Annotated in this window: 97 protein-coding genes, 4 tRNA genes and 1 riboswitch; of the genes, 56 read left to right on the plus strand and 45 right to left on the minus strand. The window is 69.7% G+C overall.

Annotated features, from left to right (window positions below; translation table 11 throughout):
* Positions 1–460: 460 nt before the first annotated feature.
* Together ACTMTF_RS43655 and mgrA are read left to right on the plus strand one after the other, a co-directional pair.
* Positions 461–2524, plus strand: a complete 2064-nt coding sequence (locus ACTMTF_RS43655; protein WP_441115983.1) for a S9 family peptidase — start codon at positions 461–463, stop codon at positions 2522–2524.
* Complete coding sequence (mgrA, locus tag ACTMTF_RS43660; protein ID WP_441115984.1) at positions 2521–3507, plus strand: L-glyceraldehyde 3-phosphate reductase; 987 nt, start codon at positions 2521–2523, stop codon at positions 3505–3507. Before ACTMTF_RS43655 ends, mgrA begins: the two co-directional genes overlap by 4 nt.
* Positions 3508–3513: 6 nt before the next feature.
* On the opposite strand, the gene ACTMTF_RS43665 is transcribed toward mgrA, so the two are convergent.
* On the minus strand, positions 3514–5889 hold the full coding sequence (locus tag ACTMTF_RS43665; protein ID WP_441115985.1) for a lysylphosphatidylglycerol synthase transmembrane domain-containing protein: 2376 nt from the start codon (positions 5887–5889) through the stop codon (positions 3514–3516).
* Between the two features lie 272 nt (positions 5890–6161).
* Between ACTMTF_RS43665 and ACTMTF_RS43670 the strand changes: the two genes are divergently transcribed.
* The gene (locus ACTMTF_RS43670; RefSeq protein WP_441115986.1) at positions 6162–8177 is read left to right on the plus strand and encodes a molybdopterin-containing oxidoreductase family protein; all 2016 of its coding nucleotides are present in this window, start codon (positions 6162–6164) and stop codon (positions 8175–8177) included.
* Here the strand turns inward: ACTMTF_RS43670 and ACTMTF_RS43675 are convergent.
* Complete coding sequence (locus ACTMTF_RS43675) at positions 8164–9087, minus strand: GNAT family N-acetyltransferase (protein WP_441115987.1); 924 nt, start codon at positions 9085–9087, stop codon at positions 8164–8166. The two genes, ACTMTF_RS43670 and ACTMTF_RS43675, sit on opposite strands and share 14 nt — an antisense overlap.
* 225 nt (positions 9088–9312) lie before the next feature.
* Here ACTMTF_RS43675 and ACTMTF_RS43680 point away from each other — a divergent pair, with 225 nt between their 5' ends.
* Positions 9313–9762 (plus strand): hypothetical protein, encoded by a 450-nt coding sequence (locus tag ACTMTF_RS43680; RefSeq protein WP_397017108.1) that lies wholly within the window; start codon positions 9313–9315, stop codon positions 9760–9762.
* Between the two features lie 12 nt (positions 9763–9774).
* On the opposite strand, the gene ACTMTF_RS43685 is transcribed toward ACTMTF_RS43680, so the two are convergent.
* From ACTMTF_RS43685 to ACTMTF_RS43695, 3 genes are all read right to left on the minus strand, one after another.
* The gene (locus tag ACTMTF_RS43685) at positions 9775–10158 is read right to left on the minus strand and encodes a VOC family protein (protein WP_397017106.1); all 384 of its coding nucleotides are present in this window, start codon (positions 10156–10158) and stop codon (positions 9775–9777) included.
* Between the two features lie 41 nt (positions 10159–10199).
* Positions 10200–10520: a DMT family transporter gene (locus ACTMTF_RS43690; protein ID WP_397017104.1), complete on the minus strand. Its 321-nt coding sequence runs from the start codon at positions 10518–10520 to the stop codon at positions 10200–10202.
* Positions 10521–10551: 31 nt separating this feature from the next.
* A riboswitch (guanidine-III (ykkC-III) riboswitch) is annotated at positions 10552–10608 on the minus strand.
* 25 nt (positions 10609–10633) lie between these two features.
* Complete coding sequence (locus tag ACTMTF_RS43695; protein ID WP_397017102.1) at positions 10634–11431, minus strand: class I SAM-dependent methyltransferase; 798 nt, start codon at positions 11429–11431, stop codon at positions 10634–10636.
* A gap of 102 nt (positions 11432–11533) precedes the next feature.
* On the opposite strand from ACTMTF_RS43695, the gene ACTMTF_RS43700 reads away from it, so the two are divergent.
* Both ACTMTF_RS43700 and ACTMTF_RS43705 read left to right on the plus strand, forming a co-directional pair.
* On the plus strand, positions 11534–13339 hold the full coding sequence (locus ACTMTF_RS43700) for an acyl-CoA dehydrogenase (RefSeq protein WP_441115988.1): 1806 nt from the start codon (positions 11534–11536) through the stop codon (positions 13337–13339).
* A 171-nt stretch (positions 13340–13510) separates the two neighbouring features.
* Positions 13511–13735: a DUF6458 family protein gene (locus ACTMTF_RS43705; RefSeq protein WP_397017098.1), complete on the plus strand. Its 225-nt coding sequence runs from the start codon at positions 13511–13513 to the stop codon at positions 13733–13735.
* 7 nt (positions 13736–13742) lie between these two features.
* Here the strand turns inward: ACTMTF_RS43705 and ACTMTF_RS43710 are convergent, their stop codons facing one another.
* Entirely contained in the window at positions 13743–14036 is a 294-nt protein-coding gene (locus ACTMTF_RS43710) for a Dabb family protein (protein ID WP_441115989.1), read from the minus strand.
* An 82-nt stretch (positions 14037–14118) separates the two neighbouring features.
* On the opposite strand from ACTMTF_RS43710, the gene ACTMTF_RS43715 reads away from it, so the two are divergent.
* The 4 genes from ACTMTF_RS43715 to ACTMTF_RS43730 are packed head-to-tail and all read left to right on the plus strand — an operon-like array spanning position 14119 to position 18041.
* On the plus strand, positions 14119–14850 hold the full coding sequence (locus tag ACTMTF_RS43715; protein WP_441115990.1) for an NUDIX hydrolase: 732 nt from the start codon (positions 14119–14121) through the stop codon (positions 14848–14850).
* Entirely contained in the window at positions 14847–15851 is a 1005-nt protein-coding gene (locus ACTMTF_RS43720) for a molecular chaperone DnaJ (RefSeq protein WP_441115991.1), read from the plus strand. Before ACTMTF_RS43715 ends, ACTMTF_RS43720 begins: the two co-directional genes overlap by 4 nt.
* A gap of 13 nt (positions 15852–15864) precedes the next feature.
* Positions 15865–16800, plus strand: coding sequence for a hypothetical protein (locus ACTMTF_RS43725; protein WP_441115992.1), 936 nt, complete (start codon positions 15865–15867; stop codon positions 16798–16800).
* Positions 16797–18041 (plus strand): adenylosuccinate synthetase, encoded by a 1245-nt coding sequence (locus tag ACTMTF_RS43730; protein WP_441115993.1) that lies wholly within the window; start codon positions 16797–16799, stop codon positions 18039–18041. Before ACTMTF_RS43725 ends, ACTMTF_RS43730 begins: the two co-directional genes overlap by 4 nt.
* 59 nt (positions 18042–18100) lie before the next feature.
* Here the strand turns inward: ACTMTF_RS43730 and ACTMTF_RS43735 are convergent, their stop codons facing one another.
* The 3 genes from ACTMTF_RS43735 to pdhA are packed head-to-tail and all read right to left on the minus strand — an operon-like array spanning position 18101 to position 21630.
* Positions 18101–19546: a dihydrolipoamide acetyltransferase family protein gene (locus ACTMTF_RS43735; protein WP_441115994.1), complete on the minus strand. Its 1446-nt coding sequence runs from the start codon at positions 19544–19546 to the stop codon at positions 18101–18103.
* Between the two features lie 15 nt (positions 19547–19561).
* Positions 19562–20542, minus strand: coding sequence for an alpha-ketoacid dehydrogenase subunit beta (locus ACTMTF_RS43740; RefSeq protein ID WP_441115995.1), 981 nt, complete (start codon positions 20540–20542; stop codon positions 19562–19564).
* The gene (pdhA, locus tag ACTMTF_RS43745; RefSeq protein WP_441115996.1) at positions 20539–21630 is read right to left on the minus strand and encodes a pyruvate dehydrogenase (acetyl-transferring) E1 component subunit alpha; all 1092 of its coding nucleotides are present in this window, start codon (positions 21628–21630) and stop codon (positions 20539–20541) included. Before pdhA ends, ACTMTF_RS43740 begins: the two co-directional genes overlap by 4 nt.
* A gap of 224 nt (positions 21631–21854) precedes the next feature.
* On the opposite strand from pdhA, the gene purS reads away from it, so the two are divergent.
* From purS to ACTMTF_RS43780, 7 genes are all read left to right on the plus strand, one after another.
* Entirely contained in the window at positions 21855–22100 is a 246-nt protein-coding gene (purS, locus tag ACTMTF_RS43750; RefSeq protein WP_189142685.1) for a phosphoribosylformylglycinamidine synthase subunit PurS, read from the plus strand.
* A gap of 170 nt (positions 22101–22270) precedes the next feature.
* Positions 22271–22708, plus strand: a complete 438-nt coding sequence (locus ACTMTF_RS43755; RefSeq protein ID WP_397017081.1) for an ATP-binding protein — start codon at positions 22271–22273, stop codon at positions 22706–22708.
* A gap of 272 nt (positions 22709–22980) precedes the next feature.
* The gene (gene purQ / locus ACTMTF_RS43760) at positions 22981–23664 is read left to right on the plus strand and encodes a phosphoribosylformylglycinamidine synthase subunit PurQ (protein ID WP_441115997.1); all 684 of its coding nucleotides are present in this window, start codon (positions 22981–22983) and stop codon (positions 23662–23664) included.
* Entirely contained in the window at positions 23661–25913 is a 2253-nt protein-coding gene (purL, locus tag ACTMTF_RS43765) for a phosphoribosylformylglycinamidine synthase subunit PurL (protein WP_441115998.1), read from the plus strand. The genes purQ and purL overlap by 4 nt, the downstream gene beginning before the upstream one ends.
* Before the next feature lie 183 nt (positions 25914–26096).
* Entirely contained in the window at positions 26097–28112 is a 2016-nt protein-coding gene (locus ACTMTF_RS43770) for an adenylate/guanylate cyclase domain-containing protein (RefSeq protein WP_441115999.1), read from the plus strand.
* Positions 28113–28146: 34 nt separating this feature from the next.
* On the plus strand, positions 28147–28809 hold the full coding sequence (locus tag ACTMTF_RS43775) for a Crp/Fnr family transcriptional regulator (RefSeq protein WP_397017073.1): 663 nt from the start codon (positions 28147–28149) through the stop codon (positions 28807–28809).
* 37 nt (positions 28810–28846) lie between these two features.
* Positions 28847–30289: an MFS transporter gene (locus tag ACTMTF_RS43780; RefSeq protein WP_441116000.1), complete on the plus strand. Its 1443-nt coding sequence runs from the start codon at positions 28847–28849 to the stop codon at positions 30287–30289.
* Between the two features lie 18 nt (positions 30290–30307).
* Here the strand turns inward: ACTMTF_RS43780 and ACTMTF_RS43785 are convergent, their stop codons facing one another.
* On the minus strand, positions 30308–30961 hold the full coding sequence (locus tag ACTMTF_RS43785) for a TetR/AcrR family transcriptional regulator (RefSeq protein ID WP_441116062.1): 654 nt from the start codon (positions 30959–30961) through the stop codon (positions 30308–30310).
* A 71-nt stretch (positions 30962–31032) separates the two neighbouring features.
* Here ACTMTF_RS43785 and ACTMTF_RS43790 point away from each other — a divergent pair, with 71 nt between their 5' ends.
* Positions 31033–32457 (plus strand): MFS transporter, encoded by a 1425-nt coding sequence (locus tag ACTMTF_RS43790; protein WP_441116001.1) that lies wholly within the window; start codon positions 31033–31035, stop codon positions 32455–32457.
* Here the strand turns inward: ACTMTF_RS43790 and ACTMTF_RS43795 are convergent.
* The gene (locus ACTMTF_RS43795; protein ID WP_441116002.1) at positions 32427–34298 is read right to left on the minus strand and encodes an ABC transporter ATP-binding protein; all 1872 of its coding nucleotides are present in this window, start codon (positions 34296–34298) and stop codon (positions 32427–32429) included. The genes ACTMTF_RS43790 and ACTMTF_RS43795 overlap by 31 nt on opposite strands.
* 34 nt (positions 34299–34332) lie before the next feature.
* Entirely contained in the window at positions 34333–36387 is a 2055-nt protein-coding gene (locus ACTMTF_RS43800; RefSeq protein ID WP_441116003.1) for a PhoX family protein, read from the minus strand.
* Between the two features lie 82 nt (positions 36388–36469).
* Here ACTMTF_RS43800 and ACTMTF_RS43805 point away from each other — a divergent pair, with 82 nt between their 5' ends.
* Positions 36470–36949, plus strand: a complete 480-nt coding sequence (locus ACTMTF_RS43805) for a sterol carrier family protein (protein WP_441116004.1) — start codon at positions 36470–36472, stop codon at positions 36947–36949.
* Positions 36950–36957: 8 nt separating this feature from the next.
* Here the strand turns inward: ACTMTF_RS43805 and ACTMTF_RS43810 are convergent, their stop codons facing one another.
* On the minus strand, positions 36958–37308 hold the full coding sequence (locus tag ACTMTF_RS43810) for a hypothetical protein (protein WP_441116005.1): 351 nt from the start codon (positions 37306–37308) through the stop codon (positions 36958–36960).
* 24 nt (positions 37309–37332) lie between these two features.
* Positions 37333–37797, minus strand: a complete 465-nt coding sequence (locus ACTMTF_RS43815; RefSeq protein WP_441116006.1) for a hypothetical protein — start codon at positions 37795–37797, stop codon at positions 37333–37335.
* A 1647-nt stretch (positions 37798–39444) separates the two neighbouring features.
* Between ACTMTF_RS43815 and purF the strand changes: the two genes are divergently transcribed.
* Together purF and purM are read left to right on the plus strand one after the other, a co-directional pair.
* Positions 39445–40881, plus strand: coding sequence for an amidophosphoribosyltransferase (gene purF, locus ACTMTF_RS43820; protein ID WP_441116007.1), 1437 nt, complete (start codon positions 39445–39447; stop codon positions 40879–40881).
* Positions 40878–41903, plus strand: a complete 1026-nt coding sequence (purM, locus tag ACTMTF_RS43825; protein ID WP_441116008.1) for a phosphoribosylformylglycinamidine cyclo-ligase — start codon at positions 40878–40880, stop codon at positions 41901–41903. The genes purF and purM overlap by 4 nt, the downstream gene beginning before the upstream one ends.
* Positions 41904–42001: 98 nt before the next feature.
* On the opposite strand, the gene ACTMTF_RS43830 is transcribed toward purM, so the two are convergent.
* Positions 42002–42232: a DUF3073 domain-containing protein gene (locus tag ACTMTF_RS43830; RefSeq protein WP_397017053.1), complete on the minus strand. Its 231-nt coding sequence runs from the start codon at positions 42230–42232 to the stop codon at positions 42002–42004.
* 152 nt (positions 42233–42384) lie between these two features.
* Positions 42385–43464 carry a Glu/Leu/Phe/Val family dehydrogenase gene (locus ACTMTF_RS43835; protein ID WP_441116009.1) on the minus strand — a complete coding sequence of 360 codons (1080 nt, stop codon included), beginning with the start codon at positions 43462–43464 and terminating at the stop codon, positions 42385–42387.
* Positions 43465–43568: 104 nt separating this feature from the next.
* On the opposite strand from ACTMTF_RS43835, the gene ACTMTF_RS43840 reads away from it, so the two are divergent.
* From ACTMTF_RS43840 to ACTMTF_RS43865, 6 genes are all read left to right on the plus strand, one after another.
* Positions 43569–44432 (plus strand): hypothetical protein, encoded by an 864-nt coding sequence (locus ACTMTF_RS43840; protein WP_441116010.1) that lies wholly within the window; start codon positions 43569–43571, stop codon positions 44430–44432.
* Positions 44433–44755: 323 nt separating this feature from the next.
* Complete coding sequence (gene bldC / locus ACTMTF_RS43845; protein ID WP_013133571.1) at positions 44756–44959, plus strand: developmental transcriptional regulator BldC; 204 nt, start codon at positions 44756–44758, stop codon at positions 44957–44959.
* Positions 44960–45415: 456 nt separating this feature from the next.
* Positions 45416–46465, plus strand: coding sequence for a LacI family DNA-binding transcriptional regulator (locus ACTMTF_RS43850; RefSeq protein WP_441116011.1), 1050 nt, complete (start codon positions 45416–45418; stop codon positions 46463–46465).
* Positions 46466–46585: 120 nt separating this feature from the next.
* Positions 46586–46834 (plus strand): hypothetical protein, encoded by a 249-nt coding sequence (locus ACTMTF_RS43855; protein ID WP_049572779.1) that lies wholly within the window; start codon positions 46586–46588, stop codon positions 46832–46834.
* Between the two features lie 108 nt (positions 46835–46942).
* Positions 46943–47818 carry an N-acetylmuramoyl-L-alanine amidase gene (locus ACTMTF_RS43860; RefSeq protein WP_441116012.1) on the plus strand — a complete coding sequence of 292 codons (876 nt, stop codon included), beginning with the start codon at positions 46943–46945 and terminating at the stop codon, positions 47816–47818.
* Positions 47815–49407: a beta-N-acetylhexosaminidase gene (locus ACTMTF_RS43865; protein WP_441116013.1), complete on the plus strand. Its 1593-nt coding sequence runs from the start codon at positions 47815–47817 to the stop codon at positions 49405–49407. The genes ACTMTF_RS43860 and ACTMTF_RS43865 overlap by 4 nt, the downstream gene beginning before the upstream one ends.
* Positions 49408–49453: 46 nt before the next feature.
* Here the strand turns inward: ACTMTF_RS43865 and recD2 are convergent, their stop codons facing one another.
* The 3 genes from recD2 to ACTMTF_RS43880 form a co-directional block, all read right to left on the minus strand.
* Positions 49454–51619, minus strand: coding sequence for an SF1B family DNA helicase RecD2 (recD2, locus tag ACTMTF_RS43870; protein WP_441116014.1), 2166 nt, complete (start codon positions 51617–51619; stop codon positions 49454–49456).
* 78 nt (positions 51620–51697) lie between these two features.
* A complete protein-coding gene (locus ACTMTF_RS43875; protein WP_441116015.1) occupies positions 51698–52750 on the minus strand; it encodes a quinone-dependent dihydroorotate dehydrogenase in 1053 nt (350 codons plus the stop codon).
* 6 nt (positions 52751–52756) lie between these two features.
* Positions 52757–53407, minus strand: coding sequence for a response regulator (locus tag ACTMTF_RS43880; RefSeq protein WP_441116016.1), 651 nt, complete (start codon positions 53405–53407; stop codon positions 52757–52759).
* An 18-nt stretch (positions 53408–53425) separates the two neighbouring features.
* Between ACTMTF_RS43880 and ACTMTF_RS43885 the strand changes: the two genes are divergently transcribed.
* Positions 53426–53800 carry a tautomerase family protein gene (locus tag ACTMTF_RS43885; protein WP_441116017.1) on the plus strand — a complete coding sequence of 125 codons (375 nt, stop codon included), beginning with the start codon at positions 53426–53428 and terminating at the stop codon, positions 53798–53800.
* A gap of 52 nt (positions 53801–53852) precedes the next feature.
* Positions 53853–55232 carry a dihydrolipoyl dehydrogenase gene (gene lpdA / locus ACTMTF_RS43890; RefSeq protein ID WP_441116018.1) on the plus strand — a complete coding sequence of 460 codons (1380 nt, stop codon included), beginning with the start codon at positions 53853–53855 and terminating at the stop codon, positions 55230–55232.
* A 47-nt stretch (positions 55233–55279) separates the two neighbouring features.
* On the opposite strand, the gene ACTMTF_RS43895 is transcribed toward lpdA, so the two are convergent.
* The 3 genes from ACTMTF_RS43895 to ACTMTF_RS43905 all read right to left on the minus strand — a co-directional run bounded on the left by ACTMTF_RS43895 (position 55280) and on the right by ACTMTF_RS43905 (position 57257).
* Positions 55280–55747 (minus strand): anthrone oxygenase family protein, encoded by a 468-nt coding sequence (locus ACTMTF_RS43895; protein ID WP_441116019.1) that lies wholly within the window; start codon positions 55745–55747, stop codon positions 55280–55282.
* Positions 55748–55809: 62 nt separating this feature from the next.
* Complete coding sequence (locus ACTMTF_RS43900) at positions 55810–56661, minus strand: alpha/beta fold hydrolase (RefSeq protein ID WP_441116020.1); 852 nt, start codon at positions 56659–56661, stop codon at positions 55810–55812.
* Positions 56658–57257: a PadR family transcriptional regulator gene (locus ACTMTF_RS43905; RefSeq protein WP_441116021.1), complete on the minus strand. Its 600-nt coding sequence runs from the start codon at positions 57255–57257 to the stop codon at positions 56658–56660. The genes ACTMTF_RS43900 and ACTMTF_RS43905 overlap by 4 nt, the downstream gene beginning before the upstream one ends.
* Positions 57258–57336: 79 nt before the next feature.
* Between ACTMTF_RS43905 and ACTMTF_RS43910 the strand changes: the two genes are divergently transcribed.
* Positions 57337–58545 (plus strand): acyltransferase family protein, encoded by a 1209-nt coding sequence (locus ACTMTF_RS43910; protein ID WP_441116022.1) that lies wholly within the window; start codon positions 57337–57339, stop codon positions 58543–58545.
* Positions 58546–58548: 3 nt separating this feature from the next.
* Here the strand turns inward: ACTMTF_RS43910 and ACTMTF_RS43915 are convergent, their stop codons facing one another.
* Positions 58549–59511: an acyltransferase domain-containing protein gene (locus ACTMTF_RS43915; protein WP_441116023.1), complete on the minus strand. Its 963-nt coding sequence runs from the start codon at positions 59509–59511 to the stop codon at positions 58549–58551.
* Between the two features lie 111 nt (positions 59512–59622).
* Between ACTMTF_RS43915 and ACTMTF_RS43920 the strand changes: the two genes are divergently transcribed.
* From ACTMTF_RS43920 to ACTMTF_RS43945, 6 genes are all read left to right on the plus strand, one after another.
* Positions 59623–60819: an esterase-like activity of phytase family protein gene (locus ACTMTF_RS43920; protein ID WP_441116024.1), complete on the plus strand. Its 1197-nt coding sequence runs from the start codon at positions 59623–59625 to the stop codon at positions 60817–60819.
* 124 nt (positions 60820–60943) lie between these two features.
* Positions 60944–61489, plus strand: a complete 546-nt coding sequence (locus ACTMTF_RS43925; protein WP_441116025.1) for an RNA polymerase sigma factor — start codon at positions 60944–60946, stop codon at positions 61487–61489.
* Entirely contained in the window at positions 61486–62694 is a 1209-nt protein-coding gene (locus ACTMTF_RS43930) for a CU044_5270 family protein (RefSeq protein ID WP_441116026.1), read from the plus strand. The genes ACTMTF_RS43925 and ACTMTF_RS43930 overlap by 4 nt, the downstream gene beginning before the upstream one ends.
* 90 nt (positions 62695–62784) lie before the next feature.
* Entirely contained in the window at positions 62785–63279 is a 495-nt protein-coding gene (locus tag ACTMTF_RS43935; RefSeq protein ID WP_441116027.1) for a hypothetical protein, read from the plus strand.
* A gap of 95 nt (positions 63280–63374) precedes the next feature.
* On the plus strand, positions 63375–63863 hold the full coding sequence (locus tag ACTMTF_RS43940; protein ID WP_397017010.1) for a MarR family winged helix-turn-helix transcriptional regulator: 489 nt from the start codon (positions 63375–63377) through the stop codon (positions 63861–63863).
* A gap of 73 nt (positions 63864–63936) precedes the next feature.
* Positions 63937–65367 (plus strand): MFS transporter, encoded by a 1431-nt coding sequence (locus ACTMTF_RS43945; protein ID WP_441116028.1) that lies wholly within the window; start codon positions 63937–63939, stop codon positions 65365–65367.
* Between the two features lie 38 nt (positions 65368–65405).
* Here the strand turns inward: ACTMTF_RS43945 and ACTMTF_RS43950 are convergent, their stop codons facing one another.
* Positions 65406–66317 (minus strand): MerR family transcriptional regulator, encoded by a 912-nt coding sequence (locus ACTMTF_RS43950; RefSeq protein ID WP_441116029.1) that lies wholly within the window; start codon positions 66315–66317, stop codon positions 65406–65408.
* A gap of 266 nt (positions 66318–66583) precedes the next feature.
* Between ACTMTF_RS43950 and ACTMTF_RS43955 the strand changes: the two genes are divergently transcribed.
* Positions 66584–67129 carry a sigma-70 family RNA polymerase sigma factor gene (locus tag ACTMTF_RS43955; protein WP_441116030.1) on the plus strand — a complete coding sequence of 182 codons (546 nt, stop codon included), beginning with the start codon at positions 66584–66586 and terminating at the stop codon, positions 67127–67129.
* Positions 67129–67314 carry a zf-HC2 domain-containing protein gene (locus ACTMTF_RS43960; protein WP_441116031.1) on the plus strand — a complete coding sequence of 62 codons (186 nt, stop codon included), beginning with the start codon at positions 67129–67131 and terminating at the stop codon, positions 67312–67314. The genes ACTMTF_RS43955 and ACTMTF_RS43960 overlap by 1 nt, the downstream gene beginning before the upstream one ends.
* 12 nt (positions 67315–67326) lie before the next feature.
* On the opposite strand, the gene ACTMTF_RS43965 is transcribed toward ACTMTF_RS43960, so the two are convergent.
* Positions 67327–69369 carry a hypothetical protein gene (locus ACTMTF_RS43965; protein ID WP_441116032.1) on the minus strand — a complete coding sequence of 681 codons (2043 nt, stop codon included), beginning with the start codon at positions 69367–69369 and terminating at the stop codon, positions 67327–67329.
* Positions 69370–69491: 122 nt separating this feature from the next.
* Here ACTMTF_RS43965 and ACTMTF_RS43970 point away from each other — a divergent pair, with 122 nt between their 5' ends.
* Both ACTMTF_RS43970 and ACTMTF_RS43975 read left to right on the plus strand, forming a co-directional pair.
* On the plus strand, positions 69492–70823 hold the full coding sequence (locus ACTMTF_RS43970; RefSeq protein ID WP_441116033.1) for an FAD-dependent oxidoreductase: 1332 nt from the start codon (positions 69492–69494) through the stop codon (positions 70821–70823).
* A gap of 17 nt (positions 70824–70840) precedes the next feature.
* Positions 70841–71980: a catalase family protein gene (locus ACTMTF_RS43975; RefSeq protein ID WP_441116034.1), complete on the plus strand. Its 1140-nt coding sequence runs from the start codon at positions 70841–70843 to the stop codon at positions 71978–71980.
* Here ACTMTF_RS43975 and ACTMTF_RS43980 read toward each other — a convergent pair.
* Positions 71977–72468: a MarR family winged helix-turn-helix transcriptional regulator gene (locus ACTMTF_RS43980; protein ID WP_441116035.1), complete on the minus strand. Its 492-nt coding sequence runs from the start codon at positions 72466–72468 to the stop codon at positions 71977–71979. The genes ACTMTF_RS43975 and ACTMTF_RS43980 overlap by 4 nt on opposite strands.
* 122 nt (positions 72469–72590) lie before the next feature.
* Between ACTMTF_RS43980 and ACTMTF_RS43985 the strand changes: the two genes are divergently transcribed.
* Positions 72591–73766 (plus strand): FAD-dependent monooxygenase, encoded by a 1176-nt coding sequence (locus ACTMTF_RS43985; RefSeq protein WP_441116036.1) that lies wholly within the window; start codon positions 72591–72593, stop codon positions 73764–73766.
* A 3-nt stretch (positions 73767–73769) separates the two neighbouring features.
* On the opposite strand, the gene ACTMTF_RS43990 is transcribed toward ACTMTF_RS43985, so the two are convergent.
* The 3 genes from ACTMTF_RS43990 to ACTMTF_RS44000 form a co-directional block, all read right to left on the minus strand.
* Positions 73770–74333 (minus strand): dihydrofolate reductase family protein, encoded by a 564-nt coding sequence (locus ACTMTF_RS43990; RefSeq protein WP_441116037.1) that lies wholly within the window; start codon positions 74331–74333, stop codon positions 73770–73772.
* Between the two features lie 105 nt (positions 74334–74438).
* Positions 74439–75026, minus strand: coding sequence for a hypothetical protein (locus ACTMTF_RS43995; protein WP_441116038.1), 588 nt, complete (start codon positions 75024–75026; stop codon positions 74439–74441).
* Entirely contained in the window at positions 75017–75508 is a 492-nt protein-coding gene (locus tag ACTMTF_RS44000; RefSeq protein ID WP_441116039.1) for a hypothetical protein, read from the minus strand. Before ACTMTF_RS44000 ends, ACTMTF_RS43995 begins: the two co-directional genes overlap by 10 nt.
* Positions 75509–75623: 115 nt before the next feature.
* On the opposite strand from ACTMTF_RS44000, the gene ACTMTF_RS44005 reads away from it, so the two are divergent.
* On the plus strand, positions 75624–77027 hold the full coding sequence (locus tag ACTMTF_RS44005; protein WP_441116040.1) for a hypothetical protein: 1404 nt from the start codon (positions 75624–75626) through the stop codon (positions 77025–77027).
* A gap of 6 nt (positions 77028–77033) precedes the next feature.
* Here the strand turns inward: ACTMTF_RS44005 and ACTMTF_RS44010 are convergent, their stop codons facing one another.
* From ACTMTF_RS44010 to ACTMTF_RS44020, 3 genes are read right to left on the minus strand one after another with little or no spacing between them, the layout of a single operon-like run.
* Positions 77034–77741: a transglutaminase-like domain-containing protein gene (locus ACTMTF_RS44010; protein WP_441116041.1), complete on the minus strand. Its 708-nt coding sequence runs from the start codon at positions 77739–77741 to the stop codon at positions 77034–77036.
* 9 nt (positions 77742–77750) lie between these two features.
* Positions 77751–78563 (minus strand): FAD-binding oxidoreductase, encoded by an 813-nt coding sequence (locus tag ACTMTF_RS44015; protein WP_441116042.1) that lies wholly within the window; start codon positions 78561–78563, stop codon positions 77751–77753.
* Between the two features lie 59 nt (positions 78564–78622).
* A complete protein-coding gene (locus tag ACTMTF_RS44020) occupies positions 78623–79621 on the minus strand; it encodes a trypsin-like serine peptidase (RefSeq protein ID WP_441116043.1) in 999 nt (332 codons plus the stop codon).
* Between the two features lie 256 nt (positions 79622–79877).
* On the opposite strand from ACTMTF_RS44020, the gene ACTMTF_RS44025 reads away from it, so the two are divergent.
* From ACTMTF_RS44025 to ACTMTF_RS44040, 4 genes are all read left to right on the plus strand, one after another.
* On the plus strand, positions 79878–80264 hold the full coding sequence (locus tag ACTMTF_RS44025; protein WP_441116044.1) for a hypothetical protein: 387 nt from the start codon (positions 79878–79880) through the stop codon (positions 80262–80264).
* 278 nt (positions 80265–80542) lie between these two features.
* Positions 80543–80905, plus strand: coding sequence for a hypothetical protein (locus tag ACTMTF_RS44030; protein WP_441116045.1), 363 nt, complete (start codon positions 80543–80545; stop codon positions 80903–80905).
* Entirely contained in the window at positions 80898–82052 is a 1155-nt protein-coding gene (locus tag ACTMTF_RS44035) for an FxsB family cyclophane-forming radical SAM/SPASM peptide maturase (RefSeq protein WP_397016988.1), read from the plus strand. Before ACTMTF_RS44030 ends, ACTMTF_RS44035 begins: the two co-directional genes overlap by 8 nt.
* A complete protein-coding gene (locus ACTMTF_RS44040) occupies positions 82052–84811 on the plus strand; it encodes an aKG-HExxH-type peptide beta-hydroxylase (RefSeq protein ID WP_441116046.1) in 2760 nt (919 codons plus the stop codon). The genes ACTMTF_RS44035 and ACTMTF_RS44040 overlap by 1 nt, the downstream gene beginning before the upstream one ends.
* 30 nt (positions 84812–84841) lie before the next feature.
* Here ACTMTF_RS44040 and ACTMTF_RS44045 read toward each other — a convergent pair whose 3' ends face one another.
* Entirely contained in the window at positions 84842–85612 is a 771-nt protein-coding gene (locus ACTMTF_RS44045) for a GntR family transcriptional regulator (protein WP_441116047.1), read from the minus strand.
* A gap of 108 nt (positions 85613–85720) precedes the next feature.
* Between ACTMTF_RS44045 and ACTMTF_RS44050 the strand changes: the two genes are divergently transcribed.
* From ACTMTF_RS44050 to ACTMTF_RS44060, 3 genes are read left to right on the plus strand one after another with little or no spacing between them, the layout of a single operon-like run.
* Positions 85721–86875, plus strand: a complete 1155-nt coding sequence (locus ACTMTF_RS44050; protein WP_441116048.1) for an SIS domain-containing protein — start codon at positions 85721–85723, stop codon at positions 86873–86875.
* A 26-nt stretch (positions 86876–86901) separates the two neighbouring features.
* Positions 86902–87906 carry an N-acetylglucosamine kinase gene (locus tag ACTMTF_RS44055; protein WP_441116049.1) on the plus strand — a complete coding sequence of 335 codons (1005 nt, stop codon included), beginning with the start codon at positions 86902–86904 and terminating at the stop codon, positions 87904–87906.
* Positions 87903–88838: a DMT family transporter gene (locus tag ACTMTF_RS44060; RefSeq protein ID WP_441116050.1), complete on the plus strand. Its 936-nt coding sequence runs from the start codon at positions 87903–87905 to the stop codon at positions 88836–88838. Before ACTMTF_RS44055 ends, ACTMTF_RS44060 begins: the two co-directional genes overlap by 4 nt.
* 17 nt (positions 88839–88855) lie before the next feature.
* Here ACTMTF_RS44060 and ACTMTF_RS44065 read toward each other — a convergent pair whose 3' ends face one another.
* Positions 88856–89185, minus strand: a complete 330-nt coding sequence (locus ACTMTF_RS44065) for a MiAMP1 family antimicrobial peptide (RefSeq protein WP_441116051.1) — start codon at positions 89183–89185, stop codon at positions 88856–88858.
* A gap of 175 nt (positions 89186–89360) precedes the next feature.
* On the opposite strand from ACTMTF_RS44065, the gene ACTMTF_RS44070 reads away from it, so the two are divergent.
* Entirely contained in the window at positions 89361–90338 is a 978-nt protein-coding gene (locus ACTMTF_RS44070; protein ID WP_441116052.1) for an endonuclease/exonuclease/phosphatase family protein, read from the plus strand.
* A gap of 11 nt (positions 90339–90349) precedes the next feature.
* Here ACTMTF_RS44070 and ACTMTF_RS44075 read toward each other — a convergent pair whose 3' ends face one another.
* Positions 90350–91495 (minus strand): DUF1648 domain-containing protein, encoded by a 1146-nt coding sequence (locus ACTMTF_RS44075; protein ID WP_441116053.1) that lies wholly within the window; start codon positions 91493–91495, stop codon positions 90350–90352.
* The gene (locus ACTMTF_RS44080) at positions 91492–91881 is read right to left on the minus strand and encodes a GntR family transcriptional regulator (RefSeq protein ID WP_441116054.1); all 390 of its coding nucleotides are present in this window, start codon (positions 91879–91881) and stop codon (positions 91492–91494) included. The genes ACTMTF_RS44075 and ACTMTF_RS44080 overlap by 4 nt, the downstream gene beginning before the upstream one ends.
* 67 nt (positions 91882–91948) lie before the next feature.
* On the opposite strand from ACTMTF_RS44080, the gene ACTMTF_RS44085 reads away from it, so the two are divergent.
* On the plus strand, positions 91949–93106 hold the full coding sequence (locus tag ACTMTF_RS44085) for an acyltransferase family protein (RefSeq protein WP_441116055.1): 1158 nt from the start codon (positions 91949–91951) through the stop codon (positions 93104–93106).
* A gap of 93 nt (positions 93107–93199) precedes the next feature.
* Here the strand turns inward: ACTMTF_RS44085 and ACTMTF_RS44090 are convergent, their stop codons facing one another.
* From ACTMTF_RS44090 to ACTMTF_RS44110, 5 genes are all read right to left on the minus strand, one after another.
* Entirely contained in the window at positions 93200–93559 is a 360-nt protein-coding gene (locus ACTMTF_RS44090; RefSeq protein WP_441116056.1) for a hypothetical protein, read from the minus strand.
* A 143-nt stretch (positions 93560–93702) separates the two neighbouring features.
* Positions 93703–93776, minus strand: a tRNA-Phe gene (locus ACTMTF_RS44095).
* A gap of 5 nt (positions 93777–93781) precedes the next feature.
* Positions 93782–93856, minus strand: a tRNA-Asp gene (locus tag ACTMTF_RS44100).
* Between the two features lie 88 nt (positions 93857–93944).
* A tRNA-Glu gene (locus ACTMTF_RS44105) sits at positions 93945–94017 on the minus strand.
* Positions 94018–94090: 73 nt separating this feature from the next.
* Positions 94091–95560: a metallophosphoesterase family protein gene (locus ACTMTF_RS44110; RefSeq protein ID WP_441116057.1), complete on the minus strand. Its 1470-nt coding sequence runs from the start codon at positions 95558–95560 to the stop codon at positions 94091–94093.
* A 51-nt stretch (positions 95561–95611) separates the two neighbouring features.
* Here ACTMTF_RS44110 and ACTMTF_RS44115 point away from each other — a divergent pair, with 51 nt between their 5' ends.
* Both ACTMTF_RS44115 and ACTMTF_RS44120 read left to right on the plus strand, forming a co-directional pair.
* Positions 95612–95962, plus strand: a complete 351-nt coding sequence (locus tag ACTMTF_RS44115) for a metallopeptidase family protein (protein ID WP_397016952.1) — start codon at positions 95612–95614, stop codon at positions 95960–95962.
* Between the two features lie 109 nt (positions 95963–96071).
* Positions 96072–97355, plus strand: a complete 1284-nt coding sequence (locus ACTMTF_RS44120) for an MFS transporter (protein ID WP_397016950.1) — start codon at positions 96072–96074, stop codon at positions 97353–97355.
* Here the strand turns inward: ACTMTF_RS44120 and ACTMTF_RS44125 are convergent, their stop codons facing one another.
* Positions 97356–97652 (minus strand): PspC domain-containing protein, encoded by a 297-nt coding sequence (locus tag ACTMTF_RS44125; protein ID WP_397016948.1) that lies wholly within the window; start codon positions 97650–97652, stop codon positions 97356–97358. It abuts the gene before it with no gap.
* Between the two features lie 90 nt (positions 97653–97742).
* Between ACTMTF_RS44125 and ACTMTF_RS44130 the strand changes: the two genes are divergently transcribed.
* A complete protein-coding gene (locus ACTMTF_RS44130) occupies positions 97743–98897 on the plus strand; it encodes an acyl-CoA dehydrogenase family protein (RefSeq protein ID WP_441116058.1) in 1155 nt (384 codons plus the stop codon).
* A 62-nt stretch (positions 98898–98959) separates the two neighbouring features.
* Positions 98960–99032, plus strand: a tRNA-Lys gene (locus ACTMTF_RS44135).
* 72 nt (positions 99033–99104) lie between these two features.
* On the opposite strand, the gene ACTMTF_RS44140 is transcribed toward ACTMTF_RS44135, so the two are convergent.
* Genes ACTMTF_RS44140 through ACTMTF_RS44150 form a run of 3 tightly spaced genes read right to left on the minus strand, consistent with a single transcriptional unit; the run spans position 99105 to position 101094 of the window.
* Complete coding sequence (locus ACTMTF_RS44140) at positions 99105–100202, minus strand: tyrosine-type recombinase/integrase (protein WP_441116059.1); 1098 nt, start codon at positions 100200–100202, stop codon at positions 99105–99107.
* Entirely contained in the window at positions 100202–100384 is a 183-nt protein-coding gene (locus tag ACTMTF_RS44145; RefSeq protein WP_441116063.1) for a helix-turn-helix domain-containing protein, read from the minus strand. The genes ACTMTF_RS44140 and ACTMTF_RS44145 overlap by 1 nt, the downstream gene beginning before the upstream one ends.
* A complete protein-coding gene (locus ACTMTF_RS44150) occupies positions 100384–101094 on the minus strand; it encodes a replication initiator (protein WP_441116060.1) in 711 nt (236 codons plus the stop codon). The genes ACTMTF_RS44145 and ACTMTF_RS44150 overlap by 1 nt, the downstream gene beginning before the upstream one ends.
* A 405-nt stretch (positions 101095–101499) precedes the next feature.
* Between ACTMTF_RS44150 and ACTMTF_RS44155 the strand changes: the two genes are divergently transcribed.
* Positions 101500–102765 carry a hypothetical protein gene (locus ACTMTF_RS44155; RefSeq protein ID WP_441116061.1) on the plus strand — a complete coding sequence of 422 codons (1266 nt, stop codon included), beginning with the start codon at positions 101500–101502 and terminating at the stop codon, positions 102763–102765.
* The last annotated feature ends 704 nt before the right edge of the window (positions 102766–103469 follow it).

A 103469-nucleotide genomic window follows, 5' to 3' on the forward strand; every position in this document is an offset into this window, starting at 1 on the left:
CATAAATGACGGGGTTGTGCATCATGCACTGGCTTTTAACACACTGTTGAGTTCTCAAGAAACGGACGCGTACATCCCCACACCATCTGATCACTCAGACCGAGCAGCGGAGGCGCTCATTTCGTGTTTCTGTTATGTCTTAATCCTGTCAGCCGTTCAAGTCTCTGTCAAATTGACCGGACTCGCTCGACCTGCAGGAATAACCACTGCCCCGTCTCCGGGACAACCCCTCTAACTTACCAGCCCTCAGACGGTTCTGCGAACCGATCCTCGGAGTGTCGAGCCAGAAGGAGTTACCGTCACGACTGCGCAGCCCACACCAAAGTCACCTGAGTGAGAGAGAGTGGTTGCGCCGCACTGCGTCGGCTTCTAAAGATTAGCAGCGCCCCAGGACCGCTCGTGACGGCTTCCGGAACGCGGCAGGCCACGAATCGATCACGGCCGAACATAGACTCGCCCCGTGAGCAGCAACACGCCCCCTGTGGCGAAGAAGGTTCCGGCTGAGCGCACCCATCACGGCGACACCGTGATCGACGAGTACGCGTGGCTTACCAACAAAGAAGATCCGGACACGATCGCTTATCTGGAGGCGGAGAACGCCTTTCTCAAGGAGCGGACCGCGCATCTGGCCGATCTCCAGGAACAGGTCTTCCAGGAGATCAAGGGCCGCACTCAGGAGACCGATCTGTCGGTGCCGAGCCGTAAGGGCGGTTGGTGGTACTTCAGCCGCACCGAGGAGGGCAAGCAGTACGCCATCTCCTGCCGGGTGCCGGCCGACGGGGACACCCCGCCTGAGATCACCGTCGGTGAGCGGCTGGAGCACGAGCAGGTCATCCTGGACGGCAACGAGCTCGCGGGCGACAGTCCGTTCTTCTCCGTGGGCACCAGCTCCATCACCCCCGACGGCACGATGCTGGCCTACTCCACCGACTTCACCGGCGACGAGCGCTTCACGCTGCGGTTCAAGAACCTGACGACGGGTGAGCAGCTGCCGGACGTGATCGAGGGCATCTTCTACGGCGGCGCCTGGTCCGCCGACGGCTCGGTGTTCTTCTACACGCGCGTGGACGACGCCTGGCGCCCGTTCCAGGTCTACCGGCACACCCTCGGCACCGAGGAGGACGTACTCGTCTACGAGGAGACCGACGAGCGGTACTGGGTGGGCATCGGCCTGACCCGCAGCGAGCGTTACCTGGTGCTCGGCGCGGGCAGCAAGATCACCAGTGAGGTCAGCATCCTGGACGCCGCCGACCCCACGGGCGAGTTCCAGGTGGTGCGCCCCAGGAAGACCGGGGTCGAGTACGGCGTCGAGCACGCGGGCGACTTCTTCTATGTCCTGCACAACGACGGCGCCCGCAACTTCGAGCTCGCCACCGCCCCGCTCGACGACCCCAGCACGTGGACGCCGCTGATCGAGCACCGGGACGACACCCGCCTGCTGGAGATCGACGCGTTCGCCGGCCACGCGGTTGTCCACTTCCGCCGCGACGGCCTCACCGGCCTGCGGGTGCTGCCGTACGAGGACCAGCCCGCGTACGGTATCGACTTCCCCGAGACGCTCTACGACGTCGGACCGGCCGGCAACCCGGAGTTCGTCACCAACCGGCTCAGGCTCGCCTACACCAGCATGGTCACCCCGGCCAGCCTGTACGACTACGACCTGGCCACCCACGAGCTCATCCTGCTGAAGCGCAAGCCGGTGCTCGGCGGCTACGACCCGGGCGACTACGAGCAGTTCCGCGAGTGGGCCACGGCCGAGGACGGCACCGAGATCCCCATCTCGATCGTCAAGCGCAAGGACGCCGGCAGGCCGGCCCCGACGGTCCTGTACGGCTACGGCAGCTACGAGACCTCCATCGACCCGGGCTTCTCGGTGCCCAGGCTCTCCCTGCTCGACCGCGGTTTCGTCTTCGCGGTGGCGCACGTGCGCGGCGGCGGCGAGATGGGCAGGCGCTGGTACGACGAGGGCAAGCTCACCCAGAAGAAGAACACCTTCACCGACTTCGTCGCGGCGGCCCGGCATCTGAAGCGCTCGGGCTGGAGCTCGGAGGTGATCGCCAGGGGCGGGTCCGCCGGCGGGCTGCTGATGGGCGCGGCGGTGAACCTGGCGCCGGAGGAGTTCGCGGGCGTGGTGGCCGAGGTGCCGTTCGTCGACGCGCTCAACACCATCCTCGACCCGTCGCTGCCGCTCACCGTGATCGAATGGGACGAGTGGGGCGACCCTCTGCACAACGCGGACGTGTACGCGTATATGAAGAGCTACACACCGTACGAGAACGTGGACGACCGGGCGTATCCGCCGATTCTTGCGATCACCAGCCTGAACGACACCCGGGTGATGTACCACGAGCCCGCCAAGTGGATCGCCAGGCTGCGGGCCACCGCGCGCGGCGGGCCGTTCCTGCTCAAGACGGAGATGGGAGCGGGTCACGGCGGGCGCAGTGGGCGTTACGACGCCTGGCGTGAGGAGGCGTTCGCCCTTTCCTGGATCATCGAGCGCGGCACGAAGGGAAGCACGGCATGACCTATCAGGCAGACGAGGCCCGCTACGAGCGGCAGCCGTACAACCGCAGCGGCAGGAGCGGGCTTAAGCTGCCCGCCGTTTCGCTGGGGCTGTGGCACAACTTCGGCGACGACCGCCCGCTGGAGAACTCCCGGGCGACCCTGCGGCGGGCGTTCGACCTCGGGGTGACGCACTTCGACCTGGCCAACAACTACGGGGTGCCGTACGGGTCGGCGGAGCGCACCTTCGGGCGGATCTTCCAGCAGGACTTCGCCCCCTACCGGGACGAGCTGGTCATCTCCAGCAAGGCGGGCTACGACATGTGGCCCGGCCCGTACGGCGAGTGGGGCTCGCGCAAGTACCTGCTGGCCAGCCTGGACCAGTCGCTGGAGCGGATGGGGCTGGAGTACGTCGACGTCTTCTACAGCCACCGGCCGGATCCGGAGACGCCGCTGGAGGAGACGATGGGGGCGCTGGACCGGGCCGTGCGCTCGGGCAAGGCGCTGTACGCGGGGATCTCCAACTACTCGGCGGAGCAGACCACGCAGGCGGCCAGGATCATGCGGGAGCTGGGCACGCCGCTGCTCATCCACCAGCCGTCCTACTCGATGATCAACCGCTGGATCGAGGGCGGGCTGCTGGACGCGCTGGAGGAGGCGGGCATGGGCTGCATCGTGTACTCGCCGCTGGCGCAGGGGCTGCTGACCGACCGCTACCTCAAGGGGGTGCCTGCGGACTCGCGGGCGGCCACCAGCAGGTTCCTCACCGAGGACCGGATCGACCGCGACCTGGCCCGCGGGCTCGACGAGATCGCCAGGGGCAGGGGGCAGACGCTGGCCCAGATGGCGCTGTCGTGGACGCTGCGGGACCCGCGGGTGACGAGTGTGCTGATCGGCGCCAGCAGCGTGCGGCAGCTTGAGGACAACGTGGCGTGCGTGGACGGCCCGGCCTTCACCGAGGACGAGCTCAAGGCGGTGGACGAGATCACGGGGACGGCTGCGTAACCCAGGTCAGAGGGCCTCGTTGCGCTGCAGGTAGGTGAAGGCCGCCCAGCCGGGCAGCACCGGCAGCCAGAAGGTGAGCAGCCGGTGCAGCAGCACGGCGGAGGTGGCCAGCTCGGCGGGCACCCCCGCCACGGTCAGCCCCAGCGTGAGCGCGTACTCGACCGCGCCCAGGCCACCCGGTGTGGGCGCGGCCGAGCCGATGGCGTTGGCCGTGAGGTAGACGACCGCGACGGTGGTGAAGTCGATGGTGCCGCCGAAGGCCCGGACGCAGGCGTACAGGCAGACCACGAACGCGATCGTGATCATGAGGGTGCCGATCGAGCCCTCGATCAGCTTGCGCGGCGACTGCAGCACGTCCAGCAGTCGCGGCAGCACGTTGGAGAACAGCCGGTGCGTCCGGCTGGTGATCATCCTGCGCAGCGGCGGCACCCCGAACAGCACCACGATCAGCAGGGCGACGGCCAGCATCACCACCACCAGGCCGCGTGAGGGAGTGAAGGTGGTGGCGGTGTTGGAGCCGGTGATGTAGGCGAACAGCAGCAGCAGCGTGATGTGGAAGACCATCATGATGAACTGCGAGGCGCCGACGCTGGTCACCGCCAGGCCGGCGGAGATGCCGCGTTTCTGCAGGTAACGGGTGTTGATGGCGACGCCGCCGACCGCTGCGGGCGCCACCAGCTTGACGAACGACGCGGCGAACTGGACGAGCACCGTCCGCCAGAGCGGCAGGACCTCGGGCACGAATCCCCTGAGCATCAGCGCCGCGGCCCAGAAGCTGACGAACGAGGCCATCAGCGCCACCCCGGACCAGCCCCAGTTGGCGGTGGTGATCACCCGCATCACGTCGACCTGGCTGACCTGGGAGAGCAGGAAGTAGGCCGCCAGGGTGCTGACGATGATGGTCACGAGCGTGCGCGGTTTGAACCGTTCGAGGCGGATCTCCTCGATCGTGCCCTGCGGTTTGAGCGCCACGATCTGCTCGCGGATGCCGGCGAGCAGGTTCTTCTGCTTCGCCAGCGCCGAGCGGGTCTCCCGGGTCAGCGCGATGCGCTGGAGCAGCGGCATCGCGGTGGCGAGCGTGTCGGACCCCATGATCGCGGCGGCGCTGCCGACGGACCGCTCGGCGCCGACGCGCAGCGCCAGGTAGGTGAGGAGCTGGGCGATGTCCAGCCGGAGCAGCAGGTCTCCGGCCGCGATCTCGCCGCTGCGGGCATCGGTCAGTACGACGCGTCCGGCCCGGTCGAGGTGGATGCCGTCGCCGGTCAGCCTCCGGTGCGCGAGCCGCTGGATCTGCAGCAGTGAGACCTGCTCCCAGATCTGTGCGAGCACGTCGTCGGTGATCTCGTCGTCGGGCACCTCGTCGAGCGGCCTGGTGTCGATGTGCTCGTAGGCGAGCAGGGCCGCCTCGGTGCCGATCTCGCTGGTGCCGATCAGGCGGGGGGTGCTGGCGCCGGCCGCCTGCGCGGCGTAGGCCATCAGCGCCTCGCGCTCCAGCTCGGCGCGGAGCGACCTGATGGCCCTGCGCCTGGTCTCGGAGTGCAGCCGGAAGCGCCGCCACAGACGGTAGGGCAGGCCGGCCACCTGGCGGTCGCGGTCGAGCACGGTGACGTCGAGGGTGGTGCCGTCGGCCAGCCCGATGGCGTAGCGGCGGCTGCCCTGGTGGTCGTCGTCGATGCGGCGGGCCGACACCGGGGAGAAGGAGAGCTTGCGCAGCGCCGACACCACGGCGTTGCCCGGTGGCCTGGTGTTGGGGCTGCCGACGCCGTACAGGGTGGCGTAGCCCATGGCCATGCCGACCAGGACCGCGACGACGGCGCCGGGCAGGGTGATCTGCCTGCCGGAGTAGAGGGCGAGGATGTCGAGGGCGATCACGGTCCACATGAGCGCGCGCCAGGTCGGCCGGCGCGAGATGCGGACCGCGGTGGTGTAGGCGATGACCGAGATGAGCAGGGTGTTGAGCGGCTCGATCGAGCGGCCGCCGGTCAGCAGCTGGGTCAGGTCGTCGACGTGGCCGGCGAGCAGCCACTGGCCGATCAGGAAGGAGCCGACCATGCCGATGATGGCGGCGATCAGCCCTTCGGCGACGCGCAGGCCGTCGCGGTGGAAGACGCGCTCGACGGCGAAGGCGACGGGCACGATGAGCACGGCGGCGCCACCGACGAAGGTGGCGATCCGGCTGAGCAGGGGCACCAGCGTGGTGCCCTCCGTGACGTCCATCTCCAGGCCGTACAGCGTCTGCTTGGCGACGAGGGCGAGCAGGATCACCGCGGTGAGCGTGAGCAGGGTGGCCAGCAGGCGCAGGAGGTCGGAGGGGCGGCGCAGGCGCTGCGGGAGCAGCGGCTCGACTACGTAGACGTCCGCGTCAGCGCGCGCTGAGTCCACGGTGGGATCCTCCTTCGCGAGGTCCTCCGCGTCTTCGCGTTCTCTGATTTCGGCCACCGACAGCGATTCTGCACCTTCCCGGCCAGACCATCCGATCCCTGGACATCGGCATCCCGGATCGTCACCCCGGGTCCGGACGCGGTTGACCTGCCCATCCCCAGGCGATTCAAAGCGGTTGGCAGGCTACACGGTGGGACGCCAACCCTTCACCTCTGATTTCTACCGTGCACACGCCTCTGGCGCGCTGATCGAGCCGACATAAACTGACGCCCATGTCGGGCGAATTGATAGTTTTGGGGGCTTGTCCACTGGACTGCCCGGATACCTGCTCCTGGGTGGTCAACGTCGAGGACGGCCGGCCGGTCAGCATGCGCGGCAACCCGGACCACCCCTATACGCGTGGCGCTCTCTGCGTGAAGGTCAATCGCTATCTGGAGCAGACCCGCGCGCCCGACCGCATCCTGCACCCGATGCGCCGCGTCGGTCCCAAGGGCTCCGGCCGGTTCGAGCGGATCAGCTGGGAGGAGGCGCTGGAGGAGATCTCGGTACGGCTGCGCGGCATCGTCGAGGAGCACGGCGGCCAGGCGATCTGGCCCTACCTCGGCACCGGCACGCTGGGATACCTCCAGGGCTGCGAGGGTGTGGCCGGACGCCGGTTCTGGAACACGCTCGGCGCCTCCAAGCACTGGCTGAACATCTGCGCGGCGGCGGGCAACAGCGGCCTGCGGCTGACCAACGGCAGCGCGGGCGGCATGGACCCGGAGAACTTCGCGCTGGCCGGGCTCATCCTCCTCTGGGGCACGAACCCGCTGACCAGTGGGCACCACTTCTGGAAGTTCGTCCAGGAGGCCAAGGCGAACGGCGCGTACGTGGTGGCCATCGACCCGATCCGCACCCGTACGGCCGACCAGGCGGACCAGCATCTGGCGATCCGGCCGGGCACGGACGCGGCGCTCGCCCTCGGCCTGCTGAACGTGGTGCTGGCGGAGGGCGCGCAGGACGAGGAGTTCCTGGCCCGGCACACGGAGGGCTGGGAGGACTTCCGCGAGGAGATCCTGAGATATCCGGTCGAGACGGTGGCGGAGATCACCGGCATCCCGGCCGAGGACATCCACAGCCTGGGGATGCGGCTCGCGCACACCCGGCCCACCGCCATCCGCGCCACCATGGGCATCCAGCGGAACGAGGGCGGCGGCACGACGATGCGCACGATCGCCGCGATCCCCGGCGTGACCGGCGACTGGCGTCACCCCGGCGGCGGGGTGTCCTACTCCACCAGCGACCACGTGCACGTCGCCATCGACACCCGCGAGGACCTGCTGCCCGCGCCGGTCCGCACGCTGACGATGACCCGGCTGGCCTCGGAGCTCGCCAAGCCGGACTCGGTCAAGTGCCTGTGGGTGTACGCCGCGAACCCCGTCGGCTCGACCGCCGACAGCAACCGGATCAGGAAGCAGCTCGAACGCGAAGACCTGTTCACGGTCGTCATGGAGCAGTTCCCCACGGACACGGTCGACTACGCCGACATCGTGCTGCCCGCCACCATGCAGACCGAGCACATGGACCTGCACGCCGGCTACGGACACCTCTACCTGCTGTGGAACGAGCCCGCGGCGCAGCCGCCCGGCGAGTGCCTGTCCACCACGGAGACCTTCCGCCGCCTGGCCGCGCACATGGGGATGACCGAGCCGTCGCTGTTCGACTCCGATCTGGAGCTGGCCGAGAGCCTGCTGTCCAGTGGTCATCCCTCGCTCGACGGCATCACGGTCGACCGGCTGCGCAAGGAGGGATGGGTGCGGATGAACTACCCCGAACCCTTCACGCCGTTCGCCGACGGCTTCCCGACCGAGTCCGGCCGGCTGCGCTTCCCGCCGTCAGGCAAGGCGTACGTTCCGTCGCTGTCCGCTCGTACGCGCGGCGCGGGACCGTACCCGCTGACCCTGATCACTCCCGCGCCGCACATGTTCCTGAACACGACCTTCGGCAACAACCCGGAGCTGCGGCGGCGGGCCAAGGATCCGGTGGTGCTGGTCAACCCGGCCGACGCAGAGGCGCGCGGGCTGAGCGGCGGGCAGCGGGTGCGGGTGCACAACGCGGGCGGCGCGTTCCTGGCCGACGTGGAGGTCAGCGACCGGGTGGCGCGCGGCGTGGTGGCCGCGCCCAAGGGCCGCTGGCCCAAGCTGACCCCCGGCGGCACCAACCCGAACGCGGTCGTCGAGGAGCGCCAGGCCGACCTGGGCAGGGGCGCGGTCTACCACGACAATCTGGTCGAGATCAGCCCAGCTTGAGCTTGTAGCCCTCGTGCGAGGCGGTGAAGCCGAGGGAGGCGTAGAAGCGGTGCGCGTCGGTGCGGGACTTGTCGGAGGTGAGCTGCACCATCGCGCAGCCGCGCGCCCTGGCCCGGTCCACGGCCCACTGGATCATCCTGCGGCCCAGGCCCTGGCCCCGGGCGGCGGCCGCCACCCGGACCGCCTCGATCTGGCAGCGCTCGGCGCCCAGGCGGGACAGGCCGGCCAGGTAGCTGAGCTGCATCGTGCCGATCACCTTGCCGTCGCGCTCGGCGACGATCAGCTCGTCGTAGGGGTCGGCGTCGATCCTGTCGAAGGCGGCCAGGTAGCGCTCGTCGCCCAGATCGCCTTCCCGCTCGGCGCCGAGCGGGTCGTCGGCCAGCATCGCGACGATCGCCGGCACGTCCTGCCTGCGCGCCTGCCGGAAGAGGAGCGACAGGACGTAGTGGGACTCCGTGAGGTGCGGATGGGACGGCAGGGCCATGGTCCTGCCGCTGGGGGTGAAGCCCTTGCGGACGTAGAGGGCCCTGGCGCCCTCGTTCTGGTCGACGGCCCAGAGCTCGACCTCCTCCGCGCCGTACTCCCTGGCCCAGGCGACGGTGGCGTCCACCAGGCACGCGCCGACGCCCTCTCCCCTGGCCTCCGGGGCGACCCACATGGCCAGCAGGTGCATCCGCCCTTCTTCGGCCTTGCCACAGACCAGCCCCACGTCTGCCCCGTCGGCCGTGGCCACCATCCACCGCGACTCCGGATTTTTCAGCCTTTCGGCCCATTTGTCGGGCAGGAAGGGGCTTTCTCTCTCGTACGACGACCCGAACGCCTCAGGCGCGTCCCGGAGCGCCCGCAACCGGATCGCCCGCAGCCGCTCCCCGTCGTCCGGCCCGAGCCGCTCGATCACGATGTCTCGCATGGACAAATGATGTCAGGAACGAACTAAAGGACCATCCCCCTACCCGGCGAAGTCCTCTACGGCGGCATCCAGGGCTACGACGTGTCATGGGTGGGGCAGCGCGACCCGATCCCGGTGCGCACCCTGCCCAGCACCCGCAGGCGGCTCTGAGCGCGACTACCCCGGGGGTGAAATCAGGGTCTGTCCCCGATGTGGTCCGGGGGTGCGGAAAGGCACGCTGGGGTCATGAACGAAATCACCCGACGCGACGAAGTCTCGCTGTCCGGCGCCGCGCTGCGCGGTGCTCCCTGGAAGGCCGCGGTGATCGGCGGTGGCGCCGTCAGCGTCGCCAGCTTCGGCATGGGCCTGATCACCGGTGGCGGGGACCTGGTGTGGGCCCTGGGGCTGGGCATCAGCCTGTTCGCGCTGATCGCGGCCATCGGCTCGGTCGCCAAGCCGGAAGAGGGCGACCGGGTGACCCGGCAGGCGCGCATCTGGGGGCTGCGGCACCCGTGGAAGTTCGCGCTCGTGCCCGCCGCCATCACCACCGTGCTCGACTATCCGGTGCAGCTCGTGCTCGACGGCGAAGGGGTGATCGGCTCGGCGTTCCAGGCGGGCTGGCACGGCGCGCTGGTCTACGCGATCGCCGCGATCCTCACACTCACCATGCAGGGCCGGGCCAACTCGGCCCGCTGAGACCCGCGGCCATCACTGCGGCACCCCCCTCTCGGCCTCGCTCCTGCAGACACAGAACTCGTTGCCCTCGGGGTCGAGCATGGTCACCCAGCCGGTGCCCTCAGGGGTCCGGCGGTCGTCGAAGACCGTGGCACCCAGGCCCAGCAGCCGCTCGACCTCCTGGTCGCGGGTCCGGCCCTCGGTGCCGTTGACGTCCAGGTGCACCCGGTTCTTGGTGGTCTTGGCCTCCGGGACGCGGATGAACAGCAGGAACGGGTAGCGCTCGGTGCGCAGCATCACCTCGTCGTCGCCCGGCTCGTCCCCCTCTCCCAGAGGAAGCCCCGTGGCGCGGCTCCACCAGGACGCCAGCTCGTACGGGTCCGCGCAGTCGATGGTCACCGCATGAATCTCGATCATGAAGCCACCCAATCGCGACACCACCTATCGCGTCAAGCCGGTTAGTGTGCGCCCGTGAGGTTGAGGCCGATCACGCCGGCCAGGATGAGCGCGATGGAGATCAGCCGGACCGCCGAGACCTGATCACCCAGGATCAGCATGCCGAGCAGGGCCGTGCCCACCGCGCCGATGCCCGTCCAGGCGGCGTAGGCGGTGCCGACTTCCAGCGACTTGAGCGCGTAGGCGAGCAGGCCGAAGCTGAGCACGGCGGTGAGCAGGAAGGAGACGGTCCACCACAGGTGGGTGAAACCGTTGCTGAGCTTGAGCGACAGCGCCATGGCGACCTCGGAGAGGCCGGCGAGCACGAGGATGATCCAGGCCATGGAATGACTCCTTCAGGCGAGACGACAGTGAAGTGCGTCGTCTTGGCCTGCCGGGTACGGCGCGTCTCGTCCGGGAGCTGAGCTCATCCTTCAGAACGCCATCCAGGTGGGGGTCATTCCCACCAAAGGGTCACCCAGCGGTCGCGGGGAAGCGGCCACATGCCCATCTCCAGGGCCGTCCGCGCTACCTCGTCCGCCCGCGACGGGTCCAGGCAGATGCGGTGGCACGCGCTGGCCGCCAGGTCCTCCAGCGAGTCGAAGCGCTCCAGCGGTGCCTCACGCTCCTCCACGCGCACGGCGAAGCCCAGGGCCGCCGCCACGGCCACGCAGTCCTCGGCGACCGGCCTGACGGGTCGGGTGACGCCGTGGAAGTGCTTCCAGAGGGGCTCCATCCAGCTCATGGGGTGGCGGTGCGGGAGCTCCAGCACCACCCGCCGCTTGGCGTGGCCGTCGAGGGCCCGCAGGAACTCCGCGATGTCGGGCACGTTGTAGACGACGTGGGCGGACACCACCACGTCCACCTCGGGCACCTGCGTGGCCACGCCGGGCCAGCGGCCCTCGACCGTGGTCACCGGCACCGCCAGCTTGTCGGCCCTGGCCGCGAGCTCCTGGAGCATCTCGGCGGAGGTGTCGACGGCCCACAGGTGGCCGATCCGGTCCCGCAGCGGGAGCGACGAGGCGCCGGGACCGCAGCCCACGTCGAGAAGAGTGCCGCCGTCGGGCAGCGCCTCGGCCAGGCGGGCCGTCGTGGGGCCGTCGTCCGGCGTGGCGAGCACCCTGTCGGTGCGGCTGGTGAACTGGGCGAGGGGATAGGTCCAGGGATCGACTGGGGCCTCGGCCAGGATCTCCTCCGGAATGGCCCAGGATTCCAGGCGCTCTCGCCACTTCGCGGCGAGTTCTTCGGCGTCCATGGAGAGAGCATGCCATGCATATCGGTGGTTACTCGCGGGTAGCATTTCAAGTAAGGTTACTGGCGAGTACATAAGGACCTCGGTTCAAGGAGATCTGCACCCATGGGCCACTACAAGAGCAACGTGCGTGACCTGGAATTCAACCTCTTCGAGGTGTTCGGTCGGCGTGAGATCCTCGGCAGCGGACCCTATGCGGACGTGGACGAGGACACTGCCCGCACCATTCTGGAAGAGGCCGACAGACTGGCCACCGGCGTGCTGGCAGACTCCTTCGAGGAGGGCGACCGCAACCCGCCGGTGTTCGACCCCGCCACCTCGTCGGTCACCATCCCCGAGGGCGTCAAGAAGTCCTACCGGGCGCTGACCGACGGCGGCTGGTCGAGCTTCGACCTGCCGGCCGAGCTCGGCGGCGCGGGCATCCCGCGGAGCCTGGCGTGGGCGACGGCCGAGCTGGTCCTGGGCGCGAACCCGGCCCTTTACATGTACGCCGCCGGCCCCAACTTCGCCTACACCATGTGGAAGGTCGGCACCCCCGAGCAGAAGCGCTTCGCGGAGCTGGCCATCGAGCGCCACTGGGGCGCCACCATGGTGCTCACCGAGCCCGACGCGGGCTCCGACGTCGGCGCCGGCCGCGCCAAGGCGGTCCAGCAGCCTGACGGCACCTGGCACATCGAGGGCGTCAAGCGCTTCATCACCAGCGGCGAGCAGGACATGACCGAGAACATCTTCCACCTGGTGCTGGCCCGCCCCGAGGGGCACGGGCCCGGCACCAAGGGGCTGTCGATGTTCCTGGTGCCGAAGTTCCACGTGGACCTGGAGACCGGCGAGCTCGGCGAGCGCAACGGCGTGTACGTCACCAACGTCGAGAAGAAGATGGGCCTGAAGGTCTCCACCACCTGCGAGCTCACCTTCGGCGACAAGCACCCGGCGATCGGCTGGCTGATCGGCGACGTGCACGAGGGCATCAAGCAGATGTTCATGATCATCGAGCACGCCCGCATGATGGTCGGCACGAAGGCCATCGCCACGCTGTCCACCGGCTACCTGAACGCCCTGGAGTACGCCAAGTCGCGGCTGCAGGGCGCCGACCTGACGAAGATGTCGGACAAGACCGCCCCGCGCGTGCCGATCATCGACCACCCGGACGTACGCCGCGAGCTCATGCTGCAGAAGTCCTACGCCGAGGGCATGCGCGCGCTGGTGCTCTACACCGCCACCCTCCAGGACACCATCCAGGTCAACCCTGAGGACGAGCACGCGCAGGCGCTCAACGACCTGCTGCTGCCGGTGGTCAAGGGCGTCGGCTCGGAGCGTTCGTACGAGCTGCTCTCCCGCTCGCTGCAGACCCTCGGCGGCTCGGGCTATCTGCAGGACTACCCGATCGAGCAGTACATCCGCGACGCCAAGATCGACTCCCTGTACGAGGGAACCACCGCGATCCAGGGCCTGGACCTGTTCTTCCGCAAGATCCTGCGGAACCAGGGCGTGGCCGTCGGCGCGCTGCTGACCGAGATCAACGAGTTCGCCGCGTCCGAGGCCGGCAACGGCCGGCTGAAGGAGGAGCGCAAGCTGCTCACCGAGGCGGCCGCGGACATCAAGGCCATGGGCGACACGATGGCCGGCTGGGCGCTGGGCTCGCTGGAGGCTCCCAGCGAGGTCTACAAGGTCGGCCTGAACTCCACCAGATTCCTGCTCGCGCTGGGCGACCTGGTGATCGGCTGGCTGCTGCTGCGGCAGGCCGAGGTGGCGCTGGGCAAGCTGTCCGACGGCGAAGACAGCTTCTACCGGGGCAAGGTGGCCGCCGCCTCGTTCTTCGCCAAGACCGTGCTGCCCCGTCTGGCCGCCGAACGCCAGGTGCTGGCCGCCACCGGCCTGGAGCTCATGGAGCTCCCGGAAGAGGCTTTCTAGACCCTTCCAGGCCCCTGGACCCTCTGCCTCCCGCGGCAGTCACAGGGAGAACGCCCGCTCCGATCCCGGAGCGGGCGTTCGCCGTTATGGAGCCGTCGCCCCGCGGCGGGTGTGTTCGCCCATACTCGGGTATGACCGTGGGCGTACTCGTTCTTTGCTCAGGAGGCCGTTATGGGTGTCGGGGTCAGCATCTTCTTCCTCACGCTCGGCGCCATCCTGAGATTCGCGATCGAGCCCGACGTGTTCGGCGAGAGCGTGCACATGGACATCATCGGCCTGATCTTCATGATCGTCGGTGGTGTCGGCATCGTGCTGAGCATCGTGCTGGCGCCCAGGCGCGGCCAGACCTCCGACAACCGGCTGATGCACCGCGAGAACAACCCGCCGGACGTCTGATGATCGGCTAGCAGCTGAACTGCACGGCCGCCCGGCTCGCCAGGATCGGGGTGATGAACGCGTCGATCAGCGCGCGATGTGCGGGATGGTCGCGATAGACGCGGTAGTCGTCCTCGTTGTCGAAGTCGGCGTTGACCACGAAGTCGTGGTTGCCGGGGTTGAGGCCGAGGTCCGGGCCGAACTTGTAGGAGCGGATCTCGGGAATCCGGCCGGGGAGCTCGGCCAGCTCGGCCGCGAGCGCGGCCTTCCGCTCCTCGGTCGCGTCCTTTGACCAGGTGAACAGCACCACGTGACGAATCATGCGGCGAATCCTATCGACAGCGCCGCGTCATCCTGGTTATTCTCATAGCGAGATTTACTCAGCTTGAGAAGGACATGGGTGCATGGAAGAGTTCCTGGCCTCGTACAACCCGCGGCTCTACGCGCCGGTGGCGGTGACCGTGGACGTGGTGGCGCTGACCGTTCGCGACCGGCGGCTGCACGTCCTCATCGTCGAGCGCGGCGTCGAGCCGTACGCGGGGAGCTGGGCGCTGCCCGGCGGCTTCATCAAGCCGGACGAGGACCTGGCGGAGGCGGCGGTGCGCGAGCTGGCCGAGGAGACCGGGCTCGACACCCGGCCCGCGCACATCGAGCAGCTCGCCAGCTACGGCGCCCCCGCGCGGGACCCGCGCATGCGCGTGGTGTCGATCTCCTACCTGGCCTTCGCCCCCGACCTGCCCGACCCATTGGCCGGCAGCGACGCGGCCGCCGCCGTCTGGCATCCGGTCGACGACCTGCCCCCGCTCGCCTTCGACCACGGGCGGATCCTGGCCGACGGGGTCGAACGGGCCCGGTCCAAGCTGGAGTACACCCCGCTGGCCACGGCCTTCGCGGGCGGCACGTTCACCATCTCCGAGCTGCGGCTGATCTACGAGAGCGTCTGGGGGACGCCGCTGCACGCGGGCAACTTCCACCGCAAGGTGCTGTCCGTCCCCGGGTTCGTGGAGGGCACCGGCGAGACGACCGAGTCCGGTGGCGCCAGGGGCGGTCCCCGGGCCAAGCTCTACCGCGCGGGCGACGCCCGGCTGCTCCATCCCGCGCTGCTCCGGCCCTCGCGCGAGGAGGAGATCCGATGACCGATCCGATGACCGATCCGATGACCACGGCCGAGGCGGAGGCGATCGTCACCGGGGCGCGATCGGCCGCCGAGCTGTTCGCGGGCGGCTCACCGGTGGGCGTGTACCGGCGGCTGGCGCGGTTGCTGCACCCCGACGTGTCCCCCGGCTCGGCGGCGGAGTTCGCCCGGCTGGCGACGCTGTGGGAGATCCACAACCGGGGGCAGCGCGTCGGCCGCTACCGCGTCGGCCCACCCCTCCACAAGGGCGGCACCGCCGTCCTCTACCCGGCCACGCCGGACGCCGACCCGGGCACCGGGCCGGACGCCAGGTCGGGTGCCAGGTCGGGTGCCAGGTCGGGTGCTGGGAAGGGTGCTGGGCCGGGCGGCGCGGGCGGGTCGGGGCCGGCAGGAGTGGAGGCGGTGCTCAAGGTGGTGCGGGTGGCGGCGGACGGTCATCTGCTGGTGCGGGAGGCCGCCGTGTTGCGGGAGCTCGCCGTCAACGCCGACCCGCGTTTCCTGCCCTACCTCCCCCGCTTGATCGACAAGTTCCGCTACAAAACCGGCGATACGGTACGGCAGGCGAACGTGATCAGCCGGGCCCCCGACGGGTTCGTCGGCCTGGACCGGATCGGCACCGGGCTCGATCCCAGGGATGTGGCGTGGATCTGGCGGCGCATGCTGGTGGCCGTCGGCCTGGCCCACCGCGCCGGGATCGCGCACGGCGCGGTGCTCCCCCGCCACGTTCTCGTCCACCCCATGGACCACGGCCTCATCCTCGTCGACTGGTGCCAGGCCCAGGACCTCACCCCGAACGGGAGCGTCGCCGGGGCTCGGGGGGATGTCCAGGCCGTCACGCGGTGCGTCGCCGGGTTGCTGGGCGAGCACCCCGGGGCGATGCGCGCCTTCGTGCGCGGCTGCCTGCTGCGCCCGCCGGCCGACGCCTGGGCGCTGCTCGCCGAGCTGGACGAGCTGCTCGAAACGCTTTACGGGCCGCGCACGTACCGGCCCCTTCACCTCTAGAGAAGGATCCCCCATGGGAAGCGGAATCTGGTCCACCGACGTCTACACCTCAGCCGCCAACTACCGGGCCGCCACCGGCGCCAGTGCCTTCGCCCACACCGACAGCGGCGCCACCACCACCCACCCCAACCTCTCGCCGTACAAGATCCACAGGGAGAGCCGCGACTCCGCCGAGCACCCGAACTCGCTGGCCATCTCGGTGCTCTTCGACGTGACGGGCTCCATGGGGCACGTGCCGCGCAGGCTGCAGACCAAGCTGCCGGACCTGCTCGGGCTGCTGCTGCGCAAGGGGTACGCCGAGGACCCGCAGATCATGTTCGGCGCGATCGGCGACGCCACCTGCGACCGGGCGCCGCTGCAGGTCGGGCAGTTCGAGTCCGACAACCGGATGGACGAGCAGCTCGGCCGGATCCTCCTCGAAGGCGGGGGCGGCGGCCAGAAGAGGGAGTCGTACGAGCTCGCCATGTACTTCATGGCCCGGCACACCTCGATCGACTGCTACGAGAAGCGCGGCCGGCGCGGCTACCTGTTCATCATCGGCGACGAGCTGCCCTACCCCAGGGTCAGCGGCAAGATGGTGCACACGCTGATCGGCGACCCCCGAGAGGGTGACATCAAGGTGGCCGACCTGGTCACCGAGCTGACCAGGAAGTACGACGTCTACTACATCCTGCCCGCCGGGACCAGCTACGCCGGCGACCGCGAGGTGCTGTCGGTCTGGCGCGGCCTGCTCGGGCAGAACGTGCTGGAGCTCGACGACCTCGACGCCGTCTGCGAGACGATCGCGCTCACGGTCGGGCTCGGCGAGGACGCCATCGACCTGGCCCAGGGGCTCGACGACCTGGCCGGGCTGGGATCCGGCGCCGGGGCGTCGGTGTCTAAGGCGCTGGCCAAGCTGGACCGGGGCACGCTGGTCGTGTCCGAGCCGCTCGACGGGCTCGACGGTTGAACGAGCACGTGATCGTCGCCGACCTCGGCTACGGCGACGCCGGCAAGGGCACCGTCGTCGACTGGCTGTGCTCCAACGAAGGCTCCTACGCGGGCTCCCGCGAGCCGGTCGCGGCGGTGGTCCGGTTCAACGGCGGGGCCCAGGCGGCGCACAACGTGGTGCTGCCCGACGGCAGGCAGCACACGTTCGCGCAGTTCGGGTCGGGCACGTTGCGCGGGGTGCCGACGTACCTGTCGAGGCACGTGGTGGTCGATCCGCTCGCCCTGTCCGCCGAGGCGGCCCACCTGGCCTCCATCGGCGTGCGGAGCCCGTACGAGCTGCTGGGCGTGGACCGTGAGGCGCTGCTCGCCACGCCGTACCACGTGGCGGCCGGGCGGCGGCGTGAGCTGGCGCGCGGGGCGGACCGGCACGGGTCGTGCGGGATGGGGGTGGGCGAGACGATGGCGTTCGCGCTGGCCCGGCCGGAGCTGGCGCCGCGTGTCGGCGACTGCGCGCGGCCCCGGCTGCTGGCGGGCAAGCTGCGGGCCGTGCGTGAGGCGCTGGGGGTGGACGGGCCGCCGGTGGAGGACTGCGTGGCGGCCTACGGCGCGTTCGCCTCGGCGGTGACCCTCACCGATGACGGTCATCTGGCACGGCTGCTCAGGCGGGGGCCGGTGATCTTCGAAGGGGCGCAGGGGGTGCTGCTCGACGAGCGGCACGGCTTCCACCCGTACACGACCTGGAGCACCACCACGTTCGGCAACGCGCTCGACCTGCTGGCGGGCGTCGGCGCGGCGCGGCTGGGCGTGCTGCGCACCTACACCACCCGGCACGGGCCGGGGCCGCTGGTGACCGAGGACCCCACGCTGGAGCTGCCCGAGGCGCACAACGGCACGGGACCATGGCAGGGGGCGTTCAGGCTGGGGCACTTCGACGCGGTCGCGCACCGGTACGCGGTGGAGGCCGCCGGCGGGTGCGACGGGCTGGCGCTCACCCACCTGGACGCGCCGGTGTCCCGGATGTGCGTGGCTTACGAAGGTGGCGCGCCCGCCGTCCTGGAGGCGCAGGTGGGAGAGGAGCAGGCGCTGGCGCGGCAGGGCGCTCTCGCCGCCCGGCTGTCGCGGGAGAGGCCGGTGTACGGCGAGCCGGTGACGGACTGGCCGGCCGCCGTGTCCGAGGCGCTGGGCGTGCCCGTGGTGCTGGGGTCGTGGGGTGCCACTTCCCGCGACAAGCGCTTGCTGACCGGGGTGGGAGGGCGCTGAGGGCGCCCTCCCGGCAGGTCAGATCCAGGCCAGGACCCAGAGCGGGTCCTCCCGGCAGGTCAGGTCCAGGCCAGGACCCGGAGCGGGTCCTCCAGCATGGCGCCCACGTCGCGGAGGAAGAGCGAGCCGAGCTCGCCGTCCACCACGCGGTGGTCGAAGGAGAGCGACAGGGTCGTCACCTTGCGTACGGCGAGTTGGCCGTCCACCACCCAGGGCTGGTCCCTGATCTGGCCGATGGCGAGGATGGCGGTCTCGCCGGGGTTCAGGATCGGGGTGCCCGCGTCCACTCCGAACACGCCCACGTTGGTGATCGTGATCGTGCCTCCCGCCATCTCGGGCGGCTGGGTGCGGCCCGCTCTGGCGGTCTCCGTGAGCTGAGCCAGTTGGGTGGCCAGGTCGGGGAGGGAGAGTTGGTGGGCGTTCTTGATGTTGGGCACCACCAGGCCGCGTGGGGTCGCGGCGGCGATGCCCAGGTTCACGTAGTGCTTGACGATGATTTCCTGGGCTGCCTCGTCCCAGGCGGAGTTGATCATCGGGTGGCGTTTCGCGGCGGTGAGGACTGCTTTGGCCACCAGGAGGAGGGGCGAGACCTTGACCTCGGCGAACTCGGGCAGCGTCCTCAGGCGCTGGACGGCCTCCATGGTCTTCGTGGCGTCCACCTGGAGGAACTCGGTCACGTGCGGGGCTGTGAAGGCGCTGCCCACCATGGCCTGGGCGGTCATCTTGCGCACGCCCTTGACGGGGATGCGCTCTTCCAGCTGCTGTACGGGCTGCGGCGCGCCGGGGGCTTCCTGCGCTGCGGCTTGGATGTCCTCGCGGGTGATGGAGCCTTGCGGGCCTGTCCCGGTGATGGCGGCGAGGTCTACGCCGAGGTCCTTGGCCAGTTTGCGTACTGGTGGTTTGGCCAGGACGGTTGTCCGGCTGACGTCCGTGGTCGTTGCGCCGGGCTCCGCCGTACCCCTGCTCACCGCCCCGGCGCGGGGGGTGGGTGGGGTGGGGGTGGGGGCGGTGGCGCCGGGGAGTTCTGTTCGGTCGGGGTTGGCTACCGGGGGGGCTGGGATGGTCGCGGGGGTTCGGGTTTTGCGGGGGCGGCGTTTGGTGGCGCCTGTTCTGACGCCGTAGCCCACCAGGACCGCCTGGCGTTGCTCCTTGGGGGCGGGGCTGCCGTGGGCACCGGGCTCGACGGCGCCTTCGGCGGGTGGGGGCGGCACCAGGTCCTCCGCCAGCGCGCGCCGCTCCTCGGTGACGCCCGTGTCCGGGGCCGGCTCGCCGGTTTCGACGGCGATGATGGGCAGGCCCACCTCGACGGTCTCGCCCTCGGCCGCCAGGAGGTCCGCCACCACGCCGTGCCACGGGATGGGCAGCTCGACGATGGACTTGGCGGTCTCGATCTCGACGACGATCTGGTTGACCTTGACCTCGTCGCCCGGCTGGACGTGCCAGCGGACGATCTCGGCCTCGGTCAGCCCTTCGCCCACGTCGGGGAGCTTGAATTCACGTCTCACGAACGGGTCCCCCTGTCAGAAGCCGAAGGCGCGGTCGACGGCGTCGAGCACCCTGTCGAGGTCGGGTAGGTAGTGCTCCTCCAGCTTGGACGGCGGGTAGGGGGTGGAGAATCCGCCGACGCGCAGCACGGGCGACTCCAGGTGGTAGAAGCACTGCTCGGTGATGCGCGCGGCCAGCTCGGCGCCGAAGCCGCTGTTGACGGGGGCCTCGTGCACGACCACGACCCGGCCGGTCCTGCGCGCGGAGTCCATGACGAGGGGTGCGTCCAGGGGGTTGAGGGAGCGCAGGTCGATGACCTCCAGGGAGCGGCCGTCCTCCTCGGCGGCCGTGGCGGCCTCCAGGCAGGTGTTGACCATGGGCCCATAGGCGAGCAGCGTCGCGTCGGCGCCCGGCCTGACCACCTTGCCCCGGTCCATGGGGGTCCACCAGCCGGTGTCGGAGGTGTCGACGTCGGCCTTCTCCCAGTAGCGGCGCTTGGGCTCGAAGAAGATGACCGGGTCGTCGCACTGGATGGCCTGCTGGATCATCGCGTAGGCGTCGGCCGGGTTGGAGCAGGCGATGACCCGCAGTCCGGCCGTGTGGGTGAAGTACGCCTCGGGTGACTCGCTGTGGTGCTCGACCGCGCCGATGCCACCGCCGCAGGGAATGCGTACGACGACCGGGAGTTTGATCGCGCCGAGTGAGCGCATCGGCATCTTGGCGAGCTGGGTGATGATCTGGTCGGCGGCGGGGAAGACGAACCCGTCGAACTGGATCTCGCACACCGGCCTGTAGCCGCGCAGCGCCAGCCCGATCGCGGTGCCGACGATGCCGGACTCGGCCAGCGGCGTGTCGATCACCCGGTCCTCGCCGAAGTCCTTCTGCAGGCCGTCGGTGACGCGGAAGACGCCGCCGAGCTTGCCGACGTCCTCGCCCATGATGAGGACCTTGGGGTCGTCCTCCATGGCCTTGCGCATGCCCTCGTTGAGCGCCTTGGAGAGGCTCAGCACGGTCATCTCTCGAACCCCTCCAGGTAGGCGGCGTACTGGGCGCGCTCCTCGTCCATCAGCGCGTGCGGCTCGGCGTAGACGTGGTCGAAGATGGCGAGCGGCTCAGGGTCGGGCATGGCCAGGCAGCGGGTGCGCAGGTCGGCGCCGAGGGCCTCGGCCTCGCTGTCCACGGAGTCGAAGAACGCCTGGTCGGCCAGCTCGTTCTTGAACATGAACGCCTTGACGCGCTCGATCGGGTCCTTGAGCTTCCACGCCTCCAGCTCGCTGGCCACGCGGTAGCGGGTGGGGTCGTCGGTGGTGGTGTGGGCGCCCATCCGGTACGTGAACGCCTCGATGAGGGTGGGGCCCTGGCCTTCGCGGGCGTTCTTCAGCGCCTGGCGGGTGACGGCGAGGCAGGCGAAGACGTCGTTGCCGTCGACCCTGATGCCGGGGAAGCCGAAGCCGGAGGCCCGGCGGTAGAGGGGGATGCGGGTCTGCTTCTCCAGCGGCTCGGAGATGGCCCACTGGTTGTTCTGGCAGAAGAACACGATCGGCGCGTTGAAGACGCTGGCCCAGATGAACGACTCGTTCACGTCACCCTGGGAGGTGGCGCCGTCGCCGAAGTAGGCGATGGTCGCCGCGGTGGCGTCGTCGCGCTGGATGCCCATGGCGTAGCCGACGGCGTGCAGCGTCTGGCTGCCGATGACGATCGTGTACAGGTGGAAGTTGTGCTCCTTGGGGTCCCAGCCGCCGTGGTTGACGCCCCGGAACAGGCCGAGGAGCTTCACCGGGTCGACGTCGCGGCACCAGGCCACGCCGTGCTCGCGGTAGGTGGGGAAGGCCATGTCGGTGTCGGTCAGGGCTCTGCCCGAGCCGATCTGGGCGGCTTCCTGGCCGAGGAGGGAGGCCCAGATGCCGAGCTCGCCCTGCCGCTGCAGGGCCACGGCCTCAAGGTCGATGCGCCGTACGAGGACCAGGTCCCGGTAGAGGGATCTGATCTCCTCCGGAGTCAGGTCGATGTCGTAGTCGGGATGCTCGACCCGCTCTCCCTCGGGGGTGAGCAACTGCACGAGCTCAGGGGGTGCTTCAGCACCACGAGAGGCGTCGACGGTCACGTGCCACTCCTGTGCGGTCAGGGCCGGTCTCGATGGGGTCGCCACTGGGCCGGCCTGCTGTGCGCCGGACCATGTGATGGTGGTTCGTGCGCGTTTGGGGCCATAGTGGCAGACGTCACAGCCCTTCGCGCAAGCCCCATCTCCTCCCCGTTCCCGTTGTGCCCGCTGCCACACGCGCCGGTAGGCTGTCCTTTGCCAACCCCGCCTTACCCAGGAGGAACGCAGTGGCGCGCGTCATCGTAGACGTCATGCTGAAGCCCGAGATTCTCGACCCGCAGGGCCAGGCGATCGCCCGTGCACTGCCCCGGCTGGGGTTCTCCGGCGTGTCAGCCGTACGACAGGGCAAGCGGTTCGAGGTGGAGCTCGACGGTCCGGCCGACGAGGCGGCACTTGCGGACGTCCGAAAGATGGCCGAGACCCTGCTCGCCAACACCGTGATCGAGGACTTCACGCTGCGTGTCGAGGGGTAGAACACCACATCTGATACCTGAAATGGCCCTGGCGGGCCAAAGCGGGGTTCTGGCGTGCCACAATGCCACGGCCCGGCCAACACTAAATAACAACAGCGTGATTTTGCGGTTAGCCCCGATTTCACGGGGAAACTTACTCCAGGTGACATTCCGGAGCCCGGAGGAGTCCGGTGGACATTGAGTTCTCGTTGGCACTGCCTCGGGATGCGATCGGCATCCCGATGGTCAGGCGAGTGCTCGGCGACGCGATGCGCTCGTTGCATGTGAGCGAGTCGTGCATCGCCGACATGCTGCTCGCGGTCTCCGAGGCCTGCTCCAACGCGGTGCGGCACGGCGGTCCCGCCAACCGCTACGAAGTGACGGCGTCGATCGGATACGGCCGCTGCGACGTGCGGGTGGCCGACAGCGGAGGTGGTCTGCCGTCGGTGCCGCTGCACTTTCCACCCGCTGACACCGAGAACGGCCGTGGTCTGCTGATCATGCGCTCGGTGGTCGACGAGATCTCCTTCGGCATCACCCCCGGCCGCGGCACGACCGTGCACATGCGCAAGCAGCTCGCCTGGGACGACGCGGCCGACGACCGCTCCCGCGAGCTCGCCGCCGTCTGAGCCCAGGGCCCTGACCTGGCATTTCCCTGCGGTAAGCGGGAATTGTCCGCTGATTCATATCAGAATTGTCCCCCTCCGCATGTCGGAAACGTCCATGATCAACTGTCATTTTCGTCCGTGCCCCGCTCGTCGATCACCGCCGAGGACTCTGCAGGTGGGAGGTTGATGAGGAGCATGGGGACGTACCCGATAACCTGAAGTGACCGCCGCCTGCCACGGGGATGGCGGCTGCGTAACTCCACTGCGCAACTCCTCCGGAGGGGACGACTGTCATGAGCGCTGCCCGTGTGGGCGTAGTCACGTTTCCCGGCACTCTCGACGACCAGGACGCCGCCAGGGCCGTAGGGCTCGTGGGGGCGCGGGCCGTGCCCCTGTGGCACGGCGATCACGACCTCAAGGGGGTCGACGCCGTGTTCCTGCCCGGCGGCTTCTCCTACGGCGACTATCTGCGGTGCGGAGCCATCTCCCGGTTCGCGCCGCTGATGGAGGAGCTCATCCCGGCCGCCCACGCGGGGCTGCCGGTGCTGGGCACGTGCAACGGGTTCCAGATCCTGTGCGAGGCGCACCTGCTGCCCGGCGCGCTGACCCGTAACGCCTCCCTGCACTACGTCTGCCGCGACCAGCGGGTCCGGATCGAGTCCACGGAGACCGCCTGGACCGGCGCGTTCGAGGCGGGCCAGGAGATCGTGCTGCCGGTCAAGCACGGCGAGGGCCGCTACGTCGCCTCCGCCGAGACGCTGGCCGAGCTGGAGTCCGCCGGGCGGGTGGTCGTGCGCTACCTCGACGGCAACCCCAACGGGTCGATGAACGACATCGCGGGCATCCGCAACGAGGCGGGCAACGTCGTCGGCCTCATGCCGCACCCGGAGCACGCCGTCGAGGACCTGGTCGGCGCGCCGAGCACCGACGGCCTCGGCTTCTTCACCTCCATCCTCAAGAATCTGGTGAACGCATGAGCACCGACTCCGTCAGCAGGGCAGAGGGCACGCCCGACGAGCCGATGCCCTACGCCGAGCTGGGCATGAAGCGGGAGGAGTACGACCGGGTCCGCGAGATCCTGGGCCGTCGCCCCACCGGCTCCGAGCTGGCCATCTACAGCGTCATGTGGTCCGAGCACTGCTCCTACAAGTCGTCCAAGGTGCATCTCAAGCAGTTCGCCACCAAGGCGCCCAAGTCCGAGGCGCTGCTGGTCGGCATGGGCGAGAACGCCGGCGTGGTGGACATCGGCGACGGCTGGGCGGCCACGTTCAAGATCGAGTCGCACAACCACCCGTCCTACGTCGAGCCGCACCAAGGCGCCGCGACCGGCGTCGGCGGGATCGTGCGCGACATCATGTCGATGGGCGCCCGCCCGATCGCGGTCATGGACGCGCTCCGCTTCGGCGGCGCCGACCAGGACGACACGCGCCGCGTGCTGCCGGGCGTGGTGGAGGGCATCAGCCACTACGGCAACTGCCTGGGCCTGCCCAACATCGGCGGCGAGGTCGTCTTCGACCCGTGTTACATCGGCAACCCGCTGGTCAACGCGCTCTGCGTGGGCCTGCTGCGCAAGGACCAGATCAAGCTCGCCGTCGCTCCCGGCCCCGGCAACAAGGTGGTGCTGTTCGGCGCCTCCACCGGCCCTGACGGCATCGGCGGCGCCAGCGTCCTGGCCAGCGCGACCTTCGAGGACGAGTCGCACGCCAAGCGGCCCGCCGTGCAGGTCGGCGACCCGTTCATGGAGAAGCTGCTCATCGAGTGCTGCCTGGAGCTCTACGCCGCCGACGTGGTCGTGGGCATCCAGGACCTGGGCGCGGCCGGTGTGTCCTGCGCCACGACCGAGCTGGCCGCCAAGGGCACCGGCGGCATGCACGTCGACCTCAACCTGGTCCCGCTCCGCGATCCCTCCCTGCTGCCGGAGGAGATCCTGATGAGCGAGTCGCAGGAGCGGATGATGGCCGTCGTACGGCCCTCCGACATCGACGCGTTCATGGCGATCTGCGAGCGGTGGGACGTCCCCGCCACCGTGATCGGCGAGGTGACCGACACCGGCAGACTGGTGATGACCTGGGACGGCGAGACCATCGTCGACATCCCGCCGGGCACCGCCGCCGACGAGGGCCCGGTCTACGAGCGGCCCCTGCACGAGCCCGCCGGCCAGGTCGCCCTCAACTCCGACACCCCCGACGGCCTGGCGCGGCCCGCCGACCTGCGAGCCACGCTGCTGCAGCTCCTCGGCTCGCCCAACCTGGCGTCGAAGGAGTGGGTGACCGGCCAGTACGACCGCTACGTGCGCTCCAACACCGTGCTCGCCCAGCCGGCCGACGCCGGGATGCTGCGCATCTCCGAGGCGATCGCCGGCGCCGAGCCGACCACCAGAGGCATCGCGCTGTCCACCGACGGCAACGGCCGCTACGCCAAGCTCGACCCCTACGCCGGCGCCCAGCTCGCGCTGGCCGAGGCCTACCGCAACGTCGCGGTGACCGGGGCCAAGCCGCTGGCCGTCACCAACTGCCTCAACTTCGGCTCCCCCGAGGACCCGGAGGTGATGTGGCAGTTCGCCGAGGCCGTGCGCGGCCTGGCCGACGCCTGCCGGACCCTCGGCGTGCCGGTCACCGGCGGCAACGTCTCCTTCTACAACCAGACGGGCTCGACCCCGATCCACCCGACGCCCGTCGTCGGCGTGCTCGGTGTGATCGACGACGTGGCCAAGCGGGTGCCGACCGGGTTCACCGCCGATGGGCTGCGGGTCGCGCTGCTCGGCGAGACGAACGAGGAGTTCGGCGGCTCGGAGTGGGCGCACGTCGCCCACGGCCACCTCGGCGGCCTGCCGCCGCAGGCGGACCTGGTGGCCGAGCAGGCGCTCGGCGCGGTGCTGGTCGAGGCGGCCAGGCGCGGCCTGCTGGAGGGCTCGCACGACCTGTCCGACGGCGGGCTGGCCATCGCGCTGGCGGAGTCCTGCATGGCGCGCGGCGTCGGCGCCACCGTGGCGCTGAGCGGCGAGCCGTTCACCGGCCTGTTCAGCGAGTCGGCGTCCCGGGCGCTGGTCGTGGTCCGGCCGGAGTCCTTCGACGAGCTCGCCGTGCTCTGCGCCGAGCACGACGTCCCGTGCTATGGCCTCGGCGTCACGGGCGGCACGTCGCTGGTGGTGGAGGACGTGCTGGAGATCCCGGTCGAGGAGCTCCGCGCGACCCACACGGCCACGCTGCCGGCGCTGTTCGGCTGATCGTCAACCCTCAGGGGCCGGTACGGACTCCGTACCGGCCCTTGGTCGTTCAGCCCTTCTTCCGGCAGACGACGTAGACCATGCCGACCGTTCATCCCCGTAAAAAGCCACAGCAACGGGCGCGGCAGCACGTGAATAATCAAGGACGTTCGCAGCCATAGCGCGTCGAAGGCGGAAATGACCTTGTCCACTCCCAGCCCGTACCTGCCGCCCGCCACGCAGCCCGTGCGCGGGGTCGTCTGGGCCATCCACCTGGGATTGCCCCTGCTCGGACTCTGGCTGCTGCTGGCCCAGCCGCAGCTGAACATCATGTGGGAGCACAACTCCAGTCACTTCTGGCTGATCCTCCTGGTGGCCGGGCTGAACGTGGCGCTCGGCATGCTGATCAGCGAGGCGTCACGCAGGAGGCAGGACGCCAGGCTGTTCCTGGTGTCGATGGTCTTCCTGAGCAGCGCCGGGTTCTTCTTCCTGCACGGGCTGGCCACTCCGAAGATCATCCTGCCCACCGGGTCGCTCGGGTTCGACATCGGGCAGCAGGTGGGGCTCTCGATCGCGTCGCTGTTCGCGTTCGCCTCCGCCTTCCCGCTGGGCGAGAAGGCCGCGCAGGTGGTGCTGCGCTCGCAGCACCTGGTGCGCGGTGTGCTGGTCGGGTTCATGATCCTCTGGGGGCTGGCGTCGCTGATCCCCGGCCTGACGCCGCTCAGCCGGCCGCCGCTGCTCACTCCGGTCGACTGGCTGGCGATCGGGTCGCTGCCCGGCCTGGCGCTGTACCTCGCGGCCAGCGTGATGATGTTCCTGCTGCACAGGCGGCGGCCGTCGGCCATGCTGATCAGCCTCATCACCGCCTACGCGCTGCTGGCCGAGTCCATGGTCGCCGGGATGTCGCAGCTCAACTGGCATCTGTCGTGGTGGGAGTGGCACATCCTGCTGACGTTCGCGTTCGTCTTCGTCGCCTACAGCGCCTATCTGCAGTTCAGGCGGGAGGGGTCGAGCGCGGGGCTGTTCGACTCGGTGGCGCTGTCGGCGACCGTGCGGCGCATCCAGCGCGACTACGACGCGGCCCTGGAGGAGCTGGTCGAGCACGTGCGGCGGGGAGAGCCGCTGGCCGCGACCCGGATGTCGGGCAAGTTCCGGCTGAACGAGGGGCAGGCCGCGGTGCTCGACCGGGCCGGCCGGGCGCTGGCCGAGGAGCGGGAGCTGTCCGAGCGGCTGGCCGCGCTGGTCGAGGTGAGCGCCCAGACCCGGATCGGCCTGCCGGAGACCGAGCTGCTGGCGACCGCGCTGGAGAGCGTCCGGCAGGCGTACGGCGACGTGCGGATCGGTCTGGTGTCCGAGGGCAAGGCCCAGATCGGCTCACGTGAGTACGAGTTCACCGGGACCACGCCCATCAGGCGCGACAGCCTGGTCGCTTACCCGCTGACCGTCAAGAACCATCTGGCCGGGGTCCTGGAGGTGCCGCTCGGGCGCACCGGCCAGGACGAGGCGCTCGCCGCCACCCTGGCCGGCCAGCTGTCCATCTCGCTGGAGAACGCCCGCCTCTATCAGGAGCTCGACACGCTCTTCCGCCAGTACATGTCGCCCGACGTGGCCCAGGCCCTGCTGGCCGACCCCACGCAGGCGGCGCTGGGCGGCGAGCTCAAGGAGCTGACCGCGCTCTTCGCCGACCTCAAGGGGTTCACGACGTTCTCCGAGCGGGTCACGCCCGGCGAGATCGTGGAGATGCTCAACCGCTACCACACGGCCGCGGTGCCCTGCATCCTCGACAACGGCGGCACGATCGTGCAGTTCGTCGGTGACGCGCTGCTGGCCCTGTTCAACGCCCCCGCCACCCAGGGCGACCACGCCGCGGCGGCCTGCCGGGCGGCGCTGGCGATGCAGCAGGCGGCCGCCGAGGTGGCGGAGGAGGCCGCCTGGACGAAGGGCGACGTCGAGTGGCCGACGTTCCGGGTCGGGGTCAACACCGGTCCGGCGCTGGTGGGCAACATCGGCAGCCCCCGGTTGCGCGGGTTCAACGCGATGGGCGACTGCGTGAACGTGGCCGCCCGGTTGCAGACGCTGGCCGAGCCCGGCACCGTGGTGATCGGCGCGACCACGCGCAAGCAGCTCGGCGTCGGCGCGACGGTGCGGCCGCTGGGCAAGCTGAGCCTCAAGGGCAAGGAGGAGCCCGTGGAGGCGTACGTTCTGACGGCGCTGACATAGAAAGGTCACGCGCTGTACGGACATAATCAGGCACATGAAGCCAGAGCCCGGCGAGTTCCTAGCCATGTTGACTCCCGAAGACATCGAGGTCCTGCGTGCGGCCGGCCGGCCCCGGCGGTGGGATCGTGGGACGACCGTGATGTCCGAGGGCGACACCTCCGACTGGGTGCTCGTGCTGACCGAGGGCCGGGTGAAGGTCTCCTCCCACACCAGCAGCGGCACCGAGGTGGTGCTGGCCGTGCGCGGCCCCGGCGCGCTGCTCGGCGAGATGTCGGCCATCGACGGCTCGCCGCGCTCGGCCACGGTGACCACGCTGGAGCCCATCGCGGGCATCGCCATCCGTGATTTCACCGGCTTTCTGCAGGAGCACGGGCGGATCGCCGTCCTGCTCATGCAGCTTGTCACCGGGCGGCTGCGGGACGCCGACCGGAAGCGGATCGAGTACGGCGCGTTCGACACCACGGGACGGGTGGCGACCCGCCTGCTGGAGCTGGCCGAGCGCTACGGCGAGAAGACGAACGACGGGGTCCGCGTGGCGCTGCCGCTGTCGCAGGACGAGCTGGCCGGGTGGACCGGCGCGTCCCGGGAGGCCGTCAGCAAGGCGCTGCGGACGCTGCGCGACCGCGGGCTGATCGAGACGGGCAGGCGGCGCGTGGTGGTCCACGACATGGAGGGACTGCGCAAACGGGCACGCTGACCCAACCGTACGTACGCCGTACGTCATAGTTAGGGGCATGGTCGCGAGCACCTCCGATGACGCCGGCCGCCTGCGCTACGCCTGGCGGGTGTGCTCGGTCACCAGCCTGGGGCTGGTCCTCATCGGTATCGCGGGCAGCACACTCAACGTGGCGCTGCCCACGGTCGTGCGCCACTTCCACGCCACGCCGTTCCAGTCGGGCTGGATCCTGCTGGCGTTCCTGCTGGTCAACACCGCGAGCCTGGTGTTCTTCGGGCGGGTGGCCGACCTGCTGGGCAGGCGTGAGGTCTATCTGACCGGGTTCGCGCTGTTCACGGTGGCCTCGCTGCTCGCGGGGCTGTCGCCGGACGTGTGGTTCCTGATCGTGATGCGGATGCTGCAGGCGGTCGGCGCGGCGATGATCCTGGCCAACGGCACAGTGATCATCACCGAGGCCTTCCCGCCCGACCGGCTCAGTCAGGGCATGGGCGTCTACATGGGCACCCTGTCCGTGGCGCAACTCGCCGGCCCCACCCTGGGCGGGCTGATCGCCGCGACCGCGGGCTGGCAGTGGATCTTCTGGGTGAACGTGCCCGCCGGGCTGGTCGCGATCATCTGGGGCGGGATCATCCTGCGCAAGGTCCCGAAGGGACCGAGACGCCCGGTGGACGGGATGGGCAACGCGCTGGTGTTCGCCGCGCTGACGGCCATCATCCTGGCCCTGTCCGAAGCCGGCTCCAGCGGGCCGACGAGTCCGGTCGCGCTGATCGGGGCGGGCTTGTTCGTGGTCCTGGCGCCGCTGATCGTGCTGGTGGAGCGGCGGGCCGCCAATCCGGTGCTGGACCTGCGGCTGTTCGGCGGGCGGATGCTGGCCTGCGCGAACCTGGCCTCCTTCTGCAACGCCGTCGCCCGTGCGGCGCTGATCCTGGTGGTGGCGCTCTACTTCCAGGCGGCCAGGGGGGTGGACCCGTTCACCGCCGGGCTGAGCGTGCTGCCGGTGCCGGTGGGCATGGCGCTGTCCTCCCCCATCGTCGGGCTGCTCGGCCGCAGGGTGTCGCCGTACCTGCTGTCCATCGGCGGCGCGCTGATGAGCGCGGCCGGGCTCGGCGTGCTCATGCTCACGGCCGACCCCGGCACGCCGTACTGGATCATCGGGATCGGCCTGTTCGTGGCCGGCTGCGGCAGCGGCACCTTCCTCACCGGCAACACCACGCAGGTCATGAGCGCCCTGCCGAGCGGCAGCCTCGGGGTGGTCAACGGCTTCCGGCTCATGGTGATGAACGTCGGCATCGTGCTCAGCGTGGGCCTGTCGCTCAGCGTGCTGGGCAGCGCGGTGAGCCCGGAGGTGCGGGCCCAGGTGTACGCGGGCACCCTGTCCACGCTGTCACCGGTGGCGGTGGGGCAGCTCATGCAGGGCTTCGAGCGCACGTACGGGGTCCTGTTCGCGGTCGCCCTGGCCGGCGCCCTCCTCGCCGCCCTGGCCCGCTCCCCGCGCCGCTGAGCGCGCCCGTCGAGCTTGCTATGAGCGGCGGGCCGCGAGGGTTTCGATGCCGGACAGGATGAGGTCGACGCCGAAGGAGTCGTAGAGGCTCGGGGGGCAGTCGACCATGGGGCCGGCCATTCTGACGAGGTACGGGTAGGCGTCGGCGGGGAGTGACTCCAGGCCCAGGCGCTTGACCCGGACGATCTCGGCGATCTCCTCGTCAGTGTGGCCGGGGCGGAAGTGCACGGGGACGTCGGCGATGGAGATCGCGCTGTGCAGCAGATACTTGGAGATGAGACAGCACTCCTCGTCGGCGAACCCGGCGGCGTGCGTCAGCCCCAGGGCCTCGTTCCAGACGGTCAGGTAGCTCGGCACGTCCTCCTGGTCGACCTGCTCCAGCACGGTGCGTGCGCACGGGTGGGCGCGCAGGACGCGGACGAGCCCCTCCACCAGCTCGCGTAGCCGCTGCTGCCAGGGCCGGTCGTCGGCGGGCTCGGGCGCGAAGTTCGCGATGAGGTGATCGGCCATGCCGATCAGGAGCTGCTCCTTGTTCTTGAAGTGCCAGTAGAGGGCCATCGGGGTGACGCCGAGGTCGGTGGCCAGCCGCCTGATGGTCACGGCGTCGAGGCCCTCGGTGTCGCCGATCCGGAGGGCGCGCTCGACGATCGCGGGGGCGGTCAGTTTTCCCATCACGGTTGACAACTATACGCCGTACGAGTTCAACTATACGGCGTACAAGTACGCCGTATAGGGGGACTGCCGTGGACCGGAAGTGGTGGGCGCTGATCGCGCTGACGCTGGGCACCTTCATGACCGCCCTGGACAACAACGTGGGCAATGTCGCCTTACCGACGATCCAGCGGGAGCTGGGGCTGACGATCTCCGGCCTGGAGTGGATCGTGAGCAGCTACATCCTGGTGTTCGCCGGGCTGATGCTCGTCGGCGGCAGGCTCGCGGACCTGTTCGGGGCCCGGCGGGTGTTCGTCGCCGGACTGATCGTCTTCACCGTCGCCTCGCTCGCCGCCGGGCTCGCCACCAGCGGCGGGACGCTGATCGCCGCCCGCGCGGTGCAGGGCGTCGGCGCGGCGCTGCTCACCCCGACCTCGCTGTCGCTGCTCTCCCAGATCTTCAACGATCCGGCCGAGCGCGGCAGGGCCGTGGGCATCTGGAGCGCCTCCGGCGCCCTGTCCATGGCGCTCGGCCCCGTCACCGGCGGTTTCATCAGCGAGAACACGCACTGGGGGTGGATCTACCTGATCAACGTGCCCATCGGAGCGGTGACGCTCGGGCTCGCGCTGTGGGCGGTACGACCCGCCTTCACTCGGGTACGGCACAGCCTCGACCTGCCGGGCCTGGTCACCTCCGCCCTCGCGCTGCTCACCCTGACCTACGCGCTCATCGAGGGCGAGGCGGCCGGCTGGACCTCACCGGGGATCCTGGCCGCCGTCGCCGTATCGCTGGCGTCCGCGACCGCGTTCGTGCTGGTCGAGAGGCGGTCCGCGGAGCCCATGATCGACCTGTCGCTCTTCCGCGCCAGGCAGTTCACCGGTGGCGTCATCACCAGCGGCATCTGGTCGTTCGGCGTGTTCGGCATCTACTTCTTCAGCGCGCTCTGGCTGCAGAACGTGCTCGGTTTCAGCCCCACCGAGGCCGGGGCCGCGTTCGTGCCGATGGCGCTGATCATGGCGGTGGTGGCGGTGCTGTCCCAGCGGATCAGCGCGCTGCTCGGCATCGGGCGGACGGTGGCGCTCGGGATGGCGCTCATGGGGGCCGCCATCCTCATGCTCTCCGGCGTCGGCGCGGACGCCGGCTACGCGGACGTGCTTCCCTGGTTCATGCTGTACGGCCTGGGCGGCGGCATGCTGGTGCCCCTGACCGCCGCCGTGCTCAACGGGATGCCGGCGGGACGGTCAGGGGTGGCCTCCGGGGTGCTGAACGTCTTCAGGGAGGTGTTCGGGCTGCTCGGCATCACCGTCCTGGGCGCGCTGCTCAGCGCCAGGCAGGCGGCGAGCGACCGGTCGCCGCTGGCCGCCTTCCTGGAGGGTTACCAGTTCACCCTGGTGGTCGCGGCCGTCGTCGTGCTGGTGGGCATCCCGGTCGCCCTCTTCACGATGCGCGGGACGCGTACACCTGAGAAGGGGCAGGAGGAGCGGCCTCAGGCCGCGATGGCCGGGTCGGCGAACTGAGTGCGGTAGAGCTCCTCGTAGCGGCCGCCGTCGGCGAGCAGCTGGGCGTGCGTGCCGCGCTCGACGATCCGCCCGTCCTCGATGACCAGGATGACGTCGGCGGCGCGGATCGTGGAGAGCCGGTGCGCGATCACCACCGCGGTCCGCCCGGCCAGCGCCTCGGCCAGCGCCTCCTGCACGGCGGCCTCCGAGGTGGAGTCGAGCGCCGCGGTGGCCTCGTCCAGGATCACCACCCGGGGGCCGGCCAGCAGCAGCCGGGCGATCGTCAGCCGCTGGCGCTCGCCACCCGACAGCCGGTAGCCGCGCTCGCCCACCACCGTGTCCAGCCCGTCGGGCAGTGACTCGATCATGGTGGCGAGCCTGGACCTGCGCAGCGCGTCCCACAGCTCCTCCTCGGTCGCCTCCGGCCGGGCGAACAGCAGGTTGCCCCTGATCGAGTCGTGGAACAGGTGGCCGTCCTGGGTGACCATGCCGAGCGTCTCGCGGATGGAGTCGGCGGTCAGGTCCCGCACGTCCACGCCGCCGATCCGCACCGCGCCCTCGTCCACGTCGTACAGCCTCGGCAGGAGCTGCGCGATCGTCGACTTGCCCGCGCCGGAGGAGCCGACCAGGGCCACCATCTGGCCCGGCTCGGCCGTGAAGGAGACGCCGTGCAGCACGTCGACCCCGCCACGGCTGTCCAGCGCCGCCACCTCCTCCAGCGAGGCGAGCGACACCTTGTCGGCCGAGGGGTAGGCGAAGCGCACGTCGTCGAACTCCACGCCGACCGGCCCGGCGGGCACCTCGCGCGCGCCCGGCCTGTCCTGGATGAGCGGCTCCAGGTCGAGCACCTCGAAGACCCGCTCGAAGCTGACCAGCGCGCTCATCACGTCCACGCGGGCGTTGGCCAGCGCGGTCAGCGGCGAGTACAGACGGGTGATGAGCAGCGCCAGCGCCACCACCGAGCCCGGGTCGAGCTGGTCGCGCAGCGCGTAGAAGCCGCCCAGGCCGTAGACGAGCGCCAGGGCCAGCGCCGACACCAGCGTCAGCGCGGTGACGAAGACCGACTGGGTGAAGGCCGTGCGCACACCGATGTCACGCACCCGCCGCGCCCTGGCCGCGAAGTCGGCCGACTCCATGGCGGGCCTGCCGAACAACTTCACCAGCGTCGCGCCCGGCGCCGAGAACCGCTCGGTCATCTGGGTGCCCATGGTCGCGTTGTGGTCGGCCGCCTCGCGCCTGAGCCGGGCGATCCGGACGCCCATCCGGCGGGCCGGCAGTACGAACACCGGCAGCAACAGCAACGCCAGCAGCGTGATCTGCCAGGAGATGCCCACCATCACGGTGAGCGCCAGCAGCAGCGTCACCACGTTGCCCGCCACGCTGGACAGCGTGTCGGTGAACGCCCGCTGAGCGCCGATCACGTCATTGTTGAGCCTGCTCACCAGCGCGCCGGTGCGCGTCCGGGTGAAGAACGCGATCGGCATCCGCTGCACGTGGTCGAACACGGCCGTGCGCAGGTCCAGGATGAGCCCCTCGCCCAGCCCGGCCGACAGCCACCGGGTCACCAGGCCGAGCCCGGCCTCGGCCACCGCCAGCCCCGCGATCAGGCCGGCCAGACCCACCACCACGCCGACCGGCGCACTCTGCCCGATCGCGTCCAGCACCCGGCCGGCCAGCACCGGCGGAGCCACCGCCAGCGCCGCCATCACCACGCTCAGCGCGAGGAAGACCGCGATCCTGCCGCGGTGCGGCCGGGCGAACCCCCAGACGCGGCGGAGCGTCGCCTTCGACACCTGGCGACGCTCCGAGCGGTTGTTCAGCGAATACAGCTGGTTCCATGCGGTCACTTCCATGCTCATGGCATGGAGACTAGGACCTCAAGTTAACTAGAGGTCAACTGCCGATCTTCTTGCCCTTGTCGTGCCACACCACCGCGACGGACGGCCGCGGCTGGTCACCGTCGGGCCAGCGGCTGGCCGGCTTGTCCGGGCTCGCTCCGTCGACCTCACCCGGGTGCTGCACCGCCACGAACACGCTGCGCTGGTCATCGGTGATCATCGGGCCGCAGGTCTCCGCCCCGATCGGAACCGTGAGGAACTGCCGCACATGGCCGCGCTCCCGGCCGCGCACCGGCATCACGAACAGGCCGTCGTGCCCGCCGAGCTGGTTGCCGTCCGTGGAGATCCACAGGTTGCCGTCGCGGTCGAAGGCCAGGTTGTCCGGGCAGGAGATCGGCGACACCTTGGACTTGTCGTAGCCCGCGAAGTACGTCGAGGCGTCGTCAGGGTTGCCGCAGACCAGCGGGATCGACCAGGCGAACGACTCGGCCGCCGCGTCGTTACGGCGCTCCACGATCTCCAGCACGTGACCGTGCTTGCTCTTGGTGATCGGGTTGGCCTCGTCCGTCTGCGCCGCGGTGCGGTTGCTGTTGTTGGTCAGCGCGACGTAGACGGCGCCCGTCACCGGGTTGCGCTCCACGTCCTCCGGGCGGTCCATCTTCGTGGCCGTCACCTTGTCGGCGGCGATACGCGTGTAGACCAGCACCTCGGCGGCCGTCATGCCCTCCACGTGCGACTTGTCGCCCGTGACCAGCGGGATCCACTCGCCGGCGCCGTCGAACTCGCCGTCCTTCGGCAGCTTGCCCGAGCCGTCGATCTCGTTCGCCGGGCTGTCGCCGGTGAACCTGGCCACGTACAGCGTGCCCTCGTCCAGCAGGGTGCGGTTGTGGCGGTCGTTGCCGCGGCGGTAACGCTCCTTCGAGACGAACTTGTACACGTACTCGAAGCGGGAGTCGTCGCCCATGTAGACCACCAGGCGGCCGTCGCGGGCCAGCGACGTGGTCGCGGCCTCGTGCGCGAAACGGCCCAGCGCGGTCCGCTTGACCGGCGTCGAGTCCGGGTCGAACGGGTCGATCTCCACGATCCAGCCGAACCGGTTGACCTCGTGCGGGTGCTTGGCCAGGTCGAAGCGCTCCTCGATCCGGTCGAAGCGCCGGTTGTCGTCGGGGACGCCCTTCGTGATCGCGTACCGCTCGATGGAGGGCGCCTGATCCGCGGGCACCTTGTCACCGTTGACGAAGTACTGGTTGAAGTTCTCCTCCGCGGTCAGCACCGTGTCCCACGGGGTGGTGCCGCCGGCGCAGTTGTTCAGCATGCCCAGCGGCTTGACGCCCTGCGGGTCGGCGGCCGTCTTGAGCAGGTCGCTGCCGGCGGCCGGGCCGGTGAACCGCATCGCCGTCTGGGCGGTGATACGCCGGTTGTAGCGGCGGCGGCCCTTGGTCACCAGCTTCCACTGGCCGTTGGCGTGCGCCCGCTCCACCTCGACGACCGAGCCGCCGTGCGCGGCCAGCGCGATCTTGATCTGCTCCTCCGTGGCGGCGTCCCCGGTCGTGTAACCGCGGAACATCAGCACCTCGTCGGTGTACTCGTGGTTCACCCAGAGCAGGCCACGGCTGCGGCCCATCGGGAAAAGGGTGACGAAGTCACAGTTGTAACCGAACTGCTTGGCCTGCGCCTCGGCGGTCTGCTTGTCGAAGTCGAACGCCGGCGCACCCGGCAGCACCGGGTCGCCCCAGCGCACCACCACGGACGAACGGTAGCCGCTGGGCACACGGAGCGCGTCGTCGGTGTTCGGCGGGACGGGCGTGAAATCGATGCCACCACCGGGGCCGCCATGCTTCGCAGCGGGCTTGGCCGGATCGGCGAACGCCGGCGCGGCACCGGTGACGCCGACACCCGCGACCAGCGCGCCGAGCGCGCCCGCGCGCAGCGCGCCCCGCCGCGACAGCGCCTGCTCGGCCACCTCACCGAAATACGGATTGGCGCTGGTGTTGGCCACATCGTGCGCACACGCGTTGCCACACCGGAACTGACAGGTCATCGCGGAACGGCCACCCTTGTGCGGGGTGGAAAGCAGCGGCAGCAGCCGGCGCGGCGACAGATTCGCCACAGGTCCTCCAAGGTAGTGCGGTCTTCGGCCGGGACACTACGGTTACAGCGAAAACCGCAGATGAACGACGCACTCCGGCACGATGAACGCTTCCAGGGAGCACAATGGGCCGGTGGCACCACGCAAACCGGACCCGGACAAGCTCAGAGCCGCCCTCGACGCGCAGTTGGTCGCGCTCGACGAGCCACCGTACGACGGCCCCGCGGCCTCACTGGCCGACGCGCTCGTGCAGGCCGTGCTCGCCGCCTACGACCGCGGTCTGCGGCCCGAACGCGACGCCGCCCGCCAGGCCGTGCGGCACCTGCTCGACCGGCTCACCGCCGTCGCGCCCGGCCGCACCGTCGAGGTACGCGTGCCGCCGTACGCCGCCGTACAGGCCATCGCCGGGCCCCGGCACACCCGCGGCACGCCGCCCAACGTGGTGGAGACCGACGCCCGCACCTGGATCGAGCTGGCCGTCGGGCGGACCACCTGGGCGGAGGCGATGGCCAAGGGCGCCGTCTCGGCCAGCGGCGCCCGCGCCGACCTCTCCGACCACCTGCCCCTCCGGACCGATGCCTGATCGGCCGGTCACGCTCCCGGCAGATGGACATCCTGTGCCTGCGGATCCCAGATGGCCAGGCGAAACTCCGCCGCGAGCTCCTCGATCGCGCTGATCGCCGCATCGCTCCTCGACGAGAAGCTCAGCTGCATGATCACGTGGTCGATGCCGACCGCCAGCGGCGTCGACATCCATGGAGAGTCGGAGGCGTAGGGCGGCTGGTCCGGGAACCGCGAGCGCAGCCGCTCGTAGAACCCGGCCACCCGCTCATCCACCTCGCCCTCGGCATGATCGCCGGAGACGCAGCGCTCGAACATCGCACGCGCCGCGGCGGCGTCAGCCGACCCGTCCATCGCGAGAACCGCAAGATCGAAGCTCACGAGCCCATCTTCTCCCCAGCCTGATCACCTGGGGGCCAGCCACGGGATGCGCGCCTCCAGGCAGCGGTCGGCGAGCCCGCTGGGGAGCTGGCCGCACTCCTGCACCACGCTCCAGAACCACAGGGCCAGGGCGGTGAAGATGATCAGAGCGAGCACGCTGAACGCGATCCCGGTGATCGCCCGGCCCTTGCCCGTCCGCCGGACGATCGCCACGATGCCGAACACGATCGACAGGATCGCGGTCAGCAGGCCGACGAAGCAGACGAAGACCAGGAACGGACTCGCCACCCCCAGCACCAGCGACGCCGTGGCCAGCCCGTTCCCCGGCTGACCGGATGCCCGCCAGCCGGGCGGGTACTGCTCGCCAGGCGGGTACGGCACGGACGAGCCGGGCGGTGGCGTGTAGGCGGCCCCTCCCCCGGGGGCACCGTAAACAGGCGCGGCTCCCGGCGGCCCACCGTACGGACTGGAGGGCGACGTCCCGGGCACCGCGGGCTCCTGCCCCTGCCCGTACGCATCGGCAGGCAGACGGCAAACCTCCTGCGCCTCCTTACCGTCCGAACCCGAAGGCCTGGCACCCGGCTGTTCCCCGTACGGACCCGAAGGCTCAGCACCCGGCTCCCCATACGGACCCGAAGGCGTAGCGCCCGGCTCCTCCCCGTACGGGCTGGAAGGCGGGCCCTCCCCCTCCTGCGGTTTCTGACCGTACGGGCCCGAAGGTGTGGTGTCGCCGTGTGCCGGTTCTTGTTCTTGGGAGCCGTCGTCGTACGGCCTGGAGGGTGAAGGCGTGCCGCTGTCGGGGCGGTCCTGGCGCGGTGGGGTGGCTGCGGGCTCCTGGTCGCCTGGGGTGATCGCTCCTCCCTCCGTGAGTCGCTCCGGGGAGGGCTGTTCTCCGTACGGCGTCTCCCCGCTTCGGTCCTTGGGGGCGCCCTCGTCCGGGGTCGCGCCGCCGGAGGCCGACGGGCCTTCACCCGGTGGCTGGGTGGGCGGGTCGTAGCGGGACGGGGGCCGTACGGCTGCGGGGCCGGGCTCGTCGCCTGTGTCGTCCTCTTCCCAGCCGGGGTAGGTCGGGGTGCTTCCAGGCTGGCGAGGCGGCGGTCCGCCTGGGCGGCTCTTGTCGCGGGTCTCGAAGACGGCCGTACGCTCGGCGTCCGTCTCGTCAGGAACCTGGATCGGCTCGGGGACCTCAGGCGAGGTGGGCAGATCGGGATGCCGAGGCTCGCCGGGCCCACCACCAGGCGCCGGCCCAGGCCGCCCCGGCTCAGGCCGCCCCGGCTCAGGCCCCGGACCGGGCACAGGACCAGGACCGGGCACAGGACCAGGTCCAGGCTCAGGACCAGGACCTGGACCGGGCACAGGACCTGGACCAGGCGCAGGGCCTGGTTCGGGCGCAGGGCCTGGTTCGGGCGCAGGTCCCGGGTCGGGGCCGGGTACAGGGCTTGGGCCTGGGTCAGGCACAGGGCCCGGACCTGGGCGGGGTACCGGGCTCGGGCCAGGGGCGGGTGGCTCGTCGGTGAGCGGCACGACGGGTGGTGCGGGTGTGACGGGCTCCTCGCCCGGCTCCTCCTCAGGCACCCGCTCCCAGGAGCGCCGCTCCTCGGATTCGCGGTGGGGCTCGTCCGGCGAGAGGGGGCCGTCGTCGGCATAGCGACGTGCCGCCGTGCCGGGTTCGGGGGCGGGTGGCTGGTCCTCCGGGACGCCCTCGGCCCACCAGGGGACCTCCTCGGGCGGCTGGGAGGCCGGGTCACGGCCGGGTTCGTCCGGGTTTGGACGGTCCTCGCGCCCGCGAGGCTGGTTCGGGTCCCCAGGTGTGGTCACGTCTGCGTCTCCCGATGGGTCTGCATGCCGGATACTTCACCTTTTCGCGGAAGCCGCCATTGAAACCCTCTGACACGGTAAGACCCCGGTCATTCTTGGGCCACCATGTGCCAAATCCCCAGGCGGCAGGCAAGATGAGGGCATCCTGGACGCGTTCCGAAGCCCCGGATCGGCCGTGGCGCCGGGCCTGCCGCACCCGCCGGAGAGCGCCCTCGGCGGCGGATCCGTACACAGCGCCCGGGCCGGCGGGCCGCCCGATCCGTCCTGATCTCGGCCCTGGTGTGCGAGCACGAGAGACGCCGACCTAGACTGAAGTACGTGCTGAAGGGCGACGGCCGACTCGGTCATGACCTGGACCCCGAAGACCGCGCACCGAAGGACGCATGTGGCGTCTTCGGCGTTTGGGCGCCAGGCGAGGAAGTTTCCAAACTCACCTACTACGGGCTGTACGCGTTGCAACACCGCGGCCAGGAGTCCGCGGGCATCGCAGTCAGCGAGGGCAGCCGTATCCTCGTCTACAAGGACATGGGCCTGGTGGCCCAGGTCTTCGACGAGTCGGTGCTCGGCACCCTGCGCGGCCACCTGGCCGTCGGGCACTGCCGCTACTCCACGACCGGCTCCAGCGTGTGGGAGAACGCTCAGCCGACGCTGAGCTCCACCGACGTCGGCGGGCTCGCGCTCGCCCACAACGGCAACCTGATCAACACTCCGGAGCTGGCCCAGCGCCTTGCTCCGGGCGCCACCAGGGCGACCACCGACACCGAGGTGCTCACCGCACTGCTGGCCCAGGATCGCACCCGTTCCATCGAGGACTCCGCGGCCGAGCTGCTGCCGCAGGTCAAGGGCGCCTACACCCTGGTGTTCATGGACGAGAAGACGCTCTACGCGGCGCGTGACCCGCAGGGCATCCGCCCGCTGGTCCTGGGCCGGCTGGAGCGGGGCTGGGTCGTCGCCTCCGAGACGGCGGCGCTCGACATCGTGGGCGCCACCTTCACCCGCGAGGTCGAGCCCGGCGAGATGCTCACCATCGACGAGCGCGGCGTGCGCTCGCGCAGGTTCGCGCTCGCCGAGCCCAAGGGCTGTCTGTTCGAGTACGTCTATCTGGCGCGTCCCGACACCACCATCGCCGGGCGCGGCGTCCAGGTCACCCGGGTCGAGGTGGGCAAGGTCCTGGCCCGCGAGCACCCCGTCGAGGCCGACCTGGTCATCCCGACACCGGAGTCCGGCACCCCCGCCGCCGTGGGCTACGCCCAGGAGAGCGGGATCCCGTACGGCCAGGGCCTGGTGAAGAACTCCTACGTGGGCCGCACGTTCATCCAGCCCTCGCAGACCATCCGCCAGCTCGGCATCCGGCTCAAGCTCAACCCGCTGCGCGAGATCGTCGAGGGCAAGCGCCTGGTCGTGGTCGACGACTCGATCGTGCGCGGCAACACCCAGCGCGCCATCGTCAAGATGCTGCGCGAGGCGGGCGCACGCGAGGTTCACGTACGCATCTCCTCGCCGCCCGTGTCGTGGCCGTGTTTCTACGGCATCGACTTCGCCACCAGGGCCGAGCTCATCGCGGGCTCGCTCTCGGTCGAGGAGATCCGCGCCTCGCTGGGCGCCGACAGCCTCGGTTACATCTCCCTCGAAGGGCTCACCGAGGCCACCACCATCCCGGCGGATCGGCTCTGCCGGGCGTGCTTCGACGGCTCGTACCCCATTCCGATCGACCAGGACAACGTCGGCAAGTTCGTGTTGGAGAGCAAGGCGTGAGTACGTACGAGGCCGCTGGTGTGGACATCGAGGCGGGTGAGCGTGCCGTCGCGTTGATGAAGGACAAGGTGGCCCGCTCGCGCCGGCCCGAGGTGGTCGACGACGACAGCGGCTTCGCCGGGCTGTTCGACGCCTCGGCGCTGCTGCGGTACAAGCGGCCGTTGCTGGCCACCTCCACCGACGGCGTCGGCACGAAGGTGATGCTGGCGCAGCGGTGGGGCAAGCACGACACGATCGGGATCGACCTGGCCGGGATGGTCCTGGACGACCTGGTGGTGTGCGGGGCCGAGCCGCTGTTCATGACCGACTACATCGCCTGCGGCAAGGTCGTGCCCGAGCGGATCGCCGAGATCGTCGGCGGGGTGGCCGAGGGCTGCCGCCTGGCGGGCGCGGCGCTGGTGGGCGGCGAGACGGCCGAGCACCCGGGCGCGATGGGCGCCGACGAGTACGACCTCGCGGGCGCGGGCACCGGGGTCGTGGAGGCCGATCGGATGCTGGGCCCCTCCCGGGTGCGGGAGGGTGACGTGGTGCTGGGCCTGGCCTCGTCCGGCGTCCACTCCAACGGCTACTCCCTGGTGCGCCATGTGATCAAGACCGCCTCGCTCGATCTTGACACGGTGCTGCCGGAGCTGGGGCGGCCGCTGGCCGAGGAGCTGCTGGAGCCGACCCGCATCTACTCACTCGACTGCCTGGAGCTGGCCCGCTCGGTCGACGTGCACGCCTTCGCGCACATCACCGGCGGCGGCGTGGAGAGCAACCTCTCCCGTTCGCTGCCGGGTCACCTCGGCGCCGTGCTGGACCGGTCGTCGTGGACTCCGCCCGCCATATTCGAGGTGCTGGCCGGTCACGGCCGCATCGCGCAGAAGGACCTCGACCGCACCTTCAACCTGGGCGTCGGCATGGCCGCGATCGTCGCGGCCGAGGTCGCCGACGAGTCGATCCGGCTGCTGAAGAGCCGGGGCCTGCCCGCGTGGGTCCTGGGCGAGATCGTGCCGGGCGCCGGCGAAGCGACGTACGGCTAGGACACGACGAAAGCCCCACGGTCACCCGTGGGGCTCTGACGCACTTGAACGGATGGACCCGCGCCGGAGCGCGTGTCCATCCTCACTCTGAAGAACGGCTAGCGGCGTCCGGACGTACGATCATCGTCGTCGTCTCCGGGGCCGTAACCCTCGGCGTAATCGGCATAGCGATCCGCCAGCTCGTCGTTGATGTCGTCGGCGTCGTCGTTATGGTCGGGCTCGCCGACCCCGAGTTCGTCGCGAAGTCGGTCAAGATCCGTGCCACCGCTGTTGTACTTCAGCTGGCGAGCAACCTTGACCTGCTTGGCCTTTGCTCGGCCGCGCCCCATTGGCTCGACCCCCTCGTGTGGGGTCGTCCCCGACCCCTCGTCGCTAACGCACCACACACTGACGTCGCCCTGACTATGGACGTCAGCCTATCGTTCGCCTATTACCGTACCTGTTTTGTGCCCAGCTCGGTACGTCGTATGGGCGCGGGGCGTCAGCCGCCCAGCCAAATGCCCCTTAGACGCCCTACTTCCGACATTCTGCGCTCGGCCAGCCTATCTGCTGCGACCGCCGGAGGAACTCCCTCCTCAGCGGCGATCCCGAAGATCTTCAGAGTCGTGTCGTAGATCTGGGCCGCCTTGGCGCGCGCCCGTTCCATCACGAATCCGCCGATCTCATCGGCAACCTGGATCACGCCGCCCGAGTTGACGACGTAGTCAGGCGCGTAGAGGATGCCACGCTCGTCGAGCTGCTTCTCGACGCCGGAATGGGCGAGCTGGTTGTTGGCCGCGCCACAGACGATCCTGGCCCGCAACCTGGCCACGGTGGCCTCGTCGAGCGCGCCGCCCAGGGCGCAGGGGGCGAAGACGTCGATGTCGTCCCCTGTCATGGCCTGCGCGTCGGCCACCACGTCGACCTCCGGGTGGCGCCGGCGTACGCGCTCGATGGCCTGCTCGCTGACGTCGCAGATCACCACCTCGGCGCCGTCCTCGCGCAGCAGGTCCACCAGGCGGTGGCCCACCTTGCCCACGCCCTCGACGCCCACCCGCCTGCCGCGTAGCGACGGCGTGCCGAAGACCCGCTCGGACGAGGCGCGCATGCCCTGGAAGACGCCGAACGCGGTGAGGATGGAGGAGTCACCGGCGCCGCCGTGGGAAAGGGTGCGGCCGGTCACGAAGCGTGACTCGCGGGCGACGAGGTCCATGTCCTCGCTGTAGGTGCCGACGTCGCAGGCGGTGATGTAGCGCCCGCCGAGCGACTGGACGAACCGGCCGTAGGCGCGCAGCAGCGCCTCGCTCTTGTCGCGGCCCGGGTCGCCGATGATGACGGCCTTGCCGCCGCCGTGGTCGAGCCCGGCCAGCGCGTTCTTGTACGACATGCCCTTGGCGAGGCTGAGCACGTCGGCCAGTGCGGCGTGCTCGTCGGAATACGGATAGAACCTGGTGCCGCCGAGCGCCGGTCCCAGTGCGGTGCTGTGGACGGCGATGATGGCACGCAGGCCGCTCTGCTCGTCGGCGCAGAACACGACCTGCTCGTGAACGTCCTTGTGGGACGAACTGAAGACGTCGGTCACGGTAGTGACTCCCTGTCCGGTCCGCCGCACCTTCGCGGCGGAGATCGCCTTCCAGCGTAGTAGGCGCGATGCGCGGCAGGTTGGCTTCGTGACACGATGCCTCCGTGCTGCCCTATGCCGCCTACCTCCGCGTCTATGAGCCGCTGACCGCGTTCGCCGAGTCTGAGCGCAAGGTCTGGGCCGACTACGCCGATTCGCGCGACCGTCCACGCCGCGCCAACGCCCTGCACGCCGAGCACGCGGAGTCGCTCAGGCGACTGCTCGGCATGCCTCCAGAGCCCGTTCCGTCGCAGGAGAGCCCCAACGCCTACCTGCGGCGCGTTGAGGACAGACTGTACGTCTGCCCATGGCAGACGCGGTTGCGCTCGTGGCTGGCGTTCTCACGGCTGCGCGGCAGCACTCCCGCGAAGCTGATGGACCATCTCGTCCCTCATGCCATCGCCGAGCAGACGGCCGACGACTTCGACCGTTTCAAGCGCAGGGGCGACTCCTCGATGCTGCGCACCCACATCCGCACCACGGCCTGGCACGTGCCACCGTCGTGGTTCGTGCCGTTCGACGGGAACGAGCGCTGGCTGGTGCTCGGCGCCGCCGCGCCCGGACAGGACGTGACCACCGCCACGGGGCGCAACCTCATCTATGTCACCTCCATGGCGCAGGCCAGGCGGCGGGCGGCACGGGCGCTGCAGGTGATGCGCCGGCATCTGGGCGAGACCACGCCCAACTTCGACGTCGAGGACATCGCGCGCTGGCTGGAGGAGTTTCATCCGCACTCACTGGTCGAGCTCGACTACGGCGGCCTGGTGCATCTCATGGACGACGGCGCGTTGCAGGCGGACCAGTCCGTCGCGGAGCTTTCGGCGGCTTTGACAGGGCTGGACACGGGTCAAGAAGAACTTGCCTACGCCATGTATCAGAGGGTCATCCTTCGCTGGAAGTCAATGCAACTTCTGGAATCTGCCAACTGAACCCCAATACGACCGTCTGACCTGCATGAGTAGGTCACGACTCGCGGCTGCACTCTTCTGCGAACTGAGTAGTTTGCCGTTTTCACTGCGATACCACGAAACGTGTCGCTAGAATCACCGAGCGTGACATCGCCATGGGGGCGGGCAGTTGAGTCGAAAGAAGGGCTCGCCAATCGCTCTGCGTGGCTGTATGGTCACATCGGGTGATACCGCATATGGCCCAGAAAAGCCGCACGCTCTGGACCATAGGGGGACATCCGTGACAGGCGCACAGGCAGTCACAGGATCGCGAAGCCGGTCCACACGGAGGAGAGGCCGCACAAATGTCAGCTCGTACACCCGAGGCCGAGCCACTGCTCACGCCCGCCGAGGTCGCGACCATGTTCAGGGTCGACCCCAAGACCGTTACCCGGTGGGCCAAGGCGGGCAAGTTGACGTCGATTCGTACCCTCGGCGGTCACCGGCGTTACCGGGAGACCGAGGTCCGCGCTCTGCTCGCGGGGATTCCGCAGCAGCGCTCGGAGTAGTGCCAGGGTCGTCACGAACCTCAGGGGGGTTGAACGGTGGGCCAGGTCGGCGCGACCCGGTCCACCCCTGTGACGACACAACGTCGCAAGGGGAGTTGGCGTCGCCCGCCCGGCGCCATTCTTCTTGACAGCACCGACCGTGACACGGCCGACTCAGCGCCTCCAGCCGGTTGACCTCGGTGTCGTAGCCGGCCGCCACGCCGAACGACGCGATCAGCGTCCGCTCGCCGTCCCCGCCGCCTCCTCGGGAGCGATCCACGACCTCAGCGTCGTGCGCCACTCGGCTGCTCTCCAGCATGAGCCCGAGGCCCACCGTGCCGACCTACCGGTGATCGCACATGCAAGTCGTCGCGGCGATCGACCGATTACCGGCCTCCCTCATTTCAGGCCGTACCCTGCGGCGAACTCGATCGTTTGGTGAGACAGGTGCCCAACTTCGCATCGCGGGGGAGACACATGTCAGGTCCGCCAGTCAAGACTTCAACCATCACCAAGCTGAGAGAGGTAGACACGCTGCCTCGGCCACGCCCCACCATCCGCAACGTCGCCGAACGAGCCGGCGTCTCCAAATCGCTGGTCTCACTCGTGCTGCGCGGATCCCCACACGTGAGTGAGCACAGGCGCCAGGCCGTGCTGCAAGCCGCCCGCGAGCTCGGCTACCGGCCGAACGCGGTGGCGCGCAGCCTCGTCGAAGGGCGCACCCACCTCATCGGAGCGCTCGTCGCCGACCTGCACAATCCCTTCTACGCGGAGTTCCTCGACGGGCTGCAGGAGAGCCTGCACGGCGACGGCCTTCGCATGCTGATCGGGAACAGCCAGTGGGACCCCGCCTTCGAGGACGAGGCCGTGGAGGCCTTCCTCGAGCTCAGGGTCGACGGACTGGTCCTGTTAGGCATCGCGCCGACCAACGAGACGCTCATCGAGGCCACCGCCTACACCCCGACGGTCGTCGTAGGGGAACGTGACATCGAGCTGGAGAGCGTCGACATCGTCGTCGACGACGACCAGCTCGGCGCCCGGCTGGCCATCGACCACCTGGTCGAGTCCGGCCACAAGCGCATCGCGCACATCGAGGGCGCGCGGCCCTCCCGCTGCGAGGGCTACCTCGTGGCCATGCGCAGGCACTCGCTCGCGCCGTACATCATGGTCGAGGCCGCGGACTCGACCGAGAGCGGCGGCAGGGACGCGGCGCTCGCCCTGCTGACCCGCGAGCCCAGGCCCACGGCGATCTTCGCCGCCAACGACGTGGTGGCGCTCGGCGTGCTGTCGGCCGCCGACCACCTGGGCCTGCGCGTGCCGGAGGACCTGTCGGTGGTCGGCTACGACAACACCCATCTGTCGGCGTCCGGCCGTATCTCGCTGACCTCCGTCGACCAGCCGCGCCGCACCATGGGCAGGACGGCCGCCGCACTGCTGAGCGACCGGATCACCAACCCCACCACACCCGCCCGCCTGCGTGAGGTGACTCCGGAACTGATCGTGCGCCGCAGCACGGGACGGGCCTAAGAGCAGGCCAAGGCTGGGTCAACATGCTTCGCGACACCGCCGCACGGCGGTTTACTCACCAGGGTCATGCTAGTTGTGGCCGGATTCGATCCGGCCACGATCTGATCCGGGGGGACAGCCATGCGTGATCCAGAACTGGTGTCGTGTGCCCAGCGCGCCGCGGCCGAGCTCGAACGCGCCTGGGCGCAGTGGCGGGCCGGACGAGGGAGGGGAACCGACGTCGGCGCCGAGTCCGTCGCCAGCTACGTCGCCCACTCCCTCGACCACCCGTGGGGCCGCCCCCGCGTCGTGCTCGGCCTCGACGCCGAGGACGCGCGGGAACTGGCCGCGCTGCTCCAGCGTCAGGAAGTCGGCGAGCACGTCTGGTAGGGGCCGCCGCGTTCGCCCGCCTGTGGGGGCGTTCGCCCGCCGGGGCGCGGTGTGCCCGTTCGGCGCGTTCGCCGGAGTCCGGAGGCGGCTTGACGTAAGTTGGAGCCCATGCGTGCTCTACCAGCCTCCGTCCTCGCCGCCTGCGGCCTGATCGTCTGCGCGTGCGGCGGCGCCGCCTCCAGCGGGTCCACGGCAGGCCAGGCCGTCGAGCAGGCCACGGCGCGAGCCGGCGGCGCATCGACAGGACACACCGCCAAGCCGCAGGCCGACGGCACCGGCGCGGCCTCCAGGCCCGCGCCGGCCGCCGACGAGCCCGCGGCCGTGCCGCTCGACGGCAAGGTCGTGGTCATCGACCCCGGCCACAACGGAGGCAACTTCCGCGATCCGAAGGCCATCAACCGTCAGGTCAACGTGCTGACGAAGTGGAAGGCCTGCGACACCACCGGCACCGCCACCGCCAACGGCTACTCCGAGGCGGCCTTCACCTGGGACGTCTCCACCCGGCTCGCCAAGATCCTCAAGAGCCGGGGGGCCACGGTCAAGCTGACCAGGTCCAACAACACCGGCGTGGGACCGTGCATCACCAAGCGGGCCGCCATCGGCAACCGCAACAAGGCCGACGCCGCGATCTCGGTCCACGCCGACGGCTCGGCGACCCACAACCGCGGCTTCCACATCATCATGCCGAAGAAGATCAACGGCCCGGTGGACCCGGTGGTGAACGCCTCCAGCAGGCTCGGCAAGACCGTACGCGACGCCTTCCGCAAGGGCACCGGCCTGCCCTACTCCACCTACATCGGCAACAAGGCCCTCGACTACCGCGACGACCTGGGCGGGCTCAACCTCTCGACCGTGCCGAAGATCTTCCTTGAGGCCGGCAACATGAAGAACCCGACCGAGGCGGCCAAGTTCCAGGACCCGCGCTTCCGGCAGAAGATCGCACTGGCTTTGGCCAACGGTTTGCAGCAGTATCTCCAATCATGATTCCTCGCCCGAAGGTGCTCAATCCGCTGTCCGGCTCCTACGACCTGGCCGCAGGCTCCACCATCTCCGGGCCCGACACTCTGGTCGAGCCGATCCGGACCGCGCTGCCGATGCTCGACCTACGGCCGGGCGACGACGGCGCGATCACCACCAGGCACGATCCGGCGCTCGGCGCCGAGGCCTACCGGCTGATCGCAGGCTCGCGCGGGATCGAGATCACCGCGGGCGGCCCGGCGGGCGCCTTCTACGCCGCCCAGTCGCTGCACCAGCTCCTGCCCGACGCCTCCTACCGCGTCACCGCGCGGGGATCGTGGACCGTGCCCGGCGTCCGGATCGAGGACTCGCCCCGCTTCCCGTGGCGCGGCCTGCACCTCGACGTGGCCAGGCACTTCTTCCCCAGGCGGGAGGTCATGCGGCTGATCGACCTGATGGCCGTGCACAAGCTCAACCACCTGCACCTGCACCTGGCAGACGACCAGGGGTGGCGGGTGGAGAGCAGGGCCTATCCCCTGCTGCACGAGGTCGCCTCCCACCGGCCGCGCACCGCCGTCCACTTCTACCGCGAGGACGAGGCCTACGACGGCGTCCCGCACGGCGGCTACTACACCCTCGCCGACCTGGCCGAGCTCGCCGACTACGCCCGCGCCCGCGCCGTCACGATCGTCCCCGAGATCGACGTGCCCGGCCACGCGTCGGCGATCCTGGCCGCCTACCCGTCGCTCGGCGTCACGGACGAGCCTCACCAGGTGATGGAGCGCTGGGGCATCTCCCCCGCCATCCTGTCGCCGTTCCCGTCCACCATCGAGTTCCTCACCACGATCTTCGACGAGCTCCTCGAAGCCCTCGGCGACACCCCGTACGTGCACATCGGCGGCGACGAGGTCGTGCTGGACCGGTGGACGTCCTCCCCCGAGATCGTCGCCTACCGCGACTCCCTCGGCCTGGCCACGTCCAACGACCTGCAGGCGTGGTTCCTGCGGCAGCTCGCCGACGCGCTGGCCGAGCGGGGCTCCCGCGCCGTGGTCTGGGACGAGGCGTTCGTCAGCGGCGGCCTCAGGCAGGACACCGTCGTGATGCCCTGGCGCGGCATGAACGTCGGCCGCCGCGCCGCCGCCGCGGGCCACGACGTGGTCGCCACCGCCGTCTTCCCGCTCTACTTCGACTACGCCGAGGCGGCCTCCGCCGACGAGCCGATGGCGATCGGCGAGACCATCACCGTCGCCGACGTGGCCGCCTTCGACCCCGCCCCCGGCGACTGGTCCCCCGGCGAGCGATCCCACGTCCTGGGCGCGCAGGCCCAGCTCTGGACCGAACGCGTGCCGGACGCCCGCACCATGGACTACCGGCTGTGGCCGCGCGCCTGCGCGGTCGCCGAGATCGCCTGGGGGCCGCGTGACGACTTCGACGGGCGGCTCGACGCCCACCTGGGCAGGCTGGACGCGCTCGGCGTGGAGTACCGGCCTCCGGCGGGCCCCCGGCCCTGGCAGCGCCGCCGCCCCCACCGGCCGGGGCTGAACGACGTGTCGGCGGTGATGTCCCGCATCGACGAGATGACCCACGACGCGGAGTCGACCCGCCCGAGCGTCTGATCTGTGCTGGTCCCTGTGCTGATCTCTGTGCTGGTCCCTGTGCCGGTCAGGGGTCCGTCAACAGGGTCAGGCGCTGCGGGAGGGCGGTGTTCCGCCGGTCGCCCAGGCGGCGTACGGCGAGCTCCAGGGCTTCGCGTTGCCCGACCAGGACGACCCAGGTCCTGGCCCGGGTGATGAGGGTGTAGAGAAGGCGGCGGCGGAGCATGATGCCGCCCGATTCGGCGACGATGGGGGCGACGACGAAGGGGTATTCGCTGCCCTGGGAGCGATGGACACTGATGGCGTAGGCGTGGGTGAGCTCGTCCAGCTCGTCGAAGGCGTACTGGACCTTGTGGGCGTCGTCCGTCAGGAGATCCACCAGCCGGTCTCTCGGGTCGATCCCGGTGACGGTGGCTATCTCGCCGTTGAAGACGCCCTTGTCATAGTTGTTGCGGATGGACATCACCCGGTCGCCGACCCGGAAGACCGTGGAGCCGTACCAATGCTCGTCGACGTCGTCCCTGTGCGGGTTGAGGCGGTCCTGGAGTCTGCGGCCGAGCTCGATGGTGCCGGTCTCGCCCTTGCGCATCGGGCACAGGACCTGGACCTGCTCGGGGCGGACGCCCTGCTTTCTGGGGATCGCCTCCGTCGCCAGGTGGATCACCCGCTCGGCCACGACGGCCGGATCGTCCAGCTCCTCGAACCAGAAGCCGCCCCCGCCCGGCAGGTACGGCAGCTCGCCGCCGCGGATGCGGTGGGCGGCCTGCACGATGCCGCTGTCCTGCGCCTGCCGGAAGATGTGCGTCAGCCGGATGCGCGGGATCTCCGCCACGCTGAGCACGTCGGCCAGCACCCTGCCGGGCCCGATGCTGGGCAGCTGGTCGCTGTCGCCGACGAGCAGCAGGTGGCTGCCGGACGGGACGGCGGCCGTCAGCCGGGTGGCCAGCTGCAGGTCCAGCATGGACGCCTCGTCCACCACGATGAGATCGGCCTCGGCGGGGACCTCCTGGAACAGCATGCCGTCCTCCAGGTCGGGCTGCCGGGCGAGCATCCGGTGGACGGTCATCGCGGGCAGGCCGGTGAGCTCCGACAGGCGCTTGGCCGCCTTGCCCGTCGGCGCGGTCAGCGTCACCCTGCCGCCCATCGCCCGCACCGTGGCGGCGATGGCGGCGACGGTGTGGCTCTTGCCGCAGCCGGGGCCGCCCGTCAGCACGGACACGGTGCTGGTCAGCACCAGGTTGACGGCGGCGCGCTGGTCCTCGTGCAGCCGCTGGTCCTCCGCGAAGGGCCGTAGCCGCAGCGTCGAGCGGGCGTGGAGGAGCCGGGCCAGCTGCGTGGCCAGCGCGACCTCGCGGCTGTGCTCCGGCTTGCCGTAGACGACCGTCTGGCTCGCGTCGGCCATGGACGCCTCCACGACCACCCGGCGCTCGGCGTGGAGGGCGTCGATGGCCCGCCGGATCGGCTCCTCATCCTGCTCGACCAGGGCCGACACCTGGGCGACGAGGGCCCGCAGCGCGACGAAGCAGTGGCCGCCGCCGGCCGCCGCCGCCTCCAGCCGGTCCACGACCGCCGCCATGATCCGCTGTCTGCTGCTCGCCGGCACCCCGGAACGCAGCGCGATGCGGTCGGCGGTGTGGAAGGCGATCCCCCGCACCCGGCCCACCAGCTGGTAGGGGTCGGTGGTCAGGACACGCAGCGCGTCGTGACCGTACGACTGATAGATCTTGGTGGCGAGCAGGGGGCTGACGCCGTATCCCTGCAGGGCGACCATCAGCTCGGCGACGGCCTTCTGCTCGGCCCACGCCTCGACGATCTGCGCCTGCCGGATGGCGCCGATGTTGACGACCTCACGCAGGCGCTCCGGCTCGGCGTCGATGACCTTGAGCGTCCGCTCGCCGAAGTGGCTGACGATGGCGTGCGCCAGCCGGGGCCCCACGCCTCGGATCAGCCCGGACCCCAGGTAGAGGGTGATGGCGCGGACGGAGGACGGCGCCACCCGCTCGCACCTTTTGACCAGCAGCCGGCCGCCGTAGCGGGGGTGCTCGCCCCATTCGCCGGACAGCAGGAGCCGCTCCCCCGGCTGCGCTCCCCCGAGCGCCCGCCCGGAGGCGACGAACGCCCCCGCGTCGTCGGAGCTCATCCGGGCCACGGTGTAGTCGTCCTCGCCGACGTGCACGAGCTGCTCGACGGAGGCCTCCACCTCCGCCTGCTCCGGTCTCGCGAGCGCCGTCACGCTGAACTCCCCGCCATCGCCGGCATCCGACGCACGGACACTAACTCCCCGCTACGACAGTCCCGCGCCGCACCCCGCCTATGCCGTGCGGCCGATGATGTCGGTGACGGAGGACAGGCGGTGCCGGCGGGCGCGGCGGGCCAGCTGCCGGTGGATGCGCGCGGCCCACAGCGGCCCGCCGTAGATCCAGCCGGTGTAGCCCTGCACGAGGGTCGCTCCGGCCAGCAGGCGCTCCCAGACGTCGTCCACGTCCTCCACGCCGCCGACCGACACCAGCACGATGCGGTCGCCCACCTTGGCGCGCAGGCGGCGCAGCACGTCGAGGGAGCGGGCCTTGAGCGGGCGGCCGGACAGGCCACCGGTCTCGCCGGCGTGCTTGATCGTGGTGTTGGTGGCGATGATCCCGTCGAGCCCGAGCTCCAGGGCCAGCGCGGCGACGGCGTCGACGTCCTCGTCCGCCAGGTCCGGGGCGATCTTGACGAGCAGCGGGGTGCGGCGGGGGGTGCCGTCGGCGACCTCCTTGACCGCCGTCAGCAGCGGCCGCAGCAGCGAGACGGCCTGCAGGTCGCGCAGGCCGGGCGTGTTGGGTGAGCTGACGTTGACGACGAGGTAGTCGGCCAGCGGCGCGAGCTTCCTGGCGCTCGCCACGTAGTCGGCGACGGCCTCGGACTCGGGCACCACCTTGGTCTTGCCGATGTTGACGCCCACCACGACCGGCACCCCGCGGGTCCGGCGCAGCCTGCGTGCGGCGGCGGCGGCCCCGGCGTTGTTGAACCCCATCCGGTTGACGACCGCCCGCTCCGGCACCAGCCGGAACAGCCGGGGCCGGGGGTTGCCCGGCTGGGCGTGCGCGGTGATGGTGCCGACCTCGACGTGCGCGAAACCCAGCGCGGCGATCCCTTCCGCGCACGCGGCGTCCTTGTCGAACCCGGCGGCCAGCCCGAGCGGGCCGGGGAAGTGCACGCCGAAGGCGCTCACCCGCAGGATGGGGTCGTGCGGGGCGAACATCCGGTGCAGGAGTCGCTTGAGCAGGGGCAGCCTGGCGAGCAGCGCGAAGGCCCTGACGGTCCGGTGGTGCACGGTCTCGGCGTCGAACCGCCGCAGGACCCACATGAACAGGAGGCGATACATCACAGGTCAGGCTACCAATCCGGCTTCATGGGCGACGATCGCGGCCTGGACGCGGTTGCGCACGTCGAGCCGGGTGAGGATGGTGCTGACATACGCCTTCACGGTGCCTTCCACGATGTGCAGCCGCCGGGCGATCTCCGCGTTGGACAGTCCGGCGCCGACGAGGGCGAGCACCTCGCGCTCGCGCTCGGTGAGGCCCTCGATGCGGTCGCGGGCGGCGGCGCCGCGTGCCATGCGCCCGCCGGCGAGCCGGCTGATGACGCGCTGGGCGACCTTGGGCGACAGGTAGGCGGCGCCGTCCGCGACGGCGTGCACGCCGGCGATGAGCTCGCGCGGATCGCCCGACTTGAGCAGGAATCCGCTCGCCCCCACATCGAGCGCCTTGGCGATGTAGTCGTCCTCGCCGAATGTGGTCAGCATCACCACGGCCACCCCCGGCGCGGCCCGGCGGATCTCGGCCGCCGCCGCGAGCCCGTCGAGCCGGGGCATCCGGATGTCCAGGAGCGCCACGTCGGGGTGGTGGCTGATGGCCAGGTCGACCGCCTCCCGCCCGTCGGCGGCCTCGGCGGCCACGTCGAGCTCCGGATCCGAGGTCAGGATGGCCCGGATCCCGGCGCGGATCATGGCTTCGTCGTCGGCGAGCAGTATGCGAATCACCTGTCTATAGTGGCCGACATGGCTCAGGTGAAGGTTTACGGGCGGCGTGACGTGTGGGCGGGGCGGCAGCGAGAGGTGTCGGATCTGCTCCACTCCTGCCTCGTCAGCGCCTGGGAGTTGCCGGAGGACAAGAGGTTCCACCGGTTCCTGCTGCTGGACGCCGACGACCTCATCTGCCCGCAGCGCGGCGAGGGCTACCTGATCATCGAGGTGGTCTGTTTCACCGGCCGCAGCGATTACGCCAAGCGCACACTGATCCGGACGATCTACGAGACCCTCCCCTACCCGGCCGACGACGTGGAGATCACGATCATCGAGATGCCGAAGACGAACTGGGGGATTCGCGGCGTTCCGGCAGAGGAGTTGAGCTTGCCGTACAACGTGGAGGTCTAGCCACAGGGGTGAGGGTCAGGGGCGCACCTGGACGAGCGGTATGGTCCGACTCATGAGCACTCACTATGACGTCGTCGTTCTCGGCGCGGGTCCGGGGGGATACACGGCAGCGGTCCGCGCCGCCCAGCTCGGCCTGCGCGCAGCGGTCATCGAGGAGAAATACTGGGGTGGCGTCTGCCTGAACGTGGGCTGCATCCCGTCCAAGGCTCTCCTGCGCAACGCCGAGCTCGCCCACATCTTCAACCATGAGGCCAAGACCTTCGGCATCAACGGCGAGGTCACCTTCGACTACGGCGCGGCGTTCACGCGCAGCCGCAAGGTGGCGGACGGCCGGGTCAAGGGCATCCACTACCTGATGAAGAAGAACTCCATCAAGGAGTACGACGGCCGCGGCACCTTCCTTGACGCCAACACGCTGCAGGTGAACGACGAGACGATCACCTTCGACAACTGCATCATCGCCACCGGCGCCACCACCAGGCTGATCCCCGGCACGTCGCTGTCGGACCGCGTGGTGACGTACGAAGAGCAGATCCTCAGCGAGGAGCTGCCGGAGAGCATCATCATCGCGGGCGCGGGCGCGATCGGCGTGGAGTTCGCGTACGTGCTGCACAACTACGGCGTCAAGGTGACGATCGTGGAGTTCCTCGACCGGATCGTGCCCCTGGAGGACGTGGAGGTCTCCGCCGAGCTGGCCAAGCGCTACAAGCGGCTCGGCATCGAGGTGCTCACCTCCACCCGCGTCGAGAACATCGAGGACAACGGCTCCTCGGTCAAGGTGACCGTCTCCCGTGACGGGCAGCAGCAGGTGCTCGAGGCCGGCAAGGTGCTGCAGGCGATCGGCTTCCAGCCGCGGGTCGACGGCTACGGCCTGGAGAAGACCGGCGTCGCCCTCACCGACCGGGGCGCCATCGCGGTCGACGGCCGGCTGCGCACCAACGTGCCGCACATCTTCGCGATCGGCGACGTCACCGCCAAGCTCATGCTGGCCCACGCCGCGGAGGCGATGGGCGTCATCGCCGCGGAGACCATCGCGGGGGCCGAGACCATGGAGCTCGACTACGTCATGATCCCGCGCGCCACCTACTGCCAGCCGCAGGTGGCCAGCTTCGGGCACACCGAGGCGCAGGCCCGCGACCTGGGCTATGACGTCAAGGTGATCAAGTTCCCGTTCACCGCCAACGGCAAGGCGCACGGCCTGGGCGACCCGAACGGCTTCGTCAAGATCCTCAGCGACGGCGAGCACGGCGAGCTGCTCGGCGCCCACCTGATCGGCCCCGAGGTCACCGAGCTGCTGCCCGAGCTGACGCTGGCCCAGCAGTGGGACCTCACGGTGCACGAGGTCGGCCGTAACGTGCACGCCCACCCGACCCTCGGCGAAGCGGTCAAGGAGGCGATCCACGGCCTGGCCGGCCACATGATCAACATGTGACAGGAGCCGCCGCGGAGATCAGTGATCGGTGCGGGATCCCGTGCCGATCATTGCCATGCCCACAACCCCACCCCGATGAGCAGCAGAGCGACGACGTTCGCGACGGCGCGGACCGTGTTCCAGCGGGTCCAGCGGGGCCCGTAGCCCTGCCAGTCGAGCTCGCCGGCGTCGAGCGCGTTGTTCATCGGCACGTTGAGCACCGCCGTCGGCAGGAACGAGCCCAGGGCGTAGACCACGCCGGCCGCGATGAGCCAGATCGCGGCCTCGGTCTCGCCGAGCAGCAGCAGGAGCACGCCCGCGCCCGCCGAGGCGAACGGCGACAGCACGAACAGGGTGAGGAACCCCGGGTTCAGGATCTTGCGGTTGATGCTGCGCATGGCCGAGGCGGCGGGTGCCGGGTCGATCGCGTCGAGGCCCGGCGTGATCGAGTTGGAGAACGCGAAGAAGATGCCTGCCATGAGACCGTTCATCAGCAGGGCGAGGGCGGCCACGATGGGGGCCAGGACGGACAGCATGCCCCTATGATCCCGCTTCGACCCGTCGGCGCACCAGGCGAATTCAGGCGGATCAGGCGGATTCAGGCGAAGAAGCGGCGCAGTTCGCGGGCCACCACATCCGGTTCGCCGCCCAGGTCGGTGTTTCCGGAGCCGCCGTGGTCGAGGCCCGCGAACTCGACCCGCCTGGCCCCCGGCATGACCCGCTCCAGCGCGTCGAGGGCGGCCTTCAGGTAGGCGGGGCTCTTGGCGCCGCCGAGCAGGAGCGCGTCCGCGCGCACGTCCCGCTGGGTCTGCGCCAGCTCGGCGACCAGGCGCGCCTCGTGGCGCAGGGTCGGGGCGAGCATCCGCATGGTGACGTCGCCGGGTCCGGCCCTGCCGTCCTGCGCCGCCATCATCCGGCCGGTCAGGAACTCCAGCAGCGGACGCGGCATGAACCGGAAGACCGACGGCCCCATCCGCGCCGCCCGCATGGCGGTGACGAGCGCCGCCGCGACCCGGCCCGCGGCCATCTCCCGCTCGTAGCGGGCCACCCAGTCGGTGGGCGCGGGGCCGTCGGCGAACAGGGGCGGCTCGTAGACGGCCACCTTGCGGACGGCCGGCAGCGCGGTCGCGGCCCGCAGCGCGACGAGCGCGCCGACGCTGACCCCGAAGACCCACTGGGCGCCCGTGGCCGTGAGGACCGCGTCCAGGTCTTCGACCTCCCGCTCGCTGTCGTGCGCCGCGCCGTAGGGGCCGCTCAGCCCGCGGCCCCGGCGGTCGGGCAGGTAGACCGTGTGCGTGCCGGCCAGGGCCTCGGCCAGCTGCCGGTGGCTCTGCGCGGACTCCATCTGGCCGTGCAGCACCACCAGCGCCGGGCCGTCGCCGAGCCGGTGATAGCCGATGACGGTGCCGTCAGCGGAGGTGACGTGACCGGTTTCCGTCGCGTTCGTCATGGTCGCTCCTCCCGGGCGAAGAACTCCAGCCAGGTCCGGACGTACTCCGGCTGCTGCAACGACTCGATCAGCCCCACGACGAAGCGGCGCTCGGCCTCCAGCAGGGACAGCCGGTAGTCCTCCTCGATGAGGAACACCCAGCCCACCCCCTGCTCGGCCGCGCCGCGCATCAGGTCGCGGATCTCGCCGAGCTCGCCGTCCAGGGCCCGCTCCCGCTGCCGGAGCAGCTCCACGGACTCCTCGGGCGAGAGCACGCTCAGCAGCGACAGCGCCACCCCGAACCGGGGATATTCGTGCTGCGGCTCGCTGACCAGCTCCCGCATCCAGTCGTACAACTCGGCGCGCCCCTCGTCGGTGAGCGCGTAGAGGGTGCGCTCGGGCCGCTGGGTGTCGCGCACGGTGGCCTGCTCGGCGATGAAGCCGGCCTTGCGCAACTGCTCGACGACCATGTAGAGCGAGCCGCGGTTGTACTTGATGTTGCGGTCCTGACCGCTCTCCTGCAGCCGCCGTCCCAGCTCGTACGGATGCGTCGGCTCCCTCATCAGCCAGGCCAGCACCGCCAGCGCCAGCGGATTGGCCACCTTCCGTTTCTTCACCGTGTCGACCCTCCTTAGTCAGGATCAACTATCCGCCTTCAAATAGTCAGTGTCAACTATAGATAAAGTTGGGCCCGCCATGACGAACATCGACGCACCGCCACAGGCAGTGGGAAACCGGCTCGGTTGGCTGGACGCGTTACGCGGCGTCGCCGCCCTCGTGGTGGTGTACGAGCACGCGCTCAACCCGCTCTACCCGGAGCTGCGGGAGGTCACCGGCCCGTGGTTCGACGCCGGGATGTACGGCGTCATGGTGTTCTTCCTCGTCAGCGGCTACGTCATCCCGGCCTCGCTGGAACGTCACGGCAGCGTGTCCGGCTTCTGGATCGGCCGCGTGTTCCGGCTCTATCCGCTGTGGGCCGTGGTGGTGACCGCCGCCCTGCTGCTGGCGGCCACCGGCATCGACCCCCTGCACATCTGGCTGACGGACCGGCCCGCCTCGGCGGTCCTCGGGCACCTCACGATGCTCCAGGACCTCCTGAACGTGCCCAACGTGCTCAACGTGCTGTGGACGCTCTCGTACGAGATGGCCTTCTACCTGCTGGTCACGGCGCTCTACCTGGCCAGGGCGCATCTGCGCAGCGCGGAGATCGCCTGCGGGTTCGGGGTGGTGGCCGTGGCGGCGGGCGGGGTCCTGCCCTCGGTGCTGCTGTCGCGTGGCGCGGACGCCACGCTCGCCACCACGCTGGCGGTGATCGCGCTGGCGGGCGGCGGGCTGGCCGGGGTGCTGAGCTCCCGCGCGCTCCTGCGGCGGGCGGGCGCGGCGGCGCTGGGCCTGGTCACGCTGGGGCTGCTCGCGGTCAACGGGCGGATCCCCGCCTGGCAGAGTCTGATCATCCTGGCGACGATGTTCGCCGGTACGGCGCTCTACCGGGCCCGGTCCGGCGAGATCGACCGATCGCGGGCGCTCGCCCTGGCCGGGAGCGTGCCGGTGGCCGCCGTCGCCGCGGGGATCTGGCACAGCCAGGACTTCCCGTGGGCATGGGTGATCACGGTGGTGGCCGCCTGGGCGACCTTCGCGGCCGGGATGCTGCTGGCCGGGCGCCGGGTGCCCGCCGTGTGGGCGTGGCTCGGGATGGTCAGTTACTCGGTCTACCTCCTGCACCCGATCCTGCTGGAGATCGTCGACGGGCTGCTCGCCGATCCGGCGGCGGTCGCCTGGCCGTACCGGGTGGGGCTGGGCGTGGTGACGCTGGCGGTGCTGCTGGGATGCGCGGCGGGGACGTACCGGCTGGTGGAGGTGCCGGCGCGGCGCGCGGGACGGCGGCTGGCCGCGCGCGGCCGCTGACCGTCACAGCGGGAACCAGCCGTTGCCGAGGTGCCAGTGGCCGCCGGCGCGCAGGTGGCCGACGATCGCGCGCTCCAGCGTGGTCCGGGGGGTCAGGGCGTCCACCGGCAGGCCGGGATCGCCGAAGACGAACTCGATCGGCCCGTCGCTGGGCTGCTCGTCCCGGTAGCCGGGGCGGAAGCGGCGCTGGAAGCCGACGATGTTCGAGCCGGCCGGCAGGTGATCGGCCAGCTGCGGGTCGAGCAGCCAGGAGTGGCAGACGGCGACGGTGTACGGCTCCTCGGGGAAGTGACGGGGGAAGAAGTCGCGGGCCCGGGTCAGCGAGTCGTCACAGGCGGCGGGCGTCAGCGGGCCGGAGAAGTCGGGAATGTGCAGGCTCAGCGCAGGGTCGCCAGGGCCGACGGGCAGCGCGGCGGCGACCGCCGTCCCCATCCGCGTGCCCAGGGTCGCCCGCTGGAACTGCAACCGTCCCAGCTGGTAGACCTCGCCGCGGAAGTGCAGCTTGAGCCAGGAGGGATGGACCACGCCGCCGACGCCGTGCCGCCTGCGGTGCACGGCGAGGTTGCGGCCGAGGTCGGCGAGGGTGTGCCGGGAGATGTCCGCCGGGATGCCCCGTTCGCGGTGGTAGGCCCGCACGTACGGCAGCGTCGCGACGAAGACGAAGGCGTAGAAGTAGTGGTCGAGAAAGGGCAGGTCGGGCAGGTCGAAGGGGTCGTCGACGGCTCCGATGCCGCGCACCAGCCGCTGGACGCACCGCTCCAGCAGCCACCGGAGCTCGGGATCGGCCCGCAGCTCCCCGGCCAGCGCGAGCAGCGGGTTGACGTCCTCGTACGGGACGGCGAGATCCAGCAGGACCTCGGGGGTGGGCAGGACGATCTCGACGTCCGGGAGGTCGTCGTCCTCCAGGGCGGCCAGCCAGGCGGCCGTCCGGGGGGCCGCGCGGAGGGGGTCGAGGGTGGTCGTCACCGGCGTGTTCTCCTGTCTCGTGCATACCTGGTCAGTTACGGTCGGTCATGTTCCCCGGTGAGATGCCTGGCGTTATGTACTGATTAATCCGATCTGGTTACCGTGCCCCGCATGAGACGTGCACTGATCGCCCTCGGCGCCGCCGCGCTGGTCAGCGGCCTCGCCGCGCCCGCCGCCGCCACCCCCGAGCCCCGCGAGTTCGGCAGGGCCACCCTGACCGGGTTCGCGACCCTCCCCGCGGAGACCTTCGTGCCCGGCAGCGAGGCGTCCGGCGCCGCCCTCGGCTCCGCACCGGTCAACGGGCTCACCCCACCCTTCGCCGGGCAGCCCGTGCAGGGGTTCAGTGGCATCGTGCGCCGGGGCGGCGGCGTCTACGACATGCTGTCCGACAACGGCTTCGGTGCCAAGGCCAACAGCGCCGACTTCCTGCTCCGGGTGCACCAGGTCAAGCCTGACCTGCGCACCGGCGCGGTGAAGGTGCTCGGCGGGTTCGGCCTGAGCGACCCCGACCGCCACATCACCTTCCCGCTGACCCGCGAGGACCGCAAGCTCACCGGCGCCGACTTCGACGTGGAGTCGATCGTCCGCGCCGCCGACGGCACCTACTGGATCGGCGACGAGTTCGGCCCGTTCGTGCTGCACTTCTCCTCCTCGGGCACGCTGCTCGACGCGCCCGTCCCGCTGCCCGGCGTACAGGCTCCGGAGAACCCGTTCCTCAACGGCGCCCAGCCCAACCTCGGCCGCAGCAAGGGCTTCGAGGGCATGGCCCGGTCCGTCGACGGCAAGCGTCTCCACCCGCTGCTCGAAGGCACCGTCAGCGGCGACCCGGCGGGCACGCTGCGGATGTACGAGTTCGACCTGCGGAAGAAGCAGTACACGGACAAGCGCTGGGCCTACGAGCTGGACGCCGCGAACCACGCCATCGGCGACGCCGTCGCCGTCGACCGGCACCGCTTCCTGATCATCGAGCGTGACGGCGCTCAGGGCGACGCGGCCAAGGTCAAGCGCGTCTACCTCGCCGACACCCGCGACCGCGACCGCGACGGGGCGATGGACAAGACGCTCGTGGCCGACCTGCTCGACGTGGCCAACCCCAAGGGCCTCGGCGGCTTCGGCGAGACCTTCCGCTTCCCGTTCGAGACGATCGAGGACGTGGCCATCCTCGACGACCGCACGCTGATCATCGCCAACGACAACAACTTCCCGTTCTCCTCCGGCCGCACGGCCGGCAAGGCCGACAACAACGAGTTCATCACCGTACGACTCAGCCGGCCGCTCAAGGCCGACCACCGCGCCCTGCGCGGGTAGTGCTGGATCGACCCCCGCCTGCGAGCCATCCGGCATATTTCACCGCAGAAGACGCGTAACAACCGGAGGGCTCGCACCACTACCTGGTGTCAGAAGAGCGCATCCGGGACGAAGGGGCGGGGCGGTGACGGATGATGAGCACCGGTTCACCGGCATGTACGACGAATGCCGGCAACGCGTGTGGGCGTACGTGGTCAGTCGTGCGGGCCGGCAGGTGGCGGACGAAGTGGTGAGCGAGACCTTCGCCATCGCCTGGCGGCGGCTGGAGGACGTACCGGAGCCGGCCCTGCCGTGGCTGCTCGGGGTCGCGCGCAACGTGCTGCGCGACAACATCCGCGCGCAGGCGCGGCGGGAGGCTCTCGGCGCGGAGCTGCGCGCCTGGACCGAAGGCGACGTGACCGGCGACGTGACCGGCGATGTGGCCGACAAGGTCGCCGAACGGATCAGCGTGCTGCGGGCGCTGGCCGAGCTGCCCGAGGACGACCGGGAGATCCTCGTCCTGGTGGCCTGGCAGGGGCTGTCCCCGAGGGACGCCGCCCGGGTGATCGGCTGCTCGTCGGCCGCGTTCCGGGTCCGGCTGCACCGTGCCCGCAAACGGCTCGGGCAGGCGATGGAGTCGCCCCCGCCGCCCCGTCCCCGCGTGCCGAGCCTCAAGGAGGAGTGGTCATGAACCCCATCGACGAGCTGCGTGCCGCCCGGCCCGCCCATCTGGGCGACGCGCCGGTGGACGAGCGCACCAGGGCGGCGGAGCTCTCCTACGCCATGTCGCGGCCCCGGCAGGCCCGTCAGAGGCGCAAGACCAGGCCGGTGTGGGGCATCAGCCTGGCCGGCGCGGCGGCCGTGACGGCGGCCGCCGTCGTCGTGACGGGCACCGGTGGCGGCACGCCGCCCGCCCCCGACGCGGCCCGAGCCACGACCGCCCTGTCCACGACCACGCCGCCCACGACCGCTCTGTCCACGACCGCACCGCCCGCCCCCACGCCGTCCACGGCTGCGCCGAAGGTGACGCTGTCGGCGCGGGAGGTCCTGCTGGCCGCCGCCGAGAAGGCCGATCGCCAGCCGGACGACACGGCCGCCTACTGGCACACGGCATCGGTGAGCCGCTCGCTGTACAAGGCCGTGGACGGCGGCTACCTGGTCTGGGACCGATCGCGCATCGAAGGCTGGACGCCCAAGGCCACCGGCGGCGACCAGTGGAGCCGCAACCGGTCGCTGGGCGCGCGGCCGGCCACGGAGGCGGACGAGACGGCGTGGCGGCAGGCCGGCTCACCGGCCGAGATCAAGGTCGAGATGCCGGCCAAGATGGGCGAGCTGACCCTGTCCACCTCTCCTCGCGCCGCCAAGACCGGCCACGCGCCGCTCGTCGACGGCGACAAGGTGTTCTGGCTGGGCCGCAACGTGACCATGAAGGACCTGCGCGGCCTGCCCTCCGACCCGGGTGAGCTCAAGGCGTGGCTGCTGCGCTCCTACGGCGGGCACGGCACCGAATCGTCGAGTGACCCGATGACGGCCGACGTCTGGCTGTTCACGGTGAGCGCGGGGCTGATCACCGACATGCCGGTCACGCCGGAGGTGCGCGGGGCCGCCTTCCGGATGCTCGCCGGCCTCGACACGGTCGAGGTCATCGAGAACGTCACCGACGCCGAAGGACGTCAGGGCACGGCGGTGGCGATCGAGCAGACCGTGCGGACCAAGGACAAGAAGTCCACCGGCGTCCTGGAGAACCGGCTGATCTTCGACCAGGCGACCGGCCGGGCGCTGGCCAACGAGAGCGTCGTGGTGAAGCCCGGCGGCTACCAGGCCGCTTTCGAGCCTGGCACCGTCTGGAACTCGACGGCCGTGCTGGAGGCCGGCTGGACCGACAGCAAGCCCTGAGCCTGCAAGGAGGCGTGACACCCGCCGGCAAGAAGGATGAAAGCGGTCCATCCGACAGTACGGTCACCATCGCAGGAAAGGACCGCTCCAATGTCGATCTCCCGCCCCCTCGCAGTCCTGGCCACCGTCGCCGCCGTCCTCTCGATCGCCCCCGCCGCCGCCCAGGCGGCGGCCCACTCCGACGCGGTCTCCGCCGGCGAGACGGCACGCGCGTGGGGCCCCTACTACGCCCCCGGCAACCAGGCCAGGACGGCGGGCTCGCTCGTCGCGTCGGGCGAGGACCACGCCGACATCCCGACCGCCGACACGGTGAAGATCTCCGGCAAGCTGTACGACCAGACCCGCAGGACGTCGACCTGTGGCTGGGCGGTCTTCCGCATCACCTACAAGGCCCCCGGCAACAACCTGCCGCACAAGCACCGCAGCATCAGGGACTGCTCCTACCGGACGCCCGCGTCGTACTCGTTCTCCTCTCACGACGTCTACCAGGTGGAGCTCAAGGTCTGCGCCGAGGGCAAGGGGACCAAGCCGTCGCTCAACTGCCTGTACGCGGGCACCTGGAAGACGCTCTACCTGTCGAAGTAGCCCTTCAGGGGACGCCGCGAGACGCGCGGCGTCCCCTCTGAGCTGCACGGACGCAGTGGATAATCCAGAACGGACCTAGTTGCTAGGCTGAGGGCATGACCGCCATGGCACCAGCCCGCACAGAACCGGACCTGTCGTTCCTGCTGGACCACGCCGGCCACGTCCTGCGAACACGGATGGCGGCGGCGCTCGCCGAGATCGGCCTGACGGCACGCATGCACTGCGTGCTGGTGCACGCCCTGGAGGCCGAGCGCACGCAGATCCAGCTCGCCGAGATCGGCGACATGGACAAGACGACGATGGTGGTCACGGTCGACGCCCTGGAGAAGGCGGGGCTCGCCGAGCGCCGCCCGTCCAGCACGGACCGGCGGGCCCGCATCATCGCCGTCACCGCGAAGGGCGCCGAGGCGGCGAGGCGGAGCCAGGAGATCGTCGACGCCGTGCACCGGGACACCCTGGGCGCGCTGCCCGACGACGAGGCCGAAGTTCTCGTCAGGGCGATGAACCGACTGGTCAAGGGCCATCTGGCCACTCCCGTGGAGGCTCCGCAGTCAGCCCGCCGATCGCGGCATCGTACAAAATAGATCCGTCGAGGATCGTCTATAACAAAACTATCTGCTACGGTCTCTCCTGTTCCTCTTTGAACAGGAGACGGCCATGTCGTACACCGCACCTTCCCCTCCGCGCACCGGATCCCGCGGGCTCGCGCTCGCCGTGCTCTCGGCCGCGATGCTCATGACGATCCTGGACGGCAGCATCGTGACCGTGGCGATGCCGGCCATCCAGCGGGACCTGGGGTTCTCGCCCGCCGGGCTGAGCTGGACCGTCAACGCGTACCTGATCGCCTTCGGCGGGCTGCTGCTCCTGGCGGGCCGATTGGGCGACCTCGTCGGCCGCAAGGTCATGTTCCTGGCGGGGAACGCGGTCTTCACGGCGGCGTCCCTGCTGGCCGGGTTCGCCACCGGGCCCGGAATGCTGATCTTCGCCAGGTTCGTCCAGGGCGTCGGCAGCGCCATGGCCTCCGCCGTCGTGCTGGGCATCCTGGTGACGTTGTTCACCGATGCCAGGGAGCGCGCCAAGGCGATCGGCGTGTTCAGCTTCACCGGCGCCGCCGGGGCCTCCATCGGCCAGGTGCTGGGCGGGGTGCTCACCGACGCGCTCAGCTGGCACTGGATCTTCTTCATCAACCTCCCGATCGGGCTGGCCACGATCGCGCTGGCCATCCGGGCACTGCCCGACGAGCGCGGAGCCGGGCTCGCCGCCGGAGCCGACGCGCTCGGCGCGGTGCTGGTCACCGGCGGGCTGATGCTGGGCATCTACACAGTGGTCAAGATCGAGGAGTACGGCTGGCTCGCCGGGCGCACACTCGGCCTCGGAGCCGTGTCGCTGGCCCTGCTGGCCGCGTTCTTCGTCCGCCAGGCGCGGGCCAGGACTCCGCTGATGCCGCTGCGGATCCTCCGCTCGCGCAACGTCTCGGGCGCGAACGTGGTCCAGATGCTGACGCTGTCGGCCATGTTCGCCTTCCAGATCATCGTCGCCCTCTACATGCAGAAGGTCCTCGGGTACGGCGCGCTCCCGACCGGCCTGGCGATGCTGCCCGCGGCGGTGTCCATCGGCGGTGTGTCCCTGTTCGTCTCGGCCCGGCTCAACACCCGCTTCGGCGAGCGGGCCGTCCTGCTGGCGGGCCTGCTGCTCCTCATGGGGGCGATGGGCTGGCTCACCCGTGTCCCGGTGCACGCCGACTACGTCACCGACCTGCTCCCGGTGATGCTGCTCATCGCGGGCGGCGGGCTGGTGCTCCCGGCGCTGACATCGCTCGGCATGTCCGGCGCCCGCGCGGACGACGCCGGCCTCGCGTCCGGGCTGTTCAACACCACCCAGCAGATCGGCATGGCCCTCGGCGTCGCCGTGCTGACCACGCTGGCCGCCTCCCGCACCGACGAACTGCTCGCCGCCGGCAGCGGCGAGGCGGCGGCGCTGACCGGCGGCTACCGCCTGGCCTTCACCATCGCCGCCGCCCTGCTCGTGGCCGCCTTCGCCGTCACCCTCGTCGTCCTGCGGCAGCCGAGAGCGCCCCAGGCTCGATGATCCAGCCGCTCGCGTGATCTCGGAGCGGTACGGCGGCGTCACGCTCTGGCGTGCGCCGCCTCGACAAACCAGTCGAAGACCGGCGCCAGGCTCTCGGGGGCCGGCCAGCCGTTGATGACGGCCAGCCGCTGGAGATAGGCCTCCCTGCGGGGATCGTTCGCCGCCTCCACCCTGGTCAGCAGTCGGCGCAGGAGATCGGCGTCGTCGGGGCGGCCGGACAGGTCCGCGTACTGCTCCCTGATCGCCGCGACGACGGCGTCAGCCCGGGGCGAGGCCGGATCGACGCCCGCCGCCAGCGCCGGCCCGACCCGGTCCCGCACCACCGCGGCGAAGTGGCGGCGCAGACCGGCCCCCTGACCCTCGGCGTGCTGCTCGGCGATCCGCCGCATGACGGCGCGGAAGTCCGGGTCCTGGGACAGCTCGGCCAGCTCCACCCACGCCTCCACCTGCTCGGGCTCGGGGTTGTCGGGCAGCTCGGGGGTCATCGAGCTCCTGATCCCGTCGAAGGGTTCCAGGCCGCCGAAGGCGGCGTCGAGGAAGTCGGCGATCAGCCGCCGGCGCTCGTCCTCCGACAGCTTGGCCAGCTTGTGCATGAGATCCATCTCCTCAGGGGTCGACCCGCGCTTGGCCACCGCCGTCAGCACCGCCCGCCGCAGCCGCAACGTCCGGATCTGCACCGCCAGCGCCTCGGCGTGCGCCGCGGCGACCTCGGCGAGCGAGACCTCCCGGTCCACGACCTTCCGGATGGTGGGCAGGTCCAGCCCCAGATCGCGCAGTGTCCGTACGTGATCCAGGCGGGCGACGGCGTCGATGCCGTAAAGGCGGTGGCCGGCGGGGCTACGGGTGGTCGGCGGCACGAGACCGCAGTCGGCGTAGAACCTGATGGCCTTGACCGTCAGCCCGGTCCGCCGCGCCAGGTCGCCGATCGAGTAGAGCGTGTCGCCGTCCATGCCCCCCACCTTCGCGCCTCCCCTTACTGGAGATTCAACCCCTCAGGGATTCTCTCGGCTCTGTACGCACGCGCCCGGAGAACAGGTCCCGGGTCAGACCACCTCGGTATTCCGAAAAGTCGCCTTATATCACCTCGGAGGCAACTCAAGGCAGGTCAGACGCGAACCTCGCCCGGGCGGTTCCCGTCATAGCCTGAATAGTCAGAAATGACCGGAGTTATCGGAGTGCCTACCGGAGTGATAACGAAGGTGTAAAGATATGCCCCGTGCTACTTCACCTGGACCGCACGTTCGAGAGTGCTGACGCCGAGGCGGAGCACCGCATCGCGGAGCTCTACCGGGAGTTCGGCGGCCCTCTGCTGCGCCACATACGCAGGTCGACCGGCAACGATCTCCAATGGGCCGAGGACGTCGTACAGGAGACGCTCGTCAGGGCCTGGCGTAACTCAGCGAGACTGCAATGGGAGCCCGGCCTCATTTGGGCTTGGCTGCTCACCGTGGCCCGCCGCATCGTGATCGACGGGCGGCGGCGCAGGAGCGTCCGGCCTCAGGAGGTCGAGCCGCCCGAAGTCGACATGCTGGCCGTCCCGGACGGAGCCGAACGATCTCTGTCGGCGATCGTGGTCGCGGACGCGCTGCGCAGCCTCACGGAAGAACACCGCGAAGTCATCGAGCAGACCTACCTCCGGGACCGTACGATAAGTGAAGCGGCGGAAATACTGGGGATTCCGCCCGGTACGGTGAAGTCCCGGCTCTACTACGGCATCCGGGCGCTGCGCGAGGTGCTGCGGGACAAGGGGGTAGCCGGGTAATGCACGAAGAGGTGGCGGCCTACGTTCTCGGTGTCCTCGATGAGGACGACAACGAGGCGTTCGAGCGCCACCTCGACACGTGCACGGCATGCCAGGCGGAGCTCAAGAGGCTGGTCGAGGTCCCCGACCAGCTCGATGAGCTGAAGCACCTGCCCTCGGCATCGGAGGACGACCGGTCCCGCTGACCGCGGCCCGGCTCAGCCCGTCTCCAGGGACCACAGCTGATCGGTGATGTGCTCCAGGGCGCGGCGCAGACGCCTGCGGTAGGTGCTGAACGCCAGGCCGAGCTGGGCCGCCGCGGCCTCCTGCGTCGGAACCCCGTGGAAGAACGTGACCGCGACGACCCGGTGGAGGTCCGCCTGACGGGGATCCTCGCGCAGGGCGTCGACGGCGTCCGTCAGGAGCTCGTGCAGCGCCTCGGTGGCCTGGCCGGCGTCGGACCGGGCGATGAGCCTGGCGCGGGTGAGGCGGCTCGCCGCCAGGGAGTCAGGGCGGCGGATGACGCGCAGCGCGTCCCGCACCTCGGTGTCGAACTCGGTCCTGGACAGCACCTCGAACACCGGACGGCGCGGCGCGGCCGGCTGCTTCTCCCGAGGACCGAAGATCTCCTCGGCGCCCGTGAAGGCGAGCCAGTCGGCCAGCGGCATGGCCCGCCAGTCGTGCGCGTACAGAGTGTGGCGGAGACCGCCGACGGCAGGGCTGCCGGGGACGGGATGGTGGTCGGAGTATTTCATCAGCCGCCCCCAGAACTCGGGGCGCGTCCACGTGATGTAGGTCCAGGCGAGCCGATCCTGGAGCAGGAACTCCGCGACCGCCCGGTGCAGCATCAGGTCCATGATGCCGGACGGCCGCTGGTACGCCGACGGGTCGATCATGAAACGGGAGACGGCCAGGTGCTCTTCGCCACGTAAAGGCCCGGCCGCCCGGCAGTGCGCCCAGGCGGCCGCGACCACCGGGTCCGCCGCCAGCTCGGCCTCGTCGGGCGTGGTGAACCGCAGCCAGGCCAGAAACGCCTCGGGCCGGCCGGAGTCGGAGCGCCGGTGCACGCGGAAGGCCTCGGGCCTGCGGGCGAGCCAGAAGTCCACCAGAGCCGCGGACTCCTCTCCCTCGGCCTTGGCCGCCAGCTCCAGGAGATGGTGCCGGTCCCCAGGTCGGACGGTGTCCTCCGACACCGAGCCGTCCGTGGCGAAGGTGAAGAACTCGCGGGTGACGTCACCGCCGCGGTGCAGGTATTTGACGGCCTCCACGGCCGGCAGCAGGGTCCGGCTCGACGCCGCCGGCACCTGGCTCAGCAGGTGCGCGCGCATGCGGTGGTGCATGATCTCGTACCCCTCACGGTCGCGCCAGCGAAGGTCGGCGTCCAGAGCCTCGCGGAGGAGATCGTGCGGGTAGAGGCCGTCCTGCCCGGTTTCGAGGTACGGCTGAGCGCGCAGCCAGTCGAACAGCGCGTCCGTGTCCTCATCGGGCAGGACCGCGCGCAGCAGTTGCTGCGTGGTGGTGCGGGCGTGCGCGCACACCTCCAGCGCCTGCCGGTGCGCGCTGGAGGGCAGCTCGCCGACCAGCTTGCCCAGCAGTGCGGCGATCAGGTCATGGGACGGCGCCGTCCAGGTCCCTTCGCGCGCGGCCACCTCGGCGGCCAGGCAGAGCGCCAGCGGGTGGCCGCCCGCGTAGTCGATGAGCGGGCGGTGCAGCGCCGCGGGGATGCCCCGGGCGCGAACCAGCTCGACGGAATCCTCGAGATCGAGCGGGCGCAGGGTCGTCACCCGCAGCGCGCCGGCCCACCCAGGGTCGCACGCCCAGGACGGGTCCGGCTGACGGCGGCTGGCCACGACCACGCGGGCCTCGGCGGGCAGGCGGGGCAGAAAGCGCTCGCGCAGCCAGCCCTCCAGGCCCTGGCAGTGCTCGAACCCGTCGATCAGCAGCACCGGATCACGGCCGGTGAGCGCGGTGGCGGCGGCCGCCTCGAACACGTCCGGAACCGGGGCCACGGTGTGCCCGTCCACCTCGACCACCGGCCGCCCGGCGGCGCGCGCCTCGTCGGCGAAGCGCCGCAGCAACGCGGACTTGCCCATACCGCCGGCTCCGTGCAGGTAGAACACCACCCAGCCGCCGGAGCTCCCGGCCAGCGCCTCGCGGAACGACGCCAGCTCTCCCGTGCGTCCCGCGAATGCCCGGTGGCGCGCTGCCCGCAGCCGCCCGGCCAACCGGGGTGTGGTGGCCTGATGATCCCCATGGCCCATAGCGGGAGTTTACGGCGGGTCCGGCGGAAGTGAGCAGACGTGGACAGCCGATGACCTGTCGGGTGGACGGCGGTCGGCCGCAGGCTTTGCGCCGGACATTCCATTCACAAGGGGGATCATCAATGCGATCACCATCGGGGGGACGGCGTCATGCCGTCGTGCTGGGGGCCGGCATGGCCGGCCTGCTCGCGGCCCGCGTCCTGGCGACCCACTTCGACTCCGTCACGATCGTCGAACGTGATCCGCTGCCGCTCGGCATCGCGGACCGGCGCGGGGTCACCCATGGCCGGCACGCGCACTCGCTGCTGGCCCGGGGCATCGAGGTGGTGGCGGAGTTGTTCCCCGGCCTGGACGACGAGATGGTCGCGCACGGAGGGCTGCGCGCGGACATCCAGGGCCAAGGCCGGTGGTACAACGAGGGGCTGCTCCTGCGGCAGGCGCCGAGCGGCCTGATGGCGCTGATGGGCAGCCGCGCGCTGCTGGAGGGCCTGGTGCGCGAACGGGTACGCGCCTTGAGCGGCGTCGAGTTCATCGAGGAGCACGAGGCCACCGGGCTGATCTCCGATGCGACCGGCAAGCGGGTGGCCGGGGTGCGGGTCACCTCCAGCCAGTTCGGCGGCAAGGAGCGGCCGCTCGACGCCGATCTGGTCATCGACGCCACGGGGCGGGCCGCGCGGGGGCCGGCCTGGCTCGTGGAGCTCGGGTACGAAGCGCCGGCCCAGGAGCGGGTACGCGTCGGGCTGCGCTACGCCACCCGCCACTTCCGCCGCCGTCTTCAGGACGTGGACGGCGATCTGGCCGTCGTCATCAACCAGACCGACGCCATCCGGCGCGGGGGCGTCATGATCGCGCAGGAGGACGACCGCTGGCTGGTCACCCTGCGCGGCTACCTGGACGAGACGCCGCCCCTGGACCTGGCGGGGTTCCTGGACTTCGCCGCCTCGCTGCCCGTACCCGACATTCATGAGGTGATCAGGGACGCCGAGCCGGTCGGCGAGGCCGTCCCCTACCGGTTCCCGGCGAGCGAGCGGCGGCGCTACGAGCTGCTCGGCCGCTTCCCCGAGGGCTATCTCGTCATCGGGGACGGCATCTGCAGCTTCAACCCCGTCTACGCCCAGGGCATGACGGTCTCGGCGCTGCAGGCGGCGCTGCTGGGCGAGTGCCTGGGCAGCGGGGAGGCCAAACTGGCCCCGCGCTTCTTCGAGCAGGCCGCGCGGATCAACGAGGCCCCGTGGAGCGTGGTGGTCGGGGGCGACATGCGCTACCTCGAGATGGAGGGCACGCAGACCGAAGAGTCACGTCAGGCCGGCGCCTTCATGGCCCAGGTGCACCTCGCCGCCTCCCGCGACCAGGAGGTCGCGCGTACCGTCGTCCGGCTGATCAGCCTGATGGACGGGGCCGAGGCGCTCCAGGACCCGGCTTTCGTGCAGCGCGTCCTGCGCGCGATCAACTGACCATGGCGGGAGTACCGATGTCATTCATTCCCCTGACGGCGTATGTGGACAGCCTGCCCCCCGACTTCGAGGCGACCGAAAAGCGCCTCGTCGCCGAGATGGAGGCCATCATGCGCAGCAAGACCCGCACCGAAGGCGGCGGCCGGGCCATCCGCGGCGCCCACGCGGAGTCCCACGGCATCGTGCGTGCGCGGCTGGAGATCCTCGGCGACCTGCCCCGCGCGTACGCCCAGGGCATCTTCGCCCGGCCCCGAGGCTACGACGCGGTCGTGCGCTACTCGAACGGCGTGGCGCACATCAGGGCCGACCGCCTGCTGGGACCGATCTGCGGGCTGGGCCTGAAGCTGTTCGGCGTACGGGGGCCTGCCACGCTCGACGAGGACGACGACGCGCAGACGATGGACCTGGTGTTCTTCAACACGCCGACGTTCTTCGCCAACACCGCCCACGACTACCTCACGATCCAGCGCCTGATCGAGACCCTGCCCGACGCCATGAGCACGCCGCTGCTCCGTAACCACTTCCTGCAGGAGCTGCTGACCAGCGGCGGGACGGCGGAGCCGGAGAACTGGCTGTGGGACGAGCTGCTCTCCTTCCTGTCGATCCTCGATCTCGGCCGCCAGAACCTCTACCTCTACACCTACTGGAGCGTGGGCGCCTTCCGGCACGGCGACTACATCGCCAAGCTGCGCGTACGCCCCACCGAGGCGACCGCGGCGGCCGTCGTGCACCGGGAGGTGAACACGGTCCAGGATGACGAGCCGTTCCGGGACACGCTGGTGGCGGAGACCGGCGAGCGGGCGCACGAGTTCGTGCTGGAAGCGCAGCTGTGCACCGACCTGACGCGCATGCCGGTCGAGAACACCTCCGTCGAGTGGCCGGTGTCGGAGTCGCCGTTCGTCCCGGTCGCCCGGCTGTCCATCCCCCAGCAGGACATCTCGGCCGCCACCAACCTGGAGGCCGCCGACGCGACCGCCATCAACCCGTGGCGTACCCGCGAGAAGCACGTGCCGCTGGGTGAGATCAACCGGGTGCGCAAGGACATCTACACCCGCTCCGCCGCTCTCCGCCGGAAGATCAACCACCAGCCGGTACGGGAACCGGCCCACCCCTCCGACGTGCTCCGGTGGCGCGGCCCTTCGGCCCCGCCCGGTTAGTCCGCGAAGGCCGCCAGGTGGACGGCGACGTCGTCGGCGAACCGTCCGAGGAGCCGGCCCAGATCCTGGCGGTCCTGCTCGGGCCAGTCGGACAGGACGCCGGCGAACCAGTCGAGCAGGAAGCGCAGATACCGGTCCGTCGCCGCCGCGCCCTCGGGAGTCAGCTCGATGAGACGCGACCGCTGGTCGTGCTCATCGGCGACCCGGTTGACCAGCCCCCGCTTCTCGAGATCGTTCACCAGCCGCGTGACGTGCGGGCCCACGACCTCCATCCGCGCGGCGACCTCCCCCACCCGTAGCGGCCGGTCGGCGAGCTGCACCGTGATGAGCACCGACATCGCCGGCCGTTCCAGCGGGACCCCGGCGGCTTCCAGGGCGCGGTCGATGAGGTGGCCGCGGTGGAGGACGGCACCGAGATTCGTCAGCCGCGGCAGCAGCTCCGACAGCAGGTCAGATCCGTCGTTCCGCTGCTCCTCCTGCTCGTTCATGAGACTCCTTGTTGTACATGCATACCTAAGTTAGGTATATTTCTTGCCATCGACCAGCGCGCGGAGTGCCCCTCCACGCGTCGAATAAAGATACCTAAGGTAAGCACCTACAGGAGACCGGTATGAAGCAGAAGATCCTCATCTCCGGCGCCAGCATCGCGGGCCCGGCCCTGGCCTACTGGCTCCACCGCCATGGCTTCGAGGTCACCGTCGTGGAGAAGGCGGACGCGGTACGCAGCGGCGGCTACCCCATCGACATCCGCGGCACCGCGCTGGACGTGGTGCGGCGCATGGGCGTGCTGCCACAGCTCAGGGACGCCCACGTCGACAGCCGTAAGATCACCTTCCTGGGCGCCGACGGCGGCCCGGTGACCTCCATCAGGCCCGAGGCGCTGACCGGCGGGGTGGCAGGCCGGGACATCGAGGTGCGGCGCCAGGACCTCGCCTACGTCCTCTACGACACCGTCCGGAACGACGTCGAGTTTCTCTTCGGCGACTCCATCGCCACCCTGCACGACCACGACGGCGGCGTGGACGTGACCTTCGACAGCGGGGCGCGGCGCACCTTCGACCTGGTCGTCGGGGCCGACGGCATCCACTCGAACACCAGGGGCCTGGCCTTCGGCCCGGAGGAGGACTACCACCACTACCTCGGCTGCAGCTTCGCCGGATTCACCATGCCCAACGAGCTCGGGCTCTCGCACGAAGCCCTCTTCTGGAACGTCCCGGGCAGGAGCGCCGTGCTCTACGGGGTCGCCGACAGCGACGAGGTGCTGGCCGTCATGACCTTCCTCCAGCCGGAGCCGCCCCTTGACGCCTTCCGCGACCCCGGCGCCCAGCGTGACCTGGTCGCCTCGGTCTTCGCCGGCGACCAGTGGGAGATTCCGCGCATGATCGACGCCATACGCACCGCTGACGACCTCTTCTTCGACGTCGCCGGCCAGATCCACATGCCGCAGTGGTCGAAGGGCCGGGTCGCCCTCGTCGGCGACGCCGCCTTCGCCCCCTCCTTCTTCTCGGGGCAGGGATCGAGCATCGCCCTGGTCGGCGCCTACCTCCTCGCGGGCGAGCTGGCCACCAGGCCGGACCACTCGTCCGCCTTCGCGGCCTACGACGCCGCCGCCCGCAAGTTCGTCGATGAGAACCAGGCGATCGCCATCAGCGGACGCGCCGCCCTCCTTCCCCCCACCGCCGAGGATCTGGCGCTGCGCAACCAGGCGCTGCTCGGCCCGTCACTCCCGTCCGGCGACGAGGGACTGCTCGTCAACTCGTCGCTCCAGCTCCCCGAATATCCGTAGCGGTCAGGAGCGCTCCGGCTCGAAGTGCAGCGCGGTGATCCCGCAGTCGAACGGTCTCGCGGTGACCAGGCGCAGCTGCTGGTACGCGCCCTCGGTCGGGAACACCGGCATGCCGGCGCCGATCGCGACCGGGTTCACCATCAGGTGGAGCTCGTCGATCAGGCCCTTGGCGATCAGGCCTGAGACGAGCGTGCCGCCCCCGTACGTGATCAGATCTCCGCCCGGCTCGGCCTTGAGCCGGTTCACGATCTCCGTCAGATCACCGCCGGCGACGACGGCGTTCGCCCAGGGCGACTCGGTGAGGGTGTTGGAGATCACGACCTTGGGCGTGTTGTTCATCCAGTCGATGGACGCCTTGTCCTCGCCCTCCGGCTCGGCCGCCCAGGCCGGGATGAACCCCTCGGCGAGCTTACGGCCCAGCACGATGTGGTCCACCGACGCGGTGAGCGCGTCAAGATAGGCGTTGATGTCGTCGGTCCAGGGGAACGTCATCCAGTCCATCTCACCGTTCGGGCCGGCCATGTAGCCGTCCACGGTGGTCTGGACCTGGAGCTTGAGCTTGCGCATGAGCTGACTGCCTTCCGGTTCACTGTCCGCTTCCGATGACCCCACCGTGGCGGAAGACGCTTAAGGTCGCCTTCCGCCAGACTTACGGTCCCGGGCGGGCTGTCTTCAATGTGGTACGTCCCGGCGGGAGCCCAGGCACGGCAGGTCGGCCAAGCTGTAGAGAACGGCGACCAGGGACACCATGGTCACCAACCAGGCGATTTCGGCTTCAGCTCCAAAGTGGGCGTAGCCGTATCTGCCCAGTATGCCCAGCGCGCCCAGGCCGGCCATGCCCCAGCGCAGCGTGTCGAGGAGGGCGAGCCTGGGGTGGTCTTCGTAGCGGTGTACCTGCCGGAGGACGGCGTCCACGATCAGCCAGACAGTGATCAACGCGCCGACCGAGCCGGCCAAGGCGCTCAGGTAGGCGATGGGCGAATCCAGCAGACCGGAGCCCGATCGCGGGCCCTCGGACAGCACCGCGACCAGTGAGACGCAGGTCATGGTGACTGCGGCGGTGCCGGCCCGGCCGAAGGGGTCGGTGCCGGATCGCTGCAGGTGACCGAGCCCGGACGCGCACAGGGCCCAGCCGACGGGGTCGATCAGCAGGTCGAAGCCGTTGACGCGGAAACTCGCGAAAGCGACGAGGATGCCGGCGGCTATCCTCGTGACGGGCCGCGTGTGGTCAGCACTTATGGGGGTGTCGGTCAGAACCATTCGGAGCTCACCGCTTCACTGCAGACCTTGCCGGCGAGACCTCGCTGCCAGGCGACCGGGACCTGCTCACCGGAAGCCGCCGTCAGATGCCATGAACCCCAGGTCACCTCTTCTGTCTCTGAGTACATCCAGGTTCTGTAGGTGAAACGGATCGGCTGCGGCTCATGCGGTACCGCAGCGCAGTCGGTGATGGCAAGCTGCCTCCGCAGGATCTCCGTGTCACCGGATCCCACAGTGACGGAGGTGGTTTCGTCGTACGCCTCATCGACAGGCATCAGGCGGAAGCCCGGAATTTCCACCGAGATACCGGTAAGGGTGAACGGGACCAGCCCTTCGTTCTCTACAGCGATATGCATATCGGTGGACAGGAAACCATTCTCGTCCAGGTCAGCGTTGACGAATAAATCGTTGATTTCCCAGCGGATATGCGGCGTCGCTGCCCCCGACCACCACAGGGAAGTGGCGATGACGACAAGCGTCACACAACCGGAGGCTACGGCCAGTAATCGCGCTCGATAGGTACGCCAAGCAGCGACACCGAATTGCTGCCATATATCGTCCGAACTCACGATAGAGAACCATATATGGTGATACCTCGTGACGATACCTGCGATGATCCCTTGGGCGGCAGCCCTGGTCGCCATCCTGATGGCAGCCATGCCCGTCACCCGGGAGCGGCTCACCAGGTTCGCCGAACTGACCGGTCTTTCCGTCACCGAGGCCAACGCCCGCCAGATCATCGACCACTTCGCCGACCTGCGCCGATGGCGGCTGATCGCACTGGCGTTCACCGCTCCGCTGGTCGGCTTCACCAACGACCCGTTGTATCTGGTGCTGGGCTGGTGTGCCGTTTCCGTCTTCCGCGATGTACGACTGCCGGACCGGGCCCCGCATATTCACCATGACATGACAATTCATCGAGGAACCTGGCTGCTCGGTCTGCTCGGCGCCGTGGTGGCAGGCGGCTTCTTGCTCGACGGTCGGGGCGTCACTCCGGCGCTTCCGGCCCATGCCGTCATCGTCATTATCGTGGCGGCGGCCGTACCACTCGCGGCTCGGAAACTGAGCGCCGGACGCCCGCCTTCGGACGGCGTCGCACAGGCTGAGACGGCCCTCGACCACTGGTCGACGCGGTCCCTTTACCTTTCGTCGACGGCGATCGTACTGTCGGCCGCGCTGCTCTCTCCGTGGCACCCGCCAACGGACGAGCGGCTCGAATATACGATGCCCAAGCCGTTTCCCGAGTACACGGCAGAGTTCACGACGGTCGACGAATACAAAAAGCCCACCTGCGCGTGGATCGATCAGGTGGACGCCCCGTGCCGATCGTGGCTGGTGAACGGGGAGCCATTTCCACAGGCCGCGCCGTACATCATCAAAAAAGGCGGCGCGCCGCGAGCTGCGCCGTTCGCCCGCCGGCCTGACAAGAAGGCGATCGTCTACCTGACGAGACACGACCGCCGCATGGTGCATCAGGACGCGACGGGCGTCCACCCTCTCACCGGCAGCCTGGCCGACACCGCGCTGCCCACCCTCACGTTCCACGGCCAGAGCAGGTACGTCGCGCTGGCCAGGGACAGCGCGACGATCACCGACACGAAGACCTGGGCCACGACCTCGATCCCCGGCGCCCGCAAGGTCCACGATCTCAACGGGAGCGGGATCGTGGCCACGACGGCGACTCGGGTGCTCGTGGTCGACCATCGGGGGAAGACCCGGCTGAGCCTGCCCCATGAGAAGTCTTCCAGGGACACCTACAACCTCCGGCCCGACGGACGCCAACTGGTGAAAATCCGACGCAGCAAGGGAGCCGTCGAGACCTTCACCGTGGCGACCGGCGAACGGGTGTCGAGCGTCGTCCCCGTATTCCCCGTCGACGATTTCCTCGACATCGGTCTCGGCTGGTCAAAGAACAACCGCTTCCTGGTCCGCGCCGCCGTGTCCGAACACGCCTACGAAGTCGACCTGTCGACGGGCGAACTCCGCAGACACAGGAAATAACCGTCCTCAGGCGGAGTGCCGACTGAGCACAGGGTCGACGACCAACCGGGCGGTCGGGCAGAGCGTCTGACCGTGTACGCGGAACAACTCATCCCGCGAGTCGAAATAGCCCAGATCCTCCCGGACATGGGCGGACAGGTCGCAGCTCGGCGAGGACGTGCCGTCCCAGTCCACGACGGTCCGGGTGACGGCGTCGAAGAGCGTCTCCGTGCTGTCGTTGCTGAAGCCGGACGTCATGCACAGGCCGTCGTAGAGCTCCGAGACCGGCACCCAGCCCTCCTCGATCCAGAACTCCGGCCAAGCCAGCACGACATCGGTGGGCACCACGGCTCCCAGCCGGGGAAACCGCGGATACCAGAACGCGCCGTCGATCACCCGCCCTCTGACCCGGGTGGCGATGCCATGGGCCCGCGCCACGGCCTCCAGCACCGCCATCCGCTGGCTGCACGAGCCCCGCCCACGAGAAATCGTCACGGAGACGGGTTGTTCGTCGTTCATCGCGTACACCGGGCGGATACGCCCGCTTATCAGCCGATGCGCCGTACGCACCAGGTCGCGCTGCGGCGAGCGGACGACCGGTTGAGCGTTCGCCAGCGCGACGACGCGCGGGTGGTGCCAGTCGAGGATCGCGGTGGCGGTGGTCGCGCCGACGACCGACGCCGAAGCCGGCACCACGACTCGCCGGCGCCTGGGGCTGAGTAATCGCGAAGTCATACGGCCACACTATGTTCGCAGGCCACCGCAGTGGACGGCGTAACGGTCAGGAGCCCGAGAGCCACAGGTCGGGACCGAACACCTCGTAGTGGATGTCCCGCGCCGCCACTCCCCCTCGATGAGCTGGGCCCGCGCTTCCCGCATGAACGGCAGCGGCCCGCACAGGTAGGCGACCGCGCCCGCTGGGACCTCGACCCCGGCCAGGTCGATCCGGCCGGCGCGGCCGCGTTCGCCGTCCTCGTACCAGAAGATCTTCTCGCTGTTGGGCAGCGCGGCGGTCAGTGACTCCATGTCGTGGCGCAGCGCGTGGTCGGGCTCGGAGCGGTCGGCGTGCAGCAGCAGCACCCGGCGGGTGCTGCCGGTGTCGGCCAGGTGGTGGAGCATCGCGGTGATGGGGGTGCAGCCGATGCCCGCCGAGGCGAGCACCAGCGGCGCCTCGCCGCCGGTCAGCGTCACGTCCCCGAACGGCGCCGACAGGATCAGCTCGTCGCCCTCCTTGACGGTGGCGTGCAGCAGGTTGGACACCTCGCCCTCGGGGGCGCCCTCGCCGCGCATCCGCTTGACGGTGATCCGCCGCAGTCCGGTCTCGCCGTACCCGGACAGCGTGTACTGCCGCAGCTGGCGTACCCCGTCGGGCATCCGCACGCGGACGCTGACGTACTGGCCGGGCAGCGCGGGCGGGACGGGCTCGTCGCCGACGGGCGCGAGCACGAGCGACATGACGTCGGCGGTCTCCTCGCGGCGCTCGACGACCCGCCAGGGCCGCCAGGTCTGACCGTCGGCGGCGCCCGCCTGGGCGTGGGCGAGTCGCCGAGGCCCCATCTGGGACGAGTGGTCGGCCCGAGTAAGATCGGCCGACCACCAGCCCCAGCGGCGCCCGGTTATGCGATCGAGCCGGACCAGATGTTCGCGGCGGCACCGTAGACCGCCTGCGACTCGGCGTCGAAGTACGGGGAGACGCTCATGTCGTAACGCTGGTCGCCGTCGGTGTCGGCGACGCTGATGGTGATGCCGGTGAGATAGCCGATGCGGGCGCCGGTGTCATAGGAAGAGATCCAGGACGAGCCCAGAGCCCCCTCACCGGTGAACCGGGAGTCGACCCCGACGAGCTCCTCCGCGGGCAGGCCGGGGATCCTCACGGCCGACGTCCGGCCGCTGGACGATTCGATCGTCTCGCCGTCGTACGGCCGCACGCCGTCCGGGTGAGCACCGGCCGGGTAGCCGAAGACGTCGACCGGGGTGTCTACGGCCTGGTTGAAGGCCAGGCCCTGTCCGCCGACGTGGTCACCCAGCCTCCCGAGATCCGTCAGCGCACCCGAGGCGGAGAGTGTGACGCCGTTGTGGACGTTGACGAACGCGTAGTCGCGGTCGTAATCGGTATAGGTGCGGAAATCGTAGTGCGTCGATGCCTGCTTCCCCACGTAGAGGCCCCATGGAGTCGTACCCGCGGAGTAGCCGGGAACGAATACCCAGTTGCCGAGCGTGCTCTGAGCGTCGTACACGCAGTGCCCTGCGGTGGCCACCACGTTGCGGTAGCCCGACTGCACAGCCGTGCCCGTGCACCAGTGCCGCTGTCCGTCGGCGGCGACGAAGAACACCTTGCCCATGGTGGCGGGCGTCTTGACGCTCGGCGGACCGGCATCGGCGGGGGCCAGGGGCGCTACCGTGCCGGGCTTGCCATCGCTCGGGACACCGCCGATCGGGAAGACCTGGCCGGCGACCGCGGCCTGGACGCCGTACGGCGTGGCGTTCGCCAGGTTGGCTCCGCCGTCTCCGAGCCAGTACGCCGCGACCTGCCGTGCGGTCACCGCGTCAGAGGCCAGAGCATCCGTCACCGTGGCGGCGGCCCCGGCGGGCGCGGCCACGACGACGGAGCTCATCAGACCCATGGTCAGGGCAACTACTATCCGCTTCATTCATCATCTCCAAGGTGATCTACGACAGATCAAGCCACAGATGTACAAAGCCGGTCAAGCGTTGCGTGTCCGCGACGTCACCCAGTGCGCATCTAAACGGACGTTTACGCACCGGCGACCAGCTGGCGAACTATCGCGTCAAGGCCTTTTGTCAGCGTGGTCCGTTGACGAAGATCCATGACGAGCGGCAGCACGAACACCGCTCCGGACAGAAGGGCCCATGATGAAGAACCTGCTCAAGACCGCCGTGGTAGGCGTCACTGTCGCCGCGGCCACTTTCGCGCTCGCACACCCCGCGCTGGCCAACTCCTTCTCCACGAACGTCGGCGACGGCACCGTCAGCTACAACGACGGCGAGGACCGGCTCTGCGCTCAGGCGTTCAACACCGAAGGCGCCCGCTGGGTCCGGGTGACGCTGGTTCCGCTCTCCCGGTCCGGCCCGTCGCCCACCATCACGGACCGCAACAACTACTACGGCCACTCGGGCAGCACCTGCACGAGCCTGGCCACCGCCTACGAGGACACCCGCTACCGCGCCGACATCACGTCGTACTGGGGCGAGCGCGGCACCACGGTCTCCCGCGGCTCCGTCACCTTCTACAGCTGATCCGATCACACCCGCTCCCCCGTACGCGCTCGGCGTACGGGGGAGTTCGGCTGTCTGGAGGTGGCGGCCGGCGTGCCTTCAAGTCCGGAAAACCATGTCACTTCCTGGACTTGACTGGTCACATGGGGTGTTGTCTTATGGTCGGTAGTGCTGTTTCCATAGGGCACGGCCCCCGTTTTTCGCGGCCGTGAGCATCCACGGTTCCATCAAATGCCGATCGTCGGCATTGCCTGAATGGTTGGAAATTCCGAAAGGACATCCAGCTCGGGAGGCTGCGGATGGCCGAATCACCGAATCAGCGGGAGCTTCCTCCCGACGGGATCGATCTGCACCTCGGGGAATTCGACCTGAGTTCGGTAGAGGAGCTGGAAGGAACGGTCCTCGGCCAGATTCTGAACGAGCTCTATCCCGAAGAAATGGCCGACGGCTCACTGGGGCAGATTTTCAGCTCGCACAGCCGCCACAGCCGGTTCAGCTCATTCAGCGCGCACAGCCAGCACAGCCAGTTCGGTTCCTTCAGTTCTTTCGATTCGTTCAGCTCGTTCAGTTCCTTCGGCTCGTTCAGCTCGTTCAGTTCCTTCGATTCGTTCAGCTCCTTCAGCTCCTTCAGCTCGCACAGTTCGTGGGCCGGACGTGTTTGAGGCGGAGCCGTTCAAGTCGTTCATCTGCAAGGTCGCCTCTCGCTGCAACCTCGACTGCGACTACTGCTACGTCTACCACCACGCCGACCAGTCCTGGCGTGGGCAGCCGCACCGGATGTCCCTGGAGACGGCGGCCCGGCTCGGGCAGCGGATCAACGAGCACGGCCTGGCCCATGGGCTGCCGCAGGCCGATGTCATCCTGCATGGCGGCGAGCCGCTGCTGCTCGGCGTGGCCTACCTGAGAGCGCTGTTCGAGACGGTCACCCGGCACACACCCGACGTGCGGATCCGGTGGAACGGTCAGACCAACGGCGTCCTGTACACCGAGGAAGTGCTGGCCTTGTGCGAGGAGTGGGAGGTCTCCTTCGGGCTCAGCATGGACGGCCCTCGCCCGGTCCAGGATCTACACCGGGTCGACCACGCGGGCCGTTCGTCGTTCGAGGACGTGGAAAGGTCGATAGAGCTGCTGCGCAGCGTGCCCAGGCTGTGGGGCGGCATTCTCGCGGTCGTCGACCTGGGCGCGGATCCGCTGGAGACCTACTCCTATTTCCGTTCGCTCGAACCGCCGTCCGTCGATTTCCTGCTCCCGCTGGGCCACCACGACCGAAGGCCACCGGGAAAGGACTCCCTGGAGACCACGCCGTACGCCGACTGGCTTTTACCGATCTTCCATGATTGGTATGCCGAACGGCCCCAGCCGGTCAGGATCCGGCGCTTCCGTGACATCATCGCGCTGTTCCTGGGAGCGACGCACAGCTCCGAGGAGTGGGGCCTGCAACCGGTCGACTTCGTCGTCGTGGAGACCAACGGCGAGATCCAAGCCGTGGACACGCTCAAGGTGACCTATCCGGGCGCGTGCGATCTGGGCATGAACCTTTTCGAGCACAGCTTCGACGACGCGTTGACGTCCCCGAAAGTCCGGGCCCGGCAGGACTCGTGGGCAACGCTCAGCGAGGTCTGCAGGGCCTGTGATCTGGTACGCGTCTGCGGTGGCGGCTACTTCCCGCAGCGCTACTCGCGCGAGAACGGGTTCGCCAACCCGTCGGTGTACTGCGCGGACCTGATGAAGCTCATCCGGACGATCAGCGGCAGGGTCCGCACCGACCTGAAAGGCCTCGGCAAGCGCGACGAAAGGCAGGTCCGGTGATGATACGGCTCGACCAGTCGGCCATCGCGGCGTTCGCCCGGCCCACCGGGTTGACGGACACGACCCGGGCCGTCTTCACAGCGCGATACCTGCACACGCTCGTCGGCCTGAAACGGCTGGCCGGGCTGCTGCCCGAGCCGGTGCTGGCCGCGTCCGGGTTCGCCGACCACCTCGCCACGCTGAGCAGCGTCCCCGCGCCTGTCCAGCGGCGCGTGCTGGACCATCCCAGCGCCGCGTTCTGGGTGGACGTCGCCTGGAACCTGGTCAGCCGGCAGACCCATGAACGCTTCCCAGAGGTGCACCTGGTCCCGCACCTGCGCGAGTTCGCGCGCCTGACCTGCGCGGCCCTGTGCCTGGCGGGAACCGGACGGGTCGAGGCGACCGTCCGTGCCGACCCCTGCGGCCGGGTCAGCCTGCCCGGCGCGGGCCTGACGCTGGCCATGGGGTCGCCCCGCGGCCGCGTCCGGCTCGTGATCGAGGACGCCACGTTCGCCGGGGACCCGCCACAACTGCGGGTGCCCCGGCTGGCCGACACCATCGAGCTCAACTGGCTCGACCACGACCTGCGGCTCGGTGGCCGCGCCGACTTCACCTTCGCCGAGTTGGACCCGGCCGCCGCGGCGCGTTGGCGTGGTGTCCTGGAGGAGCACCTGGACCTGATCGCCCGGGCATCCGGGCCGCTGGCGGAGGAGCTGTCCGGTGGGCTGCGCGCGATCGTCCCGGTGCTCTCCCCGGACGACCGGCAGCACCTGTCCGGCAGCTTCCGGGAGGCCCCCGGTCTGGTCGCGCTCTCGCTCGGCGGCCGGCTGGCGACCGCCGAGGCGCTCGTGCACGAGTACGGGCACCAGAAGCTCAACACCGTCTTGACGCTCGATCCGCTGATCGTCGAGGACACCGGCGAACCGGCCCACTACTCGCCCTGGCGTGACGACCCGCGGCCGCTGATCGGCCTGCTGCACGCGGTGTACAGCTTCGCGACGGCGCTGCACTTCCACCGGGGCCTGCTCGACCTGCCCGACACGGGCGGAATACCGTCGCAGCAGGTGGTCGGCCGCGTCTATCGGATCGTTCGCCAACTCCGCGACGGACTGGCGGTCCTGCGCGAGCACGCGATCCTGTCACCGCTCGGCGAAGCGTTCGTCGCAGAGATCGCCGTCTGGATCGAGGAGTGCGCGGCCGGGCTGCCGCTGCCTCCGCCGGCCGAACGTCGCCAGATCGACGCCGACCACGCAGCGCACCGCGCCCGCTGGGACGAACGCAACCCGCCCTCGCCCGTCCTGGACCCGACCGTGCCGACCGTGCCGACCGTGCCGGATCCGGCGGCGGCCCCGGCCCTCCGCGCCCTGGGCCTGCCCGAACGGTGGACTCCCGGCGGGATCGTCCGGCGCTGGTATCCCGGAGACTCGCTGCTGGAGGCCGCCCGAGCGCTCGCCCCGGACACGGAGCTGCCGTCGATCCCGCCCGGCACGTCACTGACCGCCGATCTGGCGGCCGCCCATGTGGCCTACGTTCGCGGCGACTACCGGGTGGCCGCCGAGAACTACGCCTCCTGCGTCGCCCTGGACCCTCGCAGCCCGTACTTCTGGCAGTGCTACGCCTTCGCGCTCAGACACCTGGGACGGCGCGAGGAGGCACTGCATATCCTCACCCGAACCGAAACGCTCATGGCCAGGGCCGAAGCCCCTGCCCTCGACCGAGACACACGGACCTCTGACGAGCCCATCCTCCGCCTACCTGCCGAGCCTCCCGCGCACACCCGCTCAGTGCTGCTGCCGGTATCGGGGCCGGTGGAAGACGAACTGCGCGCAAGCCCGTACTGGCACTTCGTCGCGGCGACACTCGCGGGCGTCCAGCTTCCGACTCTCATAGCGGTCGCGCACGGCCTGAAACCGGCGATGGACGCGTGGATACCCCCGGACGGCTGGCACCCGTTCCTCGCCCTGATCGCGGAGCTGGGGCTGGAGCATCATGTGGACGCCTGCTTCGACCGGTTCTCCCCGCAGATCGCCCAGGTCCCACCGGGCGAGCTCACCACCACCCGCGCCGCCTTCGCCCCAGCATTGACCGAAGGCACCGAGGCCCATGTCTTCATCGCGCGCGACCGTACAGCGCTGGACCGGGTGGTGGCGGCGGGCTGGTACCCGCTGATCGTCAACGGGAAGGTCGTCAACAAGCACCGGGCGGACCATGACAAATTCGGCGACGCCCTCGGCTACCCGCGCTGCTGCCAGGACTTCTTCCGCGCACGCAACAACTGGAACAACGACAACACCTACTACGCGACCCTCCGCAACACCGCCGGAGAACCATCCATGTTGTGCAACCCGTTCATCCGGCATCGGGCGCACGGGCTCATCGCGTACATGCCGTGCTCGTACACATGCGCGGCCACGCAGGCGTACGCGGGGCGGCTACGCGACATCATCCGCACCGAGCTACCCGCGTACGCCGACGAGATCGGGCGGGAGAGCGCCAAACCGGTGCTGTGCGTCTCGGAACTGCGGATGTACGGCTTCAACGGCGAGACTCTCGCCCGGTCGGCGGACATGGTGAGCATCACCTACGAGAAGGTCGAATCGCTCTACCCGGTGGAGAGCCACGACCCCCTCGCCGGCCTCCTCTCATCCGGGAACCGGTGCACGGTCGACGGCAACGTCATCCACGCGCACCGCGATGCCGAGTACATCGGCTCGTACGAGGCCCGCAACGACCGTCATGGGCCGGAATGCCCGTTCGTCATCTCCTTCGGGCAGGCGTGACGAGAGCGTCCCATCCAGACGTCCGCGTTCTCAGTCGGTGATGGAAGCCCGGAAGCGGTAGCGGTCGCCCCGGTAGACCTGCATCGTCAGTTCGAGCGGCCGCCCGTCCTGGTTGAAGGTGAGCTGCTCGGCGACCAGCACCGGAGTCCCGTCGTCGATCTCCAGCAGCTCCCGCTCGTGCGCCTCGGGCTGCCGCGCCCCCACCGAGTAGTCCGCGATCCGGGGGACCTGCGCCGGGTCGGCGCTGCGCAGGGTCGCGTAGAGCGACGCGGCGGTGAAGTCGGTGTCGGCCAGCGTGGGGCAGAGCGCCAGCGGGACCCGGTTGTGCTCCAGTACGACGACGAGGCCGTCGAGAAACCGCAGCCGCCGCATCTCGAACAGCGCGGCGCCGGGGCCGATGCGCAGCATCTCGGCCTCGTTCACGGTCGCCGGTCTGGTTCGCGACTCCAGCACTCGGCTGCGGGTGGCCAGGCCGTGCTTCAGCGCGTAGTCGGCGAACCCCTCCACCGTGTGCCCGCCCGCCGGCGTGACGGCCCGGTCGTTTCCGGTGACGAACCAGCCGCGCGCGGCGGCGGACTCCAGCAGGCCCCGGTTCGCCAGCTCGGCCAGGGCGGCGCGCAACGTGTCCCGCGACACCGCGTATCGCGTGGCCAGACTCCGCTCCGACGGCAGCCGGTCCCCCGTCTTGGCGCCGCGGGCCGTGATGTCGTCCCAGAGCCGGGCGGCGACCTGGACGTAACGGGGCAGCGCGTCATCGCTCAGCAAGCCTTGGGGGAAGGAGGGAAGGTCCGAGGGAGTCATACCAGAACCATACCAGTTGCCTACCGTTGACGACCATATGCCAGGCCAGTAATATTCCAGTTCAGTGAACCCTCTCCGCTCCTGAGACCCCACCGCAAGGGAGATTTTGTGACCGGCCTTCTCGGCAGCCTGGCTCGCGACACCGGGGCTGATGACACCATCCGCGAGATCGGGCAGCAGCCCGGCATCTGGCGGGAGATCGACGGCATCGTCGCCGCCTCCCGGGCCGAGCTCGACGGCTTCCTCCAGCCGCTGACGGCTCGCGACCACCTGCGCGTGGTGCTCACCGGCGCCGGCACCTCCAGCTTCGCGGGACAGGTGCTGGCCACGACGCTGGCCCGGCGGCTCGGCCGGCGGGTCGACGCCGTGTCGACCACGGACATCGTCGCCGACCCGCGAGGCTGCTTCGCCGAGGATCTCCCGACCCTGCTCGTCTCCTTCGCCCGCTCCGGGGACAGCCCGGAGAGCGTCGCGGCCACCGAGCTCGCCGAGCAGTGCCTGTCGGACGTGCGCCACCTCGTGATCACCTGCAACGAGGAAGGGCGGCTGGCCCGTGAGCATTCCGGGCGAACCACCTCGTACGTGCTCCTGATGCCGCCCGCCTCCAACGACCGCGGCTTCGCGATGACCTCGAGTTTCACCGGGATGACGCTCGCCGCCCTGCTCGCCCTCGGCGGCGCCGCCTACGCCCAGGTCACGGAGCGACTGGCCCGCGCAGCCGAGCGGATCCTGCGGGACGGCGTCTTCGACGAGGGCATCGACGCGCTCCTGGCCCGCGCTCCCGAACGGATCGTCTACCTGGGCAGCGGGGCTCTCCGAGGGCTGGCCGCGGAGTCGGCCCTGAAGGTGCTCGAACTGACCGGCGGCCAGATCGTCGCGACCTCCGACTCCTCCCTGGGCTTCCGCCACGGCCCCAAGGCCGTGCTGAACGAGCACGCCGTCGTGGTCGTGTACGTGTCGAACGACCCGTACACCCGCCAGTACGACCTGGACATCATCGCGGAACTACGCTCGACCATGGCGCCCGGCAGCGTGATCGCCGTCGAGGCCGGGGACGACGGCACGCCCGACGAGGGCAGCTGGCGGCTGCCCGGCGCCGGGGACATCGAGGACGCGGCGCTGGCCCTGCCCGCCGTCATATGCGCCCAGCTCATCGGCCTCAAGGCCGCTGTGCTCCGGGGAATCCGGCCCGACAACCCGTTCCCTTCGGGCGAGGTCAACCGAGTGGTGCACGGTGTCACCCTGCACCCGTTGCAGCACTGACATCACAGCAGCACGGAGGTGGCACGATGTTTCTCGGCGTCGACGGCGGTGGTACCAAGACCGCCTTCTGCCTGGTCGACCGGGACGGAAGGACAGTGGGGCAGGCGCGGACCGCCGGCAGCTACTACTTCTCCGAAGCCTCGGACGGCATCGGCCTGGTCGAGCGAGCCCTCAGACAGGGCGTCGACGCGGTCTGCGCGGACGCGGGCATCGAGCCCTCGGACATCGCGTACGCCTTCTTCGGCCTGCCGGGCTACGGCGAGGCTCCCGGTGACATCCCCGTCCTGGACGCCGCGCCGCGAGCGGTGCTCGGCCACGACCGCTACGCGTGCGACAACGACATGGTGTGCGGGTGGGCCGGCTCGCTCGGCGCGGTGGACGGCATCAACGTCCTCAGCGGCACCGGCTCGATGACCTACGGCGAGCGATCCGGACGCGGAGCCCGCGTGGGCGGCTGGGGGGAGCTGTTCAGCGACGAGGGCTCCGCGTACTGGATCGCGGTCCGCGGTCTCAACGCGTTCTCCCGGATGAGCGACGGCCGGATGCCCGAGGGCCCGCTCGCCGACGTCTTCCGGCGGCATCTCTCGCTCGCGTCGGACCTCAACGTGATCGACATCGTGTTCAACCAGTGGCACGGCGGCCGCGGCGAGATCGCGGCGCTCAGCCGGCGGGTCGTCGAGGCGGCCGACCTGGGCGACGAGTGCGCCGCCGCCATTCTGGCCGAGGCCGGACGCGAGCTCGCGCTGCTGGTGGACGCCACGCGTGAACGACTCGGCTTCGAGCCCGGCGAGCCCGTCCCGGTCTCGTACTCCGGCGGCACGTTCACGGCCGGCGCGGTGCTCGACGCCTTCACGCGGGAGATGAAGAACCTCTACACCGGTTACGACCTGCGCCGCCCCCTGTACGAGCCGGTCATCGGAGCCGCGCTCTATGCGGCGAAACTCGCCGGCACCCCCCTGGACCGGGCCGCGCTCGATCGCCTGCGCTCCATCCCGGTGCCCACGACCACTGGAGAAGGAGAAGGCGCATGAACGCTGTCAGAAAGAGCTGGATGGTCTACGCGACCCTGTTGGTCGTCTTCTGGGGCGTGTGGGGCGCCTTCTCCAGCCTGCCGACCAGCCTGTACGGCTACCCCAACGAGATGGTGTACATCATCTGGGCGTTCACCATGCTGATCCCCGCGTACTTCGCGCTGCGCGGCAACCGGTTCGACCGGCGGCCCGTCGCCGCCCTCTACGGGCTGCTCGCCGGGCTCACCGGCGCGGGCGGGCAGCTGCTCCTGTTCCAGGCGCTGTCCAACGGCCCCGCGTACCTGATCTTCCCGCTCGTGTCGCTGTCGCCCGTGATCACCGTGCTCATGGCCGTGGCGATACTTCGTGAGCGGATCCAACGGCTCGCCGTCATCGGGGTGATCGCCGCACTGGCCGCGATCGTCCTGCTCAGCATCCCCGGAGGCGGCGGCGACTCGAACGAGACCGGGCCCTGGCTGCTCCTGGCCATCGTGATCTGCGTGGCCTGGGGCGCGCAGGCGTTCTTCATGCGCAAGGCCGCTCTCCTCGGCGTCAACGACGGCACCACCTTCGGCTGGATGACGATCAGCGGCCTGCTGCTGGTCCCCGTGGCGTTCGCGATGATGGGCGGCCTGCCCACCGGCGCCCCCTGGCAGGCGCCCGCGCTGACCGCGGTGACCCAGGTCCTCAACGCCGCCGGAGCCCTGTTCCTGGTGATGGCCCTCAGCCGGGGCAAGGCCGCGGTCGTGGCCCCCATCACCAACGCGCTCGCCCCCGTCCTGACCATCGTGCTGTCCCTTGCGGTCTACCAGACGCTGCCGTCGATCTTCGGAGCCATCGGCATCGTGCTCGCCCTGGCGGGCTCGACCCTGATGGTCTACAGCGACGAGAAGCGCGGCGACGACGCGACGGCGGGCGCCGTAGCACCCCCGCCGGAAGCCACCACTCCCTGACCGGCATCCCATGTGTGTCAGCACACCTTGAAGATGCTCTTCCAGCCGATGCCCGTCTCCTGCCTCGCGTTGCGGTTGGAGGCCAGCTGGAAGTGCACCGGGCCCCTGGCGTTGATGTCGTTGTGCATCCGGCCGTCCTGGCCGCCGCCGAACCACTTGTACGACCCGCGGTAGCGGATGTTGGTCGTGCCACACCTGGTGATGACCTGTGTCCGGCCGGTGAAGCCCGGCCCTTCGAAGGCCACGTACGTCGAGCTGTACCCCACGGACGTCGAGGCGTAGGCGGCCCCGCTCATGGCCGTGACCAGGGCGGTGGCGACAGCGGAGACCAGGATGATTCTCTTCATGGCGATCCTCCGGATCACTTCGTAGGTTTCTGTACGAAGAGAACATATGGATCACCACTTGATCGCCTCTTACATCCCACCAACACCGCTCTTCCCACGAGGTGTCAGGAGGGGACCTCCGTGACGGCGCTCATGGGAGTTTAAGAATGGGCGCCTAGAGTTCGTGATCGTGCTCATGGAAGAGGTTGTGCGGGAGCCGGTGCGGGTCCGGCCGCGGCGGGCTCGGGCGGCGCGGCTGGCCGTCGTGGTGGCGGTGGTGTTCGCGGCCGGGACCGCGATGCGGCTGGGCGGGCTGGAGGCCGGGGTCCTCCTGGTGCCGCTGGTGTCGTTCACGCCGTACTTCGGAGTGGCGGCGCTGGTGGCGCTGGCGTGCGCGTTCTGGGCCAGGAGCCGGGCGGCCGTGGCGATCCTCCTGGCGGTGTGCGTCTGTCTGGCCTGGCTCGTGCTGCCACGCGCCGTGGCCGGCGAGCCGCCGGCCGAGGGCCGGCCGCTGCGGCTGCTGACCGCCAATCTCAACGGCGGCCGGGGGGACGCCCAGGTCGTCGTCGATCTCGTACGGAAACTCGACGTGGACGTGTTCAGCGTGCAGGAGCTCACCTGGTCGGCGCGGGACCGGCTGGCGGCGGCCGGGCTGGAGGAACTGCTGCCGTACGAGATCACCCAGCCGATGCCGCGCGGCCCTGAGGGCAGCGGCGTCTACGCACGCTACCCGCTGCGGGAGCGGTCGGGGCTGTTCCGGCCGGTGGGGCACCACATGCCGGTGGCGCAGGTGTCGCTGCCCGGCGGATCGGCCGTGGAGGTGGTGGTCGTGCACCCGGTGGCGCCGGTCCCGTCGACCGTGGACGAATGGGAGGCGGGCATCGCCACGCTGCCGCCCGCCCCGTCGGACGGGCCGCCACGCATTCTGGCCGGCGACTTCAACGCGACACTCGACCACGTCGTGTTCCGGCGACTGCTCGGCACCGGCTACACCGACGCGGCGGCGGCCACCGGGCACGGGCTGACGCCGACCTGGCCGATGCGCATGCTCCCGCCGCTGGTGACCATCGACCACGTGCTGACCGACGGCCGCGCCGGCGCGGTGGCGACGCAGGCGTACGACATCCCCGGCTCCGACCACCGTGCCCTCTTCGCCGACCTGCGCGTCCAGTGATCTTCAGGTCATCAGAGAACGCTGTGCCTCTGGGGCAGATCGACGACGCCCGCCAGCGCCAGCCCCGCCAACACGATCAGGGCGACGGCGAGGACGCCGAGCACCAGCCAGGCGATCGGATGGCCGAGGTTGAGGGTCCACGAGGAGGAGCCGAGACGGTCGTGCACGAGCAGAGCCGGGTCACGGCGGTTGACGTAGACGCTGCCGGCCAGGAACCAGTGGCGGTCGTCGTCGCGCTGGCCGAGCCCCGAGTCCTCCAGCTCCTCGCCCGGCAGGGCGGGCAGCCGGTGCCCGGCCTGACCCACCTTGATCTCCCACATCACCCAGCCGCCCAGCAGCACGATGAGCGGGACATAGACGGCCACCTGCCAGCCGATCGCGGGAGTGACGATCTCCCACAGCTGCAGACCCGCGAGAAGCAGGCTCAGGTTGAGGCAGGCCGCGGACAGTAGCGACAGCACCGCGACGCCGCGCAGGTAGACGCGGTAGCGGCGGGCCGACCCCTTGGGCCTGGCGGCGTCGAGGTCGGGGCGGGCGCGCAGCACGACCAGGACCGTGGCGACGACGACCAGAGTGACGGCGGCCTGGTAGATCACCGGCTCGAAGGCACTCAGCACGGTCGTCGGCGCACGCCGCGCGGAGTCCGTGCCGCCCGCGAAGAGCCGCGGCAGTGTGTCCGGCAGCGAGCCGTACCGCGCCCAGCCGATCCCCGCGGTGAGCAGGAGAACGGCCAGAGCGGGCAGGCCCCACGACCATGGCACGCGAACCGGGTCGGTGCGGAAGGTGGTGTCCACGGCGACACCCTGACGCCGCTCGGCTGTCCAGCCCCCGGTGAGCTTGGCGGCGCGGACCATGCGATGAGCGCGGTAGAACACCAGCAGGTCCACGACCATCACCACCGACGCGATGACGCCGATCACGGCGGCGGATCCCGTCACCAGCAGCACCAGGATCGAGACCACCGCAGCCAGCGCAGCCGCCACCACGGTCAGGCGGGCGTAGAACCGGCGCGCGGCGATGATGGCCGGATCGCTCACCCGCTCGATGCCCACGCGCACGCCGAACGGCAGGGTGGGCCTGGCCAGCGCCGGAAGCGCCAGCATCAGAGATGTGACCAGCGCGATGAGGATCAGGCCGGCGCCCAGGAGCAGAATCACGAGCTCTCCTCGAAACCGATCAGCAGCGCCTCGCACCGGCGCAGCGCGTCCTGCCGGTCCATGCCCTGAACGGTGGCTTCCGCCAGCAGCACACGCATGCGTTCCTCCCAGTCGTCGACAAAGGTCGCCTCGGGCGGGCCGGTGGCGGCATCACGCCGGATGACCGCGCCGCTCTTACGGTTGATTCGGATGACGCCCTGCTGTCGCAGCAGGTCGTAGGCCTTGTTCACGGTATGGAAGTTGATGCCGAAGTCCGCGGCGAGCTGCCGCGTGGAGGGTAGCGGGTCGCCTTCGCGCGCCTGCCGGCTGGCGATCGCCTCCACGATCCGGTCCCGGATCTGCTGGTAGATCGGGACCTCACTGTCGAGATCAAGGGTCAGCTGCACGCCATCACTCTACCTGATATACAACTAATAGAACAGATAGAACCCAACTCGAAGTAAGGGCGAACCGATGACACAGTCCGTCAGCCGGCCGACCGCGCCGCCCAGCACCGCCCCTCGGCTCCTCTACGTCGACAACCTGCGCACCGCCCTGATGGCACTCGTGGTGATCCACCATTCCGCGATCGGCTACAGCAACGTCCCGCGCTGGTACTACACGGAACCGCCGGCCGACCCCACAGGAACGCTCCTGGACGTCATTATCCTGTTGAATCAGGCGTTCTTCATGGGCGCCTTCTTCCTCATCTCAGGACTCTTCGTACCGGGCTCCTACGACCGCAAGGGAACCGGGCACTTCATCAGGGAGCGACTGCTGCGCCTGGGAGTCCCGCTGCTGCTCTGGCTGCTGGCGGTCCGCCCTCTGGCGACCGCAGGCGGATACATCGCCGCGAGGGACGCCGCCGCCCAGCAGGGTACCGAACTGCCCTACTGGCACTACTACCTGCAGTCGTCGTCACCCGGGCCCATGTGGTTCGTCGAGGTGCTGCTGGTGTTCAGCGCGCTCTACGTCCTCTGGCGGCGCCTGACCGTCAAGGGCCCGCGCGCATCCGCACCGACTCCGGCCACGAGCCGGCCGCCCGGCGCCGTCGCGATCGTCGGCTTCACCATCGCCCTGGCCCTGGTGACCTACCTGTGGCGCATCGTGGTGCCGATGGGTGTGTCGATCCTGGGGTTGCCGTCACCCGCCTACCTGCCGCAGTACGCGGCGCTGTTCACCGTCGGGCTGATCGCGGCCCGGCGCGGCCGGCCGGCAGCCCTCTCCAGAACGGCCGGCCGGGCCGGGTTCGCCACCGCCGCCGTCGCGGCGGTCGCGCTCCTCCTCGTCGCGATCTCCGCCGAAGACGCCTTCCTGGGCAACGGAACCCTGCCGTCCCTGCTAACGGCAATCTGCGAGTCGGCACTCGCGGTCGGCATCACCCTCGGGCTGCTGGTGCTGTTCCGGGAACGCCTCGGCCACCAGGGCCGCCTCCGCCGGTTCCTGTCGACACACGCCTTCACCGTCTACCTCATCCACCCGGTCGTCCTGGTCGCCCTGGGCCACGCCCTCCGCGACGTGCAGGCGCCCGCGGCCGCGAAGTTCGCGCTGCTCGTCGCCCTCGCCCTGCCGTTGTGCTGGGCAACGGCGTACCTGGTACGAGCCCTTCCGGGTGCCCGGAAGGTGCTCTAGACCGTACGGGATCCGAAGGACAGCCGAGCTCGGCCTTGTCCGGACACACCCGCGTGCCTCTCGGTGTGAACCTGTGTGAAGGCGGATGCCCCATCACGGCTGGGCTTCCGACCGTTCACGCTCAGCGAGAAACTCATCGAGCAGTTCGAAGAGAACCCCGATCACCCGAGACTCGTCCTCTGGCGTCAGTTCCCGCTCGTCCCAGCCGGCGGGCAGAGCGATATGACGCACCAGCCAATGCCAGACAAGGTTGCCGCCCCAGCCCAGCCGAGCCGCCAGCCATTCTCGCCACCCTTGCAGACCTGGCCCGCCATGGCGCTTCGCATGCTCGTCGTAGCCGTCCAGGAACCCTTCAACACCGGCGAGCGCAGAGCCCCTCACGTACATCCCCAGCCGCTTGGCCACGAGAGCGAAGTACTCACGCTCACTCATCCTCGCCAGATTCACCGTCACCCACCCATTCTGGATACGAGTGGCTCTCGTTGTCCGGCCGGCGGCCGCTGTGAATGCTGAGGGCTGTCACTGCTGTCGTCAGCAGACACGAAAACGCCCCGGAGCGATAATCGCTACGGGGCATCTTGGCTGGTCATCTACTGTGGTCAGGGGCGGGGTCGAACCGCCGACCTTCCGCTTTTCAGGCGGACGCTCGTACCAACTGAGCTACCTGACCTAGAGCGGTCCTGACGGGACTTGAACCCGCGACCTCCACCTTGACAGGGTGGCGAGCACTCCAAACTGCTCTACAGGACCTTGCTTCGTTCTGTTTGCGCTCGCTTAGCCTACCAGCTCTTCGGTGGTCTTGGACCAGCCGTTTCGCGGGTGCGCTAGGCGCTCGCAGTGCCCCCAACGGGATTCGAACCCGTGCCGCCGCCTTGAAAGGGCGGTGTCCTAGGCCGCTAGACGATGGGGGCTTAGGAATTCCCGTCGCCTTCCGTCGGGAGACCTCTGAAGCATAGGGGACGATCGGCCCTGATGCCAAAGTGGTTAACCGGCGCGTGGCGATGGGGTGCCGCTGATCGTCCCCGATGGGGTCGGGGCGCTCAGTTGCTCTGGAGAAATCATACGACTCGGCTCGGGTTCCACGTGACGCTGGATGTAGACCGATTGTTCGCCGAGTCCTCCCAGGGTGATGTCGTCCCAGGCTTGCAGGCGTTTGGTCTCCCTGTCGAAGTACAGGACCGAGGCCTGGACGGGGGTGGGTTCCTCGTGTTCGAGGGCGCGCAGGCCGGCGCCGCCCGTCGAGCCCTGGACGAGGATGCGGGTGCCCGTGGGGAGCATGGTGGTGGAGCGGGCGTGGGCGTGGCCTGCGAGGACCATGGGGGTGGAGCCGGAGAAGCCGCGGCCGACGATGCCGTCGTGCACGGCGACCAGGTCGGCGTCCTTGACCTTCGGGCGGTACGTACGTCCGAATTGTTCGAGGCTGGCCGGATCTGGGTTGCTCGCGGTGGTCTTGTCCGGAGTGAAGCGGGGGTCGCCGAGGCCGTAGATCTTCAGGCCCTCGACGGTCTTCTGCTGGTCGTCCAGGACGACGGCGTTCTTCTGCTTGGCGACGGCCTTCTCCGTGGTCTTGGAGTCGTGGTTGCCGCGGACGAAGACGTACGGGACGCCGAGGGTGCCGATCTCCTCGACGAACTTGTTCTCAGGCTTGGTGCCATGGTCGGAGATGTCGCCCGTGTCCACGATCAGGTCGACGCTGAACTGATCCTTGAGGGAGCGGATCACGTTCCAGGCGATCGGGTTGATGTGGATGTCGGAGACATGCAGGACACGGATCGACCGGGGATCGGCGTCGTACACCGGAAGTGTCGAGACCGTGTCGTACAGCTTGGAGACGTTCGTCACGAGTTTGGTGAGCTGTGACCGGTACGACTCGAACTTGGTGACGATCGACTCGGCGCTGCCCACCAGGGAGGGCGCGGCGGCCACCAGGCCCGAGTAGCGCGGCTCGATGAGCGAGTCGGGGCGGAAGGACTTGGCCGCGAACACACCGGTGCCGGCGAGCGCGACAGAGGCCGCCAGCAGGCCCAGCAGCGCCACCTTGGGCCGCCTGAAGACCATCAGGACCGCGATCAGCGCGCCCGCGCCCGCGCACAGCAGCGAGCGGATGGCCAGCAGCCGCACGCCGTCGATCAGGTCGCTCTCGATGAGCTCCGGCAGCCGCTCGGTCAGGCGCGGGTCCTCCAGGAACGCCTTGGCGCGCTCCTGGTCGATGTTCTCCAGGGTGATGCGCAGGCGGAGGGGGGCGTCGTGGGTGTCGAAGGTGAGCGTGCCGAGCGGGCTCGCGTCCACGACCGTCTCGCCCGCCAGGGCCGGGCGCAGGGACATGCCGGTCTCGACCGGCCCGACCTCCGCTTGTACGGTGCCACTGAGGAAGATGCCGAGCCACGCGCCGATCGCGGCGACGACGAGCACCGCCGCGGCCTTGGACGCTGGCGACCGGATGACAGCCTTCAACCTGTTCAGGAAGTTCATACGGTTTCTTGCTTACCCGACCGGCGAGGCAGAATGGCAACTGTGATCGACGTTTCGCGGGAGAGGTTCGAGGAGTTGGTGTCCGAAGCGCTGGACACGATCCCTGCGGAGTTGGCTCGTGTGATGAGCAACATCGTCGTCACGGTCGTCGACGATCCCCCTGAACCCAACTTGCTGGGCCTGTACACGGGCATTCCCCTCACCGAGCGCGGCGACTGGTACTCCGGAGTATTGCCCGACCGCATCGAGATCTACCGCAATCCGATCTGTCGGATGTGCAGCACGGAAGAGCATGTGGTGGACGAGGTGCGGATCACGGTGGTTCACGAGGTAGGTCACCACTTCGGTATCGACGACGCCAGGCTGCATGAGCTGGGCTGGTAACCCTTTGCATTCGGAACGCGTCTTTGAGTTGCGCCTTGCCGAGTGATCGGGCACCTTAGGTGATATACCGAACACTCTGAGTCAGGCACAGCGGAGTCCAATGGGGGCCATGCGGACGCGACGGCTGTCGGGGCGGCATCGCCGTGCCAGGGAGCGCCAAGTAACCTACGGCGAGGTCATCGCCGTCAAGGAGTTCAGGGCGCTCTGGTACGGCCAGGGCCTGTCTCTCCTCGGTGACCAGCTCGCCCAGGTCGCGCTGGCCGTGCTCGTCTACGAGCGCACGCGTTCCCCGCTCGCCACGGCCGCCGTCTACGCGCTGACCTACCTGCCGTCGATCGCGGGCGGCCCGCTGCTGGCGGGGCTGGCCGACAGGTTCGCGCGCCGGGGCGTGATGGTGGCGTGCGACCTGATCCGCGCGGCGCTGGTCGGCATCATGGCGCTGCCGTTCATCCCGTTCCCGGTGCTGTGCGGGCTGGTCTTCCTCGTGGTGCTGCTCAGCGCCCCGTTCTCGGCCGCGCGGGCGGCGCTGCTGCCGGAAGTGCTCGAAGGTGACCGCTACGTCGTCGGCTCTGCGTTGCAGAACATGACGAACCAGGCCGTACAGATGATGGGGTTCGCCGCAGGCGGCGCCGTGATCGCCACCATGGGCCCCTACCGCGCGCTGGCGCTCGACGCGGCCACGTTCGTGGGCTCGGCGCTGATCCTCCTCGCGGGCGTACGCCGGCGGCCCGCGGCCGGTCAGGACGGCGACAAGCCGTCCATGTGGACGATGACCACGGCCGGGGCCCGTCTGGTCTTCGGCGACAAGAAGCTGCGCACGCTCGTGCTCTTCGCCTGGCTGTGCGGCTTCTACATCCTGCCGGAGGGCATCGCGGTCCCGTACGCCGTCGAGCTCTACACCGGGGTGCTGCCGATCCCGGTGATCACCGGGCTGCTGATGGCGGCGATGCCGACGGGGACGGTGCTGGGGGCGTTCCTGTTCAGCAGGTTCGTCTCGCCGCCGGGGAGGCTGCGGCTGATGGGCTGGATGGCCATGCTGAGCTGCGCTCCACTGATCGTGACGGCGATGCGGCCGCCGCTGGAGGTGGTGCTGGCGGCCTGGGTCCTGTCGGGCGTGGGCGGCGCCTATCAGCTCGCCGCGAACGCGGCGTTCGTCCAGCGCGTCCCCAGTGAGCAGCGGGGCCAGGCCTTCGGCCTGGTGCAGTCAGGGCTGATGGCGGTGCAGGGCATCGGCATCCTGGCGGGCGGGTACGCCGCGGAACGGCTCGGTCCTGAGCCGGTGGTCGCGCTGGCCGGCGTCGCCGGCCTCACAGCCGCGGCCGTGCTGGCCCTGATGTGGACCGAGCCCCGCGGCGACACCCCTTCCCGAATGCGTCCCCGGGCCGCCGCCTGATCACTGCTGCGGCTTGTGCTCGTCACCGCCCCAGGGGCTGCTACTGCCGTGGCTCTTCTGCTGCTGCTTCTCGATCAGGTCCTGAACGATCGAGGTCTCCTTGCCCTCCTCGGGCATCAGCAGCCAGCCGATCGCGTACACGCCGATCCCGAGGCCGCCGAACAGCGTCATGACCGCCAGCCCGATGCGGATGAGGTTCGCGTCGATCCCGACGTACTCCCCCACCCCCGAGCACACGCCCGCGATGATCCTGCCCTTACGAGTCCGACGCAGCTGCTTACTGTTGAATTCGTTCATGCCTCAACACTGCCCTCCGCCCTGGCATTCGCACATCGGGATTACCCCTGGTAGAACCCTGGTAACGCCCTAAGCGAGGAGAGGACCGTCATGGACGATCTGCTGCGCCTGGACGAGCGGCTCAACGGCGACCAGCGGCTGATCCGCGACACCGTCAGATCCTTCGTCGCCGATCGCGTCCTGCCGCACGTCGGCGACTGGTTCGAGGAGGGCACCTTCCCCGCGCGCGAGCTCGCGCCGCAGCTCGGCGCGCTCGGCCTGCTCGGCATGCACCTCGAAGGCTTCGGCTGCGCCGGCACGGACGCGACCTCGTACGGCGTTGCCTGCCGCGAGCTGGAGGCCGGCGACTCGGGCCTGCGCTCGTTCGTGTCCGTGCAGGGCTCGCTGGCGATGTTCCCCATCTGGCGTTACGGCTCCGACGAGCAGAAACAGCAGTGGCTGCCCCCGATGGCGGCCGGCGAGGCGATCGGCTGCTTCGGGCTGACCGAGCCCGACCACGGCTCCGACCCCGCCAACATGCGCACGTACGCCAAACGCGACGGCTCCGACTGGGTGCTGAACGGCTCCAAGATGTGGATCACGAACGGATCCGTCGCCGACGTGGCCGTGGTGTGGGCCCAGACGGACGACGGCATCCGCGGCTTCGTGGTGCCCACGGACACCCCCGGCTTCTCCGCCCCTGAGATCCACAAGAAGATGTCCCTTAGGGCATCGGTCACCTCCTCCCTGTACTTCGACGACCTCCGCCTGCCCGAATCCGCCGCCCTCCCCGGCGTACGCGGGCTGAAGGGCCCGCTGTCGTGCCTGTCCGAGGCCCGGTTCGGCATCCTCTGGGGAGTGGTGGGCGCCGCCCGGGCCTGCCTGGAGGCAGCGGTGGAGTACGCCCAGACACGCGTACAGTTCGGCAAGCCGATCGGCGCCTTCCAGCTCACCCAGGAGAAACTGGCCTGGATGTACGTGGGGACCGCCCAGGCGGGGCTCACCGCGCTGCACCTGGGGGCGCTGAAGGACGCCGGGGAGCTCGAACCCCGCCAGATCAGCTTCGGCAAGCTGGCCAACGTACGGGCGGCGCTCGACATCGCACGACAAGCCCGGTCCATACTCGGAGGCAACGGGATCACGCTGGAGTATCCTGTGATCAGGCACATGAACAACCTGGAGTCCGTGCTGACGTACGAAGGCACACAGGAGATCCACACGCTGGTGCTGGGCGAGGCACTGACCGGACTGGCCGCATATCGGTGATGGGGCGGGTGGGAAGGGTGTCGCGGGCGGGGCGGTAATCTCTGTACGCTTGCTTGTTGCGAGGGGCGTTAGCTCAATTGGCAGAGCTGCGGACTTTTAATCCGTAGGTTCCGGGTTCGAGCCCCGGGCGCCCTACCCCACATGACCTGGGCGGGCTTCCGGATCTTAGTGATCCGGAAGCCCGCCCAGTTGCATTTCTAGTTGCGGTTACCCCCAGAGCGCGCGGCCCATGCGAGCTGCTGCCTCGGTCGAGAGCGTCGCCGTGATGTGGGTGTAGCCCTTGGTCGTGGTCAGTTGTGAGTGGCCGAGGATCTCCTGGACGACGCTGATGTCCACGCCTTGCTCGATGAGGAGTGTCGCGGCGGTGTGTCTGGCGTCGTGAACGCGGGCGTCCTTGTCTACCTCGGCCAGGCGGAGGAGTTCTTTCCATTCGTCCCAGTCCTGGCCGGCGTCTATGGGGCGTCCGTCCGGGTGGCACCAGACGACGTGCTTGCGGCCGGAGGTGCGTCGAGCCTTGGGGCAATCCTCCGGGCACGGGTAGCGGTGGAGCCGTTCGCCGCAGGCGTGCGGGTCCTTGCAGCCGTGGCGGTGGCGCTGGTGCTTGATCTGCCAGAAGACCCGGATGACGCCCTGCTTGAGATCCACGTACTTCCAGCGTAGGCCGAGCGCTTCACATTGCCGAAGGCCGAGAGCGAGCGCCACGGACCAGCGGGTCCCGTTCCTCTGGTGGTGGGCCACGTCCAGGACGTCTCGGGTTTCGTCCGCGTCCAGCGGCTCTATCTCGACGTCCTCCACAGCGGGAGCGTCGATCAACGTACAGACGTTTCGGGCGATCTTTTCGCGGCGTACGGCGATCTTGAGCGCTCGGGAGAGGATGCGGTGGATCTGCACGATCGTGTTCTGGGCGAGCTGCTGCTGGCCGAGGTAGGCGTAGAAGGCGTCCAGGCGCTCAGGACGGAGGCGATTGAGTCGGTGAGCGCCCAGGCGCGGAATGATCCAGTGCTCTGCCTTGGGCCGGTAGGTGCTCTCCAACGTCCGATCGCTGACCTTCAACGGTGCGATCTCGTCGAGGTAGGTACGCATCCATTCGGCGATGGTGGGAGCCCGGCCCGGCTTGTCGGTCTTGCCGGAGTCCCGCTGCTTCTCCAGTTCCCGGACTTTCCGCGTCGCCTCGGCCTCGGTGCTGCCGATGCGGTGACGGCGGTCGGCAGAGCCGTCGTCCTTGACGCCCATGGTCACCCAGCCGTGCCACTTACCGTCTTTGCCGAGATAGATCGAGGAACGTCCGTTGGGCTTGCGGGTCATCACGCCACTTCCTTGCTTTCCAGGTGACGGGCGAACTCCAGCAACGCGGCAGCGGGAATGAGGCGGTACCCGTCCCGCTTGATCGACCGGAGTTCGCCGGTCTTGATCAGTCGGAAGACAGCCGTCCGGCTCATCGCCAAGACCGTCGCCGCGTCGTTCGGCCGGTAGAAGAGCCTTTCCATCACGCCGCCCTCCCCTCTGTTGCCGAAAGACTCTGTTGTTCGAGTTGTTGCAGGTGTGCGCGCCAGCGTTGCCGGCCGCGGATGGATCTGAGGAGCCGTACGGACAGGGGAGGGACGTTGGCGTCTCCGGTTGGAACAGGGCGCCAGACGTAGCGGTGTGGGTCGGTTGGCTCATCGGGTTGGCCGAGGGCTTGCAGGACCCAGGTGCGGCGGTCCTGCTTGTGTTCGGCGAGGGTCTTGTTGGACCACTTGCGGGAGACCAGGACGCGGCGGCCCGCGTAGCCGAGGTGGTCGGGCTTGTGGGCCTTGGAGCGGCAGCGGCCGGGGGCCATCCCGGCTTTGGCGCCCTTGGGCTGGATGCCGTATCGCAGCCAGTTGGCGCAGGCAGGCGAGCAGGGCTCGTAGCGCAGGGCGTCGACGAAGCGGGCCGCGTGCTCGCGTTGCGCTTGGCCGTCGAGTGCTTGACCGAGGCTCTTGGTCAGGTACTTGGACAGGTAGCGGATGCACTGGTCGGCGTCGGAGGTGCCGGAGAGCACGCCTTTGACGTCTACCTGGTCGCCGAAGCGGATCACGTGCAGGGGCCCGGCGTCCTCGTCGGCGTCGAGCTGGTCGAGAGCTTGGTCCCAGGTGGGCAGGACTTCCCCCGTGGCGGGGTCGAGGTAGCCGGCCTCTTCATCCCAGACCGGCAGGTACTCGCCGTCGAAGACCACGTGGTCAACGGACGGCCACCAGACCTGGTGGTAACCCCCCGGTCCTCCGCCCGCCCGCCGTCCGGGCGTGCGGCCTGGGGGCCAGTCCCGGACGGCGGCGGGACACCGGGCCGGGCGCCGCACGCCGGCCCCACCGTACGGACCGAACGCACCGGCCGGGATTGCCACTCCGCCGCACAGATGCAGCCCTACGATCGCCACCGCATGGCCGGTCGCCCTACATGGTCGGGGGCGATCGACGATCCAGGGTTCGTTCCTCACCCTGGCTCACTGGGCAGCGCGGCTGATCACCGTATTCGGGGAGCGTTCGAAACGGCTAGAGGGGAACACTCACAGTGATAACCCCCGAGTGGCGTTTGAGCAGGCTAGAGAGGGCTTGGGGGAAGCAGTTCGTAGACTGAGCGGATGCTCCATGCCAATCACGCCAGGTTGTGTCGGATCGCTGACAAACTCGCTGCGGCGCGTTCCCTGCCCGTTCTGCCGGATGCTTTCGGTGTGGAGGCGCATGGGTTCGAGCTTGGGCCGCCTCTGTCCGAGGCTGTGGTGACCGAGTTCGAGGAGCGGCATGAGGTGACGCTCCCTGCGGAGTACCGGTTGTTCGTCACCGAGTTGGGCGACGGCGGCGTCGGTCCAGGCTTTGGGTTGCGCCGTCTCGACACTTCATGCTGTACGCATCACCGGTCGGGGCACCTGGCTCAGCCCAGTCCGTACCTGCCTGGTCCGCGTTACGTCGACGATTGGGAAGAGCGGTACGAGGATCCGCCGGTTCCGGATCGCGCTTTCCTTCGAGGCACGCTGGAGATCGCCGGTCACGGGTGTTCCCTCGTCACCCGGCTGACCGTGGCGGGACCGGCGCGGGGACGGTTGTTCAACCTCGACCATGAAGGACCAGTCGGCCCTTACGTAGTCGAGGATGCCGACTTCTTGGCCTGGTATGAGCGGTGGCTGGACGAGGCGGTCCCCGGTTACGACGTCGGCTGGTTCGGCGAGCGACTCCCGCTGGAGGAAGCCGAGCTGGTCGCCCTGCTCACCGATGAGCCGTCATCAGAGCGTCGGGCTCGTGCTGGGGAATCGCTGCTGCAGTTACCGGCCGTCAGTGAAGGCGGTTGGGCAGTTTTGGTCGACGCCGTGTTCACCGACGCGCATCCCACTGTGCGTGCTGTGCTGTGGGATCTGCTGCGCTGGCAACGACACCGGCACGGGCGTCCGCTGGACGACGCTGAAGCGATCGCGGACGATATCGCGCGGCACGCCAGGTCGTATGCTCCACCGGACCTGAAGGCGCTCGGCATTCTGCGCAGGCTCACCTTCGCCGATCTGCTGCCGGAAGTGATGTGTTATGACCTCGAACGGCGTCGACGGGCGGCGTACCGGCTGGCCTGGGAGCCCTGGGAGTTCAGACGTGAAGATATCCAGCAGAACGTCCTCGTCGACGTGGCCAGTGGGCTCCTGAATGATGACGACCCGGTTCTCCGCTCACACGGCGTCGTCGTTGTCCGCCAATTCAGCCTGACCTGTCTTCATTCAGTGCTGCGCCGACTACAGAAGACGGAGACCGGCCCATGGGTCCGGCATCACATCGACTGGAGCTTCGATGAGTCATCCAGCCGCATGTGGGGCGGTCCCCCGACCATGATGATGCAGGGATTCAGCGAGGACCCACCGTTCTAACCGCACGCCCGGACGCCGTACGTGCAGGCCAGGAGTCATGGAGCTTGATCGAATCGTCTTCCTTTTCATCCATGGGTTCCGTTTCGAGTCCCGGGCGCCCTGCCACCGATGACCTGGCGCGGTTGCGGTCCGCTTCCGAGGTGCTACTGGTACCAGTGGGGACTCAGGCGCGTCTTTCATGATCCGGAATATGCGCGGAACGATCTATGGAGGCGGCGTCCGGTTGTCTGGCCGCGCCCCAGGTCAGGGGCTGTAGCGAACGGAACTGGCGATCTTCTGTAAAGCCGCCGGCACTCAGGCGAGAATTGTCAGACCGCATGGCCAGTTGCAGTTTGAGTTGCAGTTCTCATCCGTTCACCGAGGTCCCATGCAGGTCAGCCGCTGGTGTTGGTCCAGATGGGACGGCATGGAACCATGATCGGCCGAGCTTTTAATCCGTAGGTTCCGGGTTCGAGCCCCGGGCGCCCTACCATCTCTTACCCTATTTGACCTGCGATTTCTCGATTCTCGGGGGCGTTTCATCGAGAAGGTGATCTCGTGTGGTTGCTCGCTGGTTGCTCTTGGGCACGGCTGGGCACGTACGCGACCGATCGAAGATCATTTAGGTGCCTGATGTCCAGGCAGGCTTGTCGGGTGGCCGGGAGGAGTTTCACCTCCCGGCTCCCACAGATCCGTACGTGAACCTCTCGGTTCATACGGCTCTT

Origin of the sequence: Nonomuraea sp. ZG12 (assembly GCF_052068115.1) — a bacterium.
In the GTDB taxonomy this organism is placed as follows: domain Bacteria; phylum Actinomycetota; class Actinomycetes; order Streptosporangiales; family Streptosporangiaceae; genus Nonomuraea.

Excerpts from the sequence above, each read along its gene's own strand:
- ACTMTF_RS44140 (WP_441116059.1), bottom strand. The coding sequence starts at position 100,202 with ATGACCCGCAAGCCCAACGGACGTTCCTCGATCTATCTCGGCAAAGAC.
- ACTMTF_RS43795 (WP_441116002.1), bottom strand. The coding sequence starts at position 34,298 with ATGAGCATGGAAGTGACCGCATGGAACCAGCTGTATTCGCTGAACAAC.
- purQ (WP_441115997.1), top strand. The coding sequence starts at position 22,981 with ATGAGCGCTGCCCGTGTGGGCGTAGTCACGTTTCCCGGCACTCTCGAC.
- ACTMTF_RS43805 (WP_441116004.1), top strand. The coding sequence starts at position 36,470 with ATGAACGCTTCCAGGGAGCACAATGGGCCGGTGGCACCACGCAAACCG.
- ACTMTF_RS44085 (WP_441116055.1), top strand. The coding sequence starts at position 91,949 with ATGACACAGTCCGTCAGCCGGCCGACCGCGCCGCCCAGCACCGCCCCT.
- ACTMTF_RS43785 (WP_441116062.1), bottom strand. The coding sequence starts at position 30,961 with ATGGGAAAACTGACCGCCCCCGCGATCGTCGAGCGCGCCCTCCGGATC.
- ACTMTF_RS43940 (WP_397017010.1), top strand. The coding sequence starts at position 63,375 with ATGACCGCCATGGCACCAGCCCGCACAGAACCGGACCTGTCGTTCCTG.
- ACTMTF_RS43860 (WP_441116012.1), top strand. The coding sequence starts at position 46,943 with ATGCGTGCTCTACCAGCCTCCGTCCTCGCCGCCTGCGGCCTGATCGTC.
- ACTMTF_RS44125 (WP_397016948.1), bottom strand. The coding sequence starts at position 97,652 with ATGAACGAATTCAACAGTAAGCAGCTGCGTCGGACTCGTAAGGGCAGG.
- ACTMTF_RS44010 (WP_441116041.1), bottom strand. The coding sequence starts at position 77,741 with ATGACTTCGCGATTACTCAGCCCCAGGCGCCGGCGAGTCGTGGTGCCG.
- ACTMTF_RS43830 (WP_397017053.1), bottom strand. The coding sequence starts at position 42,232 with ATGGGGCGCGGCCGAGCAAAGGCCAAGCAGGTCAAGGTTGCTCGCCAG.
- purL (WP_441115998.1), top strand. The coding sequence starts at position 23,661 with ATGAGCACCGACTCCGTCAGCAGGGCAGAGGGCACGCCCGACGAGCCG.
- ACTMTF_RS43875 (WP_441116015.1), bottom strand. The coding sequence starts at position 52,750 with ATGTATCGCCTCCTGTTCATGTGGGTCCTGCGGCGGTTCGACGCCGAG.
- ACTMTF_RS43855 (WP_049572779.1), top strand. The coding sequence starts at position 46,586 with ATGCGTGATCCAGAACTGGTGTCGTGTGCCCAGCGCGCCGCGGCCGAG.
- ACTMTF_RS43970 (WP_441116033.1), top strand. The coding sequence starts at position 69,492 with ATGCGATCACCATCGGGGGGACGGCGTCATGCCGTCGTGCTGGGGGCC.
- ACTMTF_RS44015 (WP_441116042.1), bottom strand. The coding sequence starts at position 78,563 with ATGGGGCCTCGGCGACTCGCCCACGCCCAGGCGGGCGCCGCCGACGGT.
- ACTMTF_RS43775 (WP_397017073.1), top strand. The coding sequence starts at position 28,147 with ATGAAGCCAGAGCCCGGCGAGTTCCTAGCCATGTTGACTCCCGAAGAC.
- ACTMTF_RS43990 (WP_441116037.1), bottom strand. The coding sequence starts at position 74,333 with ATGCGCAAGCTCAAGCTCCAGGTCCAGACCACCGTGGACGGCTACATG.
- ACTMTF_RS43960 (WP_441116031.1), top strand. The coding sequence starts at position 67,129 with ATGCACGAAGAGGTGGCGGCCTACGTTCTCGGTGTCCTCGATGAGGAC.
- ACTMTF_RS44060 (WP_441116050.1), top strand. The coding sequence starts at position 87,903 with ATGAACGCTGTCAGAAAGAGCTGGATGGTCTACGCGACCCTGTTGGTC.
- ACTMTF_RS44025 (WP_441116044.1), top strand. The coding sequence starts at position 79,878 with ATGATGAAGAACCTGCTCAAGACCGCCGTGGTAGGCGTCACTGTCGCC.
- bldC (WP_013133571.1), top strand. The coding sequence starts at position 44,756 with ATGTCAGCTCGTACACCCGAGGCCGAGCCACTGCTCACGCCCGCCGAG.
- ACTMTF_RS43965 (WP_441116032.1), bottom strand. The coding sequence starts at position 69,369 with ATGGGCCATGGGGATCATCAGGCCACCACACCCCGGTTGGCCGGGCGG.
- ACTMTF_RS43900 (WP_441116020.1), bottom strand. The coding sequence starts at position 56,661 with ATGACGAACGCGACGGAAACCGGTCACGTCACCTCCGCTGACGGCACC.
- ACTMTF_RS43720 (WP_441115991.1), top strand. The coding sequence starts at position 14,847 with ATGACCGATCCGATGACCGATCCGATGACCACGGCCGAGGCGGAGGCG.
- ACTMTF_RS43945 (WP_441116028.1), top strand. The coding sequence starts at position 63,937 with ATGTCGTACACCGCACCTTCCCCTCCGCGCACCGGATCCCGCGGGCTC.
- ACTMTF_RS43980 (WP_441116035.1), bottom strand. The coding sequence starts at position 72,468 with ATGAACGAGCAGGAGGAGCAGCGGAACGACGGATCTGACCTGCTGTCG.
- ACTMTF_RS43910 (WP_441116022.1), top strand. The coding sequence starts at position 57,337 with ATGACGAACATCGACGCACCGCCACAGGCAGTGGGAAACCGGCTCGGT.
- ACTMTF_RS44020 (WP_441116043.1), bottom strand. The coding sequence starts at position 79,621 with ATGAGCTCCGTCGTCGTGGCCGCGCCCGCCGGGGCCGCCGCCACGGTG.
- ACTMTF_RS43950 (WP_441116029.1), bottom strand. The coding sequence starts at position 66,317 with ATGGACGGCGACACGCTCTACTCGATCGGCGACCTGGCGCGGCGGACC.
- ACTMTF_RS44070 (WP_441116052.1), top strand. The coding sequence starts at position 89,361 with ATGGAAGAGGTTGTGCGGGAGCCGGTGCGGGTCCGGCCGCGGCGGGCT.
- ACTMTF_RS43865 (WP_441116013.1), top strand. The coding sequence starts at position 47,815 with ATGATTCCTCGCCCGAAGGTGCTCAATCCGCTGTCCGGCTCCTACGAC.
- ACTMTF_RS43685 (WP_397017106.1), bottom strand. The coding sequence starts at position 10,158 with ATGATCGAGATTCATGCGGTGACCATCGACTGCGCGGACCCGTACGAG.
- ACTMTF_RS43985 (WP_441116036.1), top strand. The coding sequence starts at position 72,591 with ATGAAGCAGAAGATCCTCATCTCCGGCGCCAGCATCGCGGGCCCGGCC.
- ACTMTF_RS44045 (WP_441116047.1), bottom strand. The coding sequence starts at position 85,612 with ATGACTCCCTCGGACCTTCCCTCCTTCCCCCAAGGCTTGCTGAGCGAT.
- ACTMTF_RS43725 (WP_441115992.1), top strand. The coding sequence starts at position 15,865 with ATGGGAAGCGGAATCTGGTCCACCGACGTCTACACCTCAGCCGCCAAC.
- ACTMTF_RS43690 (WP_397017104.1), bottom strand. The coding sequence starts at position 10,520 with ATGGCCTGGATCATCCTCGTGCTCGCCGGCCTCTCCGAGGTCGCCATG.
- mgrA (WP_441115984.1), top strand. The coding sequence starts at position 2,521 with ATGACCTATCAGGCAGACGAGGCCCGCTACGAGCGGCAGCCGTACAAC.
- ACTMTF_RS44040 (WP_441116046.1), top strand. The coding sequence starts at position 82,052 with ATGATACGGCTCGACCAGTCGGCCATCGCGGCGTTCGCCCGGCCCACC.
- ACTMTF_RS43700 (WP_441115988.1), top strand. The coding sequence starts at position 11,534 with ATGGGCCACTACAAGAGCAACGTGCGTGACCTGGAATTCAACCTCTTC.
- ACTMTF_RS43780 (WP_441116000.1), top strand. The coding sequence starts at position 28,847 with ATGGTCGCGAGCACCTCCGATGACGCCGGCCGCCTGCGCTACGCCTGG.
- ACTMTF_RS43680 (WP_397017108.1), top strand. The coding sequence starts at position 9,313 with ATGAACGAAATCACCCGACGCGACGAAGTCTCGCTGTCCGGCGCCGCG.
- ACTMTF_RS44115 (WP_397016952.1), top strand. The coding sequence starts at position 95,612 with ATGGCAACTGTGATCGACGTTTCGCGGGAGAGGTTCGAGGAGTTGGTG.
- ACTMTF_RS43920 (WP_441116024.1), top strand. The coding sequence starts at position 59,623 with ATGAGACGTGCACTGATCGCCCTCGGCGCCGCCGCGCTGGTCAGCGGC.
- ACTMTF_RS43675 (WP_441115987.1), bottom strand. The coding sequence starts at position 9,087 with ATGCGAGACATCGTGATCGAGCGGCTCGGGCCGGACGACGGGGAGCGG.
- ACTMTF_RS43995 (WP_441116038.1), bottom strand. The coding sequence starts at position 75,026 with ATGGTTCTGACCGACACCCCCATAAGTGCTGACCACACGCGGCCCGTC.
- ACTMTF_RS43710 (WP_441115989.1), bottom strand. The coding sequence starts at position 14,036 with ATGATTCGTCACGTGGTGCTGTTCACCTGGTCAAAGGACGCGACCGAG.
- ACTMTF_RS44130 (WP_441116058.1), top strand. The coding sequence starts at position 97,743 with ATGGACGATCTGCTGCGCCTGGACGAGCGGCTCAACGGCGACCAGCGG.
- lpdA (WP_441116018.1), top strand. The coding sequence starts at position 53,853 with ATGAGCACTCACTATGACGTCGTCGTTCTCGGCGCGGGTCCGGGGGGA.
- ACTMTF_RS44120 (WP_397016950.1), top strand. The coding sequence starts at position 96,072 with ATGCGGACGCGACGGCTGTCGGGGCGGCATCGCCGTGCCAGGGAGCGC.
- ACTMTF_RS44065 (WP_441116051.1), bottom strand. The coding sequence starts at position 89,185 with ATGAAGAGAATCATCCTGGTCTCCGCTGTCGCCACCGCCCTGGTCACG.
- ACTMTF_RS43695 (WP_397017102.1), bottom strand. The coding sequence starts at position 11,431 with ATGGACGCCGAAGAACTCGCCGCGAAGTGGCGAGAGCGCCTGGAATCC.
- ACTMTF_RS43850 (WP_441116011.1), top strand. The coding sequence starts at position 45,416 with ATGTCAGGTCCGCCAGTCAAGACTTCAACCATCACCAAGCTGAGAGAG.
- ACTMTF_RS43740 (WP_441115995.1), bottom strand. The coding sequence starts at position 20,542 with ATGACCGTGCTGAGCCTCTCCAAGGCGCTCAACGAGGGCATGCGCAAG.
- ACTMTF_RS43670 (WP_441115986.1), top strand. The coding sequence starts at position 6,162 with ATGTCGGGCGAATTGATAGTTTTGGGGGCTTGTCCACTGGACTGCCCG.
- ACTMTF_RS43895 (WP_441116019.1), bottom strand. The coding sequence starts at position 55,747 with ATGCTGTCCGTCCTGGCCCCCATCGTGGCCGCCCTCGCCCTGCTGATG.
- ACTMTF_RS43715 (WP_441115990.1), top strand. The coding sequence starts at position 14,119 with ATGGAAGAGTTCCTGGCCTCGTACAACCCGCGGCTCTACGCGCCGGTG.
- ACTMTF_RS44145 (WP_441116063.1), bottom strand. The coding sequence starts at position 100,384 with ATGGAAAGGCTCTTCTACCGGCCGAACGACGCGGCGACGGTCTTGGCG.
- ACTMTF_RS43705 (WP_397017098.1), top strand. The coding sequence starts at position 13,511 with ATGGGTGTCGGGGTCAGCATCTTCTTCCTCACGCTCGGCGCCATCCTG.
- ACTMTF_RS44030 (WP_441116045.1), top strand. The coding sequence starts at position 80,543 with ATGGCCGAATCACCGAATCAGCGGGAGCTTCCTCCCGACGGGATCGAT.
- ACTMTF_RS43975 (WP_441116034.1), top strand. The coding sequence starts at position 70,841 with ATGTCATTCATTCCCCTGACGGCGTATGTGGACAGCCTGCCCCCCGAC.
- ACTMTF_RS44055 (WP_441116049.1), top strand. The coding sequence starts at position 86,902 with ATGTTTCTCGGCGTCGACGGCGGTGGTACCAAGACCGCCTTCTGCCTG.
- ACTMTF_RS43930 (WP_441116026.1), top strand. The coding sequence starts at position 61,486 with ATGAACCCCATCGACGAGCTGCGTGCCGCCCGGCCCGCCCATCTGGGC.
- ACTMTF_RS43885 (WP_441116017.1), top strand. The coding sequence starts at position 53,426 with ATGGCTCAGGTGAAGGTTTACGGGCGGCGTGACGTGTGGGCGGGGCGG.
- ACTMTF_RS44155 (WP_441116061.1), top strand. The coding sequence starts at position 101,500 with ATGCTCCATGCCAATCACGCCAGGTTGTGTCGGATCGCTGACAAACTC.
- ACTMTF_RS43935 (WP_441116027.1), top strand. The coding sequence starts at position 62,785 with ATGTCGATCTCCCGCCCCCTCGCAGTCCTGGCCACCGTCGCCGCCGTC.